Source organism: Sporosarcina sp. Y352 (assembly GCF_056786535.1).
This window is the reverse complement of sequence record NZ_JBXCJE010000001.1, coordinates 115,343-230,685: the sequence shown is the minus strand read 5'-3', so window position 1 is coordinate 230,685 and position 115,343 is coordinate 115,343. Positions and strand designations below refer to the sequence as shown.

The following is a 115,343-nucleotide window of genomic DNA, read 5'->3' as shown; positions in this document are numbered from 1 at the left end:
TGTCATGGTGGAAGTTTCTAATGGATCGAGTGCTGCAGAAGCTGCTGAACAGTGGATTGAAAATAATCCGGACAAAGTAGCAGAGTGGACGAAGGGTGTAGCGGCAGGAAATGGCGAGAGTATAGATCTTGTGTTTGTCGCTTGGGATTCAGAGATTGCCAGTACAAATGTCATTGGTAAAGTACTCGAACAAAATGGATACGATGTGTCATATGTTCAGGTTGAAGTTGGACCAATGTTTGCTGGTGTTGCTAACAATAGTGCAGATGCTATGGTCGGTGCTTGGTTACCAGGTACACATATGGAATATTATGAAACATATAAGAATGATTTAGTTGACCTTGGACCAAACCTTCAAGGAACAAAAAATGGATTAGTTGTACCTGCATATGTAGATATTGATTCAGTTGAAGATTTGAAGGATAAATGAGAAAGATTAAGCAAAAAGGCAGCTCACATTGAGTTGCCTTTTTGCTATGAATTTTGATTGGGTCATTATTATATGGGTTTTAAGGGTACATGAACCCTTACAACAAATTGATTCATTTAAGGACAATCTTATAGAATAGAAAAATTGGATTACTCATATTGATAATTTCAAATTAGAGCTATGGTTATTCAGCCTTTATTTTAGGTATTGTCCACAATATAAAAAGAGTTGCCCATAGAACAATTGGACAATTCTACTTTCATTATTTCGCAGATTCAGGTGTACGGATAACAAGAACGTCACATTTTGCGGAACGTACTATATTTTCTGATACACTGCCGATTAGGAATCGTTCTACAGCATTTAAACCGGTGGCACCACAAATGATTAAATCAGCCTCTAATTTTTTAGATAGATCTTTAGAAATCATTGTTTTTGGTGAGCCATATTCTACTATGACATTAACACGTTGCAATCCAGCTTTTTCTGCTTCTACTTTGTAATCGCCTAAAAGATCTTCAGCAAATTTTTGGGCACGTTCAGCAATTGAACGATCATAAGCTTCGATTGCAGCATAAGAACGTGTATCGATAATGTTTATTAGGTTTAGTGTTGCTTCGTTTCTATCAGCAATTGCCACAGCTTTTCTGAAAGCCCATTCAGATTCTTTGGAACCGTCTACAGCAACTAAAATTTGTTTGTATACTAAAGTCATTATTCCTCACTCCATCCTAATAATAGTATACTACCTTATTTCGACTTTTATAGTTGAAAAACCTTTTAATCATAGAGGGAAATGATAATCATTTAGTGATTTGACGAAATTGTGACAGTTGGGAGAAGTGGCTTAATGAAAATCTATCGTACAATTACAGAGTGGTTGTTTATTTAATATTCCGCAAATAGACAAAATAGAGCATAATAACTTACTTTCTGATAATATTGAATTGGATTGGTTCAGATGAATGCATGTATGTCAGGTGACCAACTAACTAAACATCATCTCGAGGAGGAATAGTAATGATTATTGGTGTCCCAAAAGAAGTGAAAAACAACGAAAATCGTGTCGCTATGACACCTGCAGGCGTATTCAACTTAAAGTCTGCAGGACATGAAGTTATTATTGAAAAAGGTGCTGGCTTAGGTTCAAGCTTTATGGACGAAGATTATAGTGAGGCTGGTGCTAAAATCGTAGCAACTGCTGAAGAAGCATGGAATGTAGATATGGTTATGAAAGTTAAAGAACCTGTTGCTTCCGAATACGGATATTTCAGTGAAGGGCTAATCTTATTCACATACTTGCATCTTGCACCTGAAGTAGAGTTGACTCAAGCACTTCTTGACAAAAAAGTTGTTGGGATAGCCTACGAAACAGTACAACTTCCAAATAACTCGTTGCCACTTCTTGCTCCAATGAGTGAAGTCGCAGGCCGTATGGCTACACAAATCGGTGCACAATATTTACAACAAACAAACGGCGGTAAAGGTATTTTACTGAGCGGCGTACCAGGTGTTTCACGCGGTAACGTAACAGTTATCGGTGGCGGACAAGCTGGAACGAATGCTGCTCGTATCGCAGTAGGAATGGGTGCGAAAGTAACAGTTCTTGACTTGTCAGTTGACCGTCTACGTCAATTAGATGAAATCTTCGGAAATGATATTCAAACACTGGTTTCAAATCCATTCAACATTGCTGAATCTGTGAAAGATGCAGATCTAGTTGTCGGAGCTGTTTTGATTCCAGGAGCGAAAGCACCGAAACTAGTTTCAGAAGATATGGTTAAATCGATGAAACAAGGTTCTGTTCTTGTAGACATCGCAATCGACCAAGGTGGTATTTTTGCAACTTCGGATCGCGTTACGACTCACGACGAACCTACTTATGTAAAACATGGTGTCGTTCATTATGCAGTAGCGAATATGCCAGGTGCAGTACCACAAACTTCAACAACAGCTTTAACGAACGTAACAGTTCCATATGCACTTCAAATTGCAAACAAAGGTTATAAGAAAGCATGTCTCGATAACGTTCCTCTTCAAAAAGGTATTAACACGATGGAAGGGCATGTAACATATAAAGCGGTTGCAGATGCTCAAGGCGTGGAATATGTACCTGCTGAGACACTATTAAACCAATAATGATATAGAAGAAGTTGTCCACACTTGTTAGTGTGTGGACAACTTCTTTTTGTTTTAACGAAAAACTGTGCAATCGTTAAGCATTAATAATTTTCAATTCTTTGGGGAACTTTGTCAATACTTCAACGCCGTCAGCTGTTACAACAACATCATCTTCAATCCTGACCCCCGTAATTGCAGGATTATAAATACCGGGTTCAATTGTGAAGACCATGCCTTCTTTTAGAGTAAGTTCGTTGGTACCTGTGATCGATGGAAACTCATGAACTGAAATACCAAGCCCATGTCCAATTCGGTGTGTGAAATATTCTCCGTATCCAGCCTGATCAATTACATCACGAGCAGCTTTATCGATATCCATCGCCTTGACGCCTGGACGGACTAAATCTACAGCAGCTTGCTCCGCTTTTCTAACTGTTTCATAAATTTCACGCATTTCAACCGTCGGCTCGCCGAATGCCACTGTACGTGTAATATCGGAACAATAGCCCTTATAGACTACGCCTAGGTCGAATAGGATGAAATCACCTTGCTGAATTTTACGATCACCAGGCGTACCGTGTGGAGAGGCAGTTTTAGGACCGGATAAGACCATTGTATCGAATGACATCTTCTCGGCACCTTTTTTCTTCATTTCAAACTCGATTGCCATTAGAATTTCAAGTTCAGTTTTTCCTTCTGCAATCTCCCTGCAACCCACTTCGATAGCGTAATCGGCAAGTTCAGCAGCAATGCGTAAGTTGTTTAGTTCCTCTTCACTTTTAATATTACGCATGCTATTTAACTGTTCGTCCAAGCGCACGAAATTAGCATTAGTAAACAGCTCGCTCATGCGTTCAAGACGCTCGACTGTCAAATGAGACTTCTCTACTGCTATTGAAACTGGAAGGTTACCACGTTTACGGACAGCCTCCATGACAATATCCCATGCATCATCGGTGTCTTCGTGGCCAACTGCATCGAAAGGCCAACCAGCTGCCTTTACATCAGGTATTTCCATTAAAGGACAAATTACAAATGGATTCTCATCTTTAAACACCATGACACCGAGAAGTCGCTCATGGGGATCGCTTCGGAATCCTGACAAGTAAAATACATTGTCTGGTGTAGTGATAAATGCTGCATCCAAATTTTCTTTTTGAAGAAATTGTTGTATTTCTTTTACTTTACTCATTACAATGACCTCCCAATACGAATATGCCTATTATAACAAAAAAGAGGGTTTTCAGGTTGTACGACGAAATTTGTCTAATGACAAGAAATATAGGAGGAGATTTTACGATGAAGATTTCATACCATGGTCATTCGATTGTTAAAATAAAAACTGGCGATTTTACGATTCTGATTGATCCATTTATTACAGGAAATAAGCTTACAGATCTAATAGTAGAAAATGAAAAACCAAATGTAATTCTGCTGACACATGGTCATAATGACCATGTTGGCGATACCGTTGCCATAGCGAAAGCTAGTAATGCACTTGTTGTAGCTCCGAATGAGCTTGCAATCTATCTGTCTTGGCAGGGCATAAGAACGCACGGCATGAACATAGGTGGATCATGCAAGTTTGATTTTGGAACAGTGAAATATACACAGGCGTTTCATAGTTCTTCTTACACGACTGAAGCGAATGAAATCATTTATACGGGAATGCCAGCTGGTATTTTGTTTATGGTGGAAGGGAAAACAATCTATCATGCGGGAGATACTTCGATTTTTGGCGACATGGAGATGATCGGAAAACGTCATCCAATTGATGTAGCTTTTGTTCCAATTGGTGATAACTTCACAATGGGCCCTCAAGATGCGGCCAGCGCTGTCGAATTACTAAATCCGAAGCTTGCTGTACCTATCCATTTCAATACATTTCCACCGATTGAGCAAGATCCGGAAACGTTCAAAGCTCTAGTAAATGGGCATATAGTGAAAATAATGGATGTAGGTGAAACATTAGAATTATAAATGTCTAGACTTTTTCATCAGTCCTCTGTTTAGTCGTCACTGTTCATGCAGTAAGCGCTTTTCTTAAACGTTTTGTGGTAGAATAGCCTTAAGGTCATGATAGAGAAAAGGTGAAGACATGGCGACAAAACATGAACTAATACTTCGTTATATCGAAGGACTTTCCGTTGGTGAAAAAATTTCAGTACGTCAAGTTGCGAAAGCACTTTCTGTAAGTGAAGGAACAGCTTATAGGGCGATTAAAGAAGCAGAAAACCAAAAACTCGTTAATACGATCGAACGTGTCGGTACAATCCGGATTGAGAGGAAAAAGAAGGAGAATATCGAACGACTGACATTTGCAGAAGTGGTTAATATTGTTGATGGTCTAGTGCTCGGAGGACGCAGTGGTTTACATAAGACGTTGACCAAGTTCGTTATTGGGGCAATGCAACTTGATGATATGCTGCGTTACATTAATGCAGGTAGTCTCTTGATTGTGGGGAATAGATTGAAGGCACATGAAACAGCGCTTCTAGCTGGTGCCGCGGTGCTTGTTACAGGTGGATTTGATGCTTCCGATGAAGTGAAACAACTGGCGGATGAATTGGACCTACCCGTTATTTCAACAAGTTACGACACATTCACAGTAGCAACGATGTTAAACAGGGCAATTTATGATCAGTTAATCGAAAAAGAAATCTTGCTGGTAGAAGATATTTTGACGCCTCTAGCAGAAACAATTACGATTTCAGCAAAAGATCAGGTCACACGCTTTCATGAAGTGAATGATAAATCGGCCCATACTGGTTATCCCGTTGTGGAGAAAAGTGGGAAGCTTGTCGGGGTAATAACATCACGTGATGCGATTGGTAAAATGAATGATGAATTAGTTGAAAAAGTAATGACCCGTCATCCAATTACTGTTACCGGTAAGACATCTGTCGCCTCCGCAGGACACAGTATGATCTGGGAAGGCATTGATCTTCTACCAGTAGTAACAGACGCAGGAATCCTCACGGGTATCATTAGTCGACAGGATGTTTTAAAAGCGATGCAGATGACGCAACGTCAACCGCAGCAGGGAGAAACAATTGACGACATTATAAAGAATCAGATGAAAACGATACCTGAGCAACCCCATACTATTGAGTTTACAGTAATTCCACAAATGACAAATCAGTTTGGTTCCCTGTCTTATGGAGCATTGACGACCCTTTTGACCGAGTCGGGTAATAGAGCCATTAAGATGCGGAAACGGGGGGAAAGTGTACCTGAAAACATGTCGCTGTATTTTATAAAACACGTTCAACTCGGCAGTGTAGTCGTTGTCATACCAAGGATTTTGCATATGAGTAGACGTTTTGTAAAAGTCGATTTTGATATTTTAACTGAAGGTGACTTAGTTGCCAAAGCGATGATTATGTATCAATTATTTGAACGATGAAGAAGTGGAAAATAAAAACTGATGCACATAAGCGCATCAGTTTTCATTCAACTCTGTTTCTTCTTTGACAAAACTTTTATAATGTTTGTAGGCTCGATAATTGAAAATGCCTACATAAGCTCCAAGGCCGATGAACAAGGCTGCAATGATATAAGTTGTGATGCCATTAAAAAGCATCAGCTGATTAATTCCAAAAAAGAGTAACAAGCTACCTAGAAAACCACCCGCCATACTCGCATACATTTTTTTGCGAATTGGAAATAACTGTTTGGTACGAAATTGCCTGGTCTTGAAATAGAAATAAAAGACCGCAGATGCGATTATGAAAAATACTAAAAAGAAATTTATAGTTAACATGAAAGCCCTCCATTACATACAAACTTATTACATTGTAGCGGCTTTTCGAATAGATTGCGACCGGAATATATCGAAGCTTGGAGGAATCGTTTATGAAAAGACAAATCATCGACACAATTGAAAAATACGATAAAATCATTATTCATCGTCATATAAGACCTGATCCGGATGCGTATGGCTCACAGTCAGGGTTAAAAGAATTGTTAAAAGCTAATTATCCTGAAAAACAAGTTTTTGCAACAGGCCAACATGATGAGACACTTACATATTTGACTTTGCAGGATCATGTCGAACAATCGTTTTATGAAGGGGCTCTAGTGATTATCACCGATACAGGAAATATAGAGCGAATTGACGGCGAGTTCTATACTGAAGGTGCTTTACTCATGAAGATTGATCATCATCCTGATGCGGATCCTTATGGTGATGTAAAATGGGTTAATACTGATTCAAGTTCAACATCGGAAATGATTTACTCCTTATACGAAGTAGGAAAAGAACATTATGGTTGGAAAATGACCACTGATGCCGCCCGACTTTTATTTGCAGGAATTGTAGGAGATACAGGACGTTTCCTATTCCCCAGCACGACTGTAAATACATTTGAAGTAGTAAGTGATTTGATCAAATTTGATTTTGATAGAACTGAACTGTTTGCAGGAATGTATGAGATGAAGCGGGAATTACTACATCTTAAAGGATATATTTATCAAAACTTCACAATTGACGAAAATGGTGCAGCTTTTGTGAAACTGGATAAGGCACTACTCGAAAGATTTGGGGTATCAGTTTCGGATACTTCCCAATTGGTAGGTGCACTAGGGGATGTACAGGGAATTAAAGCCTGGATTATCTTTATTGAGGAAGCCGATCAGATTCGGGTTAGGTTTCGTTCAAAAGGACCGGTTATTAATTCGTTGGCTGCACAATATGGAGGCGGTGGTCATCCACTCGCAGCTGGCGCGTCTGTCTATTCTTGGGAAAAAACAGATGAAGTCATTGGAAAGTTAAAAGAACTTTGCATGTAGGAAAACGAGCGGAGGAATTACATTGACACTTGTCTATCCGCAAGTAGTGACGGGTGCAGATCTTCTGCGCGGAATCATAAAAATCGAGGATTTAGCCCCACTTCTGAAAAGGAGAGGGGCTACATCTGTTGCGATTGTCAATTCTAAATTATATGGCATCCGTCCTTTTTATAAAATGATGATTAAATTTGGAATCCGCCCAGTGATTGGTTTGTCTGTGTACTTGGAAACTGGAGAAAAGGAAGCCGTCCTTCTTTACGTTTATGCAAAAGATGATGAAGGATATCGAAACCTTCTGAAGATGAGCAGTGCGGTTTCTGTGAGAGAGTCTGAAACACTACCCATTCAATGGCTGAAGGCTTATAGCTCGGGATGTATAATCTTTTGTCCGATGACAGATGATTCATGGAACACTTCTCGTACCGAAGATGATTTTACTCGCATGATAAAGGGGTGTGACACATCTTCGGTTATTATAGGCATCGATAGATCAGGAGGCATAAAACATCCTGATGAAGCTGCAATTGAAATGATTGCAGCTTCAACAAACATACCTATTGCCGCTGTCTATGAAAGTAGGTATATCCATAAAGAAGATGCTTTTGCGTATGAAGTCGCCGAAGCAATCCGTACGGGTTATAAACTTAATGACCCAGCAAGGCCTCATAATCTTACAAAGACAGCATATCTCCCTGAAGAAAGCGAACTTGTTGATTGGTTTTCAGACAGACTTCAATGGCTTTCAAATATGTCAGATATCCTTTTATCGTGCGACGCAACATTACCGCCAACTCAATCGCTGATGCCGGTATTTCCAGTTCCGCTGGAGGAGACTTCAACATCCCTCTTAGCTAAAAACAGTGCTGCAGGTTTAAAACGGCGGCTCGGTGAGGTGGAAGAAGTGTATGATTTGCGCCTACGGTATGAAATAGGAATTATTAGTGAAATGGGATTCGCAGACTACTTCCTAATTGTCGAGGACTTTATGCGTTATGCCAAAGAACAAGGAATACTTACGGGTCCCGGACGGGGCTCTTCGGCAGGGTCGCTTGTTGCTTATGCCCTTGATATAACTGATGTAGATCCTATAAAATATGGACTAATTTTTGAACGGTTTCTTAATCCGGGTCGAGTGACGATGCCGGATATCGATATCGATTTTGCAGACAACCGTCGTTCTGAAGTGATTGACTATGTTGCAAAGAAATATGGGAAAATGCATGTCGCACAAATTATTACATTTGGTACGCTTTCCACTAGATCAGTTGTCCGTAATGTAGCTCGAGTTTTCGATTTTTCAAATGAAGAGATGGCTTATTTATCAAAAGAAATTCCTAATAGACACAGAATTACAATCGAACAGGCAGTTGCAGAATCAAAGGCGCTTCGTGATTGGATTGCAATTGATCCAGTACGAAATGACTGGTTAGAAGCTGCAATTAAGCTAGAGGGGCTACCGCGCAATGCATCAACACATGCAGCGGGACTTATTTTATCACCAGTCCCGCTAGTTGATGTAGTACCACTTCAAAGCGGTTCGGATGACATCTACTTGACCCAGTGGCCAATGGGAGACGTCGAAGAACAGGGATTATTGAAAATGGATTTTCTAGGGTTGCGTAATTTAACTCTACTGGACCGCATTAGGTCAATGATCTCTTACGATAAAGGAATCAGAATCGATTTTGAAGATATTCCACTTAATGATGAAAAAACATTTGAGCTTTTTAGAACTGGGGATATGACGGGGATATTTCAATTTGAATCAGATGGAATGAGAGATGCACTCCGATTAATCCGTCCAAATAAGTTTGAAGATATTTTTGCTATCACTGCTTTGTATCGACCGGGACCGATGGAGAATATCCCTCTTTATAGCCGACGCAAAAATGATAACGAACAAATTACCTATATTCACCCACAGCTCGAAGCGGTGTTAAAAGAAACATACGGTGTTATCGTTTATCAAGAACAAATCATGGAGATTGCAGTTCGCTTTGCTGGATTCACTATGGGAGAAGCCGACCTGTTAAGGCGTGCGGTCAGCAAGAAGAATCGGGAGAACTTAGAGAAAGAACGAATTCATTTCACACAAAAAGCCGTCAGTAACGGTTATCCTGAAAATTCAGCTGTTGCAATCTATGACCTCATTGTGAAGTTTGCGGATTACGGCTTTCCAAAAAGCCATGCAGTCGCATATTCACTTATTTCTTATAGACTAGCTTATTTAAAAGCGAATGAACCCGCTTATTTTTACGCAGCCCTTCTTTCCTCAACCACTGGAAACAATGAGAAGGCAATTGAACTGATGCGTGAATCTGAAGCGAGGGATGTTAAAGTTCTTCCTCCTTCTATTAACCGCAGTAAGTATATGTACACTGTTGAAAACGGTTCAATAAGAATTGGTCTTGGAGCTATCAAAGGCGTAACACCCACTTTTTATAATGCAGTTAAGCAAGCTAGGAAGTCTGGCGGTAATTGGAAAACGCTGTTTGAAATGGCAGCATCTCTCGGGGGTGAGGTATTCACTGAGAAATCGATTAAACCGCTTGTTAAGGCTGGGGCACTGGATGTATTTGGTGAAACGCGTGCAGTCCTGTTAACGTCGATTGATGCAGCAATATCCCACGCATTATTCATCCGTCCTGATGATGGCGACGATTTTCTCAGCGAAGTGATGCGATCAGTCGCAAGTCCGAAATACTCTCCTGGTGGCACAATGCCAAGGATGATGTTGCTAGAATACGAAAGAGAAGTCCTTGGTTTTTATCTATCAGAACATCCTGCAGCTGAGGTTAAGAAAGCAGCTGGGGGTAATTATAATACCATCATCTCAATCGATTCTTTAGCGGATAGAACATATGTGAAAATTGCTGGCCTTATAACTGAAATCAAACGAATACGAACGAAAAAAGGGGAATCGATGGCATTTGTCACGATTCAAGATGAAACGGGCTCAATTTCTTGTACGCTTTTTCCACAAAAATACGCGCTCTCGAATCCGCTTCTTATCGAGATGGCAATCATTCATATTGAGGGGACTGTCGAACGTCGAAATGGGAAACCGCAGATAATTATTCAACAAACAAAGGATTTATGAAAATGCTGTAGGTTTTTCCTTAATTGGGTTTCACTTTACGTTCAGCAGCGTTTTCTGTATGCTATAGACAGAAGTGGTCTGACCACTTTTCATCATATATATTTCCGAAGGGGTCCGTGAATGCATAATACAAAACCGACTTCAAAAATGTTTCTTGATATTGTAGAAGAACTTAAATCGATAATTCGAGAAGAAGGTATTGAAACGGGTGAAAAGCTACCCTCAGAACGTGAGCTTGCGGAGCGCTTGCAAGCGGGCAGGTCTACGATTCGTGAAGCGCTGCGAAGTCTAGAGCTACTAGGGATAATTGAAACCAGGCGCGGTGAAGGGACCTTTCTTGTGGATTACAAAAAGCATAAGCTCGTTGAGGTTCTTGCTGCATTCGTCATGCAACAGACCGACTCAGTGAATGATGTTCAGGAAACAAGAAGAATCCATGAAAAAGCAGCGATTATGGCTGTGTGTAATGATGCTACGTTAAGGATTTTGCCAGTATGGGGTAGTTTATTGAAGAAAGTTGATAAAGACGGGGAAATCTTACGGGAAGATCTTATCCGGGAGATGATTGTCGCAACCGGTAACAGATTATCTTTGAAAATTTGGTTTCTACTAAAACAATACAGCAAAGTACCATTCGAGAGCATGACCGAAACGATTGAAAACGATATTATAAAAAAATTGCTTCACAATTTGTGTGAAGGAAATACTACTATAACACTGGAAGCTTATTCGGAATGGATTGAATTAGTTGAAAGTGAAAGAGGGGAAAGCCTGTAATGATTCGAGATCTATTTAGTAAGAATAGAAATAAACATAAAAATACAACTACAATTCCTTCCGTCGACGCTAAAAACGACGTTCCTGAAGGAATAATGACTAAATGTCCGGAATGTAAACATATTGTTTTAACAAAAGATTTAATTAAGACATTGAAAGTCTGTCCAAAATGCGATCATCACTTTAAAATGACTGCAACTGAACGAGTTGCTTGTCTTTTCGATGACGAGACGTTTGAATCGATTGATAATCACTTAAAAACGGAAAACCCCCTTAGTTTCCCCGCTTATACTGAAAAAGTTGAGTCGGATTCTAAGAAAACAGGGTTAAACGAAGCCGTACTCACTGGAACAGGAAAGATTGATGGACTAGAAGTAGCTGTTGCAATAATGGATTCCCATTTCCGAATGGGCTCAATGGGATCAGTTGTCGGGGAAAAGATTACTCGCGCAATTGAAAAAGCAACTGCACTTGGCATACCGGTAATCATATTTTCAGCTAGTGGTGGTGCACGCATGCAAGAAGGAGTGTTATCACTCATGCAAATGGCTAAAACGAGTGTCGCGCTTAATCGGCATGCGAGCGAAGGATTACTTTATGTATCTGTGATGACATACCCAACGACGGGTGGTGTGTCGGCAAGTTTTGCCTCGGTAGGTGATATTAATATAGCGGAACCAAAAGCACTAATCGGATTCGCGGGTAGACGTGTCATTGAACAAACTGTCAGAGAAAAATTACCGGAGGATTTTCAGACTGCAGAATTTTTGCTAGATCATGGCCAATTGGATGCTGTCGTACACCGCGCTGAAATGAAAGAAACACTATCTAAAATTTTGCGACTTCATGTAAGGGGGATGAACTGAAATGGGTAAAACGTTGAAATTTGAAGAACCAATCGTCAAGCTACGTGAAAAAATCATCGAGCTTGAAGAGTATACAACGACCAACTCAGTTGATCTTTCTGATGAAATCGATACGTTAAAAATGCGATTGAAAAAGTTGGAAAGAGAAATTTATGAAAATATGGAACCTTGGGATCGGGTTCAAGTGGCAAGACATCCCGAACGTCCGACAACAATGGATTATATAAATATGCTCTTTAAAGATTTCATGCAATTGCACGGTGATAGAGCTTACGGTGACGATGCTGCTATTGTAGGTGGAATTGCTTCATTCGAATCGAGACCAATTACAGTAATTGGCCATCAACGCGGAAAAGATACAAAAGAGAACGTCAAGCGAAATTTTGGAATGCCGCATCCTGAAGGGTACCGAAAAGCTCTGCGCCTAATGAAACAGGCGGAGAAATTCGGAAGACCAATTGTGTGTTTCATCGATACAAAGGGGGCTTTCCCTGGTAAGGCGGCTGAAGAGCGGGGGCAAAGTGAGGCAATTGCCCGTAATCTTGTTGAAATGGCTGGCTTGACTGTTCCGGTTATCTCCATAGTTATCGGAGAAGGCGGAAGCGGAGGTGCACTAGCACTTGGCGTTGCAAACCATATCCACATGCTTGAAAACTCCACATACTCTGTCATTTCGCCCGAAGGGGCAGCGACTATACTTTGGAAAGACTCTAGTCTAGCCAAACAAGCGGCGGAGGCAATGAAAATCACTGCTCCACATTTAAAAGAAATGGGAATTATCGAGGAAATTATTCCGGAAGTGCGCGGTGGTGCACATCGTGACCTAGAAGCGCAAGCTATTCATTTAGGAGATGCAATCCGCAAATCATTAGAAAAACTAAACACATTGAATGGTCATGAACTCGTTAATCATCGATATGATAAGTTTCGTCAGATTGGTGTATTTTCTGAATAAATATAGGATGCGGGTAACCGCATCTATTCGTGTTTAGAAAATAATATTTAATCCTGAATTGGAGTGATTTCTACGAAAAAGATAGCTGTTTTGACAAGTGGCGGAGACGCACCAGGCATGAATGCTGCAGTTCGTGCTGTTGTTCGGAAAGCGATTTATGAAGGTCTTGAAGTGGCTGGTGTTTTTAATGGATATCAAGGACTGATTGAAGGGAAAATTGAACTTCTGCAACTTGGTTCCGTAGGAGATATTATTCAGCGAGGAGGCACGATGTTGCGCTCTGCCCGAAGCGCTGAATTTCGAACTCTTGAAGGGCGAGAAAAGGCACTTCAACAATTGAAGAAACACAATATCGATGGACTTGTTGTAATAGGTGGAGACGGTTCATTCAAAGGCGCATTTGAATTAACGGCTCTTGGATTGCCATGTGTTTGTGTTCCGGCCACGATCGACAATGATATAAACGGAACAGAATTAACAATAGGTTTCGATACAGCATTGAATACAGTCATTGATGCAATTGATAAGATACGTGATACTGCAACGTCTCACGAGCGGACATTCATCGTCGAAGTGATGGGGAGAGATGCCGGTGATCTTGCTTTATGGGCTGGACTAGCGGGTGGAGCGGAAACGATACTTATCCCCGAAGAGAAGTACGAAGTGCCTGATATTATCGAACGACTAAAAAGTGGTACGGGTCGCGGTAAGAAGCACAGTATTATCATTGTTGCAGAAGGGGTGATGTCTGCAGCAGAACTCGCTGAAATATTGAAGCGGGAAGCCGGTATTGAAACACGGATTTCTGTTCTGGGTCATGTCCAGCGTGGTGGATCCCCTTCTGCAAGAGATCGTGTTATTGCGAGTCAGTATGGAGCAAAAGCAGTTGAAGTTTTAAAAGAGGGCCGCGGAGGCATTGCTATTGGCATGCAAAATCATGTGGTGGTAGACTATGACTTAACGGACGTTTTCGAACAATCAGCTGGTTTTGATAAGAAAATGTACAAGATGTCCCAGGAATTGTCCATATAATTGGTTGTTCAAAAAACTTAAAAGAGGCGATAGTTGATGAGAAAAACGAAAATAGTATGTACAATTGGTCCCGCAAGTGAGTCCCCAGAATTATTGGAACAACTTATAGATGCGGGCATGAACGTAGCCAGGTTGAATTTTTCCCATGGTAATCATCAAGAGCATAAAGCACGTATAGACACTATAAAAAAAGTTGCACGTGAAAAGGGGAAAGTTGTCGGAATCTTGCTCGATACGAAAGGTCCTGAAATTCGGACACATTCGATGGAGAATGGAAAAGTGGAACTCGTAGCAGCGGAAAAAATAGATATTTCCATGACACAAGTTGTAGGAAATAATAATGTATTTTCAGTCAGTTACGAAAAATTGATTGAGGATGTAAGTGAAGGATCTGTCATATTATTAGACGATGGACTAATTCAGTTAGAAGTTACAGGCACGGATGAAAGTCAGGGATTAATTCATACACTGGTCGTTAATTCAGGTTCATTGAGTAATAACAAAGGTGTTAACGTACCTGGTGTTTCAGTCCAGCTTCCAGGAATGACAGAGAAAGACGCGGAGGATATCTTGTTCGGCATTAAAGAGGGCGTTGACTTCATAGCGGCATCGTTCGTTAGGCGTGCTTCGGACGTGATGGAAATACGATCACTTCTTGAGAAAAATGGCGGCTCTAACTTACAGATTATCCCTAAAATCGAGAATCAGGAAGGCGTCGACAACATCGATGAAATTTTGGCTGTCTCGGATGGCCTAATGGTTGCGCGTGGAGATCTAGGCGTTGAAATTCCTCCTGAAGCAGTTCCGCTCGTTCAGAAGAATTTGATTGAAAAATGTAATCAGGCTGGAAAAGCGGTAATCACTGCAACGCAAATGCTTGATTCGATGCAAAGAAATCCCCGTCCAACCCGTGCAGAAGCAAGTGATGTCGCAAACGCGATTTTTGACGGTTCTGATGCAATCATGCTCTCGGGAGAAACGGCTGCTGGAATTTATCCAGTTGAATCTGTACGTACAATGGATCGCATTGCATGTGCCACAGAAGAGGCTATCGATTACCGTTCAGTCGTTTCAACAAGAAGACGTGAAAAACATGGTAATATGACAGAAGCCATTGGACAAGCGGCTGCATACACAGCCATTAACTTGAAAGTGAAGGCCATTCTTGCACCGACAGAGAGCGGACATACGGCTAAAATGATAGCCAAATACCGACCGGGTTGTCCTGTTATCGCGGTTACATCATCAGAAGCTGTGTCGAGAAAGCTGTCACTTGTTTGGGGCGTCTATCCAATTGTTGGTAAAAAAGTGAGTTCAATTGATGAAATCCTCCAGGAATCTGTGGAAGAAAGTGTTAAACATCAATATGTCGGACATGGTGATGTAGTAATCATTACTGCTGGAGTTCCAGTCGGAAAGGCTGGCACTACGAATTTGATGAAAATCCATGTCATCGGTGATTTACTTGCGCGTGGACAAGGAATCGGGAAAGATGTCGCTTTCGGCCGTACCATAGTTGCTAAAAATGCTGATGAGGCACTGTCATATGATACAACAGGAGCGATTCTTGTTACGAACGGTTCCGATCGCGATATGATGCCTGCAATTGAAAAATGCGCAGGGCTAATAACAGAAGAAGGCGGGCTAACAAGCCATGGTGCTATTGTGGGTCTTAGTCTTGGTATACCTGTAATTGTCGGAGTCAAAGATGCTACAAAACTGATTCGCCATGGCAATGAGGTTACAATGGATGCTGAATCAGGTGTTATCTATAATGGACGCGCCAGCGTACTCTAAATAAATCGAGGCTGCTTCCGAAATAATCGGTGAGCAGCCTTTTTAGGAGATGAAATTAATTGTGAAATGGCTAGTACTCCTTTTCATTGCTGTCCCGACAGCTGAACTCGCGTTGTTAATCTATTCGGGGAAAACACTTGGTCTGTTACCAACAATTTCAATTATTTTAATAACGGCAATAGGTGGAGCCTACCTCGCCAAACGCCAAGGGATGAAAGCTTGGACTGAACTTAGGACACGTATGACAGTTATGGAGACTCCCGGCGATGCAATGATTGATGCAGTCTGTATTCTTTTTGGAGGAATCTTGTTAATCATGCCTGGATTTCTAACGGATCTAACAGGATTATTATTACTATTTAAGGGACCAAGGAATCTAATCAGACCATTTATCCAAAAATGGATTTATAATAAGATGAAAAATGGACAATTCGTCATCCGCTAAACAAGGGGTGCCGTCTGACTCTTAGTGCTGCAAATAGGAGGAATGGGGTCAATAACATACCGGGTAACCCGAATAGATAAAAGGAAGTCGCCGTAATGAAAAAAGCATGGATAGGCTTCAAATGGAAGGTAGATGCCCACATATACGATTCAGCCATTTGTCGTGTCGTCATTGCGAATAAATAGAGTAATATGAGCGAAATTCCAATGAATAGGTTATTCGTATATATGAAGAAAGCGGCCATCGGTAAGAGAAAAAGACCGATTCCGATAAACGGCAGGCTATCTGCAAGGGAGATTAGAAAAGCATTACCAATTGGTGACTCGAATTGAAGAAATATGAATCCTATTGTTAAGATTAAGAAGGTAAGGAAAAATAATCGGGCTTCCACTGAAACAAAAGTTCCAATTAATTTACCGGACTCCGTAAATATTCTTTTTGCAGGCTTACGTATTTGGATAGGGAAATAGACTAAAAACCAGTAACGATTTTTTCCGGATTCCCGCAAAGCGAAAAAATATGCAACTAGGAAAATGAACAGACTAAAAAGTCGTTGAAATACAGTGGAAATAATTGTTACCGTGTATTCCAATAATGCATGTCCATACTCCACAACTTTATCTTCAAGGAATGATAATAATTTACTGGCAAGATCCGTATTCTGTGTAAAAGGTGCAATATGCTTTTCGACGGCGGGCACCGTATCAATAAGACCATGAAGTGCAATGTATGTGAAAGCACTTATTAAAAAAAGCATAAGTGTCATTACAAAAAGGGTTGCAATCGTAAGAGGCAACTTTGTAATTGTGCGGATGGCGTGCAAAGTAGGTGCTGTAAAATAAGCGAAAATGACAGCGATTGCTGCTGGCGGGACTGTAAACAGAATAATTCCCGTCAAAATAACAGGCAACCACTTTATTAGGATTAAGCGAAAAGCTTGTTGTTTGCTGCGATTGTCGGACATTCTACAACTCCTTCATTACAAGTTAAAAAAACAAAAGCAAGCGTATCCATTCACAAAGATGACAAAATTGATTATAATAGTTGTTGTAAGCGTTTTTAAGTAGATTAATTACAATTATTAGCAGATCAGTTGGCATTCTGCTTTTTTTTGCGGAGTGGATGGCTGAACTGAAAGAGGGAGCGTTTTATATGACATCAACCAAAGGGTTGGAAGGAGTCGTAGCGACACAGTCAGCAATTAGTTCGATCATTGATGACACACTTACATACGTCGGCTATGATATTGACGATCTTGCAGACAACGCCAGCTTTGAAGAAGTAATTCATCTTCTTTGGCATCAGCGTTTGCCAAAAGAGGACGAGCTTGCAGAGCTGAAAAAGCAACTTGCGGCTAACATGTCTCTTCCTGATGAAGTACTTAATCATTTCAAAATGTATCCAATCGGGGAAGTACACCCCATGGCGGCACTGCGAACTGCAGTATCCCTTTTAGGATTATACGACGACAAAGCGGAAGATATGTCTGAAGAGGCTAATTACGAAAAAGCAATTAAACTACAAGCAAAAATAGCGACAATCGTTACTACATTTTCTCGTATCCGCAAAGGTCTTGAGCCGGTTGCTCCGAAGGAAGAATTGGGCTATGCAGAAAACTTCTTATACATGTTGACTGGTGAAATGCCTGCTGAAATTGCGATTGAAGCATTCGACAAAGCTCTAGTACTTCATGCGGACCATGAGCTAAATGCATCGACATTCACTGCACGCGTATGTGTTGCGACACTTTCTGATATTTATTCAGGTGTTACGGCTGCTATTGGTGCACTCAAAGGACCGCTTCACGGCGGTGCAAACGAGCAAGTAATGAAAATGCTGATGGAGATTGGTTCAGAAGAGAAGGTTGAATCATATATCAGAGAAAAACTGGATAACAAAGAAAAAATCATGGGCTTCGGACATCGAGTTTATCGTAAAGGTGATCCGCGTGCGAAACACCTTCGTGAAATGTCTAAACGTTTGACTGAACTTCGCGGAGAAGAAAAGTACTACAATATGTCCAGTAAAATAGAAGAAATCGTTACAGGCGAAAAGAACTTACCGCCAAACGTCGATTTCTATTCTGCTTCTGTTTACCATTCGCTGGAAATAGATCACGATCTATTTACGCCGATTTTTGCAGTGTCTCGTATTTCGGGATGGATTGCACATATTCGTGAACAATATGCGAATAATAGGCTGATTCGCCCTCGTGCTGATTACACAGGACCGGGCTTGCAGAAATACGTACCGATTAAAGAACGATAAGCACTATAAATAAAAAAAAACTAGGGGCGGAATTTACAATAGCCAGCCCTCTGATTTGAAATTGGGAGGAAATTAATTATGACTAACGGTGGAAAAATTACAGTAACAGACGGTGTTTTAAATGTACCTGATCACGCAACAATTCCATTTATTATCGGTGACGGTACTGGTCCGGATATTTGGTATGCAGCATCACGCGTTCTAGAGTCAGCTGTCGATAAAGCTTACGGCGGCAAGAAAAAACTTATCTGGAAAGAAGTTCTTGCTGGGGAGAAAGCATTCAATGAAACTGGCGAATGGCTACCACAAGCAACACTTGATACAATTGATGAGTATTTAATTGCTATTAAAGGTCCACTTACTACACCAATCGGCGGCGGTTTCCGTTCATTGAACGTTGCACTTCGCCAAGAATTGGATCTTTACACTTGCCTACGTCCAGTACGTTACTTTGAAGGTGTTCCTTCACCTGTTAAACGTCCTGAAGATTGCGATATGGTTATTTTCCGCGAAAACACGGAAGATATCTATGCAGGTATTGAATACAAAGAAGGTACACCTGAAGCGAAAAAAGTAATCGAATTCCTACAAAACGAAATGGGAGTTAAAAATATCCGCTTCCCAGAAACTTCTGGAATCGGTATTAAACCTATTTCTGAAGAAGGTACAAAACGTCTAGTACGTGCTGCTCTTACTTATATTATTAAAGAAGGCCGCAAGTCATTGACGCTTGTCCATAAAGGAAATATCATGAAGTTTACAGAAGGCGCATTCAAAAACTGGGGCTATGAAGTTGCTGAACAAGAGTTCGGCGATAAAGTCTTCACATGGAACCAATATGATGCAATCAAAGATGCTGATGGAACTGATGCTGCAAACAAAGCACAAGCTGAAGCTGAAGCAGCAGGCAAAATCATCGTTAAAGATGCAATTGCTGATATCTTCTTGCAACAAATCTTGACACGTCCAAAAGAGTTTGATGTTGTAGCGACAATGAACTTGAATGGCGACTATATTTCTGATGCTCTTGCTGCACAAGTTGGCGGAATCGGAATCGCTCCTGGAGCAAACATTAACTACATTTCAGGTCATGCAATTTTTGAAGCAACTCATGGTACTGCACCGAAATATGCAGGACTTGATAAAGTTAACCCTTCTTCACTTCTACTTTCAGGCGTCTTGATGCTTGAGCACCTTGGATGGAATGAAGCGGCAGCTATGATCACTGCTTCAATTGAAGAAACAATTGTTTCTAAAGTTGTAACTTATGACTTTGCTCGTCTTATGGACGGTGCAACAGAAGTTAAAACTTCTGAATTCGCAGATGAATTGATCAAAAACCTTAAATAATAAATCTATTAGCGGTGGAAGAGCCCAACTTTCTGTTCGTTGAAAATTTAAATCATTTATATGAGGGGTCTGTCCCCTCATATAAACGATTAAAAGGAGAGGCAACTCATGACAATGAAACGTAAAAAAGTCTCGGTTATCGGTTCTGGTTTCACAGGCGCAACGACAGCATTTCTTCTGGCTCAAAAAGAGCTTTGTGATGTAGTTATCGTAGATATTCCGCAAATGGAAAACCCAACAAAAGGGAAAGCGCTTGATATGATGGAAGCCGGACCTGTACAAGGTTTTGATGCGAATATTATAGGAACTTCAGATTACACGGATACAAAAGACTCTGACATTGTCATAATCACAGCTGGTATTGCGCGCAAGCCCGGTATGAGTCGTGATGATCTTGTTCAGACGAATCAAAAAGTCATGAAAATCGTTACTGCTGAAATAGTAAAACATTCTCCAGATACAACAATTATCGTATTAACTAACCCGGTAGATGCAATGACATACACAGTCTATAAAGAATCCGGATTACCGAAAGAACGTGTTATCGGGCAATCAGGAGTCCTTGACACTGCGCGCTTCCGGACGTTTGTAGCACAAGAATTGAACTTGTCTGTAAAAGACGTAACCGGATTTGTACTTGGTGGACACGGCGACGACATGGTTCCGCTTATCCGTTACTCATACGCGGGTGGTATTCCACTCGAAACGTTGATTTCGGCTGAACGACTAGAAGTAATTGTAGACCGTACACGTAAGGGTGGAGCTGAAATCGTAAACCTACTAGGTAATGGTTCAGCTTACTACGCTCCTGCGGCATCACTCGTTGAAATGGCTGAAGCAATCCTGAAAGATCAGAAACGTGTACTTCCTTCGATTGCTTACTTAGAAGGCGAATATGGTCTAGATGGAATTTACATCGGCGTTCCGACAGTACTCGGTGCTGGCGGTATTGAGAAGATTATTGAGCTTGATTTGACTGAAGCTGAAAAAGAGGCATTGTCAAATTCTGCTGAATCGGTTAAAGCAGTTATGAAAGTTCTTGTATAATATTCTAATTAGTCAATCGAGTAGCCTATGCTACTCGATTTTTTTTCTGATTATTGGTAAACTTACTGTATTACATATTGAGGGGGATATAAGTTGATATTAGGGAAGAAAAGGCGTCTCGGAAGAAAAATCGAAGAGATTACTGTCGGTGAAAAGTTGAAGTTAACCGAGAAAATCGAGGATAAAGATTTGCTACTTTATCTAGGGTTAACAAACGATAGTAACCCACTATATATTCAACATGATTACGCTTCGCAGACAGCCTATGAAAAGCCTATTGTACCGACTATTATGCTAACAGGAATTGTTACATCTGCCGTCTCAAAGTATTTGCCAGGACCGGGTTCACATATTGTACAACAACAGTTATCATTTCCAAAAGCGGTCTATCACTATTCAATAATTAACATCTTACTAGAAGTCATTCATGTTGATAGAGAAATGAATGCGATAGAAATTTCAATCGAAGCACATGATGATGAGGAAGAAATTGTTATTTCAGGGACAGTGACAGTTATTCCGCCGAAAGTGGAAGAGCGTCTAACATCGCAAGCGATGGAAAACTTTTGACGGGAGATTGATGGAAGATGAGTTCAAGTGGAAAGAAAATATTGATTGTTGATGACGAACAGCCGATTCGGACGCTTCTAGAGTATAATTTGAAGCAAGCGCAATATGAAATAATCACCGCAGTGGATGGAGAAGAAGCTATACTGAAATCAGAAACAGAAAAGCCTGATTTAATATTGCTGGACTTAATGCTTCCGAAAATGGATGGAATAGATGTCTGTAAAATCTTAAGGCAGAAGGGACTCGATATTCCAATAATTATGCTAACGGCAAAAGGAGACGAGTTTGACAAAGTGCTTGGTCTTGAAATGGGTGCCGATGATTATATGACAAAACCATTCAGTCCCAGGGAAGTTGTTGCGCGCGTAAAAGCCGTACTGAGACGTACCGGTGAGAGGTCAGACCGTAACGATGAAAATGGCACATTGAGTTCTGGAAAGTTAATTGTTCATGCTGAGCAATATGAAGCTTTTCTAGATAAAGTAGAGTTGGAGTTTACCCCGAAGGAATTTGAACTACTTGTTCACTTTATGCAGAATAAAAATAGAGTCCTTTCTAGAGATCAGCTTTTAAGCGCGGTATGGAATTATGACTTTGCCGGTGATACCCGAATCGTTGACGTTCATGTAAGTCATTTACGGGAAAAAATCGAAGAAAATACAAAGAAACCTCTCTTCATCAAGACGGTAAGAGGAATTGGCTATAAATTTGAGGAGCCTAAACTTTGATGAAAGGTTTGTATTCCCGCTTAGTCATTGCTTGTGCAGTCCTTCTATCAGTACTACTAACTGGCCTCGGAATTGTTCTCGGTCAGTTTTTTCCTTTATTCGCGAATGACATTGCTGCCGAAGTACAGCAGAAATACTGGGGTTTTCTATTAGTGACTTTACTCATTGCATTTATAATATCTCTTTTAATCGCAAAGCGAATGATGTTGCAATATGCCCGTCCAGTAGATGATGTAACAAGAGTAGCAATTCAAATTGCTAAGGGAGATCATCTCGCGAGAACACAGACGGACGAATCCGAATATGCCAATGAACTTGCAATTGCCATTAACAATATAGCAAGTAATATGCAGGAAATATCGACACTACGAATGATGGAAAAAGAGCGTTTAAAAACACTTATAGAGAGTATGGGCAGTGGACTTCTAATGTTTGGTCGTGAAGGTTCAGTCAATCTTGTAAATGGTGTCTTTGAGAAGGCCTTTGGTTTTTCGAAGGAGGAACTGATCGGAAAGACATTAAAAACAATTGGATTGCCAGTGGATATTGAGAGTCTGATTGAAGATGTCTTTATGACTGAACAAGTTCGTGAAAAACAAGTCAGACTTGAGGGGAACGGAGATTTCTCCCATATGAGCGTTTATGGTGCACCGGTAATCGGGCGTCACGGTAATTGGCTAGGTATTGTCGTTGTCATGCATGATATTACGAAACTTGTAAAGCTTGAAGAGGTTCGAAAAGATTTTGTTGCAAATGTCTCCCATGAACTCCGTACACCGATTACATCCATAAAAGGATTTACGGAAACGTTATTGGATGGCGCAATGAATGAACCTGTAATTATGAAAGAGTTTCTGGAAATCATTCAGAAAGAAAGCGATAGATTACATCTATTGATTGATGACCTGCTTGAATTGTCGGCAATGGAACGGGAAAACTTCACTCTTCAGTTTGCCCGTGTCAGTCTGAATGACGTTATCAATGATGCCTTGACAATTGTTTCATTAAGTTTGGAGCGCAAAAAGATGGATATTGACCTAGACATAACGGAGCAGATTGTCATTGATGGAGATGCAGGTCGATTAATACAAGTCATGGTTAATCTGCTATCGAACGCAATTAACTACTCCAAAGAACAAAAGAAAATTATTATTTCCATTAAACAAGTATCAGGAAATGCAATCATAGAAGTGCAAGATGAAGGAATCGGCATTAAACAAACAGAACTTGTTAGGCTGTTTGAACGTTTCTACCGTGTTGACCGAGCTAGAAGCCGAGAATCCGGGGGCACAGGACTTGGATTAGCTATCGTCAAACACCTTGTGGAAGCCCATGGAGGAACAGTTGAAGTGGAAAGCACAATTAACGTGGGTACGTTAATTCGTATTCAAATGCCTTTGCGCCAGGAAGAGTGAACGATCCATTTACTTTGGATCGTTTTTTATATTTATTGAGGCAATGTTTGTAAAGAACAAATTGGAGAAAATATGAAACTTTCAACTATATAGAACGTATAACAGGTTATACATAAGAGAAGGGGGGCTTACAAATGAGTACACGACGTATTTTAATGACAGTCGGAATGGTTTTCGCTGGACTACTACTGTTAATCGTTGCTTTCACAACATGGTATACTGTCGACGAATCTGAACAGGCTGTCGTTATCACATTTGGTAAAGCGGATACAACAGTAACAGATTCGGGACTTCATTTCAAATTACCATGGCCAATTCAAAGGGTTGAAATACTATCGAAAGAGACATTTAGTCTGCAATTCGGATATAAGCAAGATGCCGGGGGGGAGCTTGTTTCGTTCGATAAAGAAACCAAGATGATCACGGGGGATGAATACATTGTGCTTACCGATCTGGTTGTTCAATGGAAAATCACTGAACCGCAGAAGTATTTATTCAATGCGCAAGATCCGAAGGCAATTCTCCATGACGCAACTTCAGCATCTATCCGTTCCATCATAGGTAATTCGACGATAGATGCCGCACTGACGGATGGGAAAGCGGAAATTGAAGCACAGACACGTGAACTGCTTGCGACACTCATCGATAAGTATGATATCGGCATTGCCATACAAGGCGTCAAGCTGCAAGATGTCGAACTTCCGAATGCCGAAGTCCGTGCCGCCTTCACAGCGGTGACGGATGCACGCGAAACGAAAAACACGAAGACGAACGAGGCTGAAAAATATGAAAACCAAAAGAAAAATGAAGCAATCGGGGAAGTCGATGCCATCAAGTCGAATGCAATCGGGCAAAAGAAGGCGCGTACCGAGCTAGCCCTTGGTGATGTGGCTCTCTTCAATGATTTACTTGTAGAATACTCGAAGAATAAAGCAATCACGCGGCAGCGACTTGTCATTGAAACACTCGAACAAGTATTGCCGAAAGCGAAAATCTATATTATGAACGATTCAGGCGAAACGGTGAAATATCTTCCATTACAGCAAATGGAAAATACAACACCTCCACCAGCTGAACCGAAAACGGAAGGGGATGGAAACTGATGGCGAATGACGATAATCCATTTAAATCCATCGAGGAAAAATTCCTGGAAAGACAGCGTGCAAAACAGAAAGCACCTAAAGCATCTAAAGCAACCAAAGCAACAGGTACACCTGTTACACCTAAAGCACCGCTTGAAATAAAAAAATATGCGAAACTGACGCTTATCCTCACTGCACTATTTGCATTAATGGTCATAGTAATCGCCAATATATTCGTCGTTAAAGAAGATGAATACCGAGTCGTCCGCCAATTTGGGGAAATTAAGCGCATTGTTCATGAACCGGGGATGAACATGAAAATACCGTTCATACAAAGTGTCACAACTCTTCCTAAGAGTTTGATGAGTTATAGCGTATCCGAAGAGGAAATCAATACAAAGGATAAGAAACGTATTATCATTGACAACTATTCAGTTTGGAGAATCACAGATCCTGGAAAAATGATTTCAAACGCGAGGAATATTGTAAATGCCGAATCGCGGTTGGGGGAATTCATTTACTCTGTTGTTCGGACTGAACTTGGTCAGTTGAACTATGTAGATGTCGTAAATGATGAAAACTCTTCCCGAGGTAGTATGAATGATCGTGTGACGAAGCGGGTAAATGAGTTTTTGGCTGAAGGGAACTACGGTATCGAAGTTGTGGATGTCCGTATGAAGCGTATCGACTTACCTGAAGAAAATGAACAGTCGATTTATACACGGATGATTTCCGAACGTCAGTCGACTGCACAATCCTATTTATCACAAGGGGATGCAGATAAACGTCGGATTGAAGCGGAGACAGACCGTGAAGTTCAGGAAATGTTGGCAACTGCGAAAAAGGAAGCTGCAATCATTCATGCGGAAGGGGAATCCGAAGCGGCAAAAATTTATAATAATGCATTTTCAAAAGACCCAGAGTTTTATAATTTGTATCGCACACTTCAATCGTATACGAAAACAATTGGTGAGGACACAATGATCATCATCCCTGCTGATTCCCCATACGCCAAAGTATTGACAGGCTATCTAGATTAAGTAAGAACGAATAACCTGCAACAAGCTCCATATGACTTGTCATATGGAGAGAGAGCCGAGGTTTACTAAAAAACACGTCATTTTCAATTCTTCTTGCCCTCGTGTAAGATGAATGAAGATGACGTGTTTTGAATAGGAGTGGAGCGTACGTGACGACTAAGAAAATTGTATTACTTGACGGAAACAGTCTTGCATACCGGGCATTTTTTGCATTGCCTTTATTGACGAATGATAACGGAATCCATACGAACGCAGTATATGGTTTTACAATGATGTTACAAAATATCTTAGAGGAAGAAAAACCTACGCATATATTAGTTGCATGGGATGCTGGAAAAACAACGTTCAGGCATAAAACATTCGGAGAATATAAAGGTGGACGACAAAAAACACCACCCGAGTTGTCCGAGCAATTTCCCTATTTGCGCAAGCTTCTTGATGCGTACAAAATTCCACAGTACGAACTTGATCAGTATGAAGCAGATGATATTATCGGAACACTAAGTAAAAAAGGCGATGCGGATGGTTCTGAAATTGTAGTCATTTCGGGGGATAAGGATTTAACGCAACTAGCAAGCAACCATACAACGGTGTTCATTACCCGAAAAGGGATGACGGATATTGAAAAATATACGCCTGATCACGTGATGGAGAAGTATGGGATTGAGCCACATCAGATTATCGACATGAAAGGACTAATGGGTGATGCATCAGATAACATTCCCGGTGTTCCGGGAGTTGGCGAAAAAACAGCGCTTAAATTATTGATTGAATATGGCTCCATCGAAAATGTATACAAATCACTTGGTAATATTACTGCGAAAAAACTGAATCAGAATTTAACTGAAAATCAAGAGCAGGCATTTATGAGTAAAGACCTCGCGACAATCGAAGTCAATGCTCCCATTACAGTCTCAATAAATGATCTTGCATATGACGGCCCTGATATGGAAGAAGTAATAAGTATTTACAGCGAATTGAAATTCAAAACGCTCCTCGATAAAATCACACCACAAGCGGCAGAGGAGCCGAAAAAAGCTATTGAGGTTACAATCGTTTCCGAGCTGTTCGAAAAAGATTTGTCAAATGAGATGGCAATCCATGTCGAAATGATGGACGACAATTATCTGACTGCGCAGATTCTAGGCATAAGTTTGGCAGATGAAAAAAACATTCTGTTCGTCCCAGTTGAAGTTGCACAGAACAGTGAAGCGTTCAAGCAGTGGCTACAAAAGACGGACAAGTTAAAATACACATCTGATTCCAAAGCGGCATTCGCCTCACTCGCGGGGCTTGGTTTGGATGCAGAAGGTTTCCAGTTCGATCTATTACTTGCCACATACATCGTCAACCCTTCAACAAATTACACTGACGTGGCCTCTGTTACCCGTGAATTCGGTTATACAGAAGTCGAACAGGATGATGTGATTTATGGAAAGGGTGCTAAGAAAGCGGTTCCTGCAACAGAAGTGATTGCTGATCATGCTGGCAGAAAAGCACAAGCGATTTGGAAACTGCATGCAGAGATTGAAGAAAAATTAAAAGAAAACAACCAATATGATCTTTACCATGAACTTGAACTGCCGCTTGCAGCCATTCTAGGGAAAATGGAAACTACAGGCGTTATGGTCGACAGGAAGACACTCCTTACTATAGGAACTGAGTTATCGGCGAAACTTGCTACACTTGAAACAACTATTTATGAAATTGCAGGAGAGAAATTTAATATTAATTCACCTAAACAGCTAGGCGTCATTCTCTTCGAAAAAATTGGGCTTACGCCGATTAAAAAGACGAAGACTGGCTATTCAACAGCAGCTGATGTGCTTGAGAAACTCGAAAGTGAACATGAGATAATCAGCCATATTTTAAATTACCGTCAACTTGGTAAATTGAATTCAACATATATTGAAGGGTTATTGAAAGAGATTCATGAAGATGGAAAAATTCATACCCGATTCCAACAAGCACTCACAACAACAGGACGTCTAAGTTCCATTAATCCCAATTTGCAAAACATTCCTGTACGACTTGAGGAAGGAAGGAAAATACGTGCAGCGTTCGTTCCTTCTGAACCGGGCTGGTACTTATTTGCTGCCGACTATTCCCAAATTGAACTTCGTGTACTTGCACATATGTCTCAGGATGAAAAAATGATTGAAGCTTTTCACGAAGGTGCAGATATTCATACAAAAACAGCAATGGATGTATTCGGCGTTGAAAAAGACCTCGTGACTTCAGATATGCGGCGGGCAGCCAAAGCCGTCAACTTTGGGATTGTATATGGTATTAGTGATTACGGACTTTCACAAAACCTCGACATTACGAGAAAAGATGCTGCTAAATTTATTGACACCTATCTCAGTAGTTTTCCAGGTGTCAAACAGTATATGAATGATATCGTTGCAGAAGCGAAAAGAAAAGGCTATGTGACGACGCTCATGAACCGCAGGCGTTATTTACCGGAAATCACAAGTTCGAATTTCAATTTAAGAAGTTTTGCAGAACGAACAGCCATGAATACACCGATTCAAGGAAGTGCGGCAGATATCATTAAGAAAGCTATGATTGAAATGGCTAAACGCCTTGAAGTGGAAGGCATGCAGACACGTATGCTCTTGCAAGTGCACGATGAACTTATCTTTGAAGCACCGGAAAATGAAATTGAAAAATTAAAAGAAATCGTACCTGAAGTGATGGAATCCGCAATTGCACTTGACGTACCATTAAAAGTGGACTGGGCGTTTGGATTATCCTGGTACGAAACGAAGTGAGGTAAGAAAATGCCTGAACTGCCAGAAGTAGAAGGGGTCGTCCGGGCACTCGCACCTATTGCGAGAGGAAGGACTATCCAAGAAGCGATTGTTTCAGAGACGGTCATTAAATCAAAACAACTAGGTAAAGAAGCTGTGATAAAGGGAATTACAACTGAAGATTTCATTTTAGAAATGGCTGGAATGACCATTTTAGATGTTACGCGTCGAAGTAAATATATATATTTTCATTTAACGAAAAACAGTAAAACTTGTCTCCTGGTCAGTCATCTGGGTATGACAGGAGCCTGGTTCACTGTCAACACGGTAGAAGAGATAACGGAAGCGAAATTCCGCAAACATGTGCACGTTATCTTCAAACTGGAAGATGGAGGATTGCTTGTCTACTCAGACATTCGTCGTTTTGGAGAATTACGGCTTCTCGGATGTGAAGCGGATCATCCGCCTTTATTGAAAATGGCGCCTGAGCCTTTCGCTTCCGAAGCGCGCCTTCACTTTCTTGAGTGTGCTTCAACTCCGAAATATGCTTGTAAACCAATTAAAGAAGTCATCATGGATGGTCAGGTGTTATCGGGATGTGGAAATATTTATGCAACAGAAGCGCTGTTTAAGATGCACATTCATCCTGGTAGAACAGCGGAACGGATAAGCTTAAGACGGAAAAACGAATTGTTCGATGAAATCGTAGCCATTTTACAGGAAAGTATCGATGCAGGCGGGAGTTCCATTTCAGATTACCGTAATATTAATGGTGAAGCAGGAACAATGCAGGATCGGCTTAAAATGTATGGTAGGAAAGTTTGCCCTTTTTGTGGCACAGCTACTAAGAGTATGAAAATTGCTAGCAGGACATCCGTTTATTGTCCAAAATGCCAGAAATGATTGATAGGAGGCCTTCTAAGCTATGATTATCGGATTAACTGGCAGTATTGCAAGTGGAAAGAGCACTGTTTCCGCTATGCTGAAGAAAAAAGGTTACCCTATAGTAGATGCGGATGAAATAGCACGACTGGTAGTGGAGCCGGGGAGTCCGGTCCTTATGGAGATTGTCCGCGTATTCGGACAAGATATAGTACATGAGGATGGATCTCTAAATCGAGAAAAACTGGGCACGCGTATTTTTGGACATGAAGAAGAGCGCAGAATATTAAATGGAATCATGCACCCTGCTATTAGAAAAGAGATGCTAAGACAAAAAGAGCACTGGGTCTTAGCAGGCTCAAATACAGTCATACTGGATATCCCGCTTTTGTTTGAAAGTAAACTACAATCCTTTGTGGATAGAATCATAGTCGTGTCCGTAACTCCAGAAATCCAGAAACAAAGGCTTATTGCGCGTAATGTGTTATCGGAAGAAGAAGCGGATGCACGAATCAAATCTCAGCTTTCAATGGAAGAAAAGGAACTGGGTGCAGATGCGGTATTACACAATAATGAGACAGTAGAGCACACGGGGCGACAGCTTGATGCGATACTATTAGATTGGAATGCGCAACCATAATCATTATCTGAATAGATGAAAAACGTAATAAATAGTTAATATGCTTTTTTCTGAATTAATATGTGTTATACTAATGAGCGAATAAACACGTATTGTATAACATACATATTGGAGGATCTATATATGACTACTTCTATTGCGATTAACGGGTTCGGAAGAATTGGACGGATGGTTTTCCGTCAAATGATTAGAGAAGAAGATGTGGAAATTGTTGCGATAAATGCAACGTATCCATCAGAAACACTTGCTCATCTTATAAAATACGATACGAATCATGGTACATTTGATGGTGAAGTGATTGCAGAAGAAAATGCAATTGTCGTCAATGGAAAACGAGTGAAAATCGTTTCTGACCGCGATCCGCTTAACTTGCCTTGGAAGGAACTCGGTATTGATATTGTCATCGAAGCGACTGGTAAATTCAATTCCCGAGACAAAGCTGCACTTCACCTTGAAGCTGGAGCAAAAAAAGTCATTATCTCTGCTCCAGGTAAAAATGAAGATGTGACAATTGTAATGGGAGTCAACGAAGATAAATTCGATATTAAAAAACATGATATCATTTCAAATGCTAGCTGCACGACAAACTGTTTAGCTCCTGTAGCTAAAGTACTCAACGATACATTCGGTATCGAAAATGGGTTAATGACGACTGTACACGCATACACGAACGATCAAAAAAACTTGGATAATCCGCACAAGGATCTTCGTCGCGCACGTGCATGTGGGCAATCTATCATTCCTACGTCAACTGGGGCTGCAAAAGCATTAGCGCTTGTACTTCCTGAATTGGAAGGGAAAATTCACGGGATGTCTCTACGGATACCGACGCCTAATGTTTCACTAGTTGACCTAGTTGTGGATTTAAAGCAAGATGTTACAGTAGAAATGGTTAATGACGCGTTTATAAAGGCGTCAACTGGGGCTATGGCAGGTATCCTTCGTCTTACGACAGAGCCACTTGTATCCATCGATTTCAATACAACAACGGACTCAGCTATCATTGACGGCCTCTCAACAATGGTTATGGCTAATCGTAAAGTGAAAGTGCTTGCCTGGTATGATAATGAGTGGGGTTACTCTGCTCGTGTTGTTGATTTAACGAAAAAAGTAGCTGCTGCATTAAAAAAAGATGCGCTGGTTTAATCATAAATAGCAAGCGTCCTCCTAATCAATATAATATGATTAGGAGGACGCTTTTTTGGTTTGTCCAATGATATTTCCCCTCCATTCTGATTTTTTGGGACATGTTCTGTTATAATTAAGTTATTATCTAAGAAAAATCGGAGGAACCAACTTATGAAATGTCCAGCTTGCCAATACAATGGCACCCGGGTCGTCGATTCCAGACCTGCCGAGGAGAATAAATCTATCCGACGTCGCAGGGAATGTGAACAATGCGCGTTCCGATTCACGACATTTGAAAAAGTTGAGGAAACACCACTGATTGTCGTGAAAAAGGATGAGTCACGTGAAGAATTTAGTGGGGAAAAAGTACTCAGAGGACTAATCCGTGCTTGTGAAAAACGTCCGGTCCAACTTGAAGACTTGAAAAACATTGTTACTTCGATTGAAAAAGAATTGAGAAGTGCAGGTGTCGTAGAGATTAATTCCGATGATGTAGGAGAAATGGTTATGGAACGACTTTCTGAAGTTGATGAAGTCGCATATGTCAGATTTGCTTCGGTCTATCGCCAATATAAAGACATCACGGTTTTCATAGAAGAATTGCAAAACTTACAAAAACGAACTAAAAAATAACGTATCCCATTTAGATAGGAAGTAGAGTTGCAATGGCACCACTTTATAAAGAGCTACAACCAGTTGATGCATACAAGATTCGGTTAACGCAGCCATTTTCGGATTATGATCGCCAACTCCTCACCTTATTTTATCAGCCACTGATTGGTCCTGGAGCAATGAGTCTGTTTATGACATTGTGGGCGGATGCGGAGCGGGAGGATGATCGTGAATATAATCATTACCATCTAATGAACATTTTGACGATGCCGCTAGGACCTGTTTTCGAGGCCAGGATTTCTCTTGAAGCAATTGGTTTGCTGCGTACGTACAAGAAGAAAGATGGGGATGCAAGATTATTTGTTTACGAACTGCTTCCTCCACTGGATGCCAAAGCTTTTTTTCTAGATCCATTATTGTCGACATTCTTGTTTAGCAAAATTGGGGAACAGGCATACCGAAATCTACGTAGTCGTTTTGCGATAGAAAGTGTTAATGAATTCGGATTTGAAGATGTTTCACGTACATTTTTGGATGTGTATACACCCGTACAACAGGGTCATAGCTTGGATGTGGGCGAGGACCAGCAGTTTATCGGACGGAATGAATCGGAAGGTGTTCCATTCTTGCATTCCGACTTTGATTTCGACCTGCTTCGTTCGGGGTTATCTGAACAAATGGTCCCTAAAGCTTCATTATCTTCTGTTTCAAAGGAATCAATTGCAAAACTCGCATTCCTTTATTCGCTGACGCCATTAGATATGCAAAAAGTTATTATGATGGCACTTGATGAAGATCTTATGTTGCCAGAGGACAGATTACGTAAATCAGCTGCTGAATTTTATAAAATGAACGTTTCAAAAGAAGCACCAGTCTTACATAAAGTGTATGCGAAAGAACCACCTAAGCCTGAAACAGGAGTATTGTCGCAAGAAGAAGAATTGGTACATTATCTTGAAAATACGGCACCAATTGAAATGCTGCGTGATTTTATAGGAAAAGAGCCGGTATCGGTAGATGTGAAGCTTGCCGAAAAACTAATCAATACTCATGGATTGTCCGTTGGTGTCGTCAATGTCCTCTTGCAATACGTACTTTACCGTAATGATGGGAAAATAACGACCAGTTATGCTGAGCGGATAGCTTCCCATTGGATGAGCAAAAAGGTGGAAACTGTGAAAACCGCAATGGAAATTTCACGGAGTGAGCATGATCAGTATGTGAAGTGGAAAAATGAAGGTCAGAATACAGGACAGAAATCATGGCCAAGACGAAAATCTGTACGTGAAGAAAAAGTACCGGAATGGTTTTATAAAAAAGATGAAGAGAAAACAAAAACAGATGTACCTGTTAAGTCTTCTTCAGCTATTGATGAAGAACGTCGTAAATTACTAAAGGAATTAGGCGTAACAGGGGACGGGATGGTGAACTGAAATGGAACATATTGGCGATACGCTGAAACGGGTTGTGAAATCACCGGCATTTGCTGCAAGGTATGATGAGTTGCGAAAAGAAGTGATGGAGAGTCCAGGAGTACAACAATTTTTAACGGATCATTCCACTGAAGTTAATGGTGAAGTTGTTGAGCGGAGCTTAGGCAAGTTATACGAATATGCCACCGCTTCCCACAGTTGTGGAAAGTGTCCCGATCTTGAGGGGTGTGTCAATATCATGAAAGGCTTCGAACCCAAATTGTTACTCTCTCGCGAGCTAATTGATGTAGAATATATGAAATGCCCCAACAAGTTAATGGATGACAATCAGCGTAATATTACAAAGATGATTGATAGCATGTATATGCCTAAAGACGTTATGGAAGCAAAATTACAAAATATTGATATGTTTTTTGATGACAGTAGAGTAAAGGCAGTACGTGCTGCGAAAGACTTTTTAAATGTTATCGATGAAACTGGGAAATTACCTGAACGCGGTTTGTACATCTATGGCCCGTTTGGAATTGGAAAATCGTTTGTGCTTGGAGCATTGGCTAATGAATTGGCGAATCGTAGAATACGGACGGTTGCTGTTTACGTTCCGGAATTTCTGAGGGAAATGAAGCAATCAATTCAAGATCAAACGCTCAATGAAAAAATTGATTTTGTGAAAGGTGCACAAGTGCTAATGCTTGATGATATTGGTGCGGAAACGATGTCAGCATGGACACGTGATGAAGTATTAGGAACAATACTCCAATTCAGAATGGCAGAAAAGTTGCCCACTTTTTTCACTTCCAATTTTAATTACGCTGAACTTGAAGATCACCTGACGTATACACAGCGCGGAGAAAAAGAAGCAGTCAAAGCGGCTCGGATCATGGAAAGGATTCGAATGATTAGTAGCCCGGTACGGCTCCAAGGGAAAAATAGACGAGAAAAATAAAGAACTGGCACATGAGTAAATTCATGTGCCAGTTCTTTATAATTTATTTATTATTTCTGTCATTACGATTTGTACGTTTCTCATTTTGGTTGTTGTTATTGTTGTTGTTTTGATCTCTCAGCTTATCCACATCAAATGCAGCTCCAAACTCTTCACGCATGTCGTTTGGATTTTGGTTATTGTTGCGGTTTTGATTAGCATTTCGGTTGTTGTTATTGTTGTTATTATTCGTCAAGATTATCACCTCCATGCACATATCATGTGTTCAAATGAGTTTATTATTCATTGGAAAACACTATAATGTGAAAAGCATTAAAATGTTTCTATCTTATTTTTTGATGAAATTTATTGAGTAATACGTTTTTCGCTCATCAAATCACTTACCGTACCTAGTTGATATCCTTTTTCTTTGATCTCGTTTATCATGGTTTCTAGGCCTTCAAAAACAGGTTTTGTAGGGTGCATTAATACCATGGAACCATTCGCTACGCCCGATACAATGCGATTAACCATTTCAGAGGTTTCTGGCTTTTTCCAGTCGACTGTATCAATCGTCCATAAAATGGTTTTCATGTCCAGCTCACTGGCGACTAAAATCGTTTCTTGATTGAAACTTCCACTCGGTGGTGCAAACCAAATTGGTTTTATACCCAAGGTCTCCTCAATGATATCGTTTGTTTTTTTTAATTCATCCAATGTATCAGCTCTGGAACGTTGTTTTAGGTCGGGATGACTATAAGCATGGTTTCCAATTTCATGACCTTCGAGATTGATCATTACAGCAAGATCGGGATTATTCTTAACCCAACTTCCGTCAAAAAAGAATGTTGCTTTTACTTTGGACGTTTTTAGAGTTTTAAGAATACCCGGAATGTACTCATTACCCCAAGCGACATTGATTAACAAAGCTACCATTGGCTTTTCGGAGTTTCCTCTGTAAATTGGAGATGGATCTAAATCGTTCAAGTGGATTTTTGGCGATGTTTCTCTGTAAACAATTTTACTTTTATCAATTTCTTCATCGAGTTTCATGTTTTTATAACTGTTTTCAACATCTACTTCCAAGCCATTGTACCCTGGTATTGCTTTCCATACTCTGTCGATTTTTGCATCAATCGGTTCAATAATGTTTTGGTCGCGGTAAGCAACAATCTTTTTATAAAGATCATTCTCCGTGCCTTCTGAGAAAGTTGGGATAGGATTCTCAGTGTCTATCCTTGGGGAGCCAGCTGTCAGTACATTAGAAAGGATTCTTGGGACCGAAAGTAGTACGACGATAACTAACAAAATGTAAATAACATATTTTGCTTTATCCATATATATATTTTTTTGGAATCATAGAAATTCCTCCATTCATATTAGTTAGTATTAGTAGGTTTCCCGTTCAATATTAGACTATGCGTGCTCTTTTTTATCTTTGCACGGAAAAAACACAAAAATGATATAGCTTACACAACCTAGGCGGCAAATTGTCTTACCCAGGAAATAATCACCATAAAACGGGTTAGAAAAGTCAAATTCTTCTAAGCCACAGATGTATTTGGAGATTGCTTAAGTATTCAATAAAATAGACTTGCATTTATTGCGCATTCAACGTATACTCAATTTTAATTAATAATCTGAAATGCATGGAAGAGGACAACAATCCTATCGTCTACCTATAGAGAACGGGGTCAATGGCTGGAAGCCCCTAAGGTTGGACGGATGATTTACCCCCTCAGAGCAGCATCGGTGAACTATACAGTAACCGATGACGGAATCCGGTCCGTTACCCGACGTCAAGCTTCATCATTTTAGTGTCTATTTGTTTGGCATCAACGGACAGATGTTTCAGTCATAAGCCATTCTAAGCAGTGCGAAAAAGCACAGCCTGGACTGAAGTATGCTGGTACATTTCTACTGGCCACGTATGCAATTCATGGGACTGAATTGAAGGAAGAAGGGTGGAACCGCGAGCTAAAGCTTCGTCCCTTTCCAGGGATGGGGCTTTTTTTGTTGTTCAATTATAAATTAGAGGAGTGCTTAATTATGACGAAAATGTTGAATTTGAAATTTCCGGATGGTGCAGTAAAAGAATTTCCACAAGGTACAACTACTGAAGACGTGGCAGCATCGATTAGCCCAGGATTGCGAAAAAGTGCATTAGCCGGTAAATTGGGAGATACATTAATCGATTTAAAAACACCTATAACTGAAGACGGGGACATTGCGATTATTACACCCCAATCATCGGAAGCGCTTGAAATATTACGCCACAGTACAGCGCATCTACTAGCACAAGCAGTAAAACGTAAGTATCCAGATGCGAAATTAGGCATCGGACCGGTTATCGAAAGTGGTTTTTATTATGACATTGATTCGCCAGAACCGATAACAGCAGAAGATTTACCTGAACTCGAAAAAGAAATGAGAAGAATTATTGCTGAAAACTTCGAAGTGATTCGCCATGATGTTTCCCGCGAAGAAGCCGGGAAACGTTTCAAAGAGATTGACGACGAATATAAACTAGAACTTCTTGAAGCAATTCCTGAGGGCGAGCAAGTATCCATTTACGAACAAGGTGACTTTATCGATCTATGCCGTGGGGTGCATGTTCCTTCTACGGGGAAACTAAAGGAATTCAAACTGCTTAGTATTGCAGGCGCTTATTGGCGCGGCGATTCAAATAACAAAATGCTACAACGGATTTATGGAACAGCATTCTTCAAAAAAGATGAGTTGAAAGAGCATCTTCGTTTACTAGAAGAAGCGAAAGAGCGGGATCATCGTAAAATAGGTAAAGAACTCAATTTGTTTATGAACTCTCAAAAGGTCGGTCAGGGATTACCAATGTGGCTACCTAAAGGTGCAACAATTCGCCGAATAATTGAAAGGTATATTGTGGATAAAGAAGAGAAATTGGGTTACGATCACGTCTATACACCTGTTTTAGGGAGTGTAGAGTTGTACAAAACTTCAGGTCACTGGGATCATTACCAAGACGGCATGTTCCCAGTAATGAGTATGGACAATGAAGACCTTGTCCTGCGTCCAATGAACTGCCCGCATCATATGATGATATACAAAAATAGTATTCACTCTTATAGAAACTTGCCGCTCCGAATTGCTGAACTTGGTACGATGCACCGTTATGAAATGTCAGGTGCATTATCCGGATTACAAAGGGTTCGAGGAATGACCCTAAACGACGCACATATTTTTGTACGTCCCGATCAGATTAAAGACGAGTTCAAAAAAGTAGTTCAACTTGTTATTGACGTTTATAAAGATTTCAATATCGAGGATTACTCTTTCCGTGTTTCATACCGCGATCCAGCAGATAAGGAAAAGTATTTTGACGACGACGCCATGTGGAATCGTGCCCAAACTATGCTAAAAGAAGCGATGGATGAACTTGGACTTGATTATGTTGAAGCAGAAGGGGAAGCTGCATTCTACGGTCCAAAACTAGATGTGCAAGTAAAAACAGCAATTGGTATGGAAGAGACATTGTCAACAGTTCAACTCGACTTCCTGCTTCCTGAGCGTTTTGACCTGACATATGTAGGTGAAGATGGAAAACAACATCGTCCGGTAGTTATTCATCGTGGTGTCGTTTCCACAATGGAACGTTTTGTTGCATTCCTGATTGAAGAATATAAAGGCGCTTTCCCAACTTGGCTGGCACCTGTTCAAGTTGAAGTAATTCCAGTTTCCCCTGACGCGCATTTCGATTATGCGGATGGCGTTCGTGAAAAATTGGTTGCAGCTGGATTCCGAGTTGATATTGATAGCCGTGAAGAGAAAATCGGTTATAAAATTCGTGAAGCTCAAATGCAAAAAGTACCTTATATGCTGGTTCTAGGCGATAAGGAAGTTGAATCGGGAGAAGTGAATGTTCGTAAATACGGAGAACAGAACTCGGAAAGTATTCCGTTTGACGATTTTCTTGCAAAACTTCAAAGCGAAGTAAGTAAAGTATAAGTAAAGTAGTTGACACTCTAATCATCTCGTGATAAAGTAAATAAGGTTAGTAATGACTGAATACAGTTTGTGGTATAAGAAGAGGCTACCCGCTTCTCACCTGTTCGACGCAAAAACGTTGTTGACAGGTTAAAACATGAGTGAAGTGCCGTGCATTAGCACGTACACATACGCGGGTAGACAAATCCAATTTGTCTACCTTTTTTTATTGGATGGATCTGTGGGGCCGCCCGAACCGGACGGTATACCCAAACCATGTATTCGTGAAATATCCGGAGGTGGATTACTATTAGCAAAGACATGTACGTTAATGAGGGCATCCGTGCCCGCGAGCTGCGCATTATTGATCACAACGGCGATCAGCTCGGAATCAAAACACGCACTGAGGCACTAGAAATTGCTGCACTTGCGAATTTGGATCTTGTCCTTGTAGCTCCAACAGCGAAACCCCCAGTGGCTCGTATCATGGACCACGGAAAGTTCAAGTTTGAGCAACAGAAGAAGGATCGCGAAGTCCGTAAGAATCAGAAAATCATTCTTCTTAAAGAAGTTCGGTTAAGTCCGACGATTGATGAACATGATTTTCAAACAAAATTACGGAATGCTATTAAATTCCTTGAAAAAGGCGATAAAGTAAAAGCTTCCATCCGTTTCCGCGGACGTGCGATTACGCACAAGGAAATCGGACAGCGTGTCCTTGACCGTTTCGCAGAAGCGTGCAAAGATGTATCTACGGTTGAACAACGACCGAAGATGGAAGGTCGAAGCATGTTCCTAGTGCTTGCACCGACTGCTGAAAAAGAGTAACAATGAAAGATTTAGGAGGAACAGAACATGCCAAAAATGAAAACTCACCGCGGTTCAGCGAAACGTTTCAAAAAAACCGGTTCTGGTAAACTGAAACGTGGCCGTGCTTACACAAGTCACTTATTTGCAAACAAACCGACGAAAGCAAAACGCCATCTGCGTAAAGCTGCACTCGTTTCTTCAGGCGATTTCAAGCGTATTCGTCAAATGATTACTTACATGAAATAAATCAAAACACAATCGGACAGAAAAGCAGGAGGTAATGAACTATGCCACGCGTAAAAGGTGGAACAGTGACGCGCAAGCGTCGTAATCGAGTATTGAAATTAGCAAAAGGTTACTTTGGTTCAAAACATAGACTTTACAAGGTAGCAAACCAACAGGTAATGAAATCATTCAACTATGCATACCGTGACCGTCGTCAGAAGAAACGTGAATTCCGTAAACTTTGGATTACACGTATCAATGCGGCTGCACGTATCAACGGTCTTTCTTACAGCACTCTAATGCACGGCTTGAAAGTAGCTGGCATTGATGTTAACCGTAAAATGCTTGCTGATCTTGCAGTGACTGACGCTCAAGCGTTTGCGCAACTTGCAAGTGCAGCTAAAAAATCAATCGCAAAATAAGAAATATAAATAACAGCCGCCAAGTAATCCGAAGATAATTCGGATGCGAGGCGGCTATTTTTATGTTATTTATTTATTAACGAATTATTATTCCTTTACAACTGCGAAACCGTGTAAAATAGAAGGAAAGAAAGAGCAGAGGGGGAAGTATACTTGCAAACAACAATTCTAGGCTGGATTGCAATCATGTCTATATGGGCATTCTTTGCGATGGGTTATGATAAACGACAGGCGAAAAGGAAAGGACAACGAATTCCTGAAAAGAATTTATGGACACTCGCTCTACTAGGGGGCGGTATTGGCGCTTACTTCGGAATGCAGGCGTTCCGCCATAAGACAAGACAGACATCATTTCGGGTGGGATTTCTCTTGCTGGCGATAATCTATGGCATCGGAATACTGTATCTTCTGGGTGTTCACTTGCCGGGCATGGTGGAAGCATAGGGAAAAGCCCGTCCAAAACACGGGCTTTTAGTGCGAATTCATGAGTTTTTCTATGGGTTTTTTCCAACTGATTTCGGCTTTTGGATAGTTGGAAAGAATTTCGGCAGATATGAAATGGAAATCATCTTTCGTAAAACCTTGAAGTTTTGTTTCATCTTTCACCCAGACAAAAATAGATACAACCTCAAACGAATCATTTGTTGTCCCTAAATACTTTTCACCTTCAAACATGGCGCCTTTATAGGTAATGAAAAAGTTCTTTCGCACATTTTTCACATCATCGTAGAAATAATATTTCTCTACCGCATATGCATCATCCAGCTTACGCTTCGGATCAGTCAAATAACGGATTCCACGATAAAATAAATAAATGATAAAAGCAATAATGATAAACCGGATCAGCAGTGGCATAACAGATCCCCCTTACTATTTAATACATACTATTATCTACGGGTGAGCCCACTAAAAGGTTTCAACAATTTAAAATAAATTGGAGGTTATATTATGCAACTTACTAAACTATTTTCCATGCAGCGTGAGCTTGACTCTTATATCCAAAATAACAGAGAGAAACAGTCAGATGTTTTTCAAGAAAAAGGACTGGCACTACTGGTAGAGCTCGGTGAACTTGCAAATGAAACACGGTGTTTCAAATTCTGGAGTACGAAAGGGCCTTCAGAGAATGCTGTAATTCTGGAAGAGTATGTAGATTCCATTCACTTTCTTCTTTCGTTAGGTATTGAAAAAGACTTACAAACGCTTACTGATTGGCCGGAAGGTAAAGTGGAAGGTGAATTAACACATCTATTCCTGGAGACGACAAGAGTGATTCAGCTTTTTCTATTTGAACTGACGATGGACTCTTATAAACAAGTCTGGATTCATTACGGTGCAATTGCAAAAAAACTTGGATTTACGAATGAAGACATTATCAGTGCATACTTGGCAAAGAATGAAGAAAATTATAATCGTCAAAAAACGGGATACTAATTGCCTTATTAAATGTTTTATAGAAAAATCAAAAAATAGATTGACAGAAGCCTTCAGATAAAAAATAATAGAGATAGAATATATAAAGTATTTAGGGGGCGTCAATGTGAACGATTGGAACAAAGAGGATTTCGGAGTAAGGCTAAAAACATTGCGTGAACAACGTGGATTGTCAATGATGGCGTTTGGAACGGCTATCGGCACTTCGGCAAGCCGTATCAAAGACTGGGAAAAAGGGAAAAATGCTCCGTCCGCCGCTTGGATAGCGAAAATCTCTGAACGCTTCAATGTTTCAACCGATGAACTGATTTTAGGAAATACGAAAACATCCAAACCATTTAAAGGGTCAGGCTCTACGAATGTAGATATGCTTTATGACAAGTTAAGAGAAAATATTACCAGTGACACAGAAGCGGAAGAACTAGAAATGAAGACAAACCGTAATGACGAATTGTATGCGGAATTAGATGCCTTACACAAGGAAAGTTATAGAAGTGGTAAAGGAAGAAGGCGTGCTGAACTTGAAATGCTCGCGATTCTAACGGAATTACCGAAAAAAGAAGTCCTTGAATTGTTGGAACTTGCTAAAATTAAAAAACGCTGGCTTTAATGAAAGCGAAACTAAAAAAAAGAACGATTTCTTTACGGCGTAAATGGGTTGTTTTCCTGATATTAATTACTCTAATTAGCTTTTTTATATACAAAGGGAATACAACAGTCGGTGTCACTTATTATGATATCTATTCGGATAAGATTCCGAATGCTTTTGACAATTATACCATCGTCCAATTATCTGATTTGCACGATGCCGAATTCGGTGAGAATCACTTAGTGGTTGTTGATAAAGTGAAACGAATATCGCCTCAAGCAATTTTCATAACAGGTGATTTTATTGACAGTAACCGCTACAATCTCGAACGAAGTCTCATTCTGATTGAAAAACTTCAATTCGTTGCACCAATCTATTACGTAACAGGTAATCATGAAATAGCCACTAAGGATTCGAAGAGGATAAAAGCATCTTTAGTGGAACGGGGTGTTCGGGTATTAGCGAATGAAGCTGATATTGTAAAAATCGATTCCCATAGTTCGATTGCAATTGGAGGAATAGAAGACCCTTTGGCGAGTGCAATGGAAGAAGAGGAAACCGTTAAAAATACTATAACCGAGGCCTTTGCGGATACTCCCAAATCAATGTTTAAAATTTTACTCGCACATAGACCTGAACAATTTAACGTTTATGCAGAAGAAGGAATCAATCTGACATTTAGTGGTCATGCCCACGGAGGACAATTTCGAATTCCTGGAATAGGCGGTTTGGTTTCACCTGGGGAAGGCTGGTTCCCAAAATACACATCGGGCACGCACAAGAAGAATGGAAGTCAATTGATCATCAGTCGTGGCTTAGGCAATAGTCTGGTTCCTGTGCGGCTCTTCAATCAACCGGAAATAGTAGTTGTATCGTTACAAATAGTTGAATGACAAAGACCTCCTTTCAATTAATGAATGGAGGTCTTTGTCAAGCGCTCCATTTGGAATAGTGTGAAGGTTAGGATATATTCAGGTATGATAAGAAGGATAACTATTTAAGAGGGGATGAGTAAATATGAAGGCGTATATTCATGAATTTGGGGAGTTAAAAATAGGTGAGATGAGTGATCCGGTTGCAGGTCTTGGTGAAGTTGTCGTTTCGATTCGAACAGCGGGACTGAATCGTCGGGACTTATATATAGCTGGGCGCAGAGGTGAGCAAACAGCAGCGCTGACATTAGGATCGGATGGGGCAGGAGTCGTCGATTCAATAGGTGAAGGAGTAACGCAATTTACAGTCGGGGATGAAGTAATGATTAATCCTTCACTTCGATGGTATAAGAATAGCGATGCGCCCCCTGCGAGTTTTGATATTTTAGGCATGCCTGATAACGGAACGTTTGCGGAGAGAATTGTAATTTCAGCTGAACAACTAGAGAGGAAACCATCTCATTTATCATGGAAAGAAGCTGCAGTGCTTTCATTAGCTGGATTAACTGGCTACCGTGCGTTATTTACAAAAGGACAGGTGAAAGTGGGAGATACGGTTTTCATTCCGGGTGCGGGCAGTGGGGTGGCCACTTATCTGATTCAATTTGCTAAAAACATAGGTGCACGTGTAATTGTAACTTCACGCAGTGAGAAGAAACGCAAGTTAGCGCTTGAGCTTGGTGCGGATATGGCGCTCGACACAAACAGTGATTGGAACAAAGAGCTGCAGGGTGAAACAATTGACCTCGTTATTGAGAGTGTAGGGCGAGCGACATTTAATCGTTCGTTGGGTGTTTTAAAAAAAGGAGGGCGCATCGTTGTGTTCGGAGCAACGACTGACGATACGGTCGATTTGGATTTACGGGCATTTTTCTATGGGCAATACCAGCTATTTGGTTCAACACTTGGGAGCCGAGAAGAATTGCGCGACATGATTGCGCATGTTGAAAAATACGGGACACATCCCGTTGTCGATAGAGTGTTCAATTTGGATGATACTGCAGAGGCCTTTGATTATATTGAAAACAGTAATCAGTTTGGAAAAGTGGTAATTCAAGTATCAGAATAACAATTAATAGAGAATGGTTATTAATGTTTACAGGGTATCATAAAGTACAATCTATCTAAAATCATAATTGGTATATAATTAAGGCAAAGGAAGGATGTAGCATATATGACTGAAAAAGTATTACCGCTTACGGATTTAGAAATTGCATCACAAGCTACAATGCAGCAAATTTGGACTATAGCTGAAAAGGCGGGTATCCCGGAAGAAGCTGTAGAACCTTATGGAAGATATAAGGCTAAAATTGATGGAAATAAATTAAATAAAGAAAGTTTGAATGGGAAAGTTGTTTTGGTTACTGCAATCAGCCCAACTCCAGCTGGTGAAGGGAAATCTACTGTGGCGGTAGGACTCGCTGACGCTCTTTCGAAGCTTGGGGAGAAGGCGATGATTGCTTTGCGTGAACCATCCCTTGGACCTGTTATGGGGATGAAAGGTGGTGCTACAGGGGGTGGTTATGCACAAGTATTGCCGATGGAAGAGATTAACCTGCATTTTAACGGTGATATTCATGCAATTACGACTGCAAATAATGCACTAAGCGCTTTGATTGATAATCACCTTCACCAAGGAAATGTGCTCCGTATTGACCCGCGACGAATTACTTGGAAGCGTGTCCTGGATATGAATGATCGCGCTTTGCGTAACGTGACAATCGGACTGGGTGGCCCTACACAGGGAGTGCCTAGAGAAGAGGGTTTCGATATTACTGTGGCATCTGAAATAATGGCCGTATTCTGTCTGGCGACAAACTTGGAGGATTTGAAAGATAGGATTGCACGGATTGTAATCGGTTATACGTACGACAATGAAGCAGTTACAGTGCGTGATCTTGGAGTTCATGGTGCACTCACACTTCTATTAAAAGAGGCATTCAAACCAAATCTCGTTCAGACGATTGAAGGGACGCCGGCACTTATCCATGGAGGTCCTTTTGCTAACATTGCACACGGTTGTAACTCGTTAATTGCAACCAATATGGCACGTAAACTTGCCGAAATCGTTGTTACGGAAGCTGGTTTCGGAGCCGATTTAGGCGCTGAGAAATTCATGAATATAAAAGCGCGTCAAGGTGGTTTTGCTCCTGATGCGGTCGTTATCGTTGCAACGGTTCGTGCGCTGAAAATGCATGGAGGTGTGCCGAAAGGCGAACTAGCGGGAGAAAATGTTCAGGCAGTCACAGATGGAATGATGAACCTGGCAAAACATATAGATACAATTCGTGCATTCGGTGTCCAGCCAGTCGTCGCTCTGAATAAATTCATTACTGATACGGACTCTGAACTGGAAACAATCTTCGAATGGTGTGAAAATAATGATGTAAGGGTAGCACTCACCGAAGTCTGGGAACATGGCGGAGATGGGGGTATTGCATTAGCACAAGAAGTGTTAAAGCTATTAGCTGAACCAAACAACTTTGCCCCGATTTATCATGTTGAACAATCTGTAAACGATAAAATAACTGAAATCGTTCAAAAAGTTTACGGAGGATTGGGTGTCACTTTTACTGACCAGGCATTAAAAGATCTGGAGCTAATTGAGAAAAATGGATGGGATATATTGCCGATATGCATGGCTAAAACGCAATACTCATTTGCAGATGACCCTAAATTACTTGGAAGCCCTGAAGGTTTTACAATTACTGTAAGGAAAATTATTCCGAAACTTGGAGCCGGATTCCTAGTTTGTTTGGCTGGGGACATTATGACGATGCCGGGCTTGCCTAAAGTTCCGGCAGCACTCAAAATGGATATCGATGAAAAAGGCAATGCAGTTGGTTTAATATAATTATTGAAAACGTATCTGTATTAAATACGGGGCTGACCTAAAATGCTAGGACAGCCCCGTGGTTTATTATCAAAGTGCTTTATCATCAATCGAATCTAGCCAAGATTCAATTGTTCCGATAACAGATTCAACACAGCCATCTTCAAATGGTGAAATTAAATTTGCTTCGGAAACAAGTTTAGTAAATGATTTTGATCCGCCGAGGGTGCAAAGATGTAAATAATCATTCCATGCTGATTCATGATTTTCGAGCGAGCGTTTCCAAAATTGGAACGCACAAATTTGTGCAAGTGTATAATCAATATAATAAAATGGACTTTCGTAAATATGACCTTGACGTTGCCAGATAGAGCCGGATTCCAAATATTCAAAGCCATCATAGTCACGCATTGGAAGATATATTTTCTCTATTCTTTTCCAAGCTGCTTTCCGTTCTTCGGCTGTCATTTCAGGATTTTCGTAAACTGCATGTTGGAATTCATCCACTGCGACGCCATAGGGTAAAAAGAGAAGCGCACTACTTAAGTGTGCAAATTTATATTTATCCGTTTGGTCTTTGAAAAACAGTTCCATCCAGGGCCATGTAAAGAATTCCATACTCATTGAATGGATTTCGGCGCCTTCATATGTTGGCCACATATATTCAGGTATTCCAATGTCTCGGCTAGAAAAAACTTGGAATGCGTGTCCGGCTTCATGCGTTAATACGTCAATATCACCAGATGTCCCATTAAAATTGGAAAAGATGAATGGTGAATCGTAGTTATCGATAAAAGTACAATAACCGCCGGCTTCTTTTCCGGTTTTAGCTTCAACGTCAAGTAGGTTTTTATCTGTCATGAACTTGAAAAAGGTGTCTGTCTCAGGTGAAAGCTCTGCATACATCTTTTTACCATTTTCAAGAATCCAATCAGGTGATCCTTGGGGTGTTGCATTACCTGTTAAGAAGTCTAAGGATTGATCATAAAATTTTAACTTATCCACACCAATGCGCTCTGCTTGGCGCTCATATAGACGACTGGCTAGTGGGACGATATGATCACGAACTTGATCACGGAACTTTTTCACCATTTGGGCATCATAGTCAATACGATTCATGCGCACATAGCCGAGTTCAACGAAGTTTTTGTAGCCTAGAGTGGTAGCAATTTCATGACGTAGTTTGACAAGTTCATCATAAATTTTATCGAACTTCACACCGTTATCCGAATAAAAAGTGTATGTAGCTTTCATAGCGGCTTTACGAACGGAACGATCCGTTGACTCCGCATATGGACCCATTTGAGCAAGAGTCAGAGTCTTGTCGTCAAATTCGATTTGCGCGGATGCAACCAGTTTAGAATAATCGGAAGCCAGCTTATTTTCCTTTTGAAGCATACTGACGATTTTCGGTGAAAATGATTTAATGGAGTTATCAGCCAGTGCGAATAGTTGGCTACCCCATTTTTTTTCAAGATCCGCCCTAAAAGAAGTGGTGACAAGTTCTTTATAGTAAGCAGTTTCAAGTTCTTGATACTCAGGTCCGATTTCATCGAAATAATCGCGTTCTTTTTGATAGAATTCATCGTTTGTATCGATGGAAGCACGGATATAGACAAGATTGGCCATCGTTGAGTAGTCTTTTCCGATTGAGTTAATTTTTTCAATGACTTCATTTTGTAATTCATATGAACTTGCAGAACGAAAATCCTCAAGAAGTCTAAAGAAATCTTCTTTTACACTTTCCATTTCAGGTCTAGCGTATTGATAGTCTTCAAATTTTATCAAGATAATTCCCCCTGATTTATACTAGTGAAATATTCCACTGATTCTATTGTTCACGATGTTCCGGAATATTGCAAAAGAAATATATATTATTACACTAGATTATATGAGAAAAGCAATGGAAGGAATTCCGTATGACAAGTGTTTGAAATTAAAACTATAAAAGATGGGGTAAAAAATTGCAAAAGCAAACTGATCAATTCATTGATACAAATATTGAAATTGGCTTAAGTGAAGCAGAAGCGAAGAGAAGACTTGTTGAATTCGGTGCGAATAAACTAACAGGAACAAAGAGCCGTTCGCTGCTTCAACGTATTTTTGCACAAATTAATAATGTCTTAATCTACGTGCTGATTGTTGCAGCTGTTATTTCTGGCATTCTTGGAGAATTGGCGGATTCCTTAATAATTGGACTTGTTGTCCTTATCAATACGGTTGTAGGAGTTATCCAGGAATCAAAGGCAGAAGATGCACTGCAGGCGTTAAAAAACATGGCAGTTCCCAAAGCGCTAGTTAGAAGGGACGGTGTACAGAAAGAAATACCGTCTGAAGAAGTTGTGCAAGGTGATGTAATTCTTCTTGATGCCGGAAGGTACGTGCCATGTGATATCCGTCTAATTGAATCAGTGAATTTGAAAATTGAAGAGGCGGCGTTGACAGGTGAATCCGTATCAGTAGAAAAAGATTCACAATTCGAAGGTCACAGCTCAATGCCCATCGGAGATCGAAAAGACATTGCATTCATGTCGACATTAGCTACATATGGACGTGCAACTGGCGTGGCAATTGCAACAGGTATGAAAACCGAGATAGGAAAAGTTGCATCTATGCTTGATAGTGAAGTGGATGAAGAGACACCTTTACAGAAAAGTCTCGCACAATTGGGGAAATACCTGGGGATGACAGCTGTTGTCATTTGCGTCATCATATTTGGAATAGGTGTGTTGCAAGGTCGCGGGTATTTGGAAATGTTCATGTTAGCTGTCAGTCTAGCGGTTGCGGCTATCCCTGAAGGAATGCCTGCAATCGTTTCAATCGTTCTCGCAATCGGTGTGCAAAGGATGATTAAACAAAATATCATTATTCGAAAGCTTCCTGCTGTGGAAGCGTTGGGTTCAGTTGACGTGATCTGTTCAGATAAAACCGGTACATTGACTCAGAATCGAATGACAGTTACAACGTTTTATACTGAAGGAACATTAAGCAACTTAAATGAAGCCAATCTTAAAAAGCCTGTACAGAAACGATTATTTGAGAATATCGCATTATGTAATGATGCAACATATACAAAAAATGAAGAAACCGGGGATCCAACAGAAATCGCGCTTATTGCAGCAGCGGTGGAAACTGGGTTGGAAAAAGGACAACTGGAAGCAAGTTATCCCAGAATTGCTGAGATTCCATTCGATTCAAATCGTAAACGGATGACTACGGTACATCAAGCGGCGGAGTCCATTATTTCACACACTAAAGGTGCCGTTGATGGGATTTTGCCGAAATGTACACATATCGAAACAGCTGAAGGGCCCAAAATTATTGATGAGCTAGACCGTGAAGCAATTCTTAATGCTGCAAAATCCATGTCTTCAAAAGCATTGCGTGTACTGGGTTCTGCCTATAAATTCATGGCAGCTACAAATACCGACGAACTTAACAATGCAGAAGAACAATTGGTATTTCTTGGTCTTGTCGGAATGATTGACCCCCCTCGTGAAGAAGTGAAGAATGCGATTAAAGTTACGAAATCGGCAGGCATACGTACGGTTATGATTACGGGGGATCACCAGGACACGGCATATGCGATTGCAAAAGAACTTGGAATCGCAACTCAACAATCGGAAGTAATCGAGGGAAAAACAATTGACGCTTTGTCAGAACGGGAATTAATTGAAAAAACCGGGAAAATTAATGTATATGCTCGGGTTTCGCCGGAACACAAAGTTAAAATTGTGCAAGCACTTAAAGCGAAGGACCATACCGTGTCAATGACAGGCGACGGTGTTAACGATGCACCTTCATTAAAGGCCGCGGATATAGGCGTAGCAATGGGGATAACAGGTACAGATGTAGCAAAAGGTGCTGCAGATATGGTATTAACGGATGACAATTTTTCATCAATCGTCAAAGCAGTCGAAGAAGGGCGTACCATCTATCGTAATATAAAGAAGTCCATTATTTTTCTGCTATCGTGTAATTTAGGAGAAATAATTGCGCTTTTCGCTGCGATATTACTAGGGTGGCCGTTGCTCTTGCGCCCAATTCATATCTTATGGATCAATCTGGTGACGGATACATTTCCTGCGCTGTCGCTGGGGGTCGATCCTGAAGAAACTGGTGTAATGAAAGAAAAACCGAGGCACCGGAAAGAGAGTATATTCAGTGGTTCCATATCGTTTCTAGTTTTAAATGGTATTTTGATTGGGGCAATTACACTCGTCGCTTTTATGATGGGCATCTATATGTCAGGCGAGTATACGGGCAGTTTTCTCTCTATGTTTTCAGCTGCCATACCGGAAAGTGCTCTCGTACATGGACAGACAATGGCTTTCATCGGCCTGAGTTTTTCTCAGCTGGTGCATTCTCTCAACTTTAGATCGATGAACAAGTCTGTATTCAAAGCAGGTATTTTTAAGAATAAGTTTTTAATATACTCAATTTTGCTAGGGGTTGTGTTACAGGTAATTATCGTTACGTTCGGTCCGATTGCGAAAGTCTTTAGTGTGCAATCACTTGGACTAAAGGAATGGATAATTATTGGTGTACTTAGCCTAATACCGCTTCTAGTAAATGAACTGGTTAAATTATTCAAAAAGTAATTTAAGCGCCAAAGTTCCCCTTTTAGTGCTCTATGATGTATTATGGGGGGTAATGGCATTGTAGCCGTGAATTTGTAAGTGAGAGGTTGATACTGCTATGGAAATTACTGAGTACATTATCAAAAAAATTAACGATCCTACTGGGATCATTGCTGGAGAACGTTTTGAGTACCGATTGTACATTGATTTGGACGAGGAAGACGAGCTTTATTCTGAAGGTGGAACAGGGCTTCGCGTGATTTTTGCAGTTGACGAGGATGAAGGACGGATAGCATCTTATCACTTTTTTGAACGTACAAGTGAAAAAGTTCTTGATTTTGAATTGGAAGATGACGAAAAAGCAATTGTTCTTGAATATTGCAGAACACACCGCGAATAATACAACTAAAAAGCCTGTACACATGATTATTATGTGTGCAGGCTTTTCTTTGGTATATGGAGGTTTAAAGCTGAAAGTAGAATCCACTACAGTGGAAGTTTTAGCACTAATGTACGAACACAGTATGTGAAGATTTCTGCACATATAATAAATCAGCAGACTCAATTCGAATTATGTGTGTTTTGTGGTAATATGTTAGATAATATGGAAAGTGGATAGAAACGAAAATATCCAAGACTAATCTAATTGGAGTGTTTGAATATGGATAATGAAATAGTTGATATTACGATTATTGGGGGAGGGCCGACGGGGCTTTTTGCATCATTCTATGCAGGAATGCGGGAAATGTCGGTGAAAATCATAGATAGTTTGCCACAGCTTGGTGGTCAGTTGATTGAATTGTATCCTGATAAAGATATATATGATGTGGGCGGATTTCCAAAAATTCTTGCAAAAGACTTTGTAGCTAATCTTGTTACACAAGCACATTACGCGAAACCTGAAATCCATCTTGGCGAAACTGCTTTGTCAGCAACGCGTGAAGGAGATCACTTCATCCTGAAAACGGATAAAGGCGTTCACTTTACACGTACCATCCTTTTGACAGCGGGAATCGGGGCTTTTCAACCGCGCAAAATCGGTCTTCCCGAAGAAGTCCATTTTGAGGGGAATACCCTTCATTACAGTATTAAAGATTTAACGATTTTTAAGGACAAAAATGTTCTTGTTTGCGGAGGCGGGGATTCAGCAGTCGATTGGTCACTTATGTTGGAAGACATTGCATCTACTGTGACACTCGTCCATCGCCGTGAACGCTTTACAGCACATGAAACGAGTGTTAATCAGTTAATGGAATCCAAAGTGACTGTGAAGACGTCTCGAGCGGTCAAATTGATTGATGGTGAAGATGGTAAAGTCCGAAAAGTAGTCTTAGCAGAAAAAGATGGCACTGAAGAACATCTCGACGTCGATCAATTAATTGTTAACTACGGAAATATATCATCTCTTGGACCATTGAAGGATTGGGGTCTTGAAATGGACCGTAACTCAATAATGGTTAATACGCGTATGGAGACCAACATCGAAGGGATTTACGCGGCAGGGGATGTTACAAACTATGATGGCAAAGTGAAATTGATTGCTGTCGGACTAGGTGAAGCTCCAATCGCTGTGAATCATGCAAAAGCTTATGTCGATCCGAAAGCAAGATTACAGCCGCTTCATAGTACAAGTATCTTTAGTTGAATAGAACTTGACATCAAATTAAAAACACCGCCTTGTGCGGTTTTTTTATTGACTAGTAATAGAGAAATTAGTAACATTTCGTTAATACTGAATTTTTTTCGAACATAGATGACAACGCTTAATGTCAAATACACATGAACAGGGAGTTGCAAGTTTTAATGCAGCGGGGCATGACTGGGCACTAGGGCATTTTCAAAACACTTTAGGTATAGAGGTTATTTAACAAACAACTGCTTGGCTACAACATATTGGGAAGGCTAAATGAGGGAATTGAGGAGATGAATGATATGGCTAGAATAGGTATTTATGGTTCGTCTTTCGATCCGATTACGAATGTACATTTGTGGACGGCAAGTACAGTTGCTCACCGTTGTAAATTGGATAAAGTTATATTCCTTCCTTCATCGAATAAAAGAAAAGACAAAGAAATGAAAACAGCTGATGAACACCGGTGGAATATGATTAAACTGGCAATTCAAAACAATGATAAATTCATTGCCGATGATTATGAAATGAAACAAGAGGGCTGGAAAATTACAACATATGAAACACTTATTTATTTCAAGGAACTCTATAAAAATGATGAAATTTATTTCGTTATGGGAGCGGATTTACTAGTCGATATCGGTGCTGGTAGATGGGGGCATTCTGAATCACTTGTGAATGAAAATAAATTCATTGTAATGGCACGTGAAGGAGTAAATATGCTACAGGCAATCAGTAAATCAGCCATCTTAAGAAATAATGACGACGGACAGACATTTCACTTGCTTGATAAAGGTCTATCTATGGAAATTAGCTCTACTTACATTCGGGATGAACTTTCCATGAACGGAGAACCCCGTTATCTGTTACCTGATTCTTGCTATCATTATATTAAAGAGCACGCGCTCTATAAGAATTAATTCTAAACTTGCGACTATTAGATTCTATATAGTTAAATATAGAACCTAATAGTTGTACTTATTATTCAGGAGGTTTTTAGTATGTCAATTAACATTAATGATCGGTTCTCTGAAATAAGAAAGAGCATAACTATCGATGCTCCTATTGAAAAAGCTTGGAAATACGTCGCGACATCCGAAGGAATAGGTGCCTGGTTTATGCCGAATGATATGGAACCGATTGAAGGCAAAGAGTTTATCCTAAAAGCAGGTCCATGGGGAAATTCAATATGTAAAGTGACTGAAGTGAGTCCACCCAACCGTTTATCTTTTAAGTGGGGTGAGGAGTGGTTTATCACGTTTGAATTGATAGAAAAAGACAGTCAAACGGAAGTAACTCTAGTCCATGCGGGATGGGAAGAAAGCAAACAGACAGAGTTTGGCGAGGACCATGCAGAGGTACGTTCACGTATGTCAGGTGGATGGGATGGCCTTATTCTGAAACTAAAAAGTGTGATTGAGCTTTAATGGTTTGAAATCTTTAGAAGTATGATGTTCTTCAAGTGATCTCACATCCGACACGTCGAAATCTATGAATAGCTTAGGCGATTAACTGCTGGTTGTTGTGCTGGAACAATATAAAAAACGCTGAAAGTAGTTATTCAGCGTTTTTTGTTTGCATTAATTAATTGTAATCGAAAAAAAAGGAATTTAAATCACAAAAGAAAGGAGATAGCTAAAATGAGCAGTAGGGGAACGAATATGATTACATATCCAATTGGATTCCCAAAGTTAATCGACCATCCGATACCGAATCTTTTCTCTACAAAAACGGAAGGATCATTTTGGTTCACATAAAAGATGCCGTATTTCCAATGCTCATCATCATCGAGATCTGTAATGCCGGTAATCGTTTCGTCTTCCAATTCCACTTCAATCCGGGAGCCGCTCTGTCCAACTTTAAATGCATAGATGGCTGTTGCTAGAAGGGTAATTAAGAGAAAGCCGAGTGGTAACGCGAACATTAGTGCAGCATCGCCAAGGCCATCATGAATCGTAGCAAGTTGAATGAACCCAAAAAGAATAGTCATGAGTATAGTCATCATATATAAAAACCAACTGGAGTATTTTCGGAATGATAATTGTTGAACTTTTGATTTTTTCCTTTTTACTGCACTTAATCTGATACCTGATTGTTTTGTAAATGTATTAATACCGGCCATCATTGCTTGCATTATTAGTAATATAAGAAGTAAAGCAATTACTGAAAAAGGTGTTTTTTCACTAAAAGTATCGGGTTGACCGTTCGCTCCCCAATGTGTAGGAATCAGGTCGGGCATATTGTTGTATTGTGTGGCAGTGTAGGCGATTAGCCCAACCGTAATTAGCATTGGTACTGCATAGACATAAGAAGGAAGCATCTCGTCTTTCGTCCGAATAGCTAAATCAGCGATTCGGACTTGCTTCAAATCCGCACCCCATTGATTTTTTTGTTTAAGTCGCGTCGTTTGTGCATGAAAGTAAAAATAGAGAACCATACTCAAAAAGAGAAGTCCAAATTGAACTGCTAATCCAGTTAAGACGATTGTAACTTCTGATAGATCACTATTACTTACCCAATAGTAATAAATGAAAAGTGAAATGAAACCCGTAATGAAAATACTAACAGCATATATTCTTTTATAGGATATAATCGTTGAATCGTCTGTAAAACTTTCTGGAACCGTCACGCCAAACACAACGGAGGGCTTTAATAAAAATGGAGTAGCAGACAGCATTATAGTAATAAAGCTAATAATGATTAGAAATAAGGGTAATACCATACTTATACCTCCTGAATTGTTAAAATGATAGATGAAATAAGGTTGCTAATGTCTTTTGGTTTCATCCCGAGCACGATTGCTTCAGCAACAATCGGTTTGAATTCCTCAGTAATTCTTACAAGGTTTGTATTAGTAATATCATTCGTCAAGAGTTCATTGACAATTGCTCCGGATTTCGGAACGATACGGATTATCCCCTTTTTTTCGAGTTCGTGGTATGCCTTATTGACAGTATGCATATTCATGCCTAGGTCGGCGGCTAATGTCCGTACAGAGGGGAGTGTTTCTCCTCCTACAAGTGTTCCGCGTGCAATTGCTTCGATAAGCTGAGAAGCTAATTGTGCATATATCGGTTTATCCGCATCCGCTTCGATTTGGATGAACATATGGTACCCTCCTTATAACTTATCTAATTTAATTTAATTATAGCCTCTTTGTTCTATTTAGTATAGAACAAAGAGGTAGATAAATAAAAATCCCTGAACAAAATAAAATGTACCCTATAAGATAGACACTTTAAAAAAGTCTCTCTTATGGGGTACTTTTATTTATAATGGAAATAACAACGATTATATGTTGATATAAAGAATCCTACCAACAACGCTTGGCGCTTGGGGATGCCTCCCACAATTAGCCAGACAGAAGACCACTGTCAGTCTTATTGCTTCGGCTACCCCAGTAAGGCGCCTTCGCTGGAGATTACAAGGAAAACATAAGTCCAACAACAGAACTTATGTCAAAGATATTATTTGCTGATCAAGAACAAAGAATTGGGTTTAGGTCAGTCAATGTCACGTCGTGGGAACTGTTGGGATAACGCTCCCCAAGAATCTTTCTTTGGTCATTTTAAAGATGAAATAGATATGAAATCATGTGGAGTTTCGGAAGATGTAAAACGAGAGATAAAGAGTTATATGACTTATTACAATCATTATCGAGGTCAGTGGAATTTAAAGAAGATGACGCCTGCACAATACAGACATCATCTTCTTCAAGTTTCCTAAATATGTTGAATGTATGATTCTTACTCACTTTAGCTGATTGAAGTGGAGAGCGGCGACTCCAGCGGGAACAGCGCGAGCCGAAGACCCCGCAGGAACGCAGTGACGAGGAGGCTGAGGCCGTGCCCGCGGAAAGCGTCCGCTCGGAACGGAAATCAGCGGTTAGTTAAATTCTTCGGTTCAACTTATATAAGGTTTTTTTAAAAATGTCCTTTACAAAGGGTACACTTCAAAAGTTCAGGGGAATCCTTCCTAATTATAATTCTGAAGTTTTAACGAATATATATCCTTCGCTCTTCAAATAAGCTAGAACGGCATCAAGTCCATCAGCAGTTGATTGGTGAATATCGTGCATAAGGATTATACTTCCATCTCTGGTTTGACCTTTGATATGTGTGAGCAGTAAATTCGAATTTCGATGTTCCCAGTCAAGTGTATCAATATCCCATAGAATTACAGGTAAATCTGTTTGGTTTCGGACTGATTTATTAATCGAACCATAAGGAGGGCGGAATACAGTCGCTTTTTGTCCAGTGACATCCTCAATGATAGAAGAAGTACGACTGATTTCATTTCGTGCTTTTTCGACTCCAGTTTTCGTCAAGTCAGGATGTTTCCACGTATGGTTACCGAGTTCATGACCTGCTTCTTGCACTTTTTTTGCGATTTCAGGATAGCATTCAACCTGGCTTCCAAGCATGAAGAAAGTTGCTTTGGCATTGTATTTATCCAATGTATCTAGAATTTGAATTGTCACTTTTGGATCAGGTCCATCATCAAAGGTGAGGGCAACCCGTTTACTCTCAGAATCTGATTCGATTGTCACTAGCTCTTGATCTAAACTTTCTAACTCATCCGGACTAATAGGTTGTGAGTCTTTCAGAGGGATAGTGGGAATTTCCACTGAATCTTCATTCTTATATTCTTCATTGAGTAAGTGTTTTTCTGGTTCTTCAATTTTTAATTTAAAATCAGGGGCTAAATAGTTGTTTATATCACTAACCGGTATCGCGACAATGGGGGGTCCGGCTGCTCCCGTTGCTATTTCTTGTTCAACAAAATAAAAAATAATGGATTCATCTGTGATAGCAAAATTATCGAAGTTGTCCCAGTTAGCTTTCGTTTTTAGTTGCAATTCTTCAGGTAAATGATAGTTGGCTAGTGAGGGATCGTTGTGTAATGCGACACGAACGAGCTTCGAAACGGCTTCAAGGTTTTGTCGATCATTATCAAGCACATCAGAAATCGAAAAGCGGTCGCCCGTTTCGGGTATTAAATGAAATGACCTAATCTCAGTTTTACCAGCCGCATTTCCAGTTGCACTACTGTTAACAAGGACGAAGGAATAGCTCCCTGAATGGTGAGTTAACGTTTCGAATGAAATATTCAATTCACCTTTTATGTCACTGCTAAGCTGTTTGTTTTCTTCCATTGTAGTCAAATAGTTTTGTTTAACTTTTTTTATGTATTGTGAAATATCATTGTTGAATGTACTATGAAACCTTTGTGGATACTGGATCGCATACGGCTTATATGGATCATTCGACGTTTCGGTACTTATTTTAATACCTGCATAGTGAGAATCAATTGTATCGATAATAACCTCAGCTGGTTTTGCAGCATGTGTGTTTTCAGGAAGAGTGGCAGCTTCATTTTTAGTAGTCAAGGAAAATAAATAGATGGCAGACACAGTCAATGTAACGAGGGTAATTGAAAATGTAACATCGATCCAGGAGGAACGACGTTTTTGGTACTTTCTTTTCATGGAATAGACTCCTTTACTATGTATAGAAAGTTAGACGGAAGAACCTCTTAATAATTTCATAAAAAGTGATGATTTTGTCAGATTTTATCATTTAATATATTATTCTAGTATACATGAATAAAATGGAAGCATCTAGGGGGGGAATTATATATATGTTGAAATAAGGATTTCCATCTGCTTCTTTGCCGCGCCTGTGCTGGAGTGTTCATTGTAGAGAGAGTTGTAGATTCGGAGTGTGGATTTTATATCGCTTGGCGCTTTGGGGATGCCTCTCGCCATGAGCCTGGATTAGCGCTTCGCATCCAGTCTCACGGCTTCGGCTACCCCTTTGCCGCGCTTGCGCTAGTGTAACATTATCGATAGAGTTTTGAGTTTGAGATGTATAGACTGAGAGTATAATGTGATTACTATTTGATACTAATTTCATTGAAAAAAGACGCACTCCCGGCTGCAGGCCTTATCCCCGATAATGAAATGCGCTTTCCTACATAGAGACTCTCCAGCGCAGGCGCGCCTACGTGGTAGTCGGAGCGATAAGACTGAAAGCGTACTCCTTTCTGGCTTATCGCGGGAGGCATCCACAAAGCGGCGAAGCGGTATTAGTGAACTTTCCAATATTTTCCATTAATTATCATATATAGGTAGCTTGTTTATATTAAAAATACTTTTTTTACGTGTTAACTTGTGATATAATATCTCAGTCCCTTATTTTGCAAATATGGGTGCGCTTTTGTATGTTTACAATTATTTGTGAATTATTCGAGCCGGTTGTTGCTATAACATGCAATTATAAAAACAAGGTGGTTGGAAAAAATGGGAAAAGGTACATTCCGGGTTCTTCTATATTATAAATATGTAACGATTGAAGATCCTGAAACATTTGTTATTGAGCATTTGAAAGCTTGTAATGAAATCGGCTTGAAAGGTCGAATTCTTGCAGGAAATGAAGGAATTAATGGTACATGCTCTGGAACCGTTGAACAAACAGACAGGTATATGGAAATGATGCAGAATGATGAACGATTCAAAGACATTGCTTTCAAAATTGACATTGCAGACGAACATGCATTTAAAAAAATGCACGTCCGCGAGCGTTCAGAACTTGTCAATATGAGTTTGGAAGATGATATTGATCCAAATGAATTGACGGGTAACTATTTAAGTCCTGAAGAGTTCTTTAAACAGATGCAAGATGAAGATACAGTTGTTATCGATGCACGTAATGACTATGAGTTTGACCTAGGACACTTCCGTGGTGCGGTTCGTCCTGAAATCGAAAATTTCCGAGACTTGCCAAATTGGATTCGTACTAATAAAGAACAGTTCGAAGGGAAAAAAATTCTAACGTATTGCACAGGTGGTATTCGTTGTGAGAAGTTTTCCGGTTGGCTTGTACGAGAAGGATTCGAGGATGTTGGACAATTGCATGGCGGGATTGTCACTTACGGAAAAGACCCTGTTGCCCAAGGTCAGCTATGGGACGGACAATGTTATGTATTTGACGAACGTATCGCTGTTCCAATCAATCAGGTAGAGCATGTAATCGTAGGCCGTGATCATTTCGATGGTACACCGTGTGAGCGATATGTAAATTGTGCGAACCCTGTATGTAACGCGAAAATCATTTGTTCCGAAGAAAACGAGCATTTGTATATGCGTAGTTGTACGGATGAATGTCGTACACATCCGCGCAACCGTTACTTCGTTGAACATAACTTGACCGTGGAAGAATATGACATGCGCATGGAAGCTATCGAATTACACCGAAATAAAACTCACGCGCTATAATTAAAATCGCCTAAACAATTGTAATTCTGTTTAGGCGATTTTTTGTTATGATGAAGAATGGTGTGCTTACTTATCCAAGCAGCTAAAATCAATGCAGAAATAAGGAGCGGTTATTTCTATAAATGGAATGGATTCAATGGCAATAGAGGGAATAAGTACTAAGCATTGTATAGTGCTTACTTTGCCATTTCTGTCCATACTTTTTAAAAGAACATAATGTTATAATGAGAGCATTCAATTGATATTGGAGGATCATTATTTATGCAATGGAGAAATTTGTATCGTGGATTCTTTTTGGGAATCAGCGATTTAATACCGGGAGTGAGCGGGGGAACGATTTCGTTCATCTTAGGGATTTATGATGAATTATTAATGTCAATCAGTGGCCTTTTTAGCCGCCATTGGAAAAAATATATTGGTTTCTTATTGCCTTTGGGCATCGGTATTGGAGTAACCCTTTTACTATTTAGCAGAGTGATTGAATATTTATTAGTAAATTACTCTGCACCCACACACTTTTTCTTTATGGGACTGGTTTTTGGTGTACTTCCCTTCATTACAAAAAAAGCAGGTGTCAAAAAGAATTTCACCTGGAAACACTTCTTGCTCATTCTACTTGTCGGTGTTGCACTAGCTTCACTTGCCTTTATGAAACCGCAAGATACGACAGCCATTACAAACTTGACAGCTTCAAATACTATTGGGCTTTTTTTAGCCGGTTGGGCGGGGAGTATTGCGATGTTGTTGCCTGGTATTAGCGGTTCGCTCATCTTACTAATTTTAGGTGTCTACTCGACAGCAATTGGAGCATTATCGAATTTGAATTTCCCTATTATCGCCGTACTCGGTGCAGGTGTAATGGTTGGATTCATCGTCAGTAGTAAAGCTGTTAGCTATTTGTTGGAGCATTTTAAGTATCTTTCATTCGCAGTAATTATAGGGCTTATTATTGGTTCGTTATTCGTCATCTATCCAGGTATCCCTGAAAGTGGAACACCGTTTGTCTTGAGTATTATTGCTCTTTATACAGGTCTGATGGTTGCGAATATGTTCAGTTCACTTACTAAAGTTCCTAACGTCAATTACAAGAAAAGTGCCGCATCTGAAACGGATTGAATCGTTTCTGGATGCGGCACTTTTCGCTTTGTTCGGCATTATAATTCCCTTCTTTGCATACTATGGATAAAACCATGCCCTGACTGGAGGGAAATTGATGGATATCTTAAACAAAGTGAGAAGCTTTCGAGAAGAAGAAAACAAGCTTAAGTGGGAAGGCACATTCGCAGATTACTTGGCCATTGTGAAAGAAAGAAAAGAAGTCGCACAAACAGCACATTCACGGGTTTATAATATGATTAAAAGCTCAGGATTGATTGAAAAAGATGGTAATAGACTTTATCAGTTTTTTGGGAAAGAGATTTTTGGACTTGAAGAGTCCATAGAAAGACTGGTGGAAGAATACTTTCATCCAGCTGCAAAAAGATTAGAGGTTCGTAAACGGATATTATTGTTAATGGGCCCCGTTAGTGGGGGGAAATCTACAATCGTTACATTATTAAAACGGGGTTTGGAGAGTTATTCCAAAACAGATGCGGGTGCGGTTTATGCCATAAAAGGCTGTCCAATGCATGAAGATCCACTACATTTGATACCACAATATTTGCGTAAAGATTTCTTCGAAAGCTATGGTGTTCGCATTGAAGGCAGTTTATCACCATTGAATGCGATGCGGTTAGAACAAGAATACGATGGAGAAATCGAAAATGTCCTGGTGGAACGCATTTTCTTCTCGGAAGACAAACGAGTAGGAATTGGAACCTTTACACCTTCAGATCCTAAATCACAGGATATCGCCGATTTAACTGGGAGTATCGACTTCTCGACAATTGCTGAGTTTGGTTCCGAATCGGATCCACGTGCCTATCGTTTTGATGGAGAGCTGAATAAAGCGAACAGAGGAATGATGGAATTCCAAGAAATGTTGAAGCTGGACGAAAAGTTTCTATGGCATTTATTGTCGTTAACACAGGAAGGGAATTTTAAAGCAGGTAGATTTGCTTTAATAAGTGCTGACGAACTGATTGTCGCGCATACAAACGAAACAGAGTACCGTTCCTTTATTTCCAATAAAAAGAATGAAGCACTTCACTCACGAATTATTGTCATGCCGATTCCCTATAATTTGAAAGTGAGTCAAGAAGAATGCATTTATGAAAAAATGATTAAGGAGAGTGATATGACACATGTTCATATTGCTCCGCATGCATTAAGAGTGGCTGCTATATTTTCAGTTTTGACGCGACTAGAGGATTCCAAAAAGCAGGGAATTGACGTTGTTAAAAAAATGCGTCTCTACGACGGAGAAAACGTAGAAGGGTTTAATGAGATTGACGTGGAAGAACTGAAAAAAGAATTCCCGAACGAAGGAATGAACGGGATAGATCCGCGCTATGTTATTAACCGTATATCCTCTGCAATCATTCGTAAAGAAGTAACATCCATTAATGCACTCGACGTTTTAAGGTCATTGAAAGATGGTTTAGATCAGCACGCCTCAATTTCAAGGGAAGACCGAGATAAATATATGAATTATATTTCTATCGCCCGGAAAGAATTCGATGAAATCGCTAAGAAAGAAGTCCAAAAGGCATTTGTTTATTCTTATGAAGAGTCCGCGATATCGTTAATGGATAACTATCTTGATAATGTGGAGGCTTTCTGCAATAAAAATAAGCTTAGAGACTTTTTAACAGGAGAAGAAATGAATCCTGACGAAAAACTGATGCGTTCCATTGAAGAACAAATTGGGATATCGGAAAATGCTAAAAAAGCATTTAGAGAAGAAATTCTAATTCGACTATCTGCCTATGCGAGAAGTGGAAAGCGTTTTGACTATAATTCCCATGAACGTTTACGGGAAGCCATTCAAAAGAAATTATTTGCCGATTTAAAGGATGTCGTCAAAATCACGACTTCATCTAAAACACCTGATGAATCGCATCTGAAAAAAGTGAATGAAGTAATTGCCAGGCTTATTGATGAATATGGATATAATTCTATATCTGCAAATGAATTATTACGCTATGTTGGTAGTCTGCTTAATCGGTAATCTTAGGGAAGATATGAGAACAAGACTGATGCAGCATTAGTCTTGTTCTTTTCTAAAACCAGCAGCAAACATTGGATAAAAGATGGGTGTGGATGAAGATGAATGAAAAAGACAATGAACATTTTGCTGTCTCACAGGAAAACTGGTCTCTCCACCGAAAAGGACATCAAGATCAGAAACGTCATTTGGATAAAGTAAAGGAAGCCATTCAGAATAATTTACCGGATTTAATCAGTGAAGAAAGTATTATCATGTCAAAAGGAAAAGATGTTATTAAAATTCCAATTCGCTCGCTAGATGAATACAAAATCCGTTACAATCATGAAAAATCAAAACATGTCGGCCAAGGTAACGGAGATAGTCAAGTAGGCGATGTAATTGCGAAAGATGGATCAAAAGGGAAAAGCGATGCGGGGTCGGGGAAACAAGCAGGTGACCAGGCAGGCCAAGATTATTATGAAGCTGAAGTATCAATTGCTGAATTAGAGGATGCTTTATTTAGTGAAATGGAATTACCAAATCTAGAACAAAAAGAACAAGCTGAAAATACAGCAGAAAAAATTGAGTTTAATGATATTCGTAAAAAGGGACTAATTGGGAACATTGATAAGAAAAGAACGATATTAACCGCCATCAAAAGGAATGCGATTAAGGGAAAAGCAGAAATAGCTCCTTTTCATAATGATGATTTACGTTTTAAGACTTGGGATGATGTCAAAAAACCTGAGTCCAAAGCAGTTGTACTTGCAATGATGGATACAAGTGCGTCAATGGGTAACTTTGAAAAGACGATGGCAAGAAGTTTCTTCTTTTGGATGGCTAATTTTTTAAGATCGAAATATGAAACTGTTGAATTTGAATTCATCGCGCATCATACAGAGGCGAAAGTGGTTACAGAAGAAGACTTTTTTTCAAAAGGGGAGAGTGGGGGAACCATCTGTTCTTCCGCGTATCTAAAAGCGCTCGAGTTAATTGAACAAAAATATAATCCAGCACGTTATAATATTTTTCCTTTTCATTTTTCTGACGGAGAGAATATGTCATCTGACAATGATAAATGCATAAAACTCGTTCAAGAACTGATGGCTGTATCCAATATGTTTGGGTACGGAGAAGTGAATGCTTATAACCGTTTTTCAACAATGATGTCTTCTTTTAAAAAAATCGATGATCCGAAATTCCGTCATTATATTTTGAAAGAAAAACGGGATGTCTACTTTGCACTTAAAAGTTTCTTCCATAAAAACTTGGAGGGATTCGATTGACGGAAATAAAAGCGCTTCATCGGGCAATTGACGAAATTACGGAAATTGCAACTGGTTTTGGCCTTGATTTTTACCCCATGCGTTATGAAATATGTCCTGCTGATATTATTTACACATTTGGTGCATATGGAATGCCTACGCGTTTTACCCATTGGAGTTTTGGAAAGCAATTTCATAAGATGAAACTGCAATATGACCTTGGCTTAAGTCAAATTTATGAATTAGTCATTAATTCAAATCCATGTTATGCTTTTCTACTTGATACGAACAGCCTGATACAGAATAAGTTAATTGTTGCTCATGTACTTGCCCATTGTGATTTTTTCAAAAACAATGTCCGTTTTTCAAATACGAGAAGAGATATGGTAGAGAGTATGACAGCAACAGCAGAACGAATTGCAAATTATGAAATGGTTTATGGGAAAGAAGAAGTTGAACGCTTTTTAGATGCAGTCCTGGCTATTCAAGAACATATTGATCCATCTATCTTAAGACCTCAACGTCGGGATGATGAACAAAACTTGGATGATGATGAAGAAATCATTCGCAAAACACCATATGATGATTTATGGAATATAGATCAAAAACCAATTGTCAAAAAAGCAGCGAATAAAGTAGGGGAAAAAACACCTATAAATCAAGAAAAGGATCTCTTGCTTTTTATTTTGCAATATAGCCGTGAACTAGAGGAATGGCAACGCGATATATTAACAATGATGCGAGAAGAAATGCTCTATTTTTGGCCGCAACTTGAAACTAAAATTATGAACGAAGGATGGGCATCTTTTTGGCATCAGAAGATTCTTAGGGAAATGGATTTATCGACAGATGAGACAATTGAGTTCGCAACACTAAACGCCAATGTTATTCAACCCTCTAAAACAACGATCAATCCCTACTATCTGGGATTGAAAATATATGAAGATATTGAAAAAAGATATAATCATCCAACAGAAAAAATGAGGAGTTTCGGCGTTCGACCAAACTCCGGTAGAGAGAAGATCTTTGAAGTAAGGGAAGTCGAATCTGATATATCATTTATCCGGAATTATGTCACAAAAGAGTTGGTACAGAAGGAAGACTTATATCTCTTTGAAAAAAAAGGAAGCAATTATGAAATTACAAACAAGGATTATGAGGATGTCAGAAACCAATTAGTCTCTATGCGGGTAAATGGTGGTTTTCCATTCATTGTCGTCGAAAATGGTGACTACTTGCGAAACGGTGAGTTGTATTTAGTGCATAAATACGAAGGTACAGAACTAGATTTAAAGTATTTGGAAAACGTACTCCCTTATATTTATCAATTGTGGGGACGGATTGTTCATTTAGAAACATATGTAGAGAATTTACAAGTTGTGTATTCATTTGATCGGAATAAGGTCTATCGGAGGTATGTATAATAATAGCTTATCCCTCAATCGGATTAACGGTCGGGGGATATTTCAATTTCACAGTTATAGTTGACTGATTTATTAAAAAGATAGATGATTATAAAAAGATCATTGAAAGTAGGGGAAATGACCATGATTCGTTATCCTGAACCAATAGGCATCGGCCAAACAATCGGAGTCACCGCGACTTCATCAGGTGTTGAAAGTGAGTTGCATCATCTGCTGAGAAAAGCCGCCCATCAATTTGAGAAAAGGGGATACACCGTACTCCTTGGGGAGACTGTCTGGACGAATGAAAAACTGACTTCAGCACCGAAAGAAATACGTGTTAAGGAATTTCTAGATATGATGACGGATGATAATATAAATGCGGTTATCCCTCCATGGGGCGGCCACTTTTTGTCTGAAATTCTTCCGCTTATAAATTACGAAGAATTGAAGCCGAAATGGGCAATGGGTTACTCGGATACTAGTACATTGCTGTTGACGATTACACTATTAACTGGCATCGCTACAGTTCATGGAACAAATTTTGTTGATTTAAGGAGTGATGAATGGGACCCAGTTACTTCGAAATTCCTGGAAGTGCTTAAGGCATCCGCTGGGGATACAATTATTCAGCATTCATCTGAAAAGTTCCAATCAGAATGGCAGCATTTTGCAACACCAGATCCTTATGTCTTTAAATTGGATATGGAGACAGCATGGGAAACGATAGGAGATCATCCTGTTCGGTTTGAAGGACGGCTATTAGCTGGCTGTATTGACACAATCCGTCATCTTATTGGAACGCCATTTGGGGACGTAAAAACATTCCGGGAAAAATATGTTGCGAATGATCAAATTGTATGGGCGCTTGAGAATTGTGAATTGGATGCTTCCGATTTCTATAGATCTATTCTTCAAATGCATAATGCAGGCTGGTTGGATAATACTGCAGGCATCCTATTCGGCAGGACAGCGGCAGGAATCGCCCAAGGTGGGTTTAGTGATGTAGATGCAATGGAAAGACTGTCCAAGCTGACAGGTATTCCAATCGTTTACAATGCAGATATCGGACATGTGCCTCCTCAAATGACATTTGTCAACGGCGCATACGCAGAAATCGAAGTGGCAGAAGGCAAAGCTGTGTTGAAAACGAAACTGATCTAATGATAACCCGGCAATCATTCCATTATGCCTTCAAATCTGGTATTCTTAAAGAAATGCTCGAGATGAAAGGATGATTGAAATGGCTGGACCTGCACTCAAACAACTTCACTCTCACCGCGCGATACATGAAGGTGGACTTTCAGGAGCAATGGGTAAAACAGAGGGTATGATGGATTTCTTAAAACAGGGAGATCTGAATTAGCGAATCAAGCGGCAGATGACTTGATTGAATATTGGAAGACACGTGTTATTAGTCATGCGGATGCGGAAGAACAAGGATTTTACGGAGAAGTTGCTGAACGCAACCCGGACTTAAAGGACGCAGTTATTCAATTGACACGGGATCATGATTTACTGCGAATTATTGTGAAAGACATTGAGCAATTGCGCGAAGAAGAAAATTTATGCCCTGCTGTACTACACAAATTTCACGCTTTGATTGTCGTCAATGAAATACATAGCCGCGACGAGGAACGTATGCTTTTTGAAAACTAAACCTACAAAAAGCACCATTACCCGGTGCTTTTTTCTTCGTCTAGTCCCCAGTTTCTGACTAAGGCCATTTTAATATCGACATATATTGGAAGGAGACGGTAAAAATCGAAAAAGCATTAAAGATATTAACAACGTATTTCGGATACCCTTCTTTCAGGATAGGACAAGAGCAAGTAATCCGTGGTGTTATGGATTATCAAGATATGCTTTGTGTTATGCCGACTGGCGGCGGGAAGTCTGTTTGTTATCAGGTTCCCGCACTTGTGATGGATGGTACTGTCCTCGTTATTTCACCACTAATCTCATTGATGAAAGACCAGGTTGACGCGCTCCATCAAGTAGGGATTCCGGCAGCATACATCAACAGTTCGATGTCATCGGAGGAATACTTTGATACGATGGAAAGAGCTGTGCAGGGTGAATATCAGCTTCTTTATGTGGCACCAGAACGTCTTGACTCTCCCTCTTTTAAAAATCAGTTGCGTTTGATGAAAATTCCGATGGTTGCCATCGACGAAGCGCATTGTATTTCACAATGGGGTCACGATTTCCGACCTAGTTATCGAAATATTAGTAGCATCGTTTCTTTGTTTGATAAAAAACCGGTTCTACTTGCTTTAACAGCTACTGCTACGCCGGCAGTTCGGGAAGATATTTGCAAGCAGCTCGGAATTAGTGAAAATAATACAGTAATGACTGGTTTTGAACGAGCAAATCTAACTTTTTCCGTTGTTAAAGGGCAAGACCGTGAGAAATTCGTAAAAGAATATGTTCGGAAAAATGAAGGGGAAGCGGGTATCATCTATGCCGCGACTCGTAAAGCCGTCGATTCAGTGCATGACTTTCTACAAAGAAGTGGAGTGAAAGTCGCAAAATACCATGCTGGACTTGGGGATATTGAACGCCAATCCGGCCAAGACCGCTTTTTAAATGACGAAGCCGCTGTTATGGTAGCGACGAATGCATTTGGAATGGGAATTGACAAGTCCAATATTCGTTACGTTATTCATTACCAAATGCCGAAAAACATGGAGAGTTATTATCAGGAGGCAGGCCGTGCAGGCCGTGATGGGCTCGATAGTGCATGTACGGTGCTCTTTTCATCGCAGGATGTGCAAACACAACGTTTCTTAATTGACCAATCGCAAGACCAAAGTAGAATTCCCGCTGAGCTGGAGAAATTACAGTCCATGATTGATTATTGCCATACGGAAACTTGTCTACAAAAGTTCATTATCTTGTATTTCGGAGAGACGGATGTAGTGGATTGTGGAAGATGTGCCAATTGCACTGACACTCGTGAAAGTACAGACGTCACGGAAGATGTTCAAAAAGTATTGTCATGCGTCATTCGAATGGGCCAACGATTTGGTAAGTCTATGATTGCGCAAGTATTGACCGGATCACGGAACAAGAAAGTGATTGAATTCGGTTTCGATAAATTAACGACCTATGGTTTGATGAAGGGACGCAGCGCTAAAGACATTTCTGATTTCATAGAGTTTATAATTTCGGAAAGTTATCTTGGCGTGGAAAATGGGCAATTTCCGACCATTTATGTTAGTGAAGCAGGAAAAGATGTACTGACAGGCAAGGTGACAGTACATCGCAAAGTTTCTGTTGTTACTATGCAAGTCGCAAATGATGATCCGTTATTCGATCAGCTCCGTGCACTTCGTATGAAACTGGCTCAAGAAGCCGGTGTACCACCGTTCGTTGTCTTTTCCGATAAAACATTACGGGACATGGCAGCAAGAATGCCAATCACGAATGATGCGTTCCTAGAAGTAAACGGTGTAGGACTTGCGAAATTGGAACGATACGGTGAGCCGTTCATGGAAGAAATCAAGAATTATCAAATGCAAAATGCTTGATGAACTTTGAAAAAAAGAGGCAGGTACTATTCCAAAATGGGATAGTACCTGCCTCTTTATTCTTCTGAATAGACAACTGATTTATCTTCAATGATGTTAAGTATAGTCCAACCGCTAATCAATAACGGGTGACAACAATTTAATTCCACATAGCAATTGGGGTAGCGTTTACTTCTTTAAGCTAAATTTTTTAACGGTTATCTACTTTTTCCGGATACATATCATGATTCATCATCCGGTGTTCTGCCATTTTTTCATATTTCGTGCCGGGTTTACCATAGTTACAATAAGGGTCTATTGATAATCCGCCGCGTGGTGTGAACTTACCCCATACTTCGATGTAACGTGGTTCAATCAGTTTAATTAAATCATTCATAATGATATTGACACAGTCTTCATGGAAATCGCCATGATTGCGGAAACTGAAGAGATATAATTTAAGTGCTTTACTCTCTACTAGCTTTTTGTCTGGCATGAAACTGATATACATCGTTGCAAAATCGGGTTGCCCGGTCATTGGGCAAAGTGAAGTGAATTCAGGACAATTAAATTTCACGAAATAATCACGATTGATATGCATGTTGTCGACTGACTCTAAAACGTCAGGGTTGTATTCATACACGTATTTTGTGTTTTGATTACCGAGTAAAGTTAAGTCGGTCAGTGTTGCCTCATCTCTTCCAGCCAATTAAAAAACCTCCCATAAATTTGTCAGGGAGGTCCATAGGCGCCGGAAAAAAGAGCCATATCGAATGCACATGACTTAAATTCCGTAATCCATAGTTTTTTTAAGAGGGTCGCTATGAACCTCTCCCGAACAGGGTATTCATTTCGTATCTGACATTAAACGACCTACTCTGATTTGTCAATAGCTTCTCTTTTTGTTAAGCCAATTAACGCATACAGAGCAACTGCCAGCAGGAGGAAACCAGTCAGCATGAATGCTCCTCGATATTCTAGGTCGAGGAAGCCGATAAGTCCCGAACCAGCAACAACGCCTATTGAGAAGAATGCATAGAAATAACCATAAGCTTTTCCACGGAATTCAGCAGACGAAGAATCGATTAGCAGTGAGTTGATCGATGGGAATAGGAAAGCAAATCCCGCTCCGTAAATACCCATTGCGACATACAAGTAATTCAATTCTTCCATTTGGCTTAGGAACAACATACTTAATCCCATGAGTGCAATTCCGAATGCTAGCGTCACAACCGGTCGTACGCGGTCAAAAATTCGATTAATGGGCAATAAAAAGATTAGAATTGCAACCACGCCGAATGTACTTAATAATAACCCCGTCGTTTTCGTATCGAATCCGAGCGAAGCTACTTTTAACGGTAAAACAAGAGCTAGTACACCCTGTGAAAACATTAAAAAGAATGCCCCAGCAAAAGCTCTGACCATTCCGGGATGCTGGAACAGATTAATAACCTGGAATTCACCAGCACCTTGTGAAGGTTGTTTTCGTACATATGTATAAGAACGAAGAACAAAGAATGCTAGTATTGCTAACAACAGCATAATCCCGCCGTTGACCGCCATAATGAATGAGGTGCTTGTTTTCGCAGCAACAATACCGCCGTATGCAGGTCCTAAAATTGCGGCCATTCCAACGAATGCACCCGAAATTGCAACACTTTTACCACGTTTTGAACCTTCTGCACGATTTGCTAGGAAAGTGAAGGCTGCGGGAACAATTAGTCCTTCCATAAAACCATGAACGAATCGCACCCCGAGCAGTGACATCGGCCCAGAAACAAACGCGTAGAGGAAGAGAGAAATCGCCGTCGCAAAAAGTCCGAGTACTAGTATGAGGAATGGACCTCGTTTGTCGGTCATGAAACCTGAAATGACATTCCCGATTGTGTTAGAAAATGAATAGATACCTACCGCAAGTCCTACCAGGAATGGCGTAGCACCAAGTGATAATGCAAATGGACTCATAACGGGAAGTTGTGAAAATAAGTCGAAAAACGAGAAAAATACAATGAGGTAAACAAACCCACGCATAATGCAGCCTCTTTTCAATTATATAGATACCGTTCTATATTTTAGCATTAGTTTGAGCTTAGGGGAAAAGGATAGATTGTGAACAATCCATTTGGTTTGCCATTATACGAACTGTAGCGATAAGATTACGCTTAGATCTGATAGAAAAAGAGGTGAGAAATGAATGAGTTTCCTTAAAAAACTTTTCAGCAAACAAGATAATACAAAGAATGAAGCGCAAATTGAAAAACAGTATATTTTTGTTGAACTGGAATTGGAGGATTACTACGAGCCTTTTTACGCTAGGGATTTGTCAGAACGCCAAGTTGCCGATTTGAATAAACCTGAATATATGAATGTTCACCAATCATTCAATTTAGGATCACCAGTGATTGCACATATTGCATCTGATACTTCAATTGAAATATTTATTCAAACAAATCACTTTGAGGCGGATTCTGTCGTTAAAGCGGGAATTGTAGTGAAGCATGCGTATTCATCCATCGAAGCGATTTTTATGGAAGCAGTTATTTGGACTAGCGTTGGTCATGTGGTGACGATTCCATTTAAACTAAATATTCGTGCTGACGATGAAAAGTCTAGATTGGCTTCAGCATTGATAAGCATACAGAAAGAAATTCCGTTTTATTTTGGAAGAGTAGTAAATGATTTAGTGACGATAGACAAGCAAATGCTTATGACTATTCCGGAGTCCGTGCAGAATGATATGCAAATCACTCTTGCAGAACTGTACCATGACGAGTCACGAAATCCGGGTCCGTATATTGAAATTGAAACAGTTTTGGATCGTGAAATGACGACTGCAGGATGGGTCATGCACTTTGATAATGAAAAGTTGATAGAAGAAGAACCAGACTTGTCTTTTATGATAAATGAAATTTTAAGTACGGTTTTTGATAAAATCATTCAATTGGCCGACAATGGCCGTTTTACAGGATGGGTTGCAGAACATGCAGCGAATTCAGAAGGAAGCAGTCCATATGGCGAATCAACGACATTCGTCTTTACATCATCAGAACCGATGCATAGAAATGAAAAACTTCATAGTGCCATTATGAAATATATGAAATCATTAAAAGGGTTCTTAAGAGAAGATGGCGGATATCCATTAAAGTATGAAGCACTTCCTTTGATTAGACAAAGCGGCACTGGATATGGATTTGTCTTGATTGATGAATGTTTTTTAGCAAAAGCAGATGAGTTATATAGAAAGATGACGAATAAAGAGATAAACTTATATAGTAAATTGCTGAAATTGAAAGCATTAGATCGAAAGGGGAATAAAAACGATGACAATTAGAGTCGGAATTGCAGGTTATGGAAATTTAGGCCGCGGTGTTGAATACGCGATTGCTCAAAACAACGATATGGAACTGGTAAGCGTATTTACAAGGAGGAAGCCAGAGGACGTTAAACTGCTGAATGGCAATATACCTGTTCATATGATGTCTGACATCCAAAATTATACAGAAGATATTGATGTCCTAATTCTTTGCGGTGGATCAAAAAATGATTTACCGAAACAAGGACCAGCTCTTTCTGCTCTCTTCAATACTGTCGATAGTTTTGATACGCATGCAAAAATTCCAGGATACTTTGAATCGGTTGATGCAACGGCTAAACCGAATGGTAAGACTGCGATCATTTCCGTCGGATGGGATCCGGGTCTATTTTCCATCAATCGTTTGTTCGGTGAAGCAGTATTATCAGAAGGAGCAACGTATACATTTTGGGGCAAAGGGTTAAGCCAAGGACATTCCGACGCACTCAGAAGAATTGATGGTGTAAAAGGTGCTGTTCAATATACGATTCCTGATTCAGATGCAGTCGATCGCGTGCGGGATGGTTCGTTACCAGAATTGTCGACGCGTGAGAAACATACGCGTGAATGCTATGTGGTCTTGGAACAAGGCGTTGACGCTGAAGAAGTGCGAAACACGATTGTAACAATGCCAGACTACTTCTCTGACTACGATACGACTGTTACCTTTATCACTGAAGAAGAATTGAAGCAGGACCACTCGGCAATGCCACACGGCGGTTTTGTAATTCGTAGCGGTAAGACAGGTGTTGGCAATACACAAGTAATGGAGTATTCACTAAAACTGGGTAGCAATCCCGAATTTACTTCAAGTGTACTCGTTGCATACGCACGCGCAGCTTACAGGTTGAATGAGAAAGGTGAAACAGGCGCAAAAACAGTATTTGATATTGCACCTGGTTTACTATCACCAAAAAGCGCTGCCGATTTGCGTAAAGAGTTATTATAACAGCACTAGAGCCACCTAGGAAATTCACTATATACACGTCCCAAAAATGAACTTTTGATAGTTGATGTAAACTAAAATCCCTCAATCTAACTTTTGGTTGGGGGGTATTTTTGTTTAAGGATATATTAAAACCTAGTTTTTTGATAACACTTCACTTTTCGCATATACTACTCATAGGGAACATATTTAGGAGGGCGAAGTAATTGACAAAATTAGACGATACATTAGCGATGCTAAAAGAGTTAACGGATGCTAAAGGGATTCCAGGAAATGAACGTGAACCCCGTGAAGTGATGAAAAAGTACATAACGCCATTTGCGGATGAAATCGAACAGGATGGACTCGGATCTTTGATTGCGAAGAAAACGGGCGAAGAAAATGGACCTAAAATCATGCTTGCCGGTCACCTTGATGAAGTCGGATTCATGATATCTAAAATAGATGATAGAGGCTTCTTGTCGTTTCAAACCGTTGGAGGCTGGTGGTCACAAGTGATGCTTGCGCAGCGCGTGACAATCGTTACACGCAAAGGCGATACAATTACAGGTGTTATAGGGTCAAAACCTCCGCATATCTTATCACCGGAAGCACGTAAAAAACCTGTCGATATTAAAGATATGTTCATTGACGTCGGAGCAACTTCAAAGGAAGAAGCAATGGAATGGGGTATTCTGCCCGGAGATATGGTAGTGCCTTATTTTGAATTCACAGTGATGAAAAATGACAAATACCTCCTTGCAAAAGCATGGGATAACCGTATCGGCTGCGCAATCGCTATCGATGTTATGAAAGCGCTTAAAGGCGAAAAACACCCGAATATCGTTTTCGGCGTCGGGGCTGCACAAGAAGAAATTGGGCTGCGGGGTGCACGAACGGCGGCAACGAAAATTCAACCGGATATCGGTTTTGCAGTTGATGTAGGGATTGCAGGTGATACGCCAGGTGTTACTTCAAAAGAAGCGACGGGCAAAATGGGCGATGGTCCACAAATTTTATTATTCGATGCTTCAATGGTTTCACATAAAGGATTGCGTGAGCTAGTAGTCGATACCGCTGAAGAAAACGGTATTCCATATCAGTTCGAAACAATTCCAGGTGGTGGGACGGACGCGGGTTCAATACATCTTTCTGGAAAGGGTGTACCATCACTTGCGATTTGTATACCAACAAGATATATTCATTCGCATGCAGGAATTTTACACCGTGATGATTTTGAAAATACGGTTAAACTGATTGTCGCAGTTATTAAGAAATTAGACAGGGAAACTGTAAAAAAAATCACTTTCGAATAAGATTTAAAAGGTGTGCTTAGGCCAGTAAAATGGCTTAAGCCTTTTTTATTCATGGATATCTATAAAAATACACTTGACTTTATATTTATGCATACATATAATCAGAGATACCAATTGAAATAAACGATAGGGGATGAAGAAGTGGTGATGATTGACTTGGACGAAACTAATATATTAGCAGGATTAAAAGGGAAAGATCTATTGACACTACTGGACTATACGCGTGATGAGGTAGCGTATCTATTATATAAAGCGGATACTATGAAAAAAGAGATGGCAGCTGGCAAAATGCCAAATTTATTGGCGGGAAAAACACTCGGTATGATTTTTGAGAAGCATTCAACGCGCACACGTATTTCATTCGAAGTGGGAATGATCCAGCTAGGTGGGCATGCGATATTCATGAATGCACGCGACTTGCAAATTGGGCGCGGGGAATCGGTTTATGATACTGGTCATGTACTGTCTGAGTATTTAGATGGCGTCATGATTCGTGCGAACTCACATGAAATGGTGAAAGAATTGGCACAACATACTTCGGTTCCAGTTATCAATGGCTTGACGGATATTTTTCATCCATGTCAGGCATTAGCAGATTTACTGACAGTTTTGGAAGTGAAAGGGTCATTAGAGGGAATGAAGTTAGCATACATTGGGGATGGGAATAATGTAGCACATTCCCTGGTCATTGCCGCAGCACATATGGGTATGCATGTAGCTGTCGCAACACCAAAAGGATTTGAATACAATCCGAATCTTTTAGTGAAAGCAAAAGCTATTGCTGTAAAAAATGGTGGAAGTGTTTTTGAAACGACGAATCCTGTTGAGGCTGTTACAGATGCAGATGTTGTTTATACTGATGTCTGGACGAGTATGGGGCAAGAAGAAGAAGCGGCCGCACGTCTCGAAGCATTCAAAGAGTTTCAAATTAACGACAGTTTGGTGGCTCATGCGAAAAAGGATTACATGTTCTTGCATTGCCTACCTGCTCACCGTGAAGAAGAAGTAGCGACTTCTGTTATCGATGGTCCAAATTCTTATGTTTTCCAACAAGCAGGGAACCGATTGCATGCACAAAAAGCGGTACTTGCATCTTTGTTATAATTAAATACCTTAAAAGCCCAGGTTTGTTGTCTGGGCTTTTTTGCTGATTCATTCAAAATTAATGGTAAACTGAAAATATGTTTGATCAATAAATGATATTATTCCGTGAAGGATTTGGTGAAATTTCTAGTTTTAAAATACTAAAGCCGCTCAATGAATGAGCGGCTTTATGTTTATCCAAATGCCATCCTAGAAAATTGTGCGGGTGACAGTTGTACACGAAGTTTTTACAAAGTTTAACTTGCCGAAAATACTTGTGCTAGTTCTCCGGCCATCTTTGTTTTTTCCTGTTCACCTGAACTATTCCACAGCTTTTCAAAAAACACCCCAAGGCCTGGTAACAGGTGTTCTTCGCCTCGCTTGATGGCATCTTCCACAACGTTACGGATATCATCCGCTGTATTATTCGTCATGTTTGCCGTAATCGCATCTCTTATTTGAAAATCCATTTTATCAACCTCCCACACTCATTTTGGACACAAATATCGCCAACTATACCGTCATTTGTTACACTGAAAAGAAAAAGGCGGTAAAGAATATATGAAACGCATTGAATCCTCACAAAACGCACTTGTGAAACATTGGAAAAAGCTTGTTACAACACGAAAAGAACGCGATCAGTCGAAAGAATTCCTTGTCGAGGGTTTTCATCTCGTTGAAGAAGCATTGAAAAGTGATGGGACAATTCTCGCGTTAATCACCCGTGACGGTGTTGAAATTCCTGAAGGATGGTCTATTGAAGATGTGAAACTTGTTGAAATAACAGAAGCGATTGCGAAAGAAATATCTGAGACGGAACAGTCGCAGGGCATTTATGCACATTGCCGTCAGCCGGTGCACGCTGAAGAGGACTATACAGCATGGAAAAAACTTTTATTAATTGACGCAGTCCAAGATCCAGGTAATGTCGGTACGATGATACGAACGGCAGACGCTGCTGGAATGGATGCAGTTATTCTTGGGGTAGGGACCGCTGATTCATATAATCCGAAAACAGTACGGTCTGCGCAAGGCTCCCATTTCAATATCCCAATCGTCAAAGGTGATCTTATTGAATGGACGGCTAAGTCGAAGGAAGCGGGCATTCAGGTTTTGGGGACAGGATTAAAAAATGCTGTGAATCACTCCGATATTTGGCCGCAAGCCGAATTTGCATTGATCGTTGGAAATGAAGGCAGCGGTGTCAATCCTGAATTGCTTGCAATGGCGGACAACACAGTCAAAATTCCAATGTACGGCAAAGCGGAATCGTTAAATGTTGCGGTTGCGACTGGAATCTTACTCTATACGTACTCCAAACTGTAAAAATTGCATGTTGTTGCTGTACAAATCATAATCGGGTATACTATTGGTTATGAACAGAAATGAAAAGCGATGATCGGGAAAAGTAAACAACACATGAGCCAAAAGGGAGTCAGCGCCTTGACTGAAAGCGCAGATGGGTAAATGAGTGTCGAAGTTCACCCCGTGAGCTGCCGCCGGGACCAGCGTAAGCTGTAAAGGTGAGCCGGTGCCGGACCGTTATTCCGATTTGAGTGATCATATCTTTTTGGTATGATAATCAGGGTGGTACCGCGAAATCGTCCTCGTCCCTTTTATAAGGGGCGGGTTTTTTTTATTTTCGAGAGGAGAATCGCAATGGAAGCACAATTAGAACTGTTGAAAGATGAGGCGCTTGCAAAAATTGAAGCTGCTTCAGATGTTAAAGCGTTAATCGAAGTCCGTGTTGCCTATTTAGGGAAAAAGGGACCAATCACTGATCTACTGAAAGGGATGGGAAAACTCCCTGCCGAGGAACGACCTAAGATGGGGGCACTCGTCAATGTCATCCGCGAAACGGTAACTGAAGTTCTGGAAGACCGTATGGTGAAACTTGAGGAATTGGCAATCAATGAACAGCTTGAAAAAGAATCAATTGATGTCACATTGCCTGGACGTCCAGCAAGAACTGGGAATCACCATCCGCTAACACGTGTAGTTGAAGAAATCGAAGACTTCTTCATTAGCATGGGCTATGAAATCGCCGAAGGTCCCGAAGTTGAGAAAGATTATTACAACTTTGAGGCACTGAACTTGCCAAAAGGCCACCCTGCACGCGATATGCAAGACTCGTTCTACATATCCGAAGATATACTTCTTCGTACACATACGTCACCTGTACAGGCTCGCACGATGGAAGCAAAAGGCGGCGCACCGATTAAAATCATCTGCCCGGGTAAAGTGTACCGACGTGACAGTGATGACGCGACGCATTCACATCAGTTCACACAAATCGAAGGGCTTGTCATCGGAGAAGATATCCGGATGAGCGACTTGAAAGGAACCCTTTCTTTATTTGCGAAGAAAATGTTTGGCGATGAGCGTGAAATTCGTCTCCGTCCAAGCTTCTTCCCATTCACGGAACCATCTGTTGAAATGGACATTTCTTGTTTCAAATGCGGCGGAGATGGCTGTAACGTTTGTAAAAAAACGGGCTGGATCGAAATTTTGGGTGCCGGAATGGTACACCCGAACGTGCTGAAAATGGCTGGTTATGATCCGGCTGTCGTTTCAGGTTTCGCTTTCGGTATGGGACCTGAACGAATTGCAATGTTGAAATATGGTGTGGAAGATATCCGTCATTTCTATACGAATGACGTGCGGTTTGTATCGCAATTCCACCGGACGGAAGCTTAAGGAGGAATTGATATGTTAGTATCTACAAAATGGTTGAGTGAGTATGTAAATATAGAGGGTATTGCTGTTGCGGATCTTGCGGAGAAAATTACACGCTCCGGCATTGAAGTCGATTCAATCATCGATCGTTCACACGGAATGACGAACGTTGTCGTTGGATATGTTAAAGAATGTGTGAAGCATCCGGAAGCGGACAAATTGCGCATCTGCCAAGTGGACGTTGGGGAAGAAACAACACAAATCATTTGTGGCGCACCGAACGTTGCAGAAGGACAAAAAGTAATTGTTGCACGCCCGGGCGCTGTACTGCCAGGCGGCATGAAAATTAAAAAAGCGAAACTACGCGGTGAAGAATCGAACGGTATGATCTGTTCGCTTCAAGAACTTGCAATTGAAGGGAAGCTTGTACCGAAAGCCTATGCAGAAGGTATTTACGTACTCCCTGAATCGGCAGTACCTGGAGAATCAGCACTGTCACTACTTGGTCTTGATGATCAAGTACTTGAATTCGATTTGACGCCAAATCGCTCGGACGCACTTAGCATGATTGGTGTTGCCTATGAAGTTGGCGCGATTTTATCACAAGGAATTCAGCTTCCTGAAATTAACTACACGACTTCAAATGAAAAAGCGGAAGATGTGCTGAAATTGCGCATTGATGCAAAAGAAGACAATCCGATGTACGTCGCGAAAGTTGTAAAAAACGTCAAGGTTGCAGAATCACCGTTATGGCTACAAAATCGCTTGATGGCTGCAGGCGTACGTCCACATAATAACGTTGTCGACATTACGAACTTTGTGCTAATGGAATACGGCCAGCCGCTTCATGCTTTTGATTACGATCGTCTTGGAACAGGAGAAATCGCTGTCCGACTTGCAGAGCAAGGCGAGAAATTCACGACATTGGATAATACTGAACGGACGCTTGAAGCGCACCAACTTGTCATTACAAATGGTAAAGAACCAGTGGCGCTTGCCGGCGTAATGGGCGGGCTAAATACTGAAGTGCATGACGGAACGACAACTGTTGTCATCGAGTCGGCTTACTTCGCACCGGGATCTGTCCGCCGTACGTCGAGAGAGCTTGGGCTTCGCAGTGACGCAAGTACGCGCTTTGAAAAAGGAGTCGATCCGAATCGAGTAACAGCCGCAGCAGAACGCGCCGCGCAATTAATGTCTGAAATTGCGGGCGGCGAAGTGCTAGAAGGGTCCGTTATTATCGATGAACTCGAAAAAACGCCTGTACGAATTGTTGTTTCTCCGGATTATATTAACAACCGTCTAGGTATGAAAATACCTCTGGAAGAAATGTTGGCGATTCTGGAAAGACTGCAAATCCCGACAGAAGCGGTGAACGGCAAACTACTTATCGATGCGCCGACTCGTAGGCAGGATCTGCGTATTGAAGAAGATATTATCGAAGAAATTGCTCGGATGTACGGCTATGACTTGATTCCGATGACGCTTCCTGTGACGGAATCGACGCCGGGTGGCTTGACACCATATCAGGCGAAACGTCGTACAGTTAGAGCGTTCCTTGAAGGCGCAGGACTCTACCAGGCGCTGACGTATTCATTGACATCTAAGGAACAGGCACAAAGCTACGCGCTTGAAACAGCACCTGTTACAGAGCTTCTGATGCCGATGAGTGAAGATCGCAGTATACTTCGTCAAAGCCTCATTCCTCATCTTCTAGAGGCAGCGACTTATAACGTTGCACGCCGTATGGATTCGGTGGCACTTTATGAAACGGGATCGGTTTTCCTTGGAGAAGAAGAAGATGGCCTTCCGCAGGAAGTGGAACATGTTGCAGCTGTTATAACTGGCAAGTGGGTCGACCATGCATGGCAAGCTGAAACAAAACCGGTAGACTTCTTCGTCCTGAAAGGGATTGTCGAAGGCATGATGGACAGTCTAGGTCTATCTGAAGGTCTGTTATTCAAACAAACCATTCTTGACGGGATGCATCCTGGGAGGACAGCAAATATTTTCTATAACGGCGAACGGATTGGTTTGATCGGTCAAATCCATCCTACGGAACAGAAAAAACGCGATTTGAAAAACACATATGTCATGGAAATGAACCTTGCTAAAATCCTTTCTATCGAAACGGATGAATTGCTATATGTTCCGGTTCCACGTTTCCCATCGAGTTCAAGAGACATCGCGCTAGTCGTTTCGAGCGATACATCAGCAGGTACGCTTGAAAACGTTATTCAAAGTGCTGGCGGTAAATTGTTGAAAGACATCAGATTGTTCGACTTGTATGAAGGGGATAATGTTGAAGATGGTAAGAAGTCACTTGCATTTTCGCTGACATATTCTGATTCCGAGCGCACATTGACGGACGAAGAAGTCGTCAAAGCGCACGACAAAGTGTTGAACGCATTAACAACAGAAGCAGGAGCTTTGCTTCGCGGATAAATAAACAAAAGCGGTACACAGAATTTCGATTCTGTGTGCCGCTATTTTTTAAAGGTAAGTATAAGATTTTCAACCTGTAGCGGTGTCTAGACTTCAGGCGCCAGCCCCTGGGGTTATTAGTCGTTTGAGAAGGGATTGAACTATATCCCTTCTGTGCCAAATAGAAATGGTGAAATAACTACGTACCATACACAAAGTGGTAAAAAATTCTGGAAAACAATAAATGGTGATAATATCCCAGTAATTACTCCAGTAGAGTGAAAAGTGAGGGGCTAGGAATGAAGTATTTAGCAATGGTTAAAAGGTTAAATCCACTTATTGAAGAGGAAGTATGCCTTGAAATTGGAGGGGTTCAATTTACAGGTTTTTCATTTGTATGTCCTTATAAAATTGAGGTTGGGCAAATTTATCCCGTTTCACTAGGGTTTACGATTTTAGATGAATTTATTATTGAGGAAATAAATGGAGATAAGAAAGAGTTGGAGCAAATTTGTAAGGGTTATCAATACTACATCCGAGGACTTTTACATGAGACCTCAATAGATGTTGGAATAATTATTTCAGATGAAGATGAGTATTTCATGAATTATTCTAATTTATTTGGTAAATTTGTTGAAATGAAAGTTGATAGAATTAGTATTGAATTCTTACAAAAATAGTATGAAATAATAGGTTGATTCACAAAACAAAAACGCAAACCATGAGGTTATACTTTGTGAACCTGTACGTGCGATAGTAGTCAGGTTAATTATTATTAACGTACTAATTGGTACAAGTAGTTTCTCGGACTACGAATACTTTTTCACATCATTTACAACACTATTAGATGCTGACTGACAGTCATATCATGATACAGCAAATGGCAGATCATGAGCAGCAACAAATAAAATCTCAAATCGATCAAAGACTTGTGAAGCAGAAAGAATCTCAATTAAAAGAAGTATATCTACAATGGAATGCTCGTTCGGGGAAACTGAGAGATAATAATAAAACAGCACTGTAGACTGACAAAGCGATTTGAAGCAGAAATAAAACACTTGACTAAACGTAAGAAACACCATCTTTAGGCTACCTGACCTCAAGTTTTTTTGGGTCAGGTAGCCTGATTTTTATTATCGAAGGGTTATTCACGAATGGACTCACTGACATCCATTTCCTAGCAGGTCATTGGGCGGCCTTGTCTTCAAAAAATACGCTGTAGACGGAATTGGCACTTCGTACGCAGCGGCAGCGTTTGATTTCTACACGGAAGATATTGGAGCTATGCTAAGTGCAGATGCGACAGTAAACCAGAGAATGGAAGCTGCAGCTTTCACTTTCATTAAACCTGCCAAAGGACTAGGTATGGTACATGATATTTCGAAGGCAAAGGGTATAGATAATGCATCTGATAACAAAAACAATAATTAATACAGAGGTGAGAGCTTACTTCACTCTCCAACAAGACCAAATGGAATTGGTAAGCCTCATGTATCAAGTTTAGGTGATTTGGTTCCAGCTAGTAAGGATGGTTTATATAAAGGTCGCCAAGTGACTGTTACAGTACATATACTTGGAGGTTATAGAAAAAGAGCTAAGTCTAATAGTCCATATACTAGTATTACTAATAACAAAAATGTGATTGGGAATTATGGAGAAAATGCAATTGAATTGGATATTTCTGCTGTAAGGAAAGATATACAGTCTAGAAAAGTAAAGGATGTTGTTATACTTTCTCCAAAGCAAATTCTGAAAATAATAGAAAGAGATGTTATTTCCTCTGATTTTTTGAAGAAAAGAGCTATTGACTGGACTAAAAGGGATAATGAGTATTTGATTAAAGCGGAGGTTCCTAGCCAATACATTAAGATTTCGTCTAAGGAGTGAGAATTTTGAAGCTTTTCTTTTTAAACGAATGTTTAGGGGAACTAGAAAATATTATTGTTGAAGGGATGTGGGTAAATGGAAAGATCATACCTAATAAGAACATGGAGAAATTCAAGGCTTTTTGCGAGGAGATTGTTGACGAAGAAAACGAGTTCGCAGAAGAGGGTTTTAGTGAAGAATGGTTAGATGATAGCAATTGGTTTATTATTGATAATGAAAATAGAAAAAAGAATATATACATACCTGCAGTTTATCCTGATGGGGATATTAACTGGGGATGGAGATGATTTAAAAATATAAAGCTTTGATTATAGATGGTGCTTGTCAATTACACTGTTTATGTTTGCGCACTGGAAGGGCATAAATTGAGTGATTAACAAGTGGATGAAGTGAAAGGCTTGTTTTTATATTAGTTTATCGATCATTACTATATCTTAAATATAAACAGGACCTATATAATTACATAGAAAATCCCCGAATACAAGACTTTTCAAAAAGTGTCTGCTTTTCGGGGGGAGCTCAGAATATGCGGTTCATGTTCATTCATTGACGCCTTTCGTGACTATAAATCCGATTTCGGCTTCTAACTTAAATGGTTCCACATCAATCGTGCCAAGCTCAATGTTGAATTCGGCGGAACCATGGATGATATACTCACCTTTAGGAAATCCCTCATTAATAAGTGTCTGTATGAATTCTATAATCTTTTCATCATCATTACCACTATACCCTCCGGCAAATGAGTATCTCGCGCGCAATGGTTCGTCTTTTTTTAATGTCGTCACAATTAACGGTTCATTCATCGGGTAATCGATACTGATTCCCCGTGTCCTTTCTTCCAATGGGAAATAGAAGGGAGAAGCGGCATGGGAAATGTCGATGGAGGCTTGATCGCCGATATATGTTAATTCGGCAAATATTGCAGTATCGCCAAAAATGTCATACACGTCTTTTTCTGTGAACAAGCGATAAATGAAATCACCTTTTACCACTTGGGTTTCCGCTGGTGGCAGCGGTTCCGTTGGACGGGGTTGATGGTTGGCATCATTTTTTTCAGCAGTACCGCATGCAGTAAGGATAGAAATAAAAACGAATAAAAAAACGAATCTTCTCACAACAATCACCTCTATCAATTAGAACGGAAGAAGAGCGATAAAGTAACATTTTTTGTGTTTACCTCTATTAAGATTAGAGACGGTTAAATGGCAATATGAGGCACCGAATTTAGTTGTTATTTTTTACGATTTTTCCTAGCCGCGAGAGCCTTTGCTTTCCCCGCATTCGCAAAATGCCACTTTGTCAACGATTTCAATGTATCTTCACCGCTGTTCAATAAAATCTTGGCGGCCACTTCGTCCACTTTTGGTCCTGCGCCTTTTGGAATTGTCATACCCGCAATACCACTCAGCCGATCCATCTCTTCTAAAAAAGCAACACGCGCAATAATAGACGCGGCTGCTACTGACATATGAAGACCTTCCGCTTTCGTAGAAAACAGCACATTCTCTCTCACAATTTCAGACTCCGCTTTAATATGATTATAATAAATGCCGCGTTCAGCGAATTGGTCAATCAAAATATAATCGGGTTTCTCGCCATCCATTTTTCGAAGAACATGCTTAAGCGCTTGATTATGGAGGAGGGCTTTAATCTTCCCTTGGGACCAGCCACTTGCTTGCACTTCATTGTATTTCGCGTTATCAAGTGTCAATACACTATGGAGAAGCGCTACCTGCAAATCAGGGGCGATTTTCCGCATAAGGTCATCCGTTAGCATTTTTGAATCTTTCACTCCGAGTTCGCGTACCAATTCGACTTGATCGGCACGGACGAAACAAGCCGCAACCGTGACAGGTCCGAAGAAATCACCCGTTCCAGTTTCATCCGATCCGAGTACTGATAGTTCTGCCAAGCGATCGGGCAGAGAATCTCCTTTTGTTTTCACCGCCACTGAGCCTGCTTTACCTTCAGCTGTACCCCAGCGCGCCGCCTCCCGTTCAGACCCTGCGCCTTGGAACAGCACTTTACCAGATTTATAGGCAGTGATAGAAGTATCCGGCAGCTTTGCGGCAAAAACGACGCCTGGGGCATTGCGAATGATTTTGGACGCGGTATAATGACTTATTACTTTCTTCATTACTTGATCATTTACAATAATGACTTGATTACTCAATTTATTACATCCTTTCGTCGACTTATTTCACAACCAAAACAATTTCGTGGTATGATTGATAACAGGGTTTTTACGTAGGAGGTGGTATCATTGGCAGACGAACAGAAGACGCGCATAGCAGTAGATATATACGGACAGACCTATAAAATGGTCGGTACCGAGACAAGTACTCATATGCGGCTGGTCGCTTCGCTGGTCGATGAACGGATGAGGGAAATCAGTGCCCATAATCCCTACCTCGACAGTACGAAAATCGCTGTGTTAACCGCCGTTAATAGTGTACATGATAATCTTAAATTAAATATACAAATTGAACAATTAGAAGAAGAATTGAAAAAGTTGAAGGGTTGACGGTATTACATGCTAGATTTACTAATTATTATCCTCCTGTTCGGGGGGCTTGTCACTGGATTCAGACGAGGACTTATCGTACAAATCATACATATGACAGGATTCATAATCGCACTCGTTGTCGCTTATACGTATTATAAGCAACTCGCGGAAAAATTTGTTCTCTGGATTCCATATCCAGGTGTTACAGCTGGTTCGAAATTGTCCATGACAGTCGACAAGCTTGATCTTGATGGGACATTTTATCGCTTACTGGCATTCGTTTTGATATTTTTTGTCGTCAAATTCGTTTTTCAGCTCATTGCGTCCATGTTTGATTTCCTGACGTATTTACCTGTCCTTGGTTTTTTAGCGCGTATCACTGGGGCATTATTTGGATTCATCGAGTTTTATATACTAATATTCCTAGTTCTCTATTTGCTGGCCATGTTACCGATAGATTTTATCCAAGACATGTTGAGTAATTCATTGCTTGCAAAAACAATGTTTGAACACACGCCGCTATTATCAGAGACTGTGAAAAAATGGTGGTATATCTATACAAGTTAACGGCTTCCCCCTTTTTGGAGGGGAGCTTTTTTCTAGAAAGGAAGTGTTGTTATTGAATAAGAAAACGATTATCCGCACATTAGAAAAAATTGCATTATATATGGAATTGCTGGGGGAAAACCATTTCAAAGTATCCGCATTCAGAAAAGCGGCCAACGTACTTGAACTGGATCCACGCAGCTTAACCGATATGGATGATATTTTAAAGCTGAAAGGAATCGGAAAAGGGACAGGTGCTGTCATTACCGATTTGTTGGAAAAAGGGGAATCCGACCTTCTAAAGGAAATGGAAGAAGCGGTGCCAAAAGGGCTCATCCCAATGTTGAAAATTCCGGGACTCGGCGGAAAAAAAATCTCCAAACTGCGTGAGGCAATCGGCATCGATTCAATTGAATCGCTACGTGCGGCATGCGTTGCGGGAGAAGTCAGCAAAGTTCCTGGTTTCGGTAAAAAGACCGAAGAGAATTTTTTGAATGAAATTGAAATTCTAGGGACTAGGCAAGGGAAATTCCCGATTTGGCAGATGGAAAAAATCGTTGCGTTCGTTGAATCAGAACTGCATCTGATTCCGGAAATCAGCCACTTTTCTGTCGCTGGGAGTTACCGCCGAACGGAAGAAGAAAGCAGTGATGTGGACTTCATCCTCGTGACGGATGAACCAGCAATTGTACGGGAAAAACTACTTGCAACTTTGCCGCTTCTGTCGACGATTGCGGCAGGTGATGCAAAACTGTCTGTGACACTCGACTTGGAAGAAGCGATTGACGCCGATTTCCGCTTCGTAAAGGCGGAACAGTTCGCAAGTGCTATCCATCATTTCACAGGCTCGAAAGATCATAATGTCCGGATGCGACAACTTGCAAAATCCAAGGGCATGAAAATAAGTGAATACGGAGTGGAGAATGAGGACGGTTCCGTTGAGACGTTCAATTCAGAGGAACAGTTTTTCGCCCACTTCGGATTGCCATTCATTCCACCTGCGGTCCGCAGAAATGGCAGCGAAATCGATCGTGTCGATGAACTTGCAGGGCTAGTGGCACTAGAGGATATCCGTTCAGACCTTCATATGCATACGACTTGGTCAGATGGCGCATACTCGATTCGTGAAATGGTTGAGGCATGCCGGACTAAAGGCTATGCCTATATGGTCATCACAGATCATACGCAGTACTTGAAAGTTGCGAACGGTCTCACACCAGAACGACTGCGTGAGCAAATCGCAGAAATTCGTACGTTAAATAAAGAATACGATGATATCGAAATATTTTGTGGAACGGAAATGGACATCCTTCCTGACGCAACGCTCGATTTTGATGATGATCTCCTCAGTGAACTTGATTTTGTAATCGCGTCCATTCATTCCAACTTCAGTCAATCGCAGGATGTGATAATGGAACGGCTTCACGCGGCGATTAAAAATCCGCATGTCGATATGATTGCACATCCGACGGGTCGAATTATTGGACAACGAGAAGGGTATAATCCTGATGTGCCGCAACTCATTCGTTGGGCGAAAGAATATGGTAAAATACTTGAGTTAAACGCAAGCCCGTACCGTCTTGATCTTGCGAAAGACCACCTTATTATGGCGCAGGAACAGGGTGTAAATATCGCTATTAATACGGACGCACATGCGATTGACCAACTGAGTCATATGAAAACTGGCGTGAATTATGCTAAGAAAGCCTGGCTGAAAAAAGAAACGGTCGTTAATACTTGGCCACTTGATAAATTTATCCGTGAGATAGTGCGGAAGTGAAAGGAAGTGTAAGACATTGGAAAACCGTGTCTTAAAAACACTTGAGTTCGATAAAATCCGAGATATGGCAGCAACCCATTGCACGTCATTTGCCGGTCGTTCTTATATGGAAAAATTAGTACCCGTAAGCGATTTTGACGAAGTTGTAAAGTTACTTGAGGAAACGGACGAAGGGTTATCGATACTTAGAGTTCGTGGCAATGTGCCGATGGGGGGAATTAGTGATATTAGACCCCATGCCAAACGTGCGCAAATGGGCGGCATGCTGAGTGCATTTGAACTAATGGAAACGGCTAACACAATTCGTGCAAGCCGGAATCTACGGCAATTCATCGAAGCGATTGTGGCGGACGAAGATATTGAAATCCCGCATTTTATTGCGAAAAAAGAAGCCATTCCTGTATTGACAGGATTGGAACATGAAATCAATGCATGCATCGATGACAATGCGCATGTGGTAGATAGTGCATCGGGGTCGCTTCGTACCATTCGGCAAGGCTTGCGAATCCAGGAAGGTCGCGTGCGCGAGAAACTAGAGAGTTATACGCGGGGCAAAAATGCAGCAAAAATGTTATCGGACGCAATTGTCACAATCCGCAACGACCGTTATGTCATTCCTGTAAAGTCGGAGTACCGTTCGCATTACCGTGGCGTCATCCATGATATGTCTTCTTCCGGCCAAACATTATTCATCGAGCCGGATGCAGTGGTGCAGGCAAATAACGAAATTAGAAGACTGAAACTGCAAGAACAGGAAGAAATAGAGAAGATTCTAATAGAGTTGTCTGCTAAAGTGCAAGAAGTCGCTCATGATTTATTCACGTTAGTAGCCATATTGTCTGAAATTGACGTCATTCTTGCAAAAGCAAAATTTGGGATTGCTCATAAATGTACGAAACCTGAAGTGAACAACAAAGGTTATATACGCCTAAAAAAAGCTAGGCATCCACTATTGTCGATTGAAGAGGCGGTAGCGAATACAATCGAATTCGGTAAAGACATAACAACAATTGTCATTACCGGACCGAATACAGGTGGTAAAACAGTCACGTTGAAAACGGTAGGACTCTGTACGCTCATGGCACAGGCTGGCTTGCCAATCCCCGCGCTCGATGGCTCTGAGGTCGCTGTGTTCGATTCGGTCTATGCAGATATTGGGGACGAGCAGTCAATTGAGCAAAGTCTCAGCACATTCTCATCACATATGGTGAATATTGTTGACATATTAAAAAAATATGATGACCGTTCCCTAATTATTTTTGACGAGCTCGGTTCAGGTACAGATCCACAGGAAGGGGCGGCACTTGCCATCTCGATTTTGGATGAAGTGCACGGGCACGGCGCGAGAGTGATGGCTACAACCCATTATCCTGAATTGAAGGCTTATGGATATAATCGGCCGGGCGTCGCCAATGCTAGCGTTGAATTTGATGTTGACACCCTTAGTCCAACATATCGATTGCTAATAGGAGTACCAGGCCGAAGTAATGCGTTCGAGATTTCGAAGCGCCTAGGATTGCAAGACCGTGTCATAGAACGTGCTAAAAAGTTCACGGGTACAGATCGCGGGGAAGTGGATTCAATGATATTGTCGCTTGAGACAAGCCGTGTCCAATCCGAAAAAGATGCCGAAGAAACGCATGAAATTCTTTTGGAAACGGATCGACTGAAACGTGAACTGGAAGAAAAACTTGCCACATTCGACAGCATGAAAGAACGGATGGAAGAAAAGGCCAAAGACAAAGCGAGAAAAATTGTTCAAGACGCAAAAAGGGAAAGCGAAGCGGTTATATCAGATTTACGTGCAATGCGTCTAAATGTCGGTGCCAATATAAAAGATCACGAACTAATTGAAGCTCGGAAACGTTTAGAAGGCGCTGCACCAGTGGAAGCAAGCAAGAAAGTGATCAAAGCGAAGGCAGCACCAAGGGCCTTGCAAATAGGTGACGAAGTGAAAGTGCTGAGCTATGGCCAAAAAGGAACACTAATCGATAAGGTTTCAGATAATGAATGGATTGTCCAAATCGGCATCTTAAAAATGAAGCTTGATCAATCAGGTCTCGAGTACGTTAAACCTGAAAAAGAGAAAATATCTTATATATCGACCTCTGTGAAGGGAAGAGATTCAAACGTTAAACTTGAACTCGATCTTCGAGGCGAGCGTTATGAAGATGCAATCATTCGCACGGAAAAATATTTAGATGATGCAATCCTTTCTAATTATCACCAAGTTTCTATTATCCACGGAAAAGGAACAGGTGCATTAAGGCAAGGCATTCAGCAATATTTGAAAACCCACAGGCGTGTTAAAACGTATCGGTTCGGCGAAGCAGGCGAGGGTGGACATGGCGTTACTGTTGTAGAGTTGAAATGAAAAATCAATTACGCCTCGGCGTAATTGCGTCCAGATTTTGAATCGAGCTTGCTCGATTGACTCCTTTCAAAATCTGTGACATCCGCCGGAGGCTTTATCTTTGTTCAGCGGGCGTTTGGACACCCGCTGAACAGGAATACAAAACCGCATTCATCTCCCACCTATGGAGGTGAGAGTCTTCTGCTGAATGAAGATAAAGTTATAGGATAAATGAAATTGTTGAAACCTTTTACGTTCCAATCCGTAAAGGAATGAACGAACGAACTTAAAAGGAGTCGAAAATTATGACGAATACTGGATTTTGGAGTCATCCTTTAGTAGAAACAGCAGGCTACTTCAGTGTAGTTGTCCTTTGTCTTGTCGTTTCGATGGTTCTTTTTGAGCTCGTTACGAAATATAACAACTGGGAAGAAATTCGCAAAGGAAATGTTGCTGTTGCACTTGCTACTGGCGGAAAGATTTTCGGGGTTGCAAATATTTTCCGCTATTCGATTGAACAGCATAATTCATTGCCCCAAATGATTGGATGGGGATTGTACGGTTTTATTTTACTCGTATTCGCATATTTATTATTTGAATTCTTAACACCCAAATTCAACATAGATAAGGAAATCGAAGCAGATAATCGTTCTGTTGGCTTCATATCTTTGACGATTTCCGTAGGGTTATCATTCGTAATTGGAGCAAGTATTTCATAGGAGTCGTGAATTCATGGAGAGATTATCGAAAATACTAATTGTTGTCTGTGTCTTATTTATTTTAGTAGGCATATACTGGATGACATCTAATACACCTTGACCAGTTTATACTGGTCAAGGCTTTTTTAATGTAAATGTAATTTTTCAATTGTAACCTGAAACATTAACAACTATAATTAAATTAGGAATATTCAAAGAACTGTAGATAAGAGAGAAGGGGGCTAAAAAATGACAACGAAACCTTGGCTAGATTTATATCCTGCCGAAATTTCAAAGACACTCGATTATGAGCGAATTCCTCTACAGGAATATCTAACGAGGTCCAGTAACAAGTATCCTGATAAAACAGCTATGCATTTTCTAGGCAAAGATATTTCATTTAAAGAGTTTCATCAATCGGCTTTGAAGTTTGCAAACTATTTGACGACAATTGGAATTAGTAAAGGGGACCGGGTGGCAATTATGTTACCAAACTGCCCGCAAAGTGCAATTGCCTACTATGGTATTTTGTATATCGGCGCAGTTGTTGTTCAAACGAACCCTCTTTACACAGAACGTGAAGTGGCTTATCAGATGACGGATTCCGGAGCAAAAGCCATCATTTCACTCGATATTCTATACCCGAGAATTTCAAAAATTGTTAAGGAAACAGAACTTGAGCATGTCATCATCACAGGAATAAAAGATTACTTACCGTTCCCTAAAAACTTAATTTATCCTTTTATTCAGAAGAAGGAGCATGGGGTCAAAGTGAAAGTTGAACACCGTGGCATGAATCATCTATTCACAGAAATAATGAAATCTGCAAAACCGGATCCAGTCAGTTATACATTTGATTATGATGAGGATATCGCGTTGCTACAATATACGGGCGGAACGACGGGACCGCCAAAAGGTGTCATGTTAACACATGCTAACCTTATTGCCAATGTGAAGATGTGTGATGCATGGTTGTATAAATGTAAAGAGGGCGAAGAAGTAGTAATGGGCATCCTGCCTTTCTTCCATGTTTACGGAATGACAACTGTACTGATTCTTTCCGTGATGCAAGGTAATAAAATGGTCCTCGTACCTAAATTCGATTTCGAAACGGCACTGAAAACAATTGATAAACAGAAGCCGACTCTTTTTCCAGGCGCACCTACTATATACATCGGATTATTGAACCATCCTGATTTAGAAAAATACGACCTATCTTCCATAAAGGCTTGTATAAGCGGTTCCGCCGCCTTGCCGATCGAAGTTCAAGAAAAATTTGAAAAAATAACCGGTGGAAGGCTTGTTGAAGGATATGGTCTGACAGAAACCTCACCAGTATCACATGCGAACTTTGTATGGTCGGAAGAACGAATGAAAGGATCAGTCGGTGTTCCTTGGCCGGACACGGATTCCTGCATACTCGGCCCAGATTCAACAGAACCTTTGAAGAATGGAGAAATTGGTGAAATTGCAATTAAAGGTCCACAAGTGATGAAGGGATACTGGAACAGACCGGAAGATACGGAGCAGACTTTTCGCGACGGCTGGTTCATGACAGGAGATCTTGGATATATGGATGACCAAGGTTATTTCTATGTTGTTGATCGAAAAAAAGATATAATCATAGCGAGTGGATTTAATATATACCCACGAGAAATTGAAGAGATTCTTTATGAACATGAGGCAGTACAGGAATGTGTCGTTGCTGGTATTCCTGATCCATACAGAGGCGAAACAGTCAAGGCATATATTGTTTTAAAACAAGGTGCTACTGTAACTGAAGAAGAGCTTGATAAGTATTGTAGGGAAAATTTGGCGTCATTTAAAATACCACGACTATATGAATTCCGAAACGAGCTGCCTAAAACTGCTGTTGGGAAGATACTACGCCGTGCTCTTGTCGATGAAGAGAAAAAGAGGGCTGAGAAGGAATTGCTTCCACTGTAAGGGAATACTTGACACGAAGGTAAATAGCGACTAATATGAAAATATGAATGAATCATCATTCATATTTTCTATTGGTGGTGATTAAGTATGAAACGAGATAAACCGAAATATAAACAAATAGTGAACGCGGCGGTTATTGTAATCGCTGAAAATGGTTATCACCAAGCGCAAGTGTCTAAGATTGCGAAAGAAGCTGGCGTTGCGGACGGAACAATCTATCTCTATTTTAAAAATAAAGAAGATATTCTAATATCCGTCTTTAAAGAGAAAATGGCGATTTTCGTAAACTACGTTGAAATTATTTTGAAACAAGATATCGACACATCCGAAAAATTATTCAGGATGATTGATAATCATTTCCGTGTACTTCATGAAGACCGTCACCTTGCAATTGTAACTCAGCTTGAACTCCGACAATCTAATAAGGAGTTAAGGGTCCGTATTAATGAAGTCTTAAAGGAATATCTAATGCTTCTTGATGCCATTTTGAAAGAGGGAATCGAAAACGGGGCACTAAATACCGGTCTTGATGTCCGGCTTGCAAGACAGATGGTATTCGGAACAATTGATGAAACTATCACTTCATGGGTGATGAATGATCAAAAATATGATTTAATGAAACTATCACCCGAAGTACATAGGCTGATTATGAATGGAATGAAAGCTTAAGAAGGATGGGATGAAATGGAGTTTCTAAACGTTTTAGTTGACGATGGGGTGGCGGTAGTGACAATAAACAGACCGCCTGCGAATGCGCTTTCACGAGCACTTATCCTTGAAGTGGATGCATTGCTCGATAAAGTGGAGCACGACGAATCTGTTAGAGTCATAGTCTTACATGGGGAAGGTAAATTCTTCTCTGCAGGTGCGGATATCAAAGAGTTTACATCCGTTACTACAGGTGAAGAATTTTCAAAATTAGCGGCCAGCGGACAAGAAGTTTTTGAACGTCTCGAACAATTCTCGAAACCAGTTATAGCAGCTATTCATGGGGCAGCATTAGGTGGTGGGCTTGAACTGGCAATGGCTTGTCACATTCGATTCGTCACTGAAAGTGCAAAACTTGGAATGCCAGAATTGCAACTGGGACTAATTCCTGGGTTTGCTGGAACACAACGTCTTCCTCGCTACGTCGGCATGCCGAAAGCCGCGGAAATGTTGTTAACGAGTGATCCTATCAGTGGAGTAGAAGCAGCACAACTTGGACTTGCCAATCAAGCCTTCACAGACGAAGAGTTACTTCCGAAATCAATGGAGCTTGCAAAAAAAATTGCTAAGAAAAGTCCTGTTGCGGTCAAGTTTGCACTTCAGATGCTTCAGTATTCAAAACCAGCTTCTTATTATGAAGGTGTGAAAGCGGAAGCTGATTCATTTGGTAACGTTTTCATCTCTGAAGATGCTAAAGAAGGAATTCAAGCATTCTTAGAAAAACGAGTTCCAGTATTTAAAGGGAAATAACCAAAAAGTTGAGGGGGTATGCAATATGAACATTTATGTTTTAGTTAAACGGACATTTGATACAGAGGAAAAAATTACAATCTCAAACGGTAAAATTGCCGAAGACGGTGCGGAGTTTATCATTAACCCTTATGATGAATACGCAATTGAAGAAGCCATCCAAGTACGGGACGCAAATGATGGTGAAGTAACTGTTATAACAATTGGTGGAGAAGACGCTGAAAAACAACTTCGTACAGCGCTTGCAATGGGTGCTGATAAAGCAGTGCTTATCAATACTGAGGATGATCTAGATGAAATGGACGAGTTTACATCTGCTAAAATCATCGCTGAGTACTTGAAAGATAAGGAAGCTGATTTGATTCTTGCAGGAAATGTTGCAATCGATGGTGGTTCTGGACAAGTTGGTCCGCGTGTTGCCGAACTTTTGGGCATCAACTGTGTAACGACAATCACGAACCTTGAAATTAGCGGAACTTCAGTCAAAATCATTCGTGATGTTGAGGGAGATTCTGAAACGATTGAAACGTCACTTCCACTCTTAGTGACTGCACAGCAAGGTCTAAATGAACCTCGCTATCCTTCACTTCCAGGAATCATGAAAGCCAAGAAAAAACCGTTAGAAGAGCTTGAGCTTGATGATCTAGATCTTGAGGAAGAAGACGTGGAAGCTAAAACACAAACAATAGAAATTTATCTTCCACCGCAAAAAGCTGCTGGACGTATTCTTGAAGGCGATACGAGTGATCAAGTGAAAGAACTTGTTAATCTACTTAAAACTGAAGCTAAAGTAATCTAATCTGACTTTTAATTGTAATAGGAGGGACTATAGATGTTTAAAAAAGTAGTAGTACTTGGGGAAGCACGAGAAGGGGCATTGCGTAACGTTTCGTTTGAGGCGATTGCAGCTGCTAAAAAGGTATCCGGAGGCGGAGAAGTTGTCGGGCTCTTGCTCGGCGATGCAGTACAATCGTTAGCGGAAGAAATGATCCATTACGGAGCGGACCGTGTGATCACTGTTGAGCATCCACATTTGAAGCTTTATACTTCCGATGGCTTCAGCCAAGCATTCATGGCTGTTTATGATCAGGAGAAACCGGATGCTGTTGTTTTTGGTCATACGGCTCTTGGAAAAGATCTTTCACCTAAAATTGCTAGTAAACTAGCATCGGGTTTGATTTCTGATGTAACTGCTATTGAAGGAGAAGGCGATGCGGCAGTATTTATCCGTCCTATCTTCTCCGGTAAAGCATTCGAAAAAGTGAAAAATAAAGATGGATTATTGTTTATAACAGTTCGCCCAAATAACATTGCACCGTTAGAGCATGATGCAAACCGTTCTGGCGAAGTAACAGCGGTACCAGTTGAGGTTGCTAATCTACGGACAATCATTTCTGAAGTTATCCGTAAATCGACAGATGGCGTCGACCTTTCGGAAGCGAAAGTTGTTGTTGCAGGGGGGCGCGGCGTGAAAAGTGCAGAAGGCTTTGAACCACTGCAAGAACTTGCATCACTATTAGGCGGAGCAATCGGTGCTTCACGCGGGGCATGTGACGCTGACTACTGTGACTATTCATTACAAATCGGACAAACGGGCAAAGTTGTTACACCGGATCTGTACATCGCTGCAGGAATATCGGGTGCAATCCAGCATATGGCGGGCATGTCCAACTCGAAAATAATCGTGGCTATCAATAAAGATTCAGAAGCGAATATTTTTAAAGTAGCTGACTACGGTATTGTTGGAGACCTATTTGAGGTTATTCCAATGATGATTGAAGAAATCAAAAAGCTTAAAACGAACTGATTCAAAAGTAAGCGCCCTCATTAGCAGGGCGCTTACTTTTTTTGCAGAGCATATATTTAGGTCGGGATATAGCAGCATGCTATAATACGATCATAGGTTATCTAATAAGAGGAGGAAATATATTATGGCTATTATTCACGCAACTGATCAGAACTTTGAAGAGAACATTAAAGAAGGATTAGTCCTTGTAGACTTTTGGGCACCTTGGTGTGGACCTTGTAAAATGATCGCTCCAGTACTTGAAGAACTAGACGGCGAAATCACAGGGAAAGCAAGTATTGTTAAAGTTGACGTAGACGACAATCAGGAAACAGCTGGTAAATATGGCATTATGTCAATCCCTACTTTGGTTCTTTTCAAAGACGGAGAAATCGTCGATAAAGTTGTCGGTTTCAAACCGAAAGAAGCACTTGCAGAATTGATTACAAAGCACGCTTAATTATTAACATAATTCAGCAACAACGCCTAAGTTACCGATAGAGAGGGATGGAATATAATTCCTCCTCTTCGAGCTGAAGCCTCTGGCGGATGTCGAGGGTATTGAATGGAGTCAATCGAGGAAACTCCAATCAATATCTTAGCGTAAATACATTGAGGCATATTTGAAAGTATAACCGGGTCCCTTCAAAGGCTCCCGGTTTTTTTTGGTAGGTGAAATAGATGAATGAACTAATTACAGAGAAGTTGGCTATATTACCGGAGTTGCCGGGTTGTTATTTAATGAAAGACAGGCAAGGGACAATTATCTATGTCGGCAAGGCAAAAGTTTTGAAAAATCGTGTGCGCAGTTACTTTACGGGAAGCCATGACGGGAAAACACAGCGACTGGTTGGGGAAATTACAGATTTTGAATACATTGTCACATCTTCAAATCTGGAGGCTCTTGTTCTTGAATTGAATCTGATCAAACAGTATGATCCGAAATATAATATCATGCTAAAGGATGATAAAACGTATCCGTATTTAAAATTGACTGCTGAGCGACATCCGAAACTAATTATTACAAGACAAGTCAAAAAAGACAAAGGAAAGTATTTTGGTCCATACCCAAATGCATTTGCCGCTGGGGAAACAAAAAAATTACTTGACCGACTTTATCCTTATCGAAAATGTTTAACGTTGCCGGACCGAGCTTGTTTATATTACCACCTTGGCCAATGCCTTGCACCGTGCATCAATGAAGTGAGTACTGATACGTACAAAGAAATGGTGGACGACATCAGCCGATTTTTAAACGGCGGTTATAAAAAAGTAAAAAAAGAATTAACAGAGAAAATGTCTGCTGCAGCGGAAAATCTGGAATTTGAACGCGCAAAAGAATATCGTGATCAGATTGCTAATATTGAAGCGGTCATGGAGAAACAAGCGATGACCATGAATGATTTCACGGATCGTGATATTTTCGGATTTGCAGTCAATCACGGCTGGATGTGTGTTCAAGTCTTTTTTGTCCGTCAAGGAAAGTTGATAGAACGGGATGTGTCACTTTTTCCACTTTATCAAGAACCTGAAGAGGAATTGCTGACTTTCATTGGCCAATTTTATGGAAAATCACAACACTTGATTCCCCAGGAAATACTTTTGCCACAAGGAATCGATAATGTAATCATCAGTAGGCTTCTCGATGTCAATGTATTCATTCCACAGCGCGGAAAAAAGAAGGATCTCGTCCAATTGGCAGTCAAAAATGCAGAGATATCATTGTCAGAAAAGTTCCATCTCATTGAACGTCAGGAAATGCGGACAATCGGTGCATGTGAGGAACTTGGCAAAGCGATGAACATCACAGTGCCTTTACGTATTGAAGCATTTGATAACTCACATATGTATGGCGCTGATGCAGTTTCTGCAATGGTTTCATTTGTTGATGGGAAACCGAATCGTAAAGATTACAGAAAATATAAAACGATGACCGCGGCAGCGCACGACGATTATGGTGCAATGCGTGAAGTTGTTCGGAGACGTTATATTCGTGTGTTGAAAGATGATTTGCCATTACCAGACCTTATTGTTGTTGATGGGGGTAAAGGTCATATGGAGTCTGTTAGGGAAATCATTGAGGATGAGTTGAATTTATCCATTCCCATTGCGGGACTTGCAAAAGATGAGAAGCACCAAACAGCACAACTCCTTTATGGTAACCCGGTTGAAATGATACCACTTAAGAGGTCGAGTGAAGGATTTTACTTATTGCAAAGAATCCAGGATGAAGTGCATCGGTTTGCAATCACTTTCCACAGACAACGCCGCGAAACGAATTCATTGACGTCAGCACTGGATGGATTGCCGGGAGTTGGGCAAAAACGGAAAACGATGCTGTTAAGGCATTTTGAATCAGTAGAAAAGATTCGCGAAGCTACGATTGAACAATTGCAAGAAGCAGGACTACCTGCAGGTGTAGCAAAATCAGTTGAAGCGCATTTTCGCGAGATGGCATTGCGGGAAAAAAAGTAATATGGTAAGGTGAAACCAATGAATTTTTTCACTAATACATTTATATGTAGTGAAGATAGAGGTGCGGTAACCAATAGTAGATCCACGGAAGGCGGCAGCCTAATGAAAGGGATTGAAAGGGGTATTCGCCGAAGCGGATGAATCGTCTGTCACGATTGTCATGCTGGATTTCCATTGAATAAGTGGAAATTTGTCAGGTATGGAAATACCTGGAGGGCTATCTGGATGGGGCGTCTCTTCGGGGATAGCTCCAATCAGACCGGCTCTCATACTTTTGAGGGCCGTTTTTGCATTCAGGGGAAAATGGAGGAAAAATCATGGGACGTATTGTAATGAAATTCGGAGGGACATCAGTTGCAAATCCAGAGAGAATTGCACGGGCTGCAACACTTGTTAAAAATGAGGTTAATCGTGGAAACCAAGTGGCTGTCATTGTCTCTGCGATGGGTAAAACAACAGATGAACTATTAAGGTTGGCAATGGAGATTAATCCCAAAGCAGGACGGCGCGAATTGGATATGCTTCTTGTAACAGGAGAACAAGTAACAGCGTCTTTACTTGCAATGGCGATTACTGCACAAGGGTTAGAAGCACGGTCATACACAGGTTGGCAAGCAGGGGTAACGACAGAGGCTGTTCATGGTAATGCAAGGATTGAACAAGTTAATGCTGACAAAATTCAAACCGCACTAGAATCAGGCGCGGTTGCAGTAATCACTGGTTTCCAAGGAATTGATAATAACGGTGAGTTGACAACACTTGGTCGCGGTGGTTCCGATACGAGTGCCGTCGCAATTGCGATTGCACTCGATGCAGCTAGTTGTGATATTTACACGGACGTCGAAGGGGTATTTACGACGGACCCAAGATTGATCGAACAAGCGACGAAACTTGAGGAAATATCTTACGATGAAATGTTGGAAATCGCTAACCTTGGTGCGGGTGTGCTTCATCCAAGAGCAGTTGAGTTTGCAAAAAATCATCAAATGCCGCTTCGGGTAAGACCGGCTCATATGGACGGAGTAGGAACAGTTATCAAGGAGGAAATCGATTTGGAAAACAATTTAATTGTACGTGGCATCGCTTTTGAGAGAGAAATTGTACGGATTACAGTGATGTATGAAGTACCTTATAATGGCTCACTTGCTAATATTTTCACTGCACTCGCGAAACAACATGTAAACGTCGACATCATTGTCCAGACAATTATGGAAGGCGTACAGCCGTCTGTGTCATTTTCCATTAAAAAAGAGGATTTCGCAGAAGCGATAAATGTTTTGGAGACCGAAAAAGAATCGCTCGGTTACAGTCGGGCAGATTTTGAAGTAGGACTGGCGAAAGTTTCAATCGTGGGAAGTGGAATGGTATCGAATCCGGGAGTTGCTGCGCAAATGTTCGACACGCTGAGGAACGCAACCGTTCCAGTGAAAATGGTGAGCACTTCTGAAATCAAAGTCTCCGTAGTCATTCCTGAATCGGATATGGAGAAAGCAGTTGCAACACTTCATGAGCAATTCGGTTTAGATAGAAAGTAAAGTAGAATTAAAAGAAGATGCCCCCAATTCCGGGGCATCTTCGATTCATACTTCAATTTTGGTTTTTAAATCCCATTTGACTTGAAAGTGCACCAAACCGTCTTTCATTTCACCGTAGCATTCAGTCAGAAGTCCATTTAACTTTTGGTATTGTTCTGCAATGAAGCCCGCTTCAAGTTGACAAGATCTATTTTGGTTATTTGTCCCAAAATCGTTTTTCATCGAATAAAACGCTTCATCCTTTTCAGTCTTATCAAGCTGAAGTGGACCCCAACCGGCTTCCGTAAAGAAAATAGGTAGTTCATCAATGCTGAATATGGGGAATTTTCTGGCCACATCTTTTCCAGCCCAGTACAGAATGTCATCTTCGTGGTTGCCGAGAATACTAGGCAACACGTGGTCCCGTAAAAGTTCATAGCCGAATCGGGTCGGCGTATCGTATGTAATGTTTTCCAATCGAACATGCAACCCTTTCGGTTAAATGATAGAATCAGTAAGTCTAATGGCATAAAAGAGTACTAGATTAAGGCGTGGCAAAAAGCCTGAATCGTCTTGACCTCTTCAAAACTGAGGAGTACAATGGTTATGTCATAATATTGTACCATGAAGAGGTACGCCGTCAACATTTGCTTCGTGTCGAAACGATGGCATACGACGATTGGCGGACTCAGTTAATAAGGGAGGGTAAAAGACTTGTCAAGAGAATCAGATTTCTATTTACGTCGTCTTCATTCGTTGCTCGGAATCATTCCGGTGGGGCTTTTTCTTGTCCAGCATTTGGTCATTAACCATTTTGCGACACGGGGTCCAGAAGCATTCAACACCGCTTCCAATTTCATGGGGAGCTTACCATTCGTTCTATACCTTGAATGGTTTATCATCTACATTCCACTCATGTTCCACGGATTCTATGGTGTGTACATAGCTTTCACATCAAAAAACAACGTACAACGATACGGTACTTTCCGTAACTGGATGTTTATGCTACAACGCATAACTGGGGTATTCCTAGTCGTGTTCATCGCATGGCATATTTACCAGACTAGAGTTCAAAAAGCATTAGGTGCTGATGTGGACTTTAATATGATGGAAGATATTTTGTCGAATCCGTTCATGCTTGCATTCTACATTGCGGGAGTTATTGCGGCAACATTCCACTTGTCAAACGGTATTTGGTCATTCCTAGTAAGCTGGGGATTAACACAATCACCGCGTTCACAAAAAATAGTTACATATATTTCAATTGTCGTTTTCCTAGTTCTCTCTGTAATTGGTGTACAAGCACTACTTGCTTTCATTTAATAAAAAAATTAATTTAGCGAAATACGAGATCCCTATAATTTGAGGAGTGAAACAATAATGGCGAAAAGCAGATTGATTGTTGTCGGCGGAGGTCTTGCAGGCTTGATGGCAACTATCAAAGCAGCTGAAGATGGCACGCCGGTCGACCTGTTCTCAATTGTTCCGGTTAAACGTTCCCACTCAGTATGTGCGCAAGGTGGCATCAACGGCGCAGTGAATACAAAAGGGGAAGGCGACTCGGTTGATATCCACTTCGATGACTCTGTATATGGAGGAGACTTCCTTGCGAATCAACCCCCTGTACAAGCCATGACGGCCGCAGCACCAGGAATCATTAGTTTGTTAGACCGTATGGGCGTAATGTTCAACCGGACACCTGAAGGACTTTTGGATTTCCGACGTTTCGGAGGTACAATGCACCACCGTACGGCATTTGCAGGAGCGACAACAGGACAACAGCTTCTATATGCACTTGACGAGCAAGTTAGACGTTTTGAAGTCGATGGGCTTGTTCAAAAGTATGAACACTGGGAATTCTTAGGTGTTGTACTTGACGAAGAAGGCGTTTGTCGCGGTATCAAAGCACAAAACATGAAAACAATGGAAATTAAAGCGTTTAAAGGCGATGCAGTAATTATGGCAACAGGTGGACCCGGTATCATTTTCGGGAAAACGACAAACTCTGTCATTAATACAGGTTCTGCTGCTTCCATCGTTTATCAACAAGGAGCACAATATGCAAACGGTGAGTTCATTCAAATTCACCCGACAGCGATTCCAGGAGACGACAAACTCCGACTTATGAGTGAATCTGCACGTGGTGAAGGCGGTCGTATCTGGACTTATAAAGACGGAAAACCTTGGTACTTCCTCGAAGAAAAATATCCAGATTACGGTAACCTTGTACCTCGAGATATTGCAACCCGTGAAATTTTCGACGTTTGTGTTAATCAAAAACTTGGTATTAACGGCGAAAACATGGTGTACTTGGACCTTTCCCATAAGGATCCGAAAGAACTCGATATCAAGCTCGGCGGAATTATTGAAATATACGAGAAATTTACAGGCGACGATCCGCGTAAACTTCCGATGAAAATCTTCCCAGCAGTCCACTATTCGATGGGCGGGTTATGGGTCGATTATGATCAGCAAACAAGTATTCCAGGCCTATTTGCAGCAGGAGAAGTTGATTATTCGCAGCATGGTGCAAACCGTCTTGGCGCAAACTCACTCCTTTCAGCAATATACGGTGGAATGGTCGCAGGACCGAATGCTATCAAATATATGAAGCACTTAAAACGATCTGTAGTGGATCTCCCTTCAACAATCTTCGACGAGGCAGAAAAAGAAGAGCAACAGAAGTGGGATGACACACTTAAAATGAACGGTACTGAAAATGCGTATATCCTTCATAAAGAGCTTGGAGAATGGATGACAGATAACGTTACAGTGGTACGCCACAATGACAAGCTTCAAGCTACGGATGATAAGATCGTCGAGCTTCTAGAACGTTATGAAAACATAAACATTATCGATACGCAAAAGTGGTCTAACCAAGGCGCAACATTTACGCGTCAGCTGAAAAACATGCTATACTTAGCTCGAGTCATCACACTTGGAGCGCTGAATCGTAATGAAAGCCGTGGAGCCCATTACAAACCAGAATTCCCAAATCGTGATGATGAGAACTTCCTGAAAACGACGATGGCGAAATTCGATGGACATTCTGCACCAATCTTCCATTACGAAGAAGTCGATGTTTCCTTGATTCCGCCACGTACACGCGATTACTCCGCGAAGAAAGGAGATTGACATAATTGAGCGAGAACAATACAGCCGTACAGGAACGCGAACAGCAAACAGCTAAGAAAACAGTCCGTTTTGAAATTCAACGCCAGGATACAGCTGATTCGCAACCATATATGGAAAGTTTTGAAGTAGAATATAGACCGAATATGAACGTTATTTCAGCGTTAATGGAAATTCGTCGTAATCCGGTCAATGCAGAAGGTAAGAACACTACACCAGTTAACTGGGAAATGAGTTGTCTAGAAGAGGTTTGTGGCGCATGTTCGATGGTTATTAACGGACGTCCACGTCAATCTTGTACAGCACTTGTGGACCAATTTACACAACCCATTAAACTTGAACCTATGAAAACATTCCCTGTCGTTCGCGACTTGATTGTTGATAGAGAATTCATGTTTGATTCTTTGAAAAAAATAAAAGCTTGGATTCCGATTGACGGAACTTATGATTTAGGTGAAGGACCACGTATGCCTGAGCGTAAGCGTCAATGGGCATATGAGCTTTCTAAATGTATGACATGTGGTGTATGCCTTGAAGCATGCCCGAACGTCAACGACAATACAAACTTTATGGGACCTGCACTTCTTTCACAAGTCCGTCTGTTCAATTCGCATCCCACAGGTGCAATGAACAAAGACGAGCGTCTAGCTACACTTATGACTGATGGTGGTATTGGAGAATGCGGTAACTCACAAAACTGTGTAGTTGCATGTCCAAAAGGAATTCCTCTTACAACTTCGATTGCTGCAATGAACCGCGCAACGAATGTTCAAATGTTTAAAAACTTCTTTGGAAGTGACCATATGGTAGACTGATTTCAGTCTAATGCCCCGCTAGGCAAGTGCCTAGCGGGGTTTTTTCTTTTTAATCCGAAGCTTCATTTATGTGGGAAAATTTGATAGAATAGAAGAATGAGTATTCATTCATTTTAAAAGAGAAGGGGTTTTTACAGATGAAAGCTGCTTACATAGCGGAATTAACGGAATGGACTTCTGACTTCAAATTCTCCGTTCCGGTTTCTGTCCGATTTTCAGAAACGGATATGTATGGTCATTTAAATAATACAATCCCATTTGTTTATTTTGAACACGCAAGAATTGAATATCTAAAGGAAATTAAGTTGATGAATAATTGGCTTGATCCAGTGGGCGAGACGTTTCCAGTTGTTGCAGACCTGCAATGTGATTTTGTGAAACAAGTATTTTTTGATGAACAGCTTACAATTTTCGTGAAAGCTGCATCCATTGGTAACAGTTCTATAGATATCCATTACATGGCGAAAAATAGTAAAGGGGATATCGTTTTCACAGGACGAGGTTCGATGGTCCAAATTAGCAGAAAAACAGGCAAAGGTGTTCCATGGACTGCTAAAGAAAAATTGCTATTTGACTATTAATTAATCAAGTAGCCGGCACAGCCCGCTCCTTCTTCACATATTTTAAAGTGAAAGTGGATAGGAGGGCGCGTCTTGATAGAAAACTCTAAAAACCGTTCTTTGCTCACTGCTAGAGAACGGGAAATATTCAATCTGCTCGTTGATGATCAAACGACAAAAGATATCGCAGGGCGGCTCGGAATCAGCGAAAAGACTGTTCGGAACCATATTTCGAACACGATTCAAAAGCTCGGTGTTTCCGGTAGAGCGCAGGCGGTAATCGAATTATTGCGTTTGGGTGAATTACAGTTGCGTTAAAAGGGTATTCATGACCAAAGACAATAAGAACCTATTTGTCGAAATGCGTATTTAAATTTTGCGCAATTATGTAATGACGCACCTTAAGAATAGCTGTTTGACCTGCATCATGCAGAATTCAAACAGCTATTCTTTTAGTGTTTTTTACCATCACTTTAAAAGGTATTGCCTTACGCGCGAAAAAGGGAGACAATGAGTAGACAGGAATCGTTCTCAGGGGGCTGGTCTATTTGATGGAAAACACCTCACCAAACAATGAATATACAGAAGAAGTAGCGCATATGGAGAAAGAATTGCGGTATGTTGCTGCGATTATTAAACAGCAAGGACGTAGAATCCTTAGCAACTACACAATTACCCCGCCGCAATTTGTCGCATTGCAGTGGCTTTTTGAACATGGAGATATGACAATCGGAGATCTTTCGAACAAAATGTTCCTTGCTTTTAGCACTACGACAGATTTGGTTGATCGAATGGAAAAGAACTCCCTTGTAAAAAGAGTTCGTGATACAACCGATCGCCGAGTTGTACGAATTCACTTGCTAAGCGAAGGTGAGAGGGTAATTGAAGAAGTGATTGATAAGCGACGTCATTATTTGAATTCAGTGCTGACAGATTTCGATGAAAAGGAAGTAAAAGTTTTCTCTGATCTGCTGACTAAACTACACCAAGAGATGAAAAAGGATTGAGGGATTACAGTGGAAGCACCAATCGGAGTAATCGATTCCGGCGTCGGCGGATTGACCGTAGTAAAAGAAATTCTTAAACGGCTACCGAATGAACCAATCGTCTACATAGGAGATGATGCACGTTGTCCATATGGGCCACGTCCAACTCAAGAAGTCCAGGTCTTTACAATGGAGATGGCAACGGCGCTGTCGAAAATGGGCATTAAAATGCTTGTAATAGCCTGTAATACAGCCACAGCAGTTGCTCTCGATGAAATACGGGCAAATTTTCCTTTCCCGGTCATTGGTGTGATTGCTCCTGGTGCGCGAGCTGCGGTTAATGCTTCAGAAACCCAAAAAATCGCCGTACTAGGAACTACGGGCACGATTAAAAGTGGAGCCTATGAAAATGCAATTCATGGACTAGCATCGAATGCAATGGTTTATTCACTTGCTTGCCCTGAGTTTGTACCAATTGTCGAAAGTGGTCAATACAACTCGGAAAATGCAGGTGCGATTGTCGAACAAGCACTTCATGGACTTGCAGATATTGACTTTGATGCAGCGATATTGGGCTGTACACATTATCCATTGTTAGAGCACCATATAAAAAAATCGTTACCGGATAATGTGCAAATTATATCGTCCGCGGTGGAAACGGTTTGTGATGTTGAACGAATTCTACTAGCAAATGATATTGAATATACATCTGAATGCGAAATAGCGCCAGTTTTTTATACAACCGGTGAATCAGATAGTTTCCGTGCTATTGTCACGGATTGGTTATCGATTGCAAACCCAGATGTTAGACATATCGATTTGTGACGAACCCGGAATGTCCTATTTGGGATTTCCGGGTTTTTGCCTATAGCAAATGGGTTATACTAAGATGAAAACGCAAACTTGAAAGATGGAGGCTACACTATATGAGACATGATGGAAGAGCGGCCGATATGATTAGGCCAGTAATAATAGAGACGGATTATTTAATACACCCAGAAGGCTCTGTTCTAATTACAGTCGGAAATACGAAGGTAATTTGTACAGCTTCAATTGAAGAACGGGTTCCACACTTTTTACGAAATAGCGGAAAAGGCTGGGTAACCGCTGAATACTCAATGTTGCCACGTGCCACAGGACAAAGAACGCAACGCGAAGCATCAAAAGGTAAAATCGGTGGACGTACGATGGAAATTCAACGTTTAATCGGACGCGCTCTGCGTGCTATCATTGATCTCGAGGCGCTAGGGGAACGAACGATATGGATAGACTGTGACGTTATCCAGGCGGATGGTGGTACACGTACAGCCTCGATTACAGGTGCATTTGTCGCTACAGCACTGGCGATATCTAAATTGCATATTGAAAAAGGCTTAGCTAAATTTCCGATTACTGATTACCTTGCAGCAACAAGTGTTGGTAAAACGCTTGAAGGTGAACTTATTCTAGATCTAGACTATATTGAAGATTCGTCAGCCGCTGTTGATATGAACGTTGTTATGACCGGGGCGGGTGCGTTTGTTGAGCTTCAGGGGACAGGGGAAGAGTCAACATTCACACGCGAAGAAATGAATGGTCTTGTGGAACTTGCCGAAACGGGAATCAACCAATTAATAGAAATACAAAAAGAAGCACTCGGTTTAGTTGCTCAGCTAATCAAGTCGAAAGATCGAAACGTGTCATGAAGGAAGTCTTGATCGCTACAAATAATAAAGGCAAAGCAAATGACTTTGAAGCGCTTTTCAAGCCGTTAAAGGTACAAGTTCTTACCCTAAATGATATTGAAGGCAGCATTGATGTTGAAGAGACAGGTATTACGTTCGAAGAAAATGCAATTTTAAAAGCGGAAACGGTGGCACGCTTGCTCGGTAAAGTTGTGATAGCTGACGATAGCGGACTTGAAATTGATTTTCTAGACGGGGCACCAGGTGTGTACTCCGCTCGATTTGCAGGGCTAGAGAAAAATGATGACGCTAATATAGATAAAGTACTTAATGAGCTAGAAACGGCTTCTGGGGGCGATCGTAGTGCTAGATTCCGCTGTGTGCTCGCGGTGGCTGGACCGGGTTTGAAAACAGAAACATTTTCGGGTAGCTGCGAAGGATTTATCAACACTAAGCGGCAAGGGTCTAATGGTTTCGGTTACGATCCAATCTTTTTTCTGCCGGCATTAAACCGGACGATGGCAGAGTTGTCAGCTGAAGAAAAGAGTGAAATTTCACATCGTGGAGCAGCGCTGGCTCAGTTAAAATCCAAATTACCTCAATATATGTCTATTTTAGGGGATTCATTATGAAAATTATAGTCATGAGTGATTCGCATGGAGATAAGGAAACGGTGAAAGCCGTTTCTGCACTACCCGCGGATGCACTATTTCATTCCGGAGACAGTGAACTATCATTTAATGATCCGGTTTTACATACAATGCATAAGGTCCGTGGAAATTGTGATCATGATGCTAAGTTTCCTATGTCTTTAATTGTCGAGGTACGAGGTAAAACCGTATTGCTTGTCCATGGTCATGAGCACAACGTAAACCACTCAATGATGAAGCTTTATTATTATGCAAAAGAGTGTGGAGCGGATATAGTTCTGTTTGGTCATTCACACCTTTATGGTGCCGAGCAAAAAGACGGCATTTTGTTCTTGAATCCGGGGAGCACTGTGCAGCCTCGCGGTGGAAAAGTCGCGACGTATGCGGTCGTAGAGTGGAATGAAACAATGCAAATATCCTTTAAAAATATGGTGCATGAAACAGTCGATTTCATAGAGTTTAAAAGTATTTAAAAATATTTAAAATTAATGTTGACTTTTGTTTGAAACTTATCTATACTAAAGCTTGTCCTTAAGAAACAAGCAAACACTTAAACGCACGTCTCAGTAGCTCAGCTGGATAGAGCAACGGCCTTCTAAGCCGTCGGTCGGGGGTTCGAATCCCTCCTGGGACATTAAAAAAGCGCCTGTAAAGCGCGTCGTATCAACCTTCTAGCGAAGTTAAAGAAGCGGTCTATGAGCGGTCACACTGCGAATTATGGACGCCTGCCTTCTAACTCTACGTTAGGAGGTTTTTTTGTTGTCTAAAAAGCGGAAAGGGTTGACGGTTGACGCGGATTTATCCGAAATGTTTGACGTGGAGGGTATCGAGACCGCATCAACGATAAATCGTAAATCCGCGTTATCAATTGAAAAGGCGCTAGAAATCGTTATTCGCCAAATGCGCGCCAGTGGGTTGCGCGAACGTACTATCCACGATTATGAAACGTATGTAATGGACTATACCGTTAAGACGGACGTTGAGTATCTGCTCGCTATTGACGCAGATTCTATCTACGATTGGCTAGCATCCATGAACGTTAAACCGGCCACGAAGCGAATCCGATTAAAATGTTTTTGTGCGTTCCTAGGCAAGTGCTTTAATAATGGATGGTTGGCGGATATGTTTTGGAAGAATATACAAATACGCGTGGACGAAGAAGTAAAAGAAGGTGCTACGGAAGAAGATGTTTTTAATATTTTACGGTTGCTCGACTTATCACGTTTTATCGATTTGAGGGACGCTTCGGCTATTCTGTTAATCTATCAGACTGGAATAAGGCTTGCCACTTTGTCTGCGCTTGAAGAACGCCATATAGACTTAGAGAATCGTTTGCTGCGGATTGAAGGTGCGTTATTAAAGAATCGCAAAGTCATTCTACTTCCATTTGACGGACGGTTACAGAAAATACTCGAGGTACTATTCGAGCAGAATCGGATCATCCGAGAAGAGAAGGGCGTAGTTAATGATTACGTATTTATCACACAGCAGGGCGAGGGTATTATTAATCCCAATGCGCCGAAGTCCAACGCAATAGCGAAGCGTCTGAATTATTATAAGCGGACGTATGGCATTCGGAACATAAATCCTCACGGGCTACGTCGGGGCTTTGCAAAGGATATATACAAGCGTAGCAAGGGCGACTTAGCACTCGTCAGCAAGGCATTAGGTCATTCAGACTTCGCGGTGACTGCGCGGTATTTGCATTTGGGCGCTGAGGAAGTCGCGGACAGGCTGCGGGATTTACGAATATAAATAAAAAGAAGCCCTCCGACAATTAAGCGGAAGGCGCGTTCTTTGCCCGTTACAGCGGGACTTTAAGAAAATAAGATTAACGTTAGTATACTGCAAAAAAATGCGGATTGCAAACGTTTATTTAAGTACGCGCTTTTTAAGGGCTTCCGTAAAGGGGAGCGCTAAAAATGAATCTACTAAACACGGTCGAAACTTATAGAACGTTACAGCCGTTTTCTGCGGTCGAAGAACTTAACGCTAATACGAAAGCCGTCCGCGAATTATATGCCGACAAGCTAACACGTTCAACATATCGAGTACTTGACGAATTGCACCGCTGGGCTTGCCGGTTCCCGGGCGTAATGTATCGTAGCAAGAAAAAGATAGCGGATGACCTCGGCATTTCACAACGGACAGTAATCCGCGCTTGCAACGCCCTCGAAGAACTCGGAATCATCGTGCAGCATGAAACTAAACGACACGACGGGGATCGCAGACGCTCGACAAATGCGATTGTATTCGTAGCACAAAAAGCCGCTATAAAGCCAGATGTCAATACTCAATGTCATGACATATATACTCCCTTAAATACTCTAAAACCTAAACAATTATTGCATAATACGTTTCAATCCGAGCCGTCACTATATAACCGATTCAAGTCAATGCTATCAAATACAACGGGCGATTCTTTGATTGCCAGTCGTTTATTTGGTATCTATCGAGCGCAATCAATAAAGCTTATGAGATTCGATCATCTTGCGGGGCAAAGCGAGCTATTCGAAGATTTAGCGATACAGGCGTTACATATTACGACGCAAGCAACTAAGCAGAAGAAGCTACGGAATTTAACAGGATATTACGATGGAGTTTTGCGGAAATTAATCGACAAAGCGTTATTTAACGATGCATTTAAGGATTATGACGTTGAGCCGGACTTCAAACTATGCACGCATTAAATATTCGGAGGGATGACGTATGGCAAAAACGCCGGAAGAAATAGCAGCAAAGAAAGCCGAGCGATTGGCACGAAAGAATGAGCAACGTCGGGCAATATACCGGGCGAATCTCGAGAAACGGGCCGTCCGTGAGAAGGAGCAGGCTATCGAGGACTTGAAAGCGATGAATAACGAACGCACCCGCACGCCTCAACCGACGAAAGCTAAAGCGAAGCCTGCAACGGGATCGAGCGCGGTCAATCGTAAGTGGAAGAATAAACGACACGAACGATACAACGCGAAAGTTTGGCCGGGTTGGCGAGCCTCGGACGGTGAAAAATCGCCCGTGATAACGTATAAATCCGGCGAAAATATGCCCCCTAAATGATTTATAAAGGGTATTCATGCCATCCCATCGAATTAATAATTTGAGGTGGTGTTCGTATGCATATTGGAAATAAAATAAGGAAGCTGCGAAAAGAAAATAAGGACACGCTGAAAAGTTTAGCTGAAAAAATCGACTATGATTTGAGCAATCTATCTAAAATCGAACGTGGTTATTATGGAATTACTCCCGAGTTACTGAATGAAATTTTAAAAATTTATAACGTGGACCCGAGTGATTTCCTTGGCCGTTCATCAGTGGGCGATACTCCTCAACTCAATAAATCATACAAATTCATAGTTGATGGAGTGGAAACAACTGAAAGAGAGATTGCTGAAGCGGTCAGATTGATACGTTATTTCCGTTTATAAAAAACCCTTCACTGCCGCTTTACCAAATTTAGTTGGTTTCTCATCCACAATAACTTTCGGAACATTTACGACGGGAGTTGTGGACACCCCTGAACGATCTTTATCAATCAGCCACTTGACGTACTTGCTGAAGTATTTATTTTGAGTGAGCGCATATTCGTGAAGTTTCCGCTCATAAATGTCTTCCAGATTGAAACTAACCGGCTGTATTTTCCTCATCCATACGTCAACCTTGCGATTTCATAAAAACCTACTGCATTGGCATACGTCGGTAGATGCACCTGGACGCCGTCATGAGTGTTTAATTGCGGGATTATCGCTGTAATATTTGTATAATGCTCGGCAAGCAAAGGGAGAATATCACTAGTGACTCCCCCGCACACATAGACCTTATCTGATTGTCTCCATTTAAGTTGCGTCGTCGAACGGATAACGCCACGAGTTATGTTATCTATATTTTCACGTCCGCCCATGGTTTCAACCCCGTAATTAAACGTAGACGAAGCTGTATTTATATGTTTAGCGTCATTTAAAGTCGCACAATTTACCGTTCCGCTTCCGATGTCTATGATACGGATCTGGCCGTCCTTAGGGGATGACCAAAACGCCCCCGAACCTTCTGCTGCAATTCCGACCTCATCTATAGTATAGCGGTACTCATTTCTATTAATTGTTATGACGTGATTACCTTTTAACATATCGACTAGCTTCTTCTTTTCCTTTGGCTTATGCGACACAATCGGCTGCCCTGCAACGATATTAAATTTAGTGAATCCCGGGCAATACTTTTGTGTGTATCGGTAGATAGCGAGCAATACACGTATCAGGGTGTCTTCGTGCGCCTTGGTTTCTCCGTACATCCCACCGCCGAATTGATCCTCATATGATGCTAGAGTTCCCGCGAAACCTTTCCGGCCATTAAATACAAACTCCATATCATCCTCACCAAAATCTTCCTCAATGTTTCGTTCGAACCAATCACAAATTGCGGTGCGATATGAATTCACCCCATACGGTCCAGCCACCTTCGCCCGATAGTTTCCTGCGTCGATACCTAAATTCAATACGCTCACTTAAACCCCTCCAATTTGGTATTACATTTGAAATACATTTACGTTTTGGTAGACGTTTTAGTATTTCACTTGTAATACATCCTACGTTTTAAAATTGGTTAATATGCAACCAATTCTTTGCATAAGATAAATAAAGTCCGCTACAAGCTACATTTCAGCTACAAATCATAAGGAAAAGGGGAGAATGGTTGCTTTGGAAAGAAAAAAGGAAAACTCGTTCAGATAAAAGGGTGCAAGTCGCTCCAACCATACCAATCAGGACGAAGAAAAGGATTGAGGTTTTTGCAGAAGTAATCAATCAGCCTATAATGTTCGTCGGCAAGGTTTTGTTCATGGAGGGTATTCACCAGTACGCCGTTATTAGTATGGTTGCCCCATATTTGCAGAACGGAATCCTAAGAATCGAAAATAAGTATTTAATAGGTGACAACGAAAATCCTATGCTCCGATTAACGAACGGCAAGTCTAAGCGGATCAGTATACGATTCACTCAAGCAGAATATAGGGATGTAGACCTTCTGGCGTCTTTGCTAGAGGTTTCGGTGTCCAACGCCGTTGCATCTATCTTGAACGCAGCAATCGACGATATAGACACTATAAAATGCATCATAAAAAACCATAGCAACCGAACGGCTTCCGAGATATCCGCGAATAAGGAATTGAAGAAACTTATGAGGGTTGTGAATCGGGATTACACCTATAAAGACAAACCAATTAAAGAAACAGAAAAAACCACTGCAAAAGTTTCCGGTAAAAGCCGACACCTCGACAGTAGGAATCCGGATTTAGCAGTTGATCGCGAAACTTACAAATGGAAATTCGAATAATAAATGCGTCAGATATTTGGTGGGCGGTCGAGAATACCTTGGAACGGTGACGGTGAGCAGGCAGTTTATATAGCAGTAGGGGCGATCATTTCGCGATGATTGCTTTTTTTATTCGCAAATTTACCGATTAACTCCGCGTTTTGATTTCCAGAGCGATGTTAGTAGTAAGGACGTTGTCGCAACTTCGTAAAATCAGGATCCTTCGAATATAGAAGGCGTTGGTCAATTGTGGCGAATTTGTGACAGTTTGAAAATATATAGTGTCTTTTTTGCGGTTTTGTATCAGTAATCATGAGGGAGTAAAAAAGCGGGCACGATTCCGACTGTCTCGATTTTACCGAAAAAGAGAAACTGCGTACCTATCACGTTTAGAGTTTTCAAATATTACAGTTATGTTACAAATTGCGTAAAACACTCTTATTTGAGATTTTAGTTAGCCCCTATAGGTGGGGAAAGGGTTCATTTTCGAATAGCGCCGATAATGGACGTTGTTATTTCTCCCGTCGGGTATCTGGAAGCTTAAGAAGTCTAACCGATATTTCTCGCCGTTAGGTATCCGTAGTTTTAGAAGAAGCGTTTCTGAATAGACGTTTCTTGCGTTCAGCATGCTTAAAGGTCGAGTGAGAAGGAAGTTTTACGCAGATGGTCATTAAATTGGCCGGAATGTATCTAACAGTATTAGAGGGTTAAAACGGATGGAGCACCGAACTTTACGCCGATTAGCCCGCTATATAGACGCCGAAGGGCATCCACTAACATATTTAACCGCTAAACGTATCAGTTATAGTGGAAAGCCTTTTTATTTACTTTCTAAGTTATACGAAATCACATGAAATGGGGATGGTCGAAATGTTAACCGCTATTAATCTACGTACAGTCCGCGAGTTTATCGGCTTACATCAGTCGCAGCTCGCCGAAATGCTAGGCGTTGGACAATCTTATATCGCAATGCTCGAAGGTGGTCAGCGTCCATTCACCGACGCGCTACGGGCCAGGACGATGCAGGCGTTAAAGTTGTCGCCCGACAAAGTAACCGCGATAGTATCGGCGCAAAAGGCATATGAAGATGCGCGGCAATCGTTGGGAGAGTTACAAACAAACGAAAGGGAGCGGATTATATGAAGGAGAACACGGAGAAAAGGCGCTGCATCCGATCCATGCGAATAGCGAGCGCATTAATGGCAGCAGGATTTCCGGTAGTTGATACGGAGCCTAGTCGCCAGAAGCCGGGACTACTCGTTTGGATATTCGATAACAGCCCGGCGTTCGATGCGGAGATGAAGCGGTTGATCGGTAATTGAGCCGGAGCCTAACAACGGTTTATATCGAAAATGCACACCGTCTATATATCTTATAGTAAAACTGTGCACTTTTAAAGAAAGCGTATATAAACGAAGAAAGAAAGCCCCGTTGAAACTTGTTTCGACGGCATCACTAGACCTTGCTACTAAAGATAAGAGCGACAAGGACAAACATGCCTCAAGTTAGAAGAGCACTAACTTTCGGGGGAATCTTATACAAACGCTTATATCGCATATTAAGTGCTTAGCGTCTAGTAATAACGACATAGCGCCTATCACGTTACTACTATATATTCTGCGCTGAACTTTCCAAGGGAAACGTAAGAAATAACGGTATTAGACTCCGGCACAATCGGAGAAATCGAAAGGGGATAACAAACGATGAACAAACTACAAAATACGGCGAAACAACCAATCGGAGCAAGCGGTCAACTCGATTTACAGACGGATATGAAGACGGGCGAATATTGCTCGGCATGGATGCGCGAATTAAGAGCCGTGGGTGCGCCACAACCGAAGATACACGATGTAGAATTCGCCCAACACACGTTTTATATGTGGGAACAAACGGCGGTTCTCGATAAGCCGGTTATCGTCGCAGCACCTCCCGGATTCGGCAAGACTACAGCGATGCGCGTTTACTTGCGGAAAAAGGTACGGGAGCAGCCGGACACGTTCGGGGCCATTGTAGTAACGGAAAGGCTCGATTCCTTGCGAGAACTCGCCGACTATATTAATTACGAGGCGGAAACGGGATCGGCCGACCTATTGCGCATGAAAAGCTATGCCTACTATATTCGCGGCTACGATGAAAAGGAAATAACGCGGGGAGCATACGAGGCACAATTCACAACGCAGATGAATTACAACATCGTAATTATGACGACGGCACAATTCGAGCAGCAGGCGTTGAAAAAGAATATCGGCATGTTCTCGGAGTTTATCAGCGCGGGCGACACTAAGAAGCCTCGCCGACTTCTATTAGTAGACGAAAAGCCTGCAATCGCCGTGCCTTACGTTCTAACGTCGGCAAGCCTTAACGCACTAGTAGACGATATTAGGAATGCCAGCACGCGAAGCAATCGCAAGTTAAAAGGCTATTACCGAAAGGCGTTGACCCATGTAAATAGCTTGCGCGAACAAATTGAAAGCCCTGATATTCTCGAAACTAAGCGGATTCACGCGGTCGATAGTCTGTATTTATTGCCTCGCGAGTTAATTAGCCAGTTTTGCGCCGTCAATCCGATTAGTAAACTCGTAGACTTGCGCGCGTTCGAGCAGATTGTCAGGCGTGGCGGGCTTGTATCGGTTACAGCCGGGCGTGTGACGGTGCAGTCGAGTCTAAAGCTACAGAACGAATGGACGCAGTTTAACACGTTCGTATTAGATGGTACGGGACGGATTGACCCGGAATATTTAGGCGAAGATTTTTATCTCATGGAGCCGGCGGTTTCCCATTCATACAAGAACACGGTATTTCACGTCTGCACGGATTATAACTTATCGAAATTTAGTATCAACGGCGATAAAGAAGCTATCGGCAAGATTGTAGCGGAATGCAAGCAAATCGTCGGCAAGCACAGCGGACAAGTCATGGTAGTTTCGTACAAACAATATATAGGCGAAATCAACCGTCTATTATCGGAAGAAGCCGAGAGCGGCAAAGTAATTACGAAGCATTTTGACGGCGGACGCGGTGCAAATAACTTCATAGGCGCAGATACGGCTATTTATATCGGCAACATGCACAAAGGCAGCCTGCACTATCCGGCGACGGCACAGGTGACGATAGGCGACCGTATGGGCGTTGATTTATCGCCAGACTTCGATGTCAATTCTACCGGGCTAATCTTCCGTGATCCTTACGTCGAGAATTACAAGAAGCTAGACATGGCGGTCGTTATGGTTCAAGAAACTAATCGCCTGCGCGCCAACCAAAAAGAGCAGCCCGTCAATTTATACGTATTTAATCGCGATGTAGAAATGATTAAGCACATTACGGACAGTTATCCGGGATGTACCGTTAAACCTTATG

General features: G+C 41.0%; 111 protein-coding genes, 1 tRNA gene, 1 pseudogene, 2 riboswitches and 1 other annotated feature (2 of these 116 running past the window's edge). Of the genes and pseudogenes, 94 read left to right on the top strand and 19 right to left on the bottom strand.

The features are described 5' to 3' along the window. Positions 1 to 430 carry the 3' end of a glycine betaine ABC transporter substrate-binding protein gene (locus AC1TO6_RS01250; protein ID WP_482099785.1) on the top strand. Its footprint begins 1,304 nt before the window's first position, so 430 of the gene's 1,734 nt are visible here — the last part of the coding sequence; the start codon falls outside the window, past its left edge; the stop codon is at positions 428 to 430. Positions 431 to 692: 262 nt separating this feature from the next. Here AC1TO6_RS01250 and AC1TO6_RS01245 read toward each other — a convergent pair whose 3' ends face one another. Beyond that, positions 693 to 1,145, bottom strand: a complete 453-nt coding sequence (locus tag AC1TO6_RS01245; protein ID WP_482099784.1) for a universal stress protein — start codon at positions 1,143 to 1,145, stop codon at positions 693 to 695. Positions 1,146 to 1,450: 305 nt separating this feature from the next. Between AC1TO6_RS01245 and ald the strand changes: the two genes are divergently transcribed. Further along, positions 1,451 to 2,569 carry an alanine dehydrogenase gene (ald, locus tag AC1TO6_RS01240; RefSeq protein WP_482099783.1) on the top strand — a complete coding sequence of 373 codons (1,119 nt, stop codon included), beginning with the start codon at positions 1,451 to 1,453 and terminating at the stop codon, positions 2,567 to 2,569. 76 nt (positions 2,570 to 2,645) lie between these two features. Here the strand turns inward: ald and AC1TO6_RS01235 are convergent, their stop codons facing one another. Further along, the gene (locus tag AC1TO6_RS01235) at positions 2,646 to 3,743 is read right to left on the bottom strand and encodes a M24 family metallopeptidase (RefSeq protein ID WP_482099782.1); all 1,098 of its coding nucleotides are present in this window, start codon (positions 3,741 to 3,743) and stop codon (positions 2,646 to 2,648) included. A 107-nt stretch (positions 3,744 to 3,850) separates the two neighbouring features. On the opposite strand from AC1TO6_RS01235, the gene AC1TO6_RS01230 reads away from it, so the two are divergent. Together AC1TO6_RS01230 and AC1TO6_RS01225 are read left to right on the top strand one after the other, a co-directional pair. Continuing rightward, a complete protein-coding gene (locus AC1TO6_RS01230; RefSeq protein ID WP_482099781.1) occupies positions 3,851 to 4,531 on the top strand; it encodes a metal-dependent hydrolase in 681 nt (226 codons plus the stop codon). Positions 4,532 to 4,649: 118 nt separating this feature from the next. Continuing rightward, positions 4,650 to 5,957: a DRTGG domain-containing protein gene (locus AC1TO6_RS01225; RefSeq protein WP_482099780.1), complete on the top strand. Its 1,308-nt coding sequence runs from the start codon at positions 4,650 to 4,652 to the stop codon at positions 5,955 to 5,957. Positions 5,958 to 5,993: 36 nt separating this feature from the next. Here AC1TO6_RS01225 and AC1TO6_RS01220 read toward each other — a convergent pair whose 3' ends face one another. Next, positions 5,994 to 6,314 carry a YtpI family protein gene (locus AC1TO6_RS01220; RefSeq protein WP_482099779.1) on the bottom strand — a complete coding sequence of 107 codons (321 nt, stop codon included), beginning with the start codon at positions 6,312 to 6,314 and terminating at the stop codon, positions 5,994 to 5,996. A gap of 92 nt (positions 6,315 to 6,406) precedes the next feature. On the opposite strand from AC1TO6_RS01220, the gene AC1TO6_RS01215 reads away from it, so the two are divergent. The 8 genes from AC1TO6_RS01215 (at position 6,407) to AC1TO6_RS01180 (ending at position 16,314) form a co-directional block, all read left to right on the top strand. Then, positions 6,407 to 7,342, top strand: a complete 936-nt coding sequence (locus tag AC1TO6_RS01215; protein ID WP_482099778.1) for a DHH family phosphoesterase — start codon at positions 6,407 to 6,409, stop codon at positions 7,340 to 7,342. A gap of 22 nt (positions 7,343 to 7,364) precedes the next feature. After that, a complete protein-coding gene (dnaE, locus tag AC1TO6_RS01210; protein WP_482099777.1) occupies positions 7,365 to 10,442 on the top strand; it encodes a DNA polymerase III subunit alpha in 3,078 nt (1,025 codons plus the stop codon). Positions 10,443 to 10,562: 120 nt separating this feature from the next. Then, on the top strand, positions 10,563 to 11,219 hold the full coding sequence (locus AC1TO6_RS01205) for a FadR/GntR family transcriptional regulator (protein ID WP_482099776.1): 657 nt from the start codon (positions 10,563 to 10,565) through the stop codon (positions 11,217 to 11,219). Next, positions 11,219 to 12,085 (top strand): acetyl-CoA carboxylase, carboxyltransferase subunit beta, encoded by an 867-nt coding sequence (gene accD / locus AC1TO6_RS01200; RefSeq protein WP_482099775.1) that lies wholly within the window; start codon positions 11,219 to 11,221, stop codon positions 12,083 to 12,085. Before AC1TO6_RS01205 ends, accD begins: the two co-directional genes overlap by 1 nt. Position 12,086: 1 nt before the next feature. Then, on the top strand, positions 12,087 to 13,040 hold the full coding sequence (locus AC1TO6_RS01195) for an acetyl-CoA carboxylase carboxyltransferase subunit alpha (protein ID WP_482099774.1): 954 nt from the start codon (positions 12,087 to 12,089) through the stop codon (positions 13,038 to 13,040). 66 nt (positions 13,041 to 13,106) lie between these two features. Further along, positions 13,107 to 14,072: a 6-phosphofructokinase gene (gene pfkA, locus AC1TO6_RS01190; RefSeq protein WP_482100108.1), complete on the top strand. Its 966-nt coding sequence runs from the start codon at positions 13,107 to 13,109 to the stop codon at positions 14,070 to 14,072. A 36-nt stretch (positions 14,073 to 14,108) separates the two neighbouring features. Next, a complete protein-coding gene (gene pyk / locus AC1TO6_RS01185) occupies positions 14,109 to 15,869 on the top strand; it encodes a pyruvate kinase (RefSeq protein WP_482099773.1) in 1,761 nt (586 codons plus the stop codon). Positions 15,870 to 15,930: 61 nt separating this feature from the next. Continuing rightward, positions 15,931 to 16,314: an FxsA family protein gene (locus AC1TO6_RS01180; RefSeq protein ID WP_482099772.1), complete on the top strand. Its 384-nt coding sequence runs from the start codon at positions 15,931 to 15,933 to the stop codon at positions 16,312 to 16,314. Here the strand turns inward: AC1TO6_RS01180 and AC1TO6_RS01175 are convergent. After that, a complete protein-coding gene (locus AC1TO6_RS01175) occupies positions 16,304 to 17,278 on the bottom strand; it encodes an AI-2E family transporter (RefSeq protein WP_482099771.1) in 975 nt (324 codons plus the stop codon). The two genes, AC1TO6_RS01180 and AC1TO6_RS01175, sit on opposite strands and share 11 nt — an antisense overlap. A 188-nt stretch (positions 17,279 to 17,466) precedes the next feature. Between AC1TO6_RS01175 and citZ the strand changes: the two genes are divergently transcribed. The 15 genes from citZ to dnaI all read left to right on the top strand — a co-directional run bounded on the left by citZ (position 17,467) and on the right by dnaI (position 34,208). Continuing rightward, positions 17,467 to 18,582 (top strand): citrate synthase, encoded by a 1,116-nt coding sequence (gene citZ, locus AC1TO6_RS01170; RefSeq protein WP_482099770.1) that lies wholly within the window; start codon positions 17,467 to 17,469, stop codon positions 18,580 to 18,582. A gap of 78 nt (positions 18,583 to 18,660) precedes the next feature. Further along, complete coding sequence (gene icd / locus AC1TO6_RS01165) at positions 18,661 to 19,932, top strand: NADP-dependent isocitrate dehydrogenase (protein ID WP_482099769.1); 1,272 nt, start codon at positions 18,661 to 18,663, stop codon at positions 19,930 to 19,932. 108 nt (positions 19,933 to 20,040) lie between these two features. Continuing rightward, entirely contained in the window at positions 20,041 to 20,979 is a 939-nt protein-coding gene (gene mdh, locus AC1TO6_RS01160) for a malate dehydrogenase (protein WP_482099768.1), read from the top strand. Between the two features lie 93 nt (positions 20,980 to 21,072). After that, positions 21,073 to 21,549 carry a MaoC/PaaZ C-terminal domain-containing protein gene (locus AC1TO6_RS01155; protein ID WP_482099767.1) on the top strand — a complete coding sequence of 159 codons (477 nt, stop codon included), beginning with the start codon at positions 21,073 to 21,075 and terminating at the stop codon, positions 21,547 to 21,549. Between the two features lie 17 nt (positions 21,550 to 21,566). Then, positions 21,567 to 22,277 (top strand): response regulator transcription factor, encoded by a 711-nt coding sequence (locus AC1TO6_RS01150; RefSeq protein WP_482099766.1) that lies wholly within the window; start codon positions 21,567 to 21,569, stop codon positions 22,275 to 22,277. Then, entirely contained in the window at positions 22,277 to 23,692 is a 1,416-nt protein-coding gene (gene pnpS / locus AC1TO6_RS01145) for a two-component system histidine kinase PnpS (RefSeq protein WP_482100107.1), read from the top strand. The genes AC1TO6_RS01150 and pnpS overlap by 1 nt, the downstream gene beginning before the upstream one ends. A 134-nt stretch (positions 23,693 to 23,826) precedes the next feature. Further along, positions 23,827 to 24,795, top strand: coding sequence for an FtsH protease activity modulator HflK (hflK, locus tag AC1TO6_RS01140; RefSeq protein ID WP_482099765.1), 969 nt, complete (start codon positions 23,827 to 23,829; stop codon positions 24,793 to 24,795). Beyond that, entirely contained in the window at positions 24,795 to 25,814 is a 1,020-nt protein-coding gene (gene hflC / locus AC1TO6_RS01135) for a protease modulator HflC (protein WP_482099764.1), read from the top strand. The genes hflK and hflC overlap by 1 nt, the downstream gene beginning before the upstream one ends. Positions 25,815 to 25,963: 149 nt before the next feature. Continuing rightward, complete coding sequence (gene polA / locus AC1TO6_RS01130; RefSeq protein WP_482099763.1) at positions 25,964 to 28,588, top strand: DNA polymerase I; 2,625 nt, start codon at positions 25,964 to 25,966, stop codon at positions 28,586 to 28,588. 9 nt (positions 28,589 to 28,597) lie between these two features. Then, positions 28,598 to 29,470, top strand: a complete 873-nt coding sequence (gene mutM / locus AC1TO6_RS01125) for a bifunctional DNA-formamidopyrimidine glycosylase/DNA-(apurinic or apyrimidinic site) lyase (RefSeq protein ID WP_482099762.1) — start codon at positions 28,598 to 28,600, stop codon at positions 29,468 to 29,470. Positions 29,471 to 29,492: 22 nt separating this feature from the next. Then, positions 29,493 to 30,089: a dephospho-CoA kinase gene (coaE, locus tag AC1TO6_RS01120; RefSeq protein ID WP_482099761.1), complete on the top strand. Its 597-nt coding sequence runs from the start codon at positions 29,493 to 29,495 to the stop codon at positions 30,087 to 30,089. 123 nt (positions 30,090 to 30,212) lie between these two features. Next, a complete protein-coding gene (locus tag AC1TO6_RS01115) occupies positions 30,213 to 31,235 on the top strand; it encodes a glyceraldehyde-3-phosphate dehydrogenase (protein WP_482099760.1) in 1,023 nt (340 codons plus the stop codon). 153 nt (positions 31,236 to 31,388) lie between these two features. Continuing rightward, complete coding sequence (gene nrdR / locus AC1TO6_RS01110; RefSeq protein ID WP_482099759.1) at positions 31,389 to 31,850, top strand: transcriptional regulator NrdR; 462 nt, start codon at positions 31,389 to 31,391, stop codon at positions 31,848 to 31,850. Positions 31,851 to 31,882: 32 nt separating this feature from the next. Then, a complete protein-coding gene (locus tag AC1TO6_RS01105; RefSeq protein WP_482099758.1) occupies positions 31,883 to 33,262 on the top strand; it encodes a replication initiation and membrane attachment family protein in 1,380 nt (459 codons plus the stop codon). Between the two features lies 1 nt (position 33,263). Beyond that, the gene (dnaI, locus tag AC1TO6_RS01100; protein WP_482099757.1) at positions 33,264 to 34,208 is read left to right on the top strand and encodes a primosomal protein DnaI; all 945 of its coding nucleotides are present in this window, start codon (positions 33,264 to 33,266) and stop codon (positions 34,206 to 34,208) included. A gap of 43 nt (positions 34,209 to 34,251) precedes the next feature. Here dnaI and AC1TO6_RS01095 read toward each other — a convergent pair whose 3' ends face one another. Together AC1TO6_RS01095 and AC1TO6_RS01090 are read right to left on the bottom strand one after the other, a co-directional pair. Then, positions 34,252 to 34,443: a hypothetical protein gene (locus tag AC1TO6_RS01095; RefSeq protein ID WP_482099756.1), complete on the bottom strand. Its 192-nt coding sequence runs from the start codon at positions 34,441 to 34,443 to the stop codon at positions 34,252 to 34,254. Positions 34,444 to 34,553: 110 nt separating this feature from the next. Beyond that, complete coding sequence (locus AC1TO6_RS01090) at positions 34,554 to 35,525, bottom strand: polysaccharide deacetylase family protein (RefSeq protein WP_482099755.1); 972 nt, start codon at positions 35,523 to 35,525, stop codon at positions 34,554 to 34,556. A 711-nt stretch (positions 35,526 to 36,236) separates the two neighbouring features. On the opposite strand from AC1TO6_RS01090, the gene thrS reads away from it, so the two are divergent. The 5 genes from thrS to AC1TO6_RS01065 all read left to right on the top strand — a co-directional run bounded on the left by thrS (position 36,237) and on the right by AC1TO6_RS01065 (position 40,051). Then, positions 36,237 to 38,171: a threonine--tRNA ligase gene (gene thrS / locus AC1TO6_RS01085; protein ID WP_482099754.1), complete on the top strand. Its 1,935-nt coding sequence runs from the start codon at positions 36,237 to 36,239 to the stop codon at positions 38,169 to 38,171. A gap of 288 nt (positions 38,172 to 38,459) precedes the next feature. Next, entirely contained in the window at positions 38,460 to 38,978 is a 519-nt protein-coding gene (gene infC / locus AC1TO6_RS01080; protein WP_482100106.1) for a translation initiation factor IF-3, read from the top strand. 27 nt (positions 38,979 to 39,005) lie between these two features. Beyond that, a complete protein-coding gene (gene rpmI, locus AC1TO6_RS01075) occupies positions 39,006 to 39,206 on the top strand; it encodes a 50S ribosomal protein L35 (RefSeq protein ID WP_482099753.1) in 201 nt (66 codons plus the stop codon). A 41-nt stretch (positions 39,207 to 39,247) separates the two neighbouring features. Beyond that, complete coding sequence (gene rplT / locus AC1TO6_RS01070; protein WP_482099752.1) at positions 39,248 to 39,607, top strand: 50S ribosomal protein L20; 360 nt, start codon at positions 39,248 to 39,250, stop codon at positions 39,605 to 39,607. Positions 39,608 to 39,760: 153 nt separating this feature from the next. Next, a complete protein-coding gene (locus AC1TO6_RS01065) occupies positions 39,761 to 40,051 on the top strand; it encodes a DUF1294 domain-containing protein (RefSeq protein WP_482099751.1) in 291 nt (96 codons plus the stop codon). Between the two features lie 27 nt (positions 40,052 to 40,078). On the opposite strand, the gene AC1TO6_RS01060 is transcribed toward AC1TO6_RS01065, so the two are convergent. Next, positions 40,079 to 40,462, bottom strand: coding sequence for a sigma-w pathway protein ysdB (locus tag AC1TO6_RS01060; RefSeq protein ID WP_482099750.1), 384 nt, complete (start codon positions 40,460 to 40,462; stop codon positions 40,079 to 40,081). A gap of 93 nt (positions 40,463 to 40,555) precedes the next feature. Between AC1TO6_RS01060 and AC1TO6_RS01055 the strand changes: the two genes are divergently transcribed. From AC1TO6_RS01055 to AC1TO6_RS01035, 5 genes are all read left to right on the top strand, one after another. Then, the gene (locus AC1TO6_RS01055) at positions 40,556 to 41,041 is read left to right on the top strand and encodes a dUTP diphosphatase (RefSeq protein ID WP_482099749.1); all 486 of its coding nucleotides are present in this window, start codon (positions 40,556 to 40,558) and stop codon (positions 41,039 to 41,041) included. A 106-nt stretch (positions 41,042 to 41,147) separates the two neighbouring features. Further along, complete coding sequence (locus tag AC1TO6_RS01050) at positions 41,148 to 41,651, top strand: helix-turn-helix domain-containing protein (protein WP_482099748.1); 504 nt, start codon at positions 41,148 to 41,150, stop codon at positions 41,649 to 41,651. Next, on the top strand, positions 41,651 to 42,523 hold the full coding sequence (locus AC1TO6_RS01045) for a metallophosphoesterase (RefSeq protein ID WP_482099747.1): 873 nt from the start codon (positions 41,651 to 41,653) through the stop codon (positions 42,521 to 42,523). Before AC1TO6_RS01050 ends, AC1TO6_RS01045 begins: the two co-directional genes overlap by 1 nt. Before the next feature lie 124 nt (positions 42,524 to 42,647). After that, on the top strand, positions 42,648 to 43,631 hold the full coding sequence (locus tag AC1TO6_RS01040) for a zinc-binding dehydrogenase (RefSeq protein ID WP_482099746.1): 984 nt from the start codon (positions 42,648 to 42,650) through the stop codon (positions 43,629 to 43,631). Between the two features lie 105 nt (positions 43,632 to 43,736). Continuing rightward, the gene (locus tag AC1TO6_RS01035; RefSeq protein ID WP_482099745.1) at positions 43,737 to 45,416 is read left to right on the top strand and encodes a formate--tetrahydrofolate ligase; all 1,680 of its coding nucleotides are present in this window, start codon (positions 43,737 to 43,739) and stop codon (positions 45,414 to 45,416) included. Positions 45,417 to 45,485: 69 nt separating this feature from the next. Here AC1TO6_RS01035 and AC1TO6_RS01030 read toward each other — a convergent pair whose 3' ends face one another. After that, the gene (locus AC1TO6_RS01030) at positions 45,486 to 47,183 is read right to left on the bottom strand and encodes a M3 family oligoendopeptidase (RefSeq protein ID WP_482099744.1); all 1,698 of its coding nucleotides are present in this window, start codon (positions 47,181 to 47,183) and stop codon (positions 45,486 to 45,488) included. Between the two features lie 176 nt (positions 47,184 to 47,359). Here AC1TO6_RS01030 and AC1TO6_RS01025 point away from each other — a divergent pair, with 176 nt between their 5' ends. The 5 genes from AC1TO6_RS01025 to AC1TO6_RS01005 all read left to right on the top strand — a co-directional run bounded on the left by AC1TO6_RS01025 (position 47,360) and on the right by AC1TO6_RS01005 (position 53,032). Next, positions 47,360 to 49,996, top strand: coding sequence for a cation-translocating P-type ATPase (locus AC1TO6_RS01025; protein WP_482099743.1), 2,637 nt, complete (start codon positions 47,360 to 47,362; stop codon positions 49,994 to 49,996). Positions 49,997 to 50,093: 97 nt separating this feature from the next. After that, a complete protein-coding gene (locus AC1TO6_RS01020) occupies positions 50,094 to 50,375 on the top strand; it encodes a DUF6509 family protein (RefSeq protein WP_482099742.1) in 282 nt (93 codons plus the stop codon). A gap of 261 nt (positions 50,376 to 50,636) precedes the next feature. Further along, positions 50,637 to 51,620: an NAD(P)/FAD-dependent oxidoreductase gene (locus AC1TO6_RS01015; RefSeq protein ID WP_482099741.1), complete on the top strand. Its 984-nt coding sequence runs from the start codon at positions 50,637 to 50,639 to the stop codon at positions 51,618 to 51,620. Between the two features lie 287 nt (positions 51,621 to 51,907). Further along, a complete protein-coding gene (gene nadD / locus AC1TO6_RS01010; protein ID WP_482099740.1) occupies positions 51,908 to 52,525 on the top strand; it encodes a nicotinate (nicotinamide) nucleotide adenylyltransferase in 618 nt (205 codons plus the stop codon). 81 nt (positions 52,526 to 52,606) lie between these two features. Further along, on the top strand, positions 52,607 to 53,032 hold the full coding sequence (locus AC1TO6_RS01005) for an SRPBCC family protein (RefSeq protein ID WP_482099739.1): 426 nt from the start codon (positions 52,607 to 52,609) through the stop codon (positions 53,030 to 53,032). A gap of 188 nt (positions 53,033 to 53,220) precedes the next feature. Here AC1TO6_RS01005 and AC1TO6_RS01000 read toward each other — a convergent pair whose 3' ends face one another. Further along, a complete protein-coding gene (locus AC1TO6_RS01000) occupies positions 53,221 to 54,327 on the bottom strand; it encodes a DUF1648 domain-containing protein (protein WP_482099738.1) in 1,107 nt (368 codons plus the stop codon). A 2-nt stretch (positions 54,328 to 54,329) separates the two neighbouring features. Further along, positions 54,330 to 54,713: a GntR family transcriptional regulator gene (locus tag AC1TO6_RS00995; RefSeq protein WP_482099737.1), complete on the bottom strand. Its 384-nt coding sequence runs from the start codon at positions 54,711 to 54,713 to the stop codon at positions 54,330 to 54,332. Between the two features lie 378 nt (positions 54,714 to 55,091). Here AC1TO6_RS00995 and AC1TO6_RS00990 point away from each other — a divergent pair. Then, positions 55,092 to 55,331 (top strand): annotated as a pseudogene (locus AC1TO6_RS00990) (IS3 family transposase); the annotation flags it as partial. A 253-nt stretch (positions 55,332 to 55,584) separates the two neighbouring features. On the opposite strand, the gene AC1TO6_RS00985 reads toward AC1TO6_RS00990, so the two are convergent. Next, on the bottom strand, positions 55,585 to 57,093 hold the full coding sequence (locus AC1TO6_RS00985; RefSeq protein WP_482099736.1) for a polysaccharide deacetylase family protein: 1,509 nt from the start codon (positions 57,091 to 57,093) through the stop codon (positions 55,585 to 55,587). A gap of 813 nt (positions 57,094 to 57,906) precedes the next feature. Between AC1TO6_RS00985 and trhO the strand changes: the two genes are divergently transcribed. The 9 genes from trhO to recQ all read left to right on the top strand — a co-directional run bounded on the left by trhO (position 57,907) and on the right by recQ (position 68,170). Continuing rightward, positions 57,907 to 58,881 (top strand): oxygen-dependent tRNA uridine(34) hydroxylase TrhO, encoded by a 975-nt coding sequence (trhO, locus tag AC1TO6_RS00980; protein ID WP_482099735.1) that lies wholly within the window; start codon positions 57,907 to 57,909, stop codon positions 58,879 to 58,881. A gap of 261 nt (positions 58,882 to 59,142) precedes the next feature. Further along, complete coding sequence (locus tag AC1TO6_RS00975; protein ID WP_482099734.1) at positions 59,143 to 59,997, top strand: DUF368 domain-containing protein; 855 nt, start codon at positions 59,143 to 59,145, stop codon at positions 59,995 to 59,997. A 97-nt stretch (positions 59,998 to 60,094) separates the two neighbouring features. Then, positions 60,095 to 61,990, top strand: coding sequence for a PrkA family serine protein kinase (locus AC1TO6_RS00970; protein ID WP_482099733.1), 1,896 nt, complete (start codon positions 60,095 to 60,097; stop codon positions 61,988 to 61,990). A 98-nt stretch (positions 61,991 to 62,088) separates the two neighbouring features. Continuing rightward, positions 62,089 to 63,255: a sporulation protein YhbH gene (yhbH, locus tag AC1TO6_RS00965; RefSeq protein WP_482100105.1), complete on the top strand. Its 1,167-nt coding sequence runs from the start codon at positions 62,089 to 62,091 to the stop codon at positions 63,253 to 63,255. Further along, positions 63,252 to 64,658: a SpoVR family protein gene (locus tag AC1TO6_RS00960; RefSeq protein ID WP_482099732.1), complete on the top strand. Its 1,407-nt coding sequence runs from the start codon at positions 63,252 to 63,254 to the stop codon at positions 64,656 to 64,658. Before yhbH ends, AC1TO6_RS00960 begins: the two co-directional genes overlap by 4 nt. A gap of 123 nt (positions 64,659 to 64,781) precedes the next feature. Next, complete coding sequence (locus AC1TO6_RS00955) at positions 64,782 to 65,801, top strand: S66 family peptidase (protein WP_482099731.1); 1,020 nt, start codon at positions 64,782 to 64,784, stop codon at positions 65,799 to 65,801. Between the two features lie 79 nt (positions 65,802 to 65,880). Further along, positions 65,881 to 66,003, top strand: coding sequence for a hypothetical protein (locus tag AC1TO6_RS00950; RefSeq protein WP_482099730.1), 123 nt, complete (start codon positions 65,881 to 65,883; stop codon positions 66,001 to 66,003). A 20-nt stretch (positions 66,004 to 66,023) separates the two neighbouring features. Next, positions 66,024 to 66,296, top strand: a complete 273-nt coding sequence (locus AC1TO6_RS00945; protein WP_482099729.1) for a hemerythrin domain-containing protein — start codon at positions 66,024 to 66,026, stop codon at positions 66,294 to 66,296. Positions 66,297 to 66,400: 104 nt separating this feature from the next. Beyond that, positions 66,401 to 68,170 (top strand): DNA helicase RecQ, encoded by a 1,770-nt coding sequence (recQ, locus tag AC1TO6_RS00940; RefSeq protein ID WP_482100104.1) that lies wholly within the window; start codon positions 66,401 to 66,403, stop codon positions 68,168 to 68,170. A gap of 190 nt (positions 68,171 to 68,360) precedes the next feature. Here the strand turns inward: recQ and queF are convergent, their stop codons facing one another. Both queF and AC1TO6_RS00930 read right to left on the bottom strand, forming a co-directional pair. Next, a complete protein-coding gene (queF, locus tag AC1TO6_RS00935; protein WP_482099728.1) occupies positions 68,361 to 68,858 on the bottom strand; it encodes a preQ(1) synthase in 498 nt (165 codons plus the stop codon). Between the two features lie 85 nt (positions 68,859 to 68,943). Next, positions 68,944 to 68,987, bottom strand: a riboswitch (PreQ1 riboswitch). A gap of 35 nt (positions 68,988 to 69,022) precedes the next feature. After that, positions 69,023 to 70,180, bottom strand: a complete 1,158-nt coding sequence (locus tag AC1TO6_RS00930; protein ID WP_482099727.1) for an MFS transporter — start codon at positions 70,178 to 70,180, stop codon at positions 69,023 to 69,025. A gap of 163 nt (positions 70,181 to 70,343) precedes the next feature. Between AC1TO6_RS00930 and AC1TO6_RS00925 the strand changes: the two genes are divergently transcribed. The 4 genes from AC1TO6_RS00925 (at position 70,344) to argF (ending at position 74,846) form a co-directional block, all read left to right on the top strand. After that, positions 70,344 to 71,480: a hypothetical protein gene (locus AC1TO6_RS00925; protein WP_482099726.1), complete on the top strand. Its 1,137-nt coding sequence runs from the start codon at positions 70,344 to 70,346 to the stop codon at positions 71,478 to 71,480. Further along, positions 71,470 to 72,450: a diaminopimelate dehydrogenase gene (locus AC1TO6_RS00920; protein WP_482099725.1), complete on the top strand. Its 981-nt coding sequence runs from the start codon at positions 71,470 to 71,472 to the stop codon at positions 72,448 to 72,450. Before AC1TO6_RS00925 ends, AC1TO6_RS00920 begins: the two co-directional genes overlap by 11 nt. Before the next feature lie 203 nt (positions 72,451 to 72,653). Then, the gene (locus AC1TO6_RS00915; protein WP_482099724.1) at positions 72,654 to 73,742 is read left to right on the top strand and encodes a M42 family metallopeptidase; all 1,089 of its coding nucleotides are present in this window, start codon (positions 72,654 to 72,656) and stop codon (positions 73,740 to 73,742) included. A gap of 147 nt (positions 73,743 to 73,889) precedes the next feature. Beyond that, positions 73,890 to 74,846, top strand: a complete 957-nt coding sequence (gene argF, locus AC1TO6_RS00910; RefSeq protein ID WP_482100103.1) for an ornithine carbamoyltransferase — start codon at positions 73,890 to 73,892, stop codon at positions 74,844 to 74,846. Positions 74,847 to 75,082: 236 nt separating this feature from the next. Here argF and sspI read toward each other — a convergent pair whose 3' ends face one another. Then, positions 75,083 to 75,295: a small acid-soluble spore protein SspI gene (gene sspI / locus AC1TO6_RS00905; protein WP_482099723.1), complete on the bottom strand. Its 213-nt coding sequence runs from the start codon at positions 75,293 to 75,295 to the stop codon at positions 75,083 to 75,085. 91 nt (positions 75,296 to 75,386) lie between these two features. Between sspI and AC1TO6_RS00900 the strand changes: the two genes are divergently transcribed. The 7 genes from AC1TO6_RS00900 to AC1TO6_RS00870 all read left to right on the top strand — a co-directional run bounded on the left by AC1TO6_RS00900 (position 75,387) and on the right by AC1TO6_RS00870 (position 82,099). Then, complete coding sequence (locus AC1TO6_RS00900; RefSeq protein ID WP_482099722.1) at positions 75,387 to 76,151, top strand: TrmH family RNA methyltransferase; 765 nt, start codon at positions 75,387 to 75,389, stop codon at positions 76,149 to 76,151. Positions 76,152 to 76,211: 60 nt separating this feature from the next. Further along, positions 76,212 to 76,443 (top strand) — a binding site (T-box leader). Positions 76,444 to 76,484: 41 nt separating this feature from the next. Then, the gene (pheS, locus tag AC1TO6_RS00895) at positions 76,485 to 77,522 is read left to right on the top strand and encodes a phenylalanine--tRNA ligase subunit alpha (RefSeq protein ID WP_482099721.1); all 1,038 of its coding nucleotides are present in this window, start codon (positions 76,485 to 76,487) and stop codon (positions 77,520 to 77,522) included. 12 nt (positions 77,523 to 77,534) lie between these two features. Next, the gene (gene pheT / locus AC1TO6_RS00890) at positions 77,535 to 79,946 is read left to right on the top strand and encodes a phenylalanine--tRNA ligase subunit beta (RefSeq protein WP_482099720.1); all 2,412 of its coding nucleotides are present in this window, start codon (positions 77,535 to 77,537) and stop codon (positions 79,944 to 79,946) included. A 278-nt stretch (positions 79,947 to 80,224) separates the two neighbouring features. Then, positions 80,225 to 80,605, top strand: coding sequence for a hypothetical protein (locus AC1TO6_RS00885; RefSeq protein WP_482099719.1), 381 nt, complete (start codon positions 80,225 to 80,227; stop codon positions 80,603 to 80,605). A gap of 508 nt (positions 80,606 to 81,113) precedes the next feature. Continuing rightward, entirely contained in the window at positions 81,114 to 81,356 is a 243-nt protein-coding gene (locus AC1TO6_RS00880; protein WP_482099718.1) for a hypothetical protein, read from the top strand. A gap of 78 nt (positions 81,357 to 81,434) precedes the next feature. Then, complete coding sequence (locus tag AC1TO6_RS00875; RefSeq protein ID WP_482099717.1) at positions 81,435 to 81,812, top strand: hypothetical protein; 378 nt, start codon at positions 81,435 to 81,437, stop codon at positions 81,810 to 81,812. A gap of 5 nt (positions 81,813 to 81,817) precedes the next feature. Further along, positions 81,818 to 82,099: a hypothetical protein gene (locus AC1TO6_RS00870; protein WP_482099716.1), complete on the top strand. Its 282-nt coding sequence runs from the start codon at positions 81,818 to 81,820 to the stop codon at positions 82,097 to 82,099. Between the two features lie 252 nt (positions 82,100 to 82,351). Here AC1TO6_RS00870 and AC1TO6_RS00865 read toward each other — a convergent pair whose 3' ends face one another. Then, on the bottom strand, positions 82,352 to 82,927 hold the full coding sequence (locus AC1TO6_RS00865; RefSeq protein WP_482099715.1) for a hypothetical protein: 576 nt from the start codon (positions 82,925 to 82,927) through the stop codon (positions 82,352 to 82,354). A gap of 116 nt (positions 82,928 to 83,043) precedes the next feature. Continuing rightward, positions 83,044 to 83,985 (bottom strand): ribonuclease HIII, encoded by a 942-nt coding sequence (gene rnhC, locus AC1TO6_RS00860; RefSeq protein ID WP_482099714.1) that lies wholly within the window; start codon positions 83,983 to 83,985, stop codon positions 83,044 to 83,046. Positions 83,986 to 84,075: 90 nt separating this feature from the next. On the opposite strand from rnhC, the gene zapA reads away from it, so the two are divergent. From zapA to AC1TO6_RS00795, 13 genes are all read left to right on the top strand, one after another. Beyond that, positions 84,076 to 84,336 carry a cell division protein ZapA gene (gene zapA / locus AC1TO6_RS00855; RefSeq protein WP_482099713.1) on the top strand — a complete coding sequence of 87 codons (261 nt, stop codon included), beginning with the start codon at positions 84,076 to 84,078 and terminating at the stop codon, positions 84,334 to 84,336. 9 nt (positions 84,337 to 84,345) lie between these two features. Further along, entirely contained in the window at positions 84,346 to 84,885 is a 540-nt protein-coding gene (locus AC1TO6_RS00850) for a CvpA family protein (RefSeq protein WP_482099712.1), read from the top strand. A gap of 52 nt (positions 84,886 to 84,937) precedes the next feature. After that, entirely contained in the window at positions 84,938 to 86,644 is a 1,707-nt protein-coding gene (polX, locus tag AC1TO6_RS00845; protein WP_482099711.1) for a DNA polymerase/3'-5' exonuclease PolX, read from the top strand. A 64-nt stretch (positions 86,645 to 86,708) separates the two neighbouring features. Then, positions 86,709 to 89,018 (top strand): endonuclease MutS2, encoded by a 2,310-nt coding sequence (locus AC1TO6_RS00840; RefSeq protein WP_482100102.1) that lies wholly within the window; start codon positions 86,709 to 86,711, stop codon positions 89,016 to 89,018. Positions 89,019 to 89,302: 284 nt separating this feature from the next. Further along, positions 89,303 to 89,716 (top strand): DUF350 domain-containing protein, encoded by a 414-nt coding sequence (locus tag AC1TO6_RS00835; RefSeq protein ID WP_482099710.1) that lies wholly within the window; start codon positions 89,303 to 89,305, stop codon positions 89,714 to 89,716. Between the two features lie 228 nt (positions 89,717 to 89,944). Continuing rightward, positions 89,945 to 91,642, top strand: coding sequence for a long-chain-fatty-acid--CoA ligase (locus AC1TO6_RS00830; protein WP_482099709.1), 1,698 nt, complete (start codon positions 89,945 to 89,947; stop codon positions 91,640 to 91,642). 87 nt (positions 91,643 to 91,729) lie between these two features. Next, complete coding sequence (locus tag AC1TO6_RS00825; protein WP_482099708.1) at positions 91,730 to 92,311, top strand: TetR/AcrR family transcriptional regulator; 582 nt, start codon at positions 91,730 to 91,732, stop codon at positions 92,309 to 92,311. A 15-nt stretch (positions 92,312 to 92,326) separates the two neighbouring features. Beyond that, positions 92,327 to 93,100 carry an enoyl-CoA hydratase gene (locus AC1TO6_RS00820; protein ID WP_482099707.1) on the top strand — a complete coding sequence of 258 codons (774 nt, stop codon included), beginning with the start codon at positions 92,327 to 92,329 and terminating at the stop codon, positions 93,098 to 93,100. A 25-nt stretch (positions 93,101 to 93,125) separates the two neighbouring features. Then, entirely contained in the window at positions 93,126 to 93,899 is a 774-nt protein-coding gene (locus AC1TO6_RS00815; RefSeq protein WP_482099706.1) for an electron transfer flavoprotein subunit beta/FixA family protein, read from the top strand. Positions 93,900 to 93,932: 33 nt separating this feature from the next. Beyond that, positions 93,933 to 94,907, top strand: a complete 975-nt coding sequence (locus AC1TO6_RS00810) for an electron transfer flavoprotein subunit alpha/FixB family protein (protein WP_482099705.1) — start codon at positions 93,933 to 93,935, stop codon at positions 94,905 to 94,907. A 124-nt stretch (positions 94,908 to 95,031) separates the two neighbouring features. Continuing rightward, the gene (gene trxA, locus AC1TO6_RS00805) at positions 95,032 to 95,346 is read left to right on the top strand and encodes a thioredoxin (RefSeq protein WP_482099704.1); all 315 of its coding nucleotides are present in this window, start codon (positions 95,032 to 95,034) and stop codon (positions 95,344 to 95,346) included. A gap of 221 nt (positions 95,347 to 95,567) precedes the next feature. Further along, positions 95,568 to 97,361 carry an excinuclease ABC subunit UvrC gene (gene uvrC, locus AC1TO6_RS00800; RefSeq protein WP_482099703.1) on the top strand — a complete coding sequence of 598 codons (1,794 nt, stop codon included), beginning with the start codon at positions 95,568 to 95,570 and terminating at the stop codon, positions 97,359 to 97,361. Positions 97,362 to 97,409: 48 nt separating this feature from the next. Further along, positions 97,410 to 97,589: riboswitch (Lysine riboswitch) on the top strand. A gap of 89 nt (positions 97,590 to 97,678) precedes the next feature. Continuing rightward, complete coding sequence (locus AC1TO6_RS00795) at positions 97,679 to 98,896, top strand: aspartate kinase (RefSeq protein WP_482099702.1); 1,218 nt, start codon at positions 97,679 to 97,681, stop codon at positions 98,894 to 98,896. 45 nt (positions 98,897 to 98,941) lie between these two features. Here AC1TO6_RS00795 and AC1TO6_RS00790 read toward each other — a convergent pair whose 3' ends face one another. Continuing rightward, positions 98,942 to 99,352, bottom strand: coding sequence for a YslB family protein (locus AC1TO6_RS00790; RefSeq protein ID WP_482099701.1), 411 nt, complete (start codon positions 99,350 to 99,352; stop codon positions 98,942 to 98,944). Positions 99,353 to 99,589: 237 nt separating this feature from the next. On the opposite strand from AC1TO6_RS00790, the gene AC1TO6_RS00785 reads away from it, so the two are divergent. The 15 genes from AC1TO6_RS00785 (at position 99,590) to AC1TO6_RS00715 (ending at position 110,107) form a co-directional block, all read left to right on the top strand. Beyond that, the gene (locus AC1TO6_RS00785) at positions 99,590 to 100,198 is read left to right on the top strand and encodes a succinate dehydrogenase cytochrome b558 subunit (RefSeq protein ID WP_482099700.1); all 609 of its coding nucleotides are present in this window, start codon (positions 99,590 to 99,592) and stop codon (positions 100,196 to 100,198) included. 57 nt (positions 100,199 to 100,255) lie between these two features. Next, entirely contained in the window at positions 100,256 to 102,010 is a 1,755-nt protein-coding gene (sdhA, locus tag AC1TO6_RS00780) for a succinate dehydrogenase flavoprotein subunit (protein ID WP_482099699.1), read from the top strand. A gap of 5 nt (positions 102,011 to 102,015) precedes the next feature. Then, complete coding sequence (gene sdhB / locus AC1TO6_RS00775; protein ID WP_482099698.1) at positions 102,016 to 102,822, top strand: succinate dehydrogenase iron-sulfur subunit; 807 nt, start codon at positions 102,016 to 102,018, stop codon at positions 102,820 to 102,822. A 137-nt stretch (positions 102,823 to 102,959) separates the two neighbouring features. After that, a complete protein-coding gene (locus AC1TO6_RS00770) occupies positions 102,960 to 103,403 on the top strand; it encodes an acyl-CoA thioesterase (RefSeq protein WP_482099697.1) in 444 nt (147 codons plus the stop codon). A gap of 75 nt (positions 103,404 to 103,478) precedes the next feature. After that, positions 103,479 to 103,700 carry a helix-turn-helix domain-containing protein gene (locus AC1TO6_RS00765; protein ID WP_482100101.1) on the top strand — a complete coding sequence of 74 codons (222 nt, stop codon included), beginning with the start codon at positions 103,479 to 103,481 and terminating at the stop codon, positions 103,698 to 103,700. Positions 103,701 to 103,933: 233 nt separating this feature from the next. Then, positions 103,934 to 104,389 (top strand): MarR family winged helix-turn-helix transcriptional regulator, encoded by a 456-nt coding sequence (locus AC1TO6_RS00760; protein ID WP_482100100.1) that lies wholly within the window; start codon positions 103,934 to 103,936, stop codon positions 104,387 to 104,389. Between the two features lie 9 nt (positions 104,390 to 104,398). Further along, the gene (gene racE / locus AC1TO6_RS00755; protein ID WP_482099696.1) at positions 104,399 to 105,193 is read left to right on the top strand and encodes a glutamate racemase; all 795 of its coding nucleotides are present in this window, start codon (positions 104,399 to 104,401) and stop codon (positions 105,191 to 105,193) included. 101 nt (positions 105,194 to 105,294) lie between these two features. Further along, positions 105,295 to 106,053 (top strand): ribonuclease PH, encoded by a 759-nt coding sequence (rph, locus tag AC1TO6_RS00750; RefSeq protein ID WP_482099695.1) that lies wholly within the window; start codon positions 105,295 to 105,297, stop codon positions 106,051 to 106,053. Beyond that, positions 106,050 to 106,664, top strand: coding sequence for an XTP/dITP diphosphatase (locus tag AC1TO6_RS00745; RefSeq protein WP_482099694.1), 615 nt, complete (start codon positions 106,050 to 106,052; stop codon positions 106,662 to 106,664). Before rph ends, AC1TO6_RS00745 begins: the two co-directional genes overlap by 4 nt. Further along, entirely contained in the window at positions 106,661 to 107,155 is a 495-nt protein-coding gene (locus AC1TO6_RS00740) for a metallophosphoesterase (RefSeq protein ID WP_482099693.1), read from the top strand. The genes AC1TO6_RS00745 and AC1TO6_RS00740 overlap by 4 nt, the downstream gene beginning before the upstream one ends. 87 nt (positions 107,156 to 107,242) lie before the next feature. Then, positions 107,243 to 107,316, top strand: a tRNA-Arg gene (locus AC1TO6_RS00735). 125 nt (positions 107,317 to 107,441) lie between these two features. Then, entirely contained in the window at positions 107,442 to 108,437 is a 996-nt protein-coding gene (locus tag AC1TO6_RS00730) for a tyrosine-type recombinase/integrase (protein ID WP_482099692.1), read from the top strand. A 167-nt stretch (positions 108,438 to 108,604) separates the two neighbouring features. Beyond that, entirely contained in the window at positions 108,605 to 109,372 is a 768-nt protein-coding gene (locus AC1TO6_RS00725) for a hypothetical protein (RefSeq protein WP_482099691.1), read from the top strand. Positions 109,373 to 109,391: 19 nt separating this feature from the next. Next, complete coding sequence (locus AC1TO6_RS00720; protein ID WP_482099690.1) at positions 109,392 to 109,739, top strand: hypothetical protein; 348 nt, start codon at positions 109,392 to 109,394, stop codon at positions 109,737 to 109,739. 56 nt (positions 109,740 to 109,795) lie between these two features. Beyond that, positions 109,796 to 110,107: a helix-turn-helix domain-containing protein gene (locus AC1TO6_RS00715; protein WP_482099689.1), complete on the top strand. Its 312-nt coding sequence runs from the start codon at positions 109,796 to 109,798 to the stop codon at positions 110,105 to 110,107. Here AC1TO6_RS00715 and AC1TO6_RS00710 read toward each other — a convergent pair. Next, positions 110,102 to 110,326 carry a hypothetical protein gene (locus AC1TO6_RS00710; protein WP_482099688.1) on the bottom strand — a complete coding sequence of 75 codons (225 nt, stop codon included), beginning with the start codon at positions 110,324 to 110,326 and terminating at the stop codon, positions 110,102 to 110,104. The genes AC1TO6_RS00715 and AC1TO6_RS00710 overlap by 6 nt on opposite strands. Then, positions 110,323 to 111,180, bottom strand: coding sequence for a ParM/StbA family protein (locus AC1TO6_RS00705; protein WP_482099687.1), 858 nt, complete (start codon positions 111,178 to 111,180; stop codon positions 110,323 to 110,325). The genes AC1TO6_RS00710 and AC1TO6_RS00705 overlap by 4 nt, the downstream gene beginning before the upstream one ends. 188 nt (positions 111,181 to 111,368) lie before the next feature. Between AC1TO6_RS00705 and AC1TO6_RS00700 the strand changes: the two genes are divergently transcribed. From AC1TO6_RS00700 to AC1TO6_RS00690, 3 genes are all read left to right on the top strand, one after another. Beyond that, positions 111,369 to 112,007: a hypothetical protein gene (locus AC1TO6_RS00700; RefSeq protein ID WP_482099686.1), complete on the top strand. Its 639-nt coding sequence runs from the start codon at positions 111,369 to 111,371 to the stop codon at positions 112,005 to 112,007. Between the two features lie 786 nt (positions 112,008 to 112,793). After that, positions 112,794 to 113,129, top strand: coding sequence for a helix-turn-helix domain-containing protein (locus AC1TO6_RS00695; protein ID WP_482099685.1), 336 nt, complete (start codon positions 112,794 to 112,796; stop codon positions 113,127 to 113,129). Between the two features lie 560 nt (positions 113,130 to 113,689). After that, positions 113,690 to 115,343, top strand: partial view of a DEAD/DEAH box helicase family protein gene (locus AC1TO6_RS00690; RefSeq protein WP_482099684.1) — the 5' portion only. 221 nt of this gene lie beyond the right edge of the window; the window shows 1,654 of its 1,875 coding nt (coding positions 1-1,654); the start codon lies at positions 113,690 to 113,692; its stop codon lies off the right edge, out of view.

Excerpts from the sequence above, each read along its gene's own strand:
- AC1TO6_RS01245 (WP_482099784.1), bottom strand. The coding sequence starts at position 1,145 with ATGACTTTAGTATACAAACAAATTTTAGTTGCTGTAGACGGTTCCAAA.
- ald (WP_482099783.1), top strand. The coding sequence starts at position 1,451 with ATGATTATTGGTGTCCCAAAAGAAGTGAAAAACAACGAAAATCGTGTC.
- AC1TO6_RS01235 (WP_482099782.1), bottom strand. The coding sequence starts at position 3,743 with ATGAGTAAAGTAAAAGAAATACAACAATTTCTTCAAAAAGAAAATTTG.
- AC1TO6_RS01230 (WP_482099781.1), top strand. The coding sequence starts at position 3,851 with ATGAAGATTTCATACCATGGTCATTCGATTGTTAAAATAAAAACTGGC.
- AC1TO6_RS01225 (WP_482099780.1), top strand. The coding sequence starts at position 4,650 with ATGGCGACAAAACATGAACTAATACTTCGTTATATCGAAGGACTTTCC.
- AC1TO6_RS01220 (WP_482099779.1), bottom strand. The coding sequence starts at position 6,314 with ATGTTAACTATAAATTTCTTTTTAGTATTTTTCATAATCGCATCTGCG.
- AC1TO6_RS01215 (WP_482099778.1), top strand. The coding sequence starts at position 6,407 with ATGAAAAGACAAATCATCGACACAATTGAAAAATACGATAAAATCATT.
- AC1TO6_RS01205 (WP_482099776.1), top strand. The coding sequence starts at position 10,563 with ATGCATAATACAAAACCGACTTCAAAAATGTTTCTTGATATTGTAGAA.
- accD (WP_482099775.1), top strand. The coding sequence starts at position 11,219 with ATGATTCGAGATCTATTTAGTAAGAATAGAAATAAACATAAAAATACA.
- AC1TO6_RS01195 (WP_482099774.1), top strand. The coding sequence starts at position 12,087 with ATGGGTAAAACGTTGAAATTTGAAGAACCAATCGTCAAGCTACGTGAA.
- pyk (WP_482099773.1), top strand. The coding sequence starts at position 14,109 with ATGAGAAAAACGAAAATAGTATGTACAATTGGTCCCGCAAGTGAGTCC.
- AC1TO6_RS01175 (WP_482099771.1), bottom strand. The coding sequence starts at position 17,278 with ATGTCCGACAATCGCAGCAAACAACAAGCTTTTCGCTTAATCCTAATA.
- citZ (WP_482099770.1), top strand. The coding sequence starts at position 17,467 with ATGACATCAACCAAAGGGTTGGAAGGAGTCGTAGCGACACAGTCAGCA.
- icd (WP_482099769.1), top strand. The coding sequence starts at position 18,661 with ATGACTAACGGTGGAAAAATTACAGTAACAGACGGTGTTTTAAATGTA.
- mdh (WP_482099768.1), top strand. The coding sequence starts at position 20,041 with ATGACAATGAAACGTAAAAAAGTCTCGGTTATCGGTTCTGGTTTCACA.
- AC1TO6_RS01150 (WP_482099766.1), top strand. The coding sequence starts at position 21,567 with ATGAGTTCAAGTGGAAAGAAAATATTGATTGTTGATGACGAACAGCCG.
- pnpS (WP_482100107.1), top strand. The coding sequence starts at position 22,277 with ATGAAAGGTTTGTATTCCCGCTTAGTCATTGCTTGTGCAGTCCTTCTA.
- hflK (WP_482099765.1), top strand. The coding sequence starts at position 23,827 with ATGAGTACACGACGTATTTTAATGACAGTCGGAATGGTTTTCGCTGGA.
- hflC (WP_482099764.1), top strand. The coding sequence starts at position 24,795 with ATGGCGAATGACGATAATCCATTTAAATCCATCGAGGAAAAATTCCTG.
- mutM (WP_482099762.1), top strand. The coding sequence starts at position 28,598 with ATGCCTGAACTGCCAGAAGTAGAAGGGGTCGTCCGGGCACTCGCACCT.
- coaE (WP_482099761.1), top strand. The coding sequence starts at position 29,493 with ATGATTATCGGATTAACTGGCAGTATTGCAAGTGGAAAGAGCACTGTT.
- AC1TO6_RS01115 (WP_482099760.1), top strand. The coding sequence starts at position 30,213 with ATGACTACTTCTATTGCGATTAACGGGTTCGGAAGAATTGGACGGATG.
- nrdR (WP_482099759.1), top strand. The coding sequence starts at position 31,389 with ATGAAATGTCCAGCTTGCCAATACAATGGCACCCGGGTCGTCGATTCC.
- AC1TO6_RS01105 (WP_482099758.1), top strand. The coding sequence starts at position 31,883 with ATGGCACCACTTTATAAAGAGCTACAACCAGTTGATGCATACAAGATT.
- dnaI (WP_482099757.1), top strand. The coding sequence starts at position 33,264 with ATGGAACATATTGGCGATACGCTGAAACGGGTTGTGAAATCACCGGCA.
- AC1TO6_RS01090 (WP_482099755.1), bottom strand. The coding sequence starts at position 35,525 with ATGGATAAAGCAAAATATGTTATTTACATTTTGTTAGTTATCGTCGTA.
- thrS (WP_482099754.1), top strand. The coding sequence starts at position 36,237 with ATGACGAAAATGTTGAATTTGAAATTTCCGGATGGTGCAGTAAAAGAA.
- rpmI (WP_482099753.1), top strand. The coding sequence starts at position 39,006 with ATGCCAAAAATGAAAACTCACCGCGGTTCAGCGAAACGTTTCAAAAAA.
- rplT (WP_482099752.1), top strand. The coding sequence starts at position 39,248 with ATGCCACGCGTAAAAGGTGGAACAGTGACGCGCAAGCGTCGTAATCGA.
- AC1TO6_RS01060 (WP_482099750.1), bottom strand. The coding sequence starts at position 40,462 with ATGCCACTGCTGATCCGGTTTATCATTATTGCTTTTATCATTTATTTA.
- AC1TO6_RS01055 (WP_482099749.1), top strand. The coding sequence starts at position 40,556 with ATGCAACTTACTAAACTATTTTCCATGCAGCGTGAGCTTGACTCTTAT.
- AC1TO6_RS01045 (WP_482099747.1), top strand. The coding sequence starts at position 41,651 with ATGAAAGCGAAACTAAAAAAAAGAACGATTTCTTTACGGCGTAAATGG.
- AC1TO6_RS01040 (WP_482099746.1), top strand. The coding sequence starts at position 42,648 with ATGAAGGCGTATATTCATGAATTTGGGGAGTTAAAAATAGGTGAGATG.
- AC1TO6_RS01035 (WP_482099745.1), top strand. The coding sequence starts at position 43,737 with ATGACTGAAAAAGTATTACCGCTTACGGATTTAGAAATTGCATCACAA.
- AC1TO6_RS01020 (WP_482099742.1), top strand. The coding sequence starts at position 50,094 with ATGGAAATTACTGAGTACATTATCAAAAAAATTAACGATCCTACTGGG.
- AC1TO6_RS01015 (WP_482099741.1), top strand. The coding sequence starts at position 50,637 with ATGGATAATGAAATAGTTGATATTACGATTATTGGGGGAGGGCCGACG.
- nadD (WP_482099740.1), top strand. The coding sequence starts at position 51,908 with ATGGCTAGAATAGGTATTTATGGTTCGTCTTTCGATCCGATTACGAAT.
- AC1TO6_RS01005 (WP_482099739.1), top strand. The coding sequence starts at position 52,607 with ATGTCAATTAACATTAATGATCGGTTCTCTGAAATAAGAAAGAGCATA.
- AC1TO6_RS01000 (WP_482099738.1), bottom strand. The coding sequence starts at position 54,327 with ATGGTATTACCCTTATTTCTAATCATTATTAGCTTTATTACTATAATG.
- AC1TO6_RS00995 (WP_482099737.1), bottom strand. The coding sequence starts at position 54,713 with ATGTTCATCCAAATCGAAGCGGATGCGGATAAACCGATATATGCACAA.
- AC1TO6_RS00985 (WP_482099736.1), bottom strand. The coding sequence starts at position 57,093 with ATGAAAAGAAAGTACCAAAAACGTCGTTCCTCCTGGATCGATGTTACA.
- trhO (WP_482099735.1), top strand. The coding sequence starts at position 57,907 with ATGGGAAAAGGTACATTCCGGGTTCTTCTATATTATAAATATGTAACG.
- AC1TO6_RS00975 (WP_482099734.1), top strand. The coding sequence starts at position 59,143 with ATGCAATGGAGAAATTTGTATCGTGGATTCTTTTTGGGAATCAGCGAT.
- AC1TO6_RS00970 (WP_482099733.1), top strand. The coding sequence starts at position 60,095 with ATGGATATCTTAAACAAAGTGAGAAGCTTTCGAGAAGAAGAAAACAAG.
- yhbH (WP_482100105.1), top strand. The coding sequence starts at position 62,089 with ATGAATGAAAAAGACAATGAACATTTTGCTGTCTCACAGGAAAACTGG.
- AC1TO6_RS00955 (WP_482099731.1), top strand. The coding sequence starts at position 64,782 with ATGATTCGTTATCCTGAACCAATAGGCATCGGCCAAACAATCGGAGTC.
- AC1TO6_RS00950 (WP_482099730.1), top strand. The coding sequence starts at position 65,881 with ATGGCTGGACCTGCACTCAAACAACTTCACTCTCACCGCGCGATACAT.
- AC1TO6_RS00930 (WP_482099727.1), bottom strand. The coding sequence starts at position 70,180 with ATGCGTGGGTTTGTTTACCTCATTGTATTTTTCTCGTTTTTCGACTTA.
- AC1TO6_RS00925 (WP_482099726.1), top strand. The coding sequence starts at position 70,344 with ATGAGTTTCCTTAAAAAACTTTTCAGCAAACAAGATAATACAAAGAAT.
- AC1TO6_RS00920 (WP_482099725.1), top strand. The coding sequence starts at position 71,470 with ATGACAATTAGAGTCGGAATTGCAGGTTATGGAAATTTAGGCCGCGGT.
- argF (WP_482100103.1), top strand. The coding sequence starts at position 73,890 with ATGATTGACTTGGACGAAACTAATATATTAGCAGGATTAAAAGGGAAA.
- sspI (WP_482099723.1), bottom strand. The coding sequence starts at position 75,295 with ATGGATTTTCAAATAAGAGATGCGATTACGGCAAACATGACGAATAAT.
- AC1TO6_RS00900 (WP_482099722.1), top strand. The coding sequence starts at position 75,387 with ATGAAACGCATTGAATCCTCACAAAACGCACTTGTGAAACATTGGAAA.
- pheS (WP_482099721.1), top strand. The coding sequence starts at position 76,485 with ATGGAAGCACAATTAGAACTGTTGAAAGATGAGGCGCTTGCAAAAATT.
- pheT (WP_482099720.1), top strand. The coding sequence starts at position 77,535 with ATGTTAGTATCTACAAAATGGTTGAGTGAGTATGTAAATATAGAGGGT.
- AC1TO6_RS00885 (WP_482099719.1), top strand. The coding sequence starts at position 80,225 with ATGAAGTATTTAGCAATGGTTAAAAGGTTAAATCCACTTATTGAAGAG.
- AC1TO6_RS00850 (WP_482099712.1), top strand. The coding sequence starts at position 84,346 with ATGCTAGATTTACTAATTATTATCCTCCTGTTCGGGGGGCTTGTCACT.
- AC1TO6_RS00840 (WP_482100102.1), top strand. The coding sequence starts at position 86,709 with ATGGCAGCAACCCATTGCACGTCATTTGCCGGTCGTTCTTATATGGAA.
- AC1TO6_RS00835 (WP_482099710.1), top strand. The coding sequence starts at position 89,303 with ATGACGAATACTGGATTTTGGAGTCATCCTTTAGTAGAAACAGCAGGC.
- AC1TO6_RS00830 (WP_482099709.1), top strand. The coding sequence starts at position 89,945 with ATGACAACGAAACCTTGGCTAGATTTATATCCTGCCGAAATTTCAAAG.
- AC1TO6_RS00825 (WP_482099708.1), top strand. The coding sequence starts at position 91,730 with ATGAAACGAGATAAACCGAAATATAAACAAATAGTGAACGCGGCGGTT.
- AC1TO6_RS00820 (WP_482099707.1), top strand. The coding sequence starts at position 92,327 with ATGGAGTTTCTAAACGTTTTAGTTGACGATGGGGTGGCGGTAGTGACA.
- AC1TO6_RS00815 (WP_482099706.1), top strand. The coding sequence starts at position 93,126 with ATGAACATTTATGTTTTAGTTAAACGGACATTTGATACAGAGGAAAAA.
- AC1TO6_RS00810 (WP_482099705.1), top strand. The coding sequence starts at position 93,933 with ATGTTTAAAAAAGTAGTAGTACTTGGGGAAGCACGAGAAGGGGCATTG.
- trxA (WP_482099704.1), top strand. The coding sequence starts at position 95,032 with ATGGCTATTATTCACGCAACTGATCAGAACTTTGAAGAGAACATTAAA.
- uvrC (WP_482099703.1), top strand. The coding sequence starts at position 95,568 with ATGAATGAACTAATTACAGAGAAGTTGGCTATATTACCGGAGTTGCCG.
- AC1TO6_RS00795 (WP_482099702.1), top strand. The coding sequence starts at position 97,679 with ATGGGACGTATTGTAATGAAATTCGGAGGGACATCAGTTGCAAATCCA.
- sdhA (WP_482099699.1), top strand. The coding sequence starts at position 100,256 with ATGGCGAAAAGCAGATTGATTGTTGTCGGCGGAGGTCTTGCAGGCTTG.
- AC1TO6_RS00770 (WP_482099697.1), top strand. The coding sequence starts at position 102,960 with ATGAAAGCTGCTTACATAGCGGAATTAACGGAATGGACTTCTGACTTC.
- AC1TO6_RS00760 (WP_482100100.1), top strand. The coding sequence starts at position 103,934 with ATGGAAAACACCTCACCAAACAATGAATATACAGAAGAAGTAGCGCAT.
- rph (WP_482099695.1), top strand. The coding sequence starts at position 105,295 with ATGAGACATGATGGAAGAGCGGCCGATATGATTAGGCCAGTAATAATA.
- AC1TO6_RS00745 (WP_482099694.1), top strand. The coding sequence starts at position 106,050 with ATGAAGGAAGTCTTGATCGCTACAAATAATAAAGGCAAAGCAAATGAC.
- AC1TO6_RS00740 (WP_482099693.1), top strand. The coding sequence starts at position 106,661 with ATGAAAATTATAGTCATGAGTGATTCGCATGGAGATAAGGAAACGGTG.
- AC1TO6_RS00725 (WP_482099691.1), top strand. The coding sequence starts at position 108,605 with ATGAATCTACTAAACACGGTCGAAACTTATAGAACGTTACAGCCGTTT.
- AC1TO6_RS00720 (WP_482099690.1), top strand. The coding sequence starts at position 109,392 with ATGGCAAAAACGCCGGAAGAAATAGCAGCAAAGAAAGCCGAGCGATTG.
- AC1TO6_RS00715 (WP_482099689.1), top strand. The coding sequence starts at position 109,796 with ATGCATATTGGAAATAAAATAAGGAAGCTGCGAAAAGAAAATAAGGAC.
- AC1TO6_RS00710 (WP_482099688.1), bottom strand. The coding sequence starts at position 110,326 with ATGAGGAAAATACAGCCGGTTAGTTTCAATCTGGAAGACATTTATGAG.